This is a genomic window from Cupriavidus sp. 10L43_2, from assembly GCF_056395265.1.
In genome coordinates this window covers 1-108791 of sequence record NZ_JBFTJE010000008.1, presented here as the reverse complement: position 1 = coordinate 108791, position 108791 = coordinate 1, and the positions used below count along the sequence as shown (strand labels likewise).

Here is a 108791-nt window from a genome sequence, read left to right as displayed (position 1 = left end):
TCCTGGGAGTCGCCGACCAACCAGCTACCCTCGTCGTTCTGGCGCAGCGTGACCATGGGCGTGTCCAGCAGGCGGCGCGTGCGTTCGAGCACCAGGATCTGGCCGCGCTGCGGGGCCATCGGCAGGTCGATGCCCACCATGCGGCCCAGGTCGCCGTTGCGCAGGCCGCCGGCCAGCACGATCTTGCGCGCCCGCACGGTGCCGTTCGGCGTGGTCAGCACGAAGTCGCCACCGGGCTGCTGCACGATGTCCGTGACGCCGTGGTGCGGCAGGTAATTGACTCCGCTGGTGCTGAACGCGGTATGGAACGCGCGCAGCAGCTTGAGCGGATTGACGATGCCATCGTGCGGCGTCCAGATCGCCCCGGTGACATCGGGGCCCAGTCCGGGCACGAGCGAAGCGGCCTGATGGTGATCCAGCAGCTTCCATTCATAGGGCTCCACACCGGGCTGCGCCATCAGCGTGTTGACCCACGCCAGCCGCGCCTCGACCTCGTAGTCGCCCATCAGCGGCGTCAGACCGCCTTTCTGCTCCAGGGCCACGTCGATGCCAGTTTCCTGCAGCAGGCCGGCGGCCAGTTTCGGCCACAGCCGCGTGGAGTTCAGCGTCCAGCGGCTGTAGGCGCCCATGCCGTAGCCCTTGCTCTGCAGCCAGACCAGGCCGAAATTGCCGCGCGAGGCGCGCAGGGCGATATCGCCTTCGTCGAGCACGGCGATTGTGCCCACGCTGCTGCGCAGGCCGTAGGCCACGGCCGAGCCGACCAGGCCGCCGCCAATCACGGTGACGTCGAACACGGGGAGTCGGGAGGTGGAGGCTGCGGTCATCTGCAGCACCTTCCGTGGGGGGATTGCGGGCCTTGGGCCCTGCTAGAAATCATGTCAGGTACTCGCAAGCTTCATGAAACCACCAGCCGAAGAAGCCCAAAAAAGCCCAATGGGCAGCGGTGTGTCAGTCCGAGCGAGTATGCGGAGCGCGCGCCGCGCGCGCAAATACGAGTCTGTCAGGCGTCTATACGAAAACCTGATAGCCCCGGGGGCAGGGATGCCATTTCGGCAGCGATGAGTTCCATCAGCCGCTCGATAAAGCGGTCCGCCAGCACGTTGGCAGGCCGGTTCCGGGCCAGAAGGAGGTAGCTGACGAACGGTATGCGCGGCCGGAATGGCCGGACCACCACCTCGGCGGCGTGCATGCGGGCCACCAGCGGGTTCACGATGCCCACGCCCAGCCCGAGTCCGACCATCTTGCAGATGGTGGCCCCGTAGGGGGTTTCGAAGTGCATCACACGCCGGTCGTCGTCGGCGAACGCGGCGTCCACGGCGGCGCGCAGGCCATCGCCGTGACTCATCGAGATAAAGGACACGCCGGCCAGGTCGGCAGGCGTGATGACGTCCAGACTGGCCAGACGATGGCCGGGCGGCAGCACGCAACAGCCCGCGAGTTCGGCCACGGGCTGGGCATCGGTGACGGCGGCGGGGGGCAGGAACGACACCAGCCCGAGGTCGCAGTAGCGGCTGCCGACGCTGTCGGCCACCAACTGCGTGCTGCCCGTTTCCATGGCGACGTTGACGCCGGGATAGTCGGCATGGAACCGCTGGAGCACCAGCGGGAGCACGGTCATGGCGAGCGAGGGCACTGCGGCGATGCGCAGCCGGCCCTTGCCGAACTGGCGGATGTTGCGGGCGGCGTCCTTCAGCGTGTCGAGGCCCACGAAGGCGCGTTCCACCTCGCGCAGGAACGCCAGGCCCTCCTCGGTGGGAATCAGGCGGCCGGCGTTGCGCGTGAACAGCGTCAGTCCGGTGGACGATTCGAGTTGCGCGATCAGCCGGCTCACGTTCGGTTGCGACGTGTACAGCTCGGTGGCCGCCGCGGTCATCGAACCGGAGCGCATCACGGCCTGGAACGCACTGATTTCCTTGAACTTCATGCCGGGGTCTTGGGAAGGCGGGGACTAGCGGGCGATGGTATACCAGATCCGTATGGGTCCGTAGCACATCGCCGCAGAATCACATCCCCTCCCGTTCCAGCCATGACTGGAACAGCCCGACCAGTTCATCGCCCCGTTTCTCGTCCGGCACGTAGGCGCAATAGCTGCGCGACGGCAGGCGCGGGCCGGCGAATGGGGCGACCAGCCGCCCGGCGGCGAGGTCGTCGGAGACCAGCGACGTCGGCCCCATGGCGATGCCGATGCCGTCGATGGCTGCCTGCAGGGTCAGGAAGAAGTGATCGAAGGTCAACGTGGCGGCCGGGCTCAGCCCGGGGATCTGCGCGCTCGCCAGCCAGTCCGGCCAAAGGCGCGGCAGGCTCGAGGTATGCAGCAGGGTGTGGTGGCGCAAGTCGCCCGGCACCCCGAGCGGCTGGCGCTGCAACAGCGCCGGGCTACAAACCGGCAGCCGCTCCTCGGTCAGGAATGGCCGCATCGCGTAGCCGTAGAACGTGTCCGGACCCCCTCGGATGATCAGGTCGTGGTCGTCCTTCAGGCTTTCCAGTGGCCCGTTCGAGGTCTCCACCTTGATCTCCACATCGGGATGCTCGGCGCGGAATTTGGCCAGTCTCGGCACCAGCCAGCGCAGGGTGAAGGTCGCGGGCGCGTTGACGGACAGGGTCCGGGAGACCGGGCCGGGCACCCCGTAGCGCGCGGTAGCCTGCGCGAGCTGTTCGAACAAGGGGCCGATTTCCGCCAGATAGGCTTTCGCCGCCGGCGTCAGCGTCACGCGGCGGTTATGCCGCTCGAACAGCGCGGCGCCGAGCCATTCCTCGAGCAGGCGCACCTGCTGGCTCACCGCCCCGTGCGTGACGTGCAGCGCAGCGGCGGCTTCCTTGAAGCTGCCCAGCCGGCCTGCGGCCTCGAAGGCCCGCAAGGCATTGAGCGGCGGCAATACCCGTTTCATGACAATAGATTTTCTAACGCGATGTGGCAATTTATCTGGTTTGTCGTGCCGCTTCAAGATAGATATTCTTGGGCATTTCCTGCTCCCCTCCCACCCCAATGCTCAGCTATACCGGCGGTATCGTGCTCCTCGCCGCCATGCTCCACGCGAGCTGGAACGCCATGCTGCACGGCAACCGCGACCGGTTCCTGTCGATGACGTGGATGAGCATCGCCATCGCGGCCGTCGCCACGCTCGTCGTCCTGCGCAACCCCTTGCCGGCCAGCGCCGCCTGGCCGTACATCGTCGCGTCGGGGCTCGTGCATATCGTCTACAACGTGAGTCTGGTGCGGTCCTATCGCCGCAACGACCTGGCGCTGGCCTACCCCATCGCGCGGGGCTCCTCGCCGCTGCTGGTCACGCTTGGCGCGGCGCTCTTCGCCGACGAGGCGATCGGCCCCTTGCGGGCGCTCGGCATCGCCATGGTCTCGGGCGGCATCATCGTGATCGCGCTGCAGGGGCACCGCGCGTCCCGCGCGGGTGCCTTGGCCGCGCTGACCACCGGGGCGATGATTGCGCTCTACACCGTGATCGACGGCATCGGCGTCAGGTTGTCCGGCGGGCAGGCGCTCAGCTACACCGCGTGGATGTTCCTGTTCTACTGGCTGATGCCGATCCTGTTCGTCGCGGTGCGGGGGCTGGCGCCGCTGTGGGCGCCGGTACGGTCCGAGCCGCTGGCGGTCGGTTCGTCGCTGGTCGGCGGGCTGGTGTCGATTGCCGCCTATGGCATCGTGATCTGGGCGCTGCAATCAGGCGCGATGGGCGCGGTCTCGGCGTTGCGCGAGACCAGCGTGGTGTTCGCGGTCCTGATTGGGCGGGTCTTCCTGCGGGAGTCGGTCAGCGGCACGCGCTGGCTCGCCTGCATCGTCGTCGCAGCCGGCGCGGTTTGCCTGGGGCTTTGACAGCCCCTCATAATTGTTAATCCACTATCACATCGAGATGCGCAGATGATGAACACCGTTCCGCAGGCACCGCTGATTTTGATCACGGGGGGCAGCCGTGGCGTGGGCGCGGCCACCGCGCGCCTGGCCGCCGCACAGGGCTACGACGTGGCGATCAGCTACGTCGCCAACGAATCCGCCGCGCTGGCCGTGGTGGCCGATGTGGAAGCGCTGGGCCGCCGGGCCTTGGCCGTGCGCGCCGACAGCGCGGACCCCGAGCAGGTTGCCCAGCTATTCGCCACCATCGACCGGACGTTCGGCCGGATCGACGTGCTGGTGAACAACGCCGCCATCCTCGCGCGGCAGTCCCGGCTGGAGGATCTCGATTTCGCGCGGATGCAGCGCATCTTCGCCGTCAACGCCATCGGCCCCATGCTCTGCGCCCAGCAGGCGGCCCGGCGCATGTCCCATCGTCACAACGGGCGGGGCGGCGTGATCATCAATATCTCGTCGGGCGCGGCCCGGCTCGGCAGTCCGAACGAATATGTCGACTACGCGGCGTCGAAGGGCGCCCTGGAGACCTTCACCACCGGCTTCGCCAAGGAAGTCGCGCGGGAGGGCATTCGCGTCAACTGCATCCGCCCCGGGCACATCTACACCGACATGCACGCCAGCGGCGGCGAGCCGGGACGGGTGGATCGCGTCAAGGACTCGATCCCGATGGGCCGGGGCGGCCAGCCGGAAGAGGTCGCCCGCGCGATCCTGTGGCTGGCCAGCGCCGACGCGTCCTACAGCACCGGCACCTTCCTCGATGTCACCGGCGGGCGGTGAGTCACAGGGGGGATAATCGGGACATTCCGATGATTGTCATGGACACGCGCTGTCATGCCCCAGCCCCGCTACAAGCAACTGGTCGACCGGCTTGCCGACGATATCCGCGCGGGCCGGCTGCGTCCCGGCACGCGGCTGCCCACGCACCGCGACCTCGCGGCGCGTGAAGGGCTGGCGCTGGTCACGGCCACGCGCGTCTACGCCGAACTGCAATCGATGGGGCTGGTAAGCGGGGAGGCCGGTCGCGGCACCTTCGTCAAGGAGGCGTTGCCGCGCGGGCAGGGCGTGGATCTGCTTGCCTGGATCGCCGATACGGTCGACCTGAGCTTCAACAATCCGGCGTTGCCGGGCCAGGCAGATCTGCTGCGGGCAGCGCTGCGCCAGCTGGCCGCCGCCGGAGACCTTGAGGCGCTGCTGCGCTACCAGCCCCACGGCGGCCGCGAGCACGAGCGCGCGACCGTGGCGCTCCATCTGGGCCGGCGCGGCGTGCCGGCCACCCCGGAAACCGTCTTGCTCACGAGCGGCGCGCAACACGCGCTGACGCTCACCGCCATGGCCTTGCTGGAGCCCGGCGACGTGGTGGCCGTGGATGCCCTGACCTACCCGGGCTTCAAGCTCGCCGCCGAAACTGGCCGGCTGGAACTCGTCCCGATTCCCGTCACCGCTCACGGGCCCGACCTCGACGCCCTGGAGGCGCTCTGCCGCCGCCGGCGCGTGCGTGCCGTGTACGCCATGCCGACGCTGCACAATCCGCTCGGCTGGGTGATGAGTGCCACGCGACGCCGCGAACTGGTCGCCATCGCCCGGCGGCATGGGCTGATGCTGATCGAGGATGCGGCCTACGCCTTCCTCGTCGAAGGGGCCCCCGCGCCGCTGGCCGCGCTGGCGCCGGAAGCTACCGTCTATGTGTCGAGTTTGTCGAAGAGTGTCGCCACCGGGCTGCGCATCGGTTTCGTCAGTGCGCCGCGCGAATGGGTGCCCCAGCTCGAACGGGCCATCCGCGCCACCACCTGGAATACGCCAGCCACCCTGACGGCCATCGCCTGCGGCTGGATCGAAGACGGCACCGTGGCCCGGCTCGAAGCCGACAAACGCCGGGATGCCGCGCTGCGCCAGCGCCTGGCCACGGAAGTGCTCGGCGGACTGGAGCGGGTCAGCCATCCCGCGTCGTACTTTGTCTGGGTGCCGCTGCCCCCCGAAGTGCGCGCGGATGCCATCGCGATGGCGCTGATGCAGGCGGGCATCGCCGTATCGACGGCCCATCCGTTCGCCACGTCAGCGCAGGTGCCCCACGCCATCCGGCTCGCGCTCGGCTCCGTCAGCCTGCCAACGCTCAGGCAGGCGCTGGAAACCGTGGCGCGCGTGGTGGCCGACCAGTCCTGGTGAGCGTCAGAGCAGGTAGCCGGACGCGCCATCCCACAGCAGCTTCATCGCGGTCACCACCAGCAACCCATAGCAGGCCCGGTACATCTGGCGCTGGTCCAGCCGGGCATGCAGGCGCCAGCCGAGCCAGACGCCGGCAGGTATCGCCAGCAGGCAGATCGCCATCAAGGTCCAGACGGCGCCCACCGGCCTGGCCAGGAACAGCCACGGCGCCGCCTTCATGATGTTGCCGACCGTGAAGAACATGCTGGTCGTGCCGGCATAGACCTGCTTGCTCAGGCCGAGCGGCAACAGGTACATCGCCAGCGGCGGCCCGCCGGAGTGCGCGACCATGGTGGTGATGCCCGAGGTCACGCCAGCGGCCACGGCCTTGCGCGAGGAGCGCGGCTGCACCACGACATCGCCGCCACGCAGGAACCATATGCCCACGAAGGCCAGCGTGATGACGGCCATCACGATGGCGATCGCACGGTGATCCAGCACCCGGAACAGCCCGTAGCCGACCCCAATGCCGACCACCAGCCCCGGTACCAGCAGCCGGAGGTCAGGTTTCGACCACGTGGAGGGCTTCCAGTAGCGCAGGCCGAACAGGTCCATCGCGATAAACAGCGGGGCGAGCAGTCCGCCCGCCGTCACCGGGTCCATCACCAGCGACAGCAGCGGAATGCCGACGATGGCAAAGCCGCCCCCGAAGGCCCCCTTCATGAAGCAGATCAGGAAAACCCCGGCGAAGGTGACGAGGATGGTGGTGGTGTTCAGTTCCATGGTGATGCGCGTCCTTGCGATGCCACCCGACGCCCGGAGCCGGGCTGGGAGGATGAGGCATCGTAGTCCGCTGCATCAGGACAATCAAATAATTGTCATGGATACAATTTGCTTACGGCTTGGCCGCATCCCCCGGCGCGGCGCGGAACAGTGCCTCGCCGCGCTCCTGCAGCAGCGCCATCAGCCGTAGCGCGGCGGGCGACAGGTAGCCTTGCCGCCGGTACGTCACGCCCAGGCTGCGACGCAGCGTGGCTTCCTTCAGCGGCACTTCGCGCAGGGTGTGCCTGTGCTCGTGCAGCGTATGCCGGGAGAGGAAGCTCAGGAGTTCGGTCTTGGCGATCAGCCGGGGCAGCAGCGGGATGGAATTCGCGTCGATCTGGGTGGCGGGCCGGGGCAGGTCGTGCGACTGGAAGGCCGCGTCCAGCCATTGCCGGCTCGGTATCGACGCGGCGGGCAAGACCCAGCGCCAGGCCAGCAGGGATTTGAGCGTCACGCGCGGTAGCTGGAACACCGGATGCGTCCGGCTGGCGGCCACCACCACCACGTCTTCGACGATCGCATGACTGACGAGCGCGTCGTCATGCTCCGGCATCAATCCGATCAGCAGGTCGAGCGTGCCTTCCTTCAGGCGCTCGCGTAGTACCAGGCTGGGCGCCACCGTGATGTCGATGGTGGTTGCCGGCGCCTCCTCCAGCAGCAGGCTGCAAATCTCGGGCAAGACATGCTCGGCGGCGATCGGGCCGCTGCCGATCCGCACGTGCCCGGCGTTGCCCTTCGCAAAATCGCCCACTTCCCGCAGCGCCTCGTCCGTCGCGCCCCGCAGCATGCGGGCCCGCGCCAGCAGGACCTCGCCCACGGGCGTCAGCCGGATGCCGCGCCCCTTGCGCTCGAACAGTTCACTGCCGAACGCCGCCTCCAGGCGCTGCACCGCCTTGGTCAGGGCCGGCTGGGTGCGGCCCAGCTTTTCGGCTGCCTGTCCAATGTGACCGAGTTCGGCCACGACCTCGAAGTACCGCAGGTCCCTGAGCTGGATGTCCATCGATAACTCCGGGGAATGAAAACATGAACATTATCAAATAGACGGAATGTTTCTGCACGGCAAGAATGCGCCCATAACGAAAGGAGACACGATGCTGAACCTTCGCCTTCTGGCCGCCGCCGCCGTGCTGGCTATCTGCAGCGGTGCCGCGAGCGCCGCCGACACCTGGCCCGCCAAGCCGATCCGGCTCGTGGTGCCGTTTCCGCCCGGCGGCGGCACGGATGCGGTCGCGCGGTTGATCGCCGAGAAGATGGCCACCCAGGCCCACTGGACCGTGGTGATCGAGAACCGGCCCGGCGCGGGCGGCAATGTCGGCATGGACGCGGTGGCCAAGGCGCCGGCGGACGGCTACACGATCGGCCTCGGCCAGACCGCGAATCTGGCGATCAACCCGGCGCTGTACCCGAAGATGCCGTTCGATCCCCTGAAAGACTTCGCGCCGATCTCCACGGTGGCGTCGCAGCCAGTGGTGCTGCTCGTCAACGCCAGCTCGCCCTTCAAGACCCTGAAGGACGTCGTGGCCGCCGCCAAGGCCAAGCCCGAGGCGCTGCGGATGGGCACGCCCGGCAATGGCACCGTGTCCCACCTTGCCGGCGAACTGCTGGAGCGGCAGGCGGGCTTCCGCATGCTCAACGTGCCGTACAAGGGCGCCAGCCCGGCCATGATGGATCTGCTCGGCAATCAGGTGGAGTTCAACTTCGCCAATACCGCCGCCGCGATGCCCCAACTGACGAACCAGAAGGTCCGCGCGCTGGCCGTGAGTTCCGCCCAGCGCCTGCGCAACGTGCCGCAACTGGCCGGCGTGCCGACCGTGGCGGAGTCCGGCTACCCCGGCTTCGACGCCATCACCTGGACCGGCCTCGTAGCGCCGGCCGGCACGCCACCGGCCGTGGTGGACCGCATCAACGCGGAAGTGCGCAAGGCGCTCAAGACCCAGGAGGTGCAGGACAAGCTCGCCGCCGAGGGCAGTACGCCGATGGGCAGCACGCCCCAGCAGTTTGGCGACTACCTGCGCGCCGAGCACCAGAAGTGGGGCGCGTTGATCCGCGAAGCCAATATCAAGCTCGATTGAAACCCATGCACACCATTCTCGTCACCGCTCCCAAGCTCGCCCCCGCCGGGGTGGACCTGCTGACCCGCGCCGGCGCGCGCGTGCTGTACCTGTCCGCGTCCGGCGATGCCGGGGAAGTGGAGCGCATCATGGCCGCCGAGCCCGTCGATGCCGTCATCTCACGCACGGTGACGCTGTCCGCGCAGGCCATCGCCGCCTGCCCCACGCTCAAGGTCATCTCGAAGCATGGCGTGGGGGTCAGCAGTATCGATGTGGAAGCGGCCACCGCGCGCGGCATTCCGGTCTACGTCACGCCCGGCGCCAACGCCCAGTCGGTCGCCGAGATGACGCTGGGCCTGATGTTCGCGGCGGCCCGGCGCATCGGCTGGATGGATGCCGAACTGCACAGCGGGCGCTGGTCGCGCGCGCAGGACGGCGTGGAGCTGCTCGGCAAGGCCATCGGGCTGGTCGGGTTCGGCCAGGTCGGCCAGCGCGTGGCGAAGGTCTGCCTGGCGCTGGGCATGCAGGTGGTGGCCTTCGACCCGGCGCTGGCCGGCCGTCAAAGTCCCGTCGATGGGGTGGCGTTGCTCCCGTCGATGGCCGACCTGCTGCCGCAGGCGCACGTGCTGAGCCTCCACGTCCCGCTTAACCGCCACACGCGCAACATGCTGGACGACGCCGCGTTCGACCAACTGCCGAAGGGCGCTATCCTGATCAATACGGCGCGCGGCGAAGTGGTGGATGAAACCGCGCTGGTGGCCGCGCTGCAGGACGGCCGCCTGTTTGCGGCCGGGCTCGACACCATGGCGGTCGAACCCTTGCCCGCCGGGAGCCCGCTGGCCGAGCTGAAGAACGTCGTGCTGACGCCGCATGTCGGCGGATCGACGCCGGCGGCACTGGCCGCGATGGCGAGCGCCGCCGCACAGAACGTGCTCGGCTGGCTGGATGGCAGCCCGGTGGACCGTGCCGCGTGCGTCAATCCCCAGGTCCTTGCCTGATCCCCTTTCTACCTTCCTGTTCCTGGAGTCTCCCGTGAGCCTGTCCGAATCCCCAGCACCCGTGCAGTGGCCTGCCGGCTACCGCATCAACCCCCGTGCGGATGGCCCGTCCGCCAGCATCGTTGCTGCGTTCCGCGAGATGCCCGTCGCCGCCATCGGCGACGCCATGAGCCGCAACATCGGCACGCTTGGCCTGCGCCAATACCATCGCCGGCTGGAGACTGTGCTGTGCGGCCCGGCGGTGACGGTGCGCGTGCGCCCCGGCGACAACCTGATGATCCACAAGGCGCTGATGATGGTGCAGCCCGGCGATGTGCTGGTCATCGACGGCGGCGGCGATGTCACCCAGGCCCTGGTCGGCGGCCTGATGCGCACCACGTGCGTCACGAAGCAGCTCGGGGGGCTGGTTATCGACGGTGCCGTCCGGGACTTGTGCGAGTGGGCCGAAGACGGCATGCCGATCTTCGCCCGGGGCCACACCCACCGGGGGCCCAGCAAGGATGGTCCGGGCGAGATCAACGTGCCGGTGTCCTGCGCCGGGCTGGCCGTGCTGCCGGGTGACCTGATCGTCGGCGATGCGGACGGCGTGATTGCCGTGCCGGCCGCCGAGGCTGCCCAGGTGCTCGAACGCTGCCGCGCCCATCTGGCCAAGGAAGCGAAGATCCGCGCGGAGAACGCGTCCGGCACCTCGGACCCCGAGCGCTTCGACGCGGCGCTGCGGGCCAAGGGGCTGCCGGTCTAGGTCGACCAGCCGCTGGGGATCAGGGCAGCAGGTGCGTATCCCCGGCGGCCTGCGGCGGCAGCTTGATGGCCAGCGCCTTGAATTCCCCGCTGGTGGCGATCGATCCCGCGTGCGCGGTGCCCTTCGGAATCACGATCAGGTCGCCCGGGCCGATCTCGCGCTGCTCGTTGCCCAGCCAGAGCGTGCCCTTGCCGGCGATGATGTACTGGATCTCGTCGGCGCTGGTGTGATAGTGCTTCGGCACATTGCCGGCCTGCACGGCCAGGGTCCCGTGTGGCGTGGCCACCAGTCCCTTCGTGCGCAGCGTGCCCATGTTGGGGACTTGCGGCCCGATGTCGTCCGGGGTCATCGCCGCCAGGTTGATGATCTGCGGCGCCAGCGCGGCGGGCGGGGTTTGCGCGTGGGCCGGCGGCAGCGCCGTCGGGGCGGCAAGGTAGCCGCAGCCGAAGGCGGCGGTGATGGCGGCAAGCGTGGCAAGGCGGTGCATGTTGTTCTCCCTGGGGTGGTACTGCAATCGAGGCATCGCCACGACGCCAGCTCGGCGACACGGCTGGATTGTCGCACCGCGCCCCGCGCCCAGCAGTGGGGGAAACCCGCGGGGATCCGGTGTAGTATCGGTGCCCGAACCCGTCCCAGTTTGGAGAGCAAGATGATCGTTTTCGTTACCGGCGCCACCTCAGGATTCGGCGCCGCCATTGCCCGACGCTTCGCCACGGCGGGCCATCGCGTGATTGCCGCCGGACGCCGCGCGGACCGCCTGGCCGAGCTGGCCGACGCGCTGGGCCGCGACAAGGTGCTGCCGTTGATCCTCGATGTCCGCGACCGCGAAGCCGTGGCCGCCGCCGTGGCCGCGCTGCCGCCCGAGTTCGCCGAGATCGACCTGCTGGTCAACAACGCCGGCCTGGCACTGGGCCTGGAGCCGGCGCAGAAGGCTGACCTGGACAACTGGGACACGATGGTCGACACCAACGTGAAGGGCCTGATGTATATGACGCGCGCCGTGCTGCCCGGCATGGTGTCGCGCAACCGTGGCCACGTGATCAACATCGGCTCCACGGCCGGCGCCTACGCCTATCCGGGCGGCAACGCCTACGGCGCGACCAAGGCCTTCGTGCGCCAGTTCTCGCTGAACCTGCGCGCCGACCTGCAAGGCACCCGCGTGCGCGTGACCGACGTGGCGCCGGGTCTGGTGGGCGGCACCGAGTTCTCGTCGGTGCGATTCAGCGGCGATCAGGCTCGCGTGGAGAAGGTCTACGAAGGCGCGGACGCCCTGACGCCGGACGACATCGCCGAAACCGTCTTCTGGGCCGCCACGCTGCCCGCGCGCGTCAACATCAACTTCGTGGAAGTGATGCCGGTCACCCAGTCGTTCGGGCCGCTGGCGATTCACCGGGAGTAAGCGCTCCCCCTACGTCACCTCGATCGTCCCTCCCATGTCCTCGTGCCCGGTGCCGCAGAAGATGTCGCACAGGAAGCGGTAGGTGCCGGGTTTGCCGGCGGTCAGGGTGACCTGCACCGTGCGGCCGGGCGGCAGGTCGGCGCGGACGTGGAAGTCCGGGGCGCCGAAGCCCATCATGATGTCTTCGGCCGTCAGCGCCAGGATCACGGTCTCGCCGGCCTTGAGGGCGATCCGGTCGGGCAGGAAGACGAAGCGGCGCGCCCGGACCGGAATCACACGCGGGGGCGCCGCGTCCCCGCGCGCGATCATCCCCGCCAGCGCGCCGGCCAGCATCCATCCCAATACCGTGCGGCGGCCGCTTGCCGGGGGGGTGGTCATCGCCTCAGGCATCGCGCTGTACCGGTTGCTCGGTCAGGCCGAACGCATCCGGCGCGCGCGTGGCCTTGACCGTGCGCCAGCCGAGCCCGCGATAGGGCTGGGCCGGATCCCACGCCACCGGCGCGCGCTTGGGCTGCGAGCCGGCCGGCGGCAGCGGAAACATCAGCGAGCGCGCCGCGTGATGGGCGATATGCCCGGTCATGTGGTGGTGTTCCTGATGGATATGCCCGTAGAACACGGTGACGTGCCGGTACGGCATGAGCTGGGCCACCACGGCCTCGCCGTCGCGCGTGGCCCAGTCCCACTGCGGATAGAGATCGAACAGGGGCCGATGCGTGAAGACCACGATGCGTGCCTCGCGCGACTGCTTGCGCAGGTCGTCCGCCAGCCACGCGCGCTGGGTCTCGCCGACCTGGCCGGCCGGGTCCGACACGTTGTCCAGCACGATGAAGTGCACCCCCTTGTGATCGAACGTGTAGTGCGTGGGACCGAACAGCTCGCGATAGGCGGCCCCGGCGTCGAGGCTCGCGTCGTGCTCGCCCGGCATCAGCCACACCTTGCCCGCGCGCAGCGGCGCGATCAGGTCGCGGAACTCCCGCATGCGGCGACGGCGCTCGTTCGGGTCGTCGGTGGTGTGGGTCAGGTCGCCGGTGAACATGATGAAGTCGGGTGGCGTTGGCAGCGCATTGACGGCCGCCACCGCCTTGGGCAGCGTCCCGCGCGCGTCGGGATTCGGCGCCCCTTCGAACCCCCAATGCGCGTCCGATAGCTGCACGAACACGAATTCCTCGTCCCGCCCCGCCGCCCAGCCCGGCAGCGCCGATGCAAAGACGGCGCCCCCGGCTGCGCCTGCCAGGCGCAGGATGTCCCGCCGCCGCCATGTTCCGTCCATGATTGCCTCCGTCGGTGTCGCGGGCATGGCCATCGCACGCCCCCACCCCTGTCATACCGGCGGGGGCCGCCAAATATTCCCGGCGCCGGCGCGCGGGAATAGAATCGGTGCAGCGCCGGTATACAGGAGACCGCCTTGCGCCATCCACCCGCTTCGTCTGATTCGCTCGATTCGCTCGACTGCCCCGATGTGACTGGATTGCCCGACCGCTCCGTCCGGACCGAGGACTGACGTGGACGCCCCTGCCACGCGCCGCCGCTTCGACGCCCTCGTGCTGCCGCACCTGGACGCCGCCTACAACCTCGCCCGGTGGCTGTGCGGCAACACGGGCGATGCGGAGGACGTGGTGCAGGAGGCGTTCCTGCGCGCGTTCCGGCTGTTCGGCAGCTTTCGGGGCGACCAGCCGCGGCCCTGGCTGCTGGCCATCGTCCGCAATACGTGGTTCACGACCTGCGAGAAGCGCCGGGGCGCGGCGGAAACGGACTATGAGGAAGGCGAGATGGACACCGCGCTGCCGGACTGGCATGGCGCCGCCACGGACCCGGAGCAATGGCTGATGCGCGAGGAGGATGTGCGGCTGGTCCATGCGGCGCTGGCGCGGCTGCCGGTGGTCTTCCGCGAAGTCATCGTCCTGCGTGAATTGGAGGAACTGCACTACCGCGATATCGCCCGCATCGCGCAAATACCGGTCGGCACGGTGATGTCCCGACTGGCGCGGGGCCGGCGCATGCTGGCCGCCACCGTCACGGCGCTGCGTGGCGAGGTGCCGGTTGCCGCCGCGCCGGCGGAGCGCCAGGACCTTGCGGACGTGCCACCCGCTCATCCCCCCGGAGATACGAAACATGGATTGCCATGACGCGCAGTTGCTCCTGCAGGCCTGCGCCGACGGGGAAGTCGGCGCGGCTGACAGTGTGCGGCTGGAACGACATCTCGAAGACTGCGACCAGTGCGTGGCCTGCCTGCGCAATCTCCAGGCGCTGCGCGCGGCGACGCGCCACGGCGCGCACTATCACCGCGCGTCCGCCGACTTGCGCGCGCGCATCGTGGCTGCGCTGCCCGGCGACGCGGCCATCGCGCCGGACGCCGACGCGTCGCCCTCGCCCCCCTCGTCGGAAGGCTGGCGCCGCTGGTTCACGTGGTCGCCCGCCATCAACGCGGCCATGGCGGGCGTCACGGTGTTCGCCGTCGGCCTGGGCCTCCAGCAGCACGCCATGCGGCAGTCTCCGGCGGAAGGCATGGCCGACGCCGTGGTGACGAGCCACGTACGCGGTCTGATTTCGAACCACGCCATCGATGTGGCGTCGTCCAATATGCATGTGGTGAAGCCGTGGTTCAACGGCCGTGTCGACTACGCGCCGGAGGTCCGCGACCTGGCGAGCGCCGGGTTCCCGCTGCTGGGCGGCCGGCTCGACTATGTGGATGGCCACCGGGTGGCCGTGCTGGTCTATCGGCGCGATGGGCATCCGATCGACGTGTTCGTGCTGCCAGACGCGCAGCGTGGGCCGGGCGGCAGCGGCGAAGCCGTGCAGCAGGGCTACCAGCTACAGCGCTGGGCGGCAGGCGGCATGCAGTACTGGGCCGTCAGCGATGCCTCCGCGACGACCCTGCGTGCCTTCGTGCAGGCATGGCGCAACGCGGAAGCGGTTGCGCCATGACCCCCCTTATCCCCCTTATCCCCCGTTACGCCGTCGCGACGGTCAGCGTGACGTCGATATTGCCGCGCGTGGCCTTCGAGTACGGGCAGATGGCATCGGCGCGGTGCGCCACGGCTTCGGCCGCCTCTTGCGCCACGCCGGGCAGGTTGACGTGGATGCGGCCCTGCAGGAAGTAGTCCGCGCCAGCCATGCCCAGATCCACCTCGATCTCGACCGACAGATCGGCCGGCACCGCCACCTTCAACTCCTTGGCCGCGAGGCCCAGCGCGGCGATATAACAGGCCGACCATGCGCCCGCGAAGAGCTGTTCGGCCGTCGGGTGGGACTGCACCGCTTCATAGGCATAGGTCGGCGCCGTGTCGTTGCCCGGCGTGGTGAGATGGAGGTCGACGTTGCCGTGATGGCGGGGGCCACCCTTGCTGCCGGTGGTGTGGGTCTTGCCGGTGAACAGTACTTTTTCGATCTTGGTCATGATGTGTGAGGGTCTCGCTGAATCTAGTGTGATTTAACAAATCGCATGCGATGTAATCGCATGCGTTGCATAATGGTTCACGGGACCGGGCAAGTCAAGGCGTTTGTACGGCGCGCGTGAAGAAACCCGGCGGGCGGCGCGGCGGTGGGCCGGGGAAGGCGCTCAGCGCTTACGATTGCGTCGCATACGATGTATTCTTTGCCATCGGCCCATCACGACGAGGAAGCAGATGAAACCCATTGATGAGACAAGCGCCGCGGATACCCCGCTGTCGGACTTCCTGTGCTTCGCGGTCTACTCGACGAACCTTGCCTTCGGCAAGCTTTACCGGCCCGTGCTGGACAAGCTCGGGCTCACCTACACCCAGTACGTCACCCTGGTGGCGCTGTCGGAGGCGGACGGCCAGACCGTCAGCGGCCTCGGCGAAAAGCTTTTCCTGGAGTCGAACACGCTGACACCCATCCTCAAGAAGCTGGAAGCGATGGGCCACGTCGAACGCAAGCGCGACCCGGAGAACGAGCGGCAGGTGCGCGTGAGCCTGACGAAGAGCGGTCGACGCGTGCGGGAGAAGGCGGCCAGCACCGACTTGATGTCGGCATGCGGGCTGACGCCGCCGGCCTTCGCCAAGCTGCAGAAGGAGGTCATCGCGCTGCGCGACAACATCGTGCACGCGGTGAAGGACGAGACGTAGGGCCAGTGCCGCTGGAGTGAACGCCGATCCTCTGGCATGATCGGCCACATTGTCGCGATGGCTTTGTCGCGGCCCCGGGGATCGGTACACATGATTGAACGCTTGGCGGAAGACGCGATCCTGACGCTGGCGGACAGCTTGCCAGACACGGTGTTCCTGGTCGACAAGGCTGGGAAGATCCGCTACGCCAACGCCCGGTGCGCGGATAGCCTGGGCCTGTCCCAGGCCGCCATCATCGGCCAGACCATGATCGAACTGGTAGCGCCGCATGACCGCGACCGGACGCTCCGGGAAGCGGGCACGGTGATGGCCGGGAATCGGCGCACCGGATTCGAGAACCGCTACCAGCACCGCGACGGTAGTGACGTTCACTTCTCATGGTCCGCCCGCTGGCTGGAGACGCATCAACTGCGCTTCGGCGTGGCGCACGACGTCACCGCCTTGCGGCAGCCCACCTGCGACCACCTGATTCCCGCCGCCTTGCTGAATGTATTGGAGCCCTGCGAGCAGCAGGTGCTGATGTTGCTGCTGACGGCAGCTTCCGAGAACCAGATCGCCGGACGGCTGGGCCTGACGGCATCCACCACGCAGGCGCATGTCGCCCGGGTCTTCACCAAGCTTGGCGTGCGCGGGCGCATGGGGCTGATGAGCCTGTGCCTGCGCGGCATGGAGGCTTGAAGGAACGGCGCCCCTGAAGGTCAGGCCGCGGCCGAGTTGTCCTCGTTGTTGCGGCCCTGTAGCGGAAAGCGTGTGCGGAACATCGGCGAGGCCAGGCTGGCCAGCGCGAGTTCGTCGGCGGCGGCCAGCAGGTCGGGGCCCAGCGCGGTCATGCGCGCCTCGGTCAGCCGCACGGCCGGTCCGGCGATGCTCAGCACGCCAATCGGATCGCGCTCCTTGCGCTTGACCGGCGCGGCCATCGCCGTCATGCCGGGCGCGAACACCTCGTTGATCATCGCAAAGCCGCGCGCGCGGTTCTCGTGCAGCATCGTCAGCAGCGCGCCGATGGTGGTCGGCGCGTTCGGACCATATTCCTCAGGCGAGCCGAAGCCCTGCCGCGTGACCAGCTCGATGGCGCGCTCGTCGCTCATCGTCAGCATCCAGGCGTGGCCGGACGCGCTGCAAGACAGCCGGGCGTCCATGCCCATGTCCGGGTCGTAGCGCAAACCATGCCGGGCGCCCTGCGCCTTGGCCACCCACGTCAGGTGCTCGCCATCCACGATGGCCAGCCGCACCAGTTCCCCCGAAATCTGCGCCAGCCGGTCCACCAGCGGCTGGGCGATGTCGACGATACCCGTGGCACTCAGGTAGCTCAGGCCGATGGACGCCACGCGGGCGGTCAGCGCGTAGTCGCCATGGTCGCGGAGCTGGCGCACATAGCCGCAGCGCACCAGTTCGTTCAGCAGGCGATGCGCCGCGCTCTGCGGGATCTCCAGTTCCTGCGCGATGGATGCCAGCGGCACGCCTTCCGGCTGCGTGGCGAGGTGTTCCATCACGGCAAGTGCGCGTTCGAGTACTCCGGCCATATCGATAAAGGTGGTGTTAGGGCGATGAGGGTGGGCTAGATACTAACCCCAAGTGGAAACTGATTCCATGTGGAATAGTATTCCACTCACTGCGGGGGAGCCATCGGGATCGGCCCCAATATTGGTACCGATACTTGGCCACCACCCGCCCAGAAAAAAGACATCGAGGAGACAAGGCATGAGGAAGACCATCCTTCGGCTGGCGCTGGCCGCCGCGCTGGGTACCATCGCCGCCACGGCCATGGCGCAGGACATCCAGGAGCGCACCGTCCGCTTCGGCCATCTGAACAATCCCGACCATCCGGTCAGCTTCGGCGTGAAGAAGTTCGGGGAGCTGCTGGCCGCCAAGAGCGGCGGCAAGCTGAAGGTGAAGGAATTCCCGGCCTCGCAGCTCGGCAACGAGATGCAGCAGCAATCGGCCCTGCAGGGCGGGGTGCAGGAGATGTCGGCCCCGGCGTCCACCTCGCTGGCGGGCATCGTCAAGGAGTTCGGCCTGATCGACCTGCCGTTCTCGGTGGGCAGCTTCGAGCAGGCGGACGCGCTGCTGGACGGCCCGCTCGGCAAGGCGCTGATCGCCCGGCTGCCCGAGAAAGGGCTGGTGGCGCTGGGCTTCTGGGATCTGGGCTTCCGCAACGTCACCAATTCCAAGCGACCGATTGCCCGGCCGGAGGACTTCGAGGGCCTGAAGATCCGCGTGATCCCGAACCCGGTGTTTCTCGACACCTTCAAGGCGTTCAAGGCCAACCCGGTGCCGATGCCGTTCGCCGAGCTGTATGGCGCGCTGGAATCCAAGGCGGTGGATGGCCAGGAGAACCCCTTCGCGGTGATTCTTTCGAACAAGTTCTATGAAGTGCAGAAGTACGTGAGCGCCACCAACCACGTGTACGCCGCCAACATCGTGCTCGTCAGCAAGAAGTTCTGGGACAAGCTCTCGCCGGCCGAGCAGAAGATCATGAACGAGGCCGCCGACGAAGCGCGCGTCTATCAGCGCCAGGTGAGCCGCGCCGCCGCGCAGAAGGCCGTGGGCGAGCTGCGCGCCAAGGGCATCCAGTACAACGATGTGACGCCGGCGGAACGTGCGCGCATGCAGCAGGTGGTCAAGCCGGTCACCGACCATTTCATGGCCAGCTACGACCCGGCCACCGTGAAGCTCTACAACGACGAGATCCGGCGCCTGCGCAAGTAAGCGCGCCGCCCCCGCCATCCCCGACGCCCTCGCCAATACATCATGAAAATCCTCGTTCTGCACGGCCCGAACCTGAACCTGTTCGGCCGCCGGGAGCCGCATATCTACGGCACCACCACGCTCGATCAGATCAACGAACGCCTGGCGGCGCTGGCCGCCGAACTGGGCGTGGAACTGGCCACGATCCAGTCCAACCATGAAGGTGCGCTGATCGATTTCCTGCACGCGCACATCGACGCCGCCCAGGGCGCCCTCATCAACCCCGCCGGCCTGACCCAGCACGGCGTGCCGCTGCACGATGCGATCAAGGCCATGCCGTTTCCGTCGCTGGAAATCCACATGTCGAACATCGCGGCCCGGGAAACCTGGCGCGCGCATTCGATCATCTCGCCGGCAGTGAAGGGCACCATCCAGGGCCTGGGCGTGCATTCCTACCTGGCGGGGCTGCGCGCGCTGGTCGGGCTGGTCTCCGACGCCAAGTCCTAGGCGGCGCGGATCATCATGGGTCGCTTGATCGATGGAATCTGCCGCGTGCTGGAGGCCGGCATCGCGCTGCTGCTCGCGGTGATGGTGGTGCTGGTGTTCGGCAACGTGGTGCTGCGCTACGGCTTCAACTCGGGCATTACGGTGTCGGAGGAGGTGTCGCGCTGGATGTTCATCTGGCTCACCTTCCTGGGGGCGGTCATCGCGCTCAAGGAACGGGGGCACCTGGGGGTGGACATGCTGGTCGGCAAGCTGCCCGCCTGGGGCAAGAAGGTGTGCCTGGTGGTCAGCCAGGTGCTGATGCTCTACATCGTGGTGCTGCTGTGCAAGGGTAGCTGGGACCAGGCAGTCATCAATCTCGACGTGACGGCCCCGGTGACCGGCGCCCCGATGGCGATTGTCTACGCGGCCGGCATCGTGTTTTCGGTGCTCGCGGCCGTCATCATCGCGCTCGATCTCTGGCGCCTGCTGTCCGGCAGGCTCACCGAGGACGAGCTGGTCATGGTGCAGGAATCCGAGGAAGCGGTGCAGATGAAGCAGATTCTCGACCAGGCGGACGCGGCGGACGCCGCGGACCTCGGCAGCACCGGGAGGCGCGCATGACCATCACCGTCTTTATCGGCTCGCTGCTGGGCGCCATGCTGATCGGCATGCCGATTGCCTTCGCGCTGCTGGCCAGCGGCGTGGCCCTGATGTGGCACCTGGACATGTTCGACGCCCAGATCCTGGCGCAGAACGTGATCGGCGGCGCCGACAGCTTCCCGCTGCTGGCGGTGCCGTTCTTCATGCTGGCCGGCGAGATCATGAACGTGGGCGGGCTGTCGCGCCGGATTGTCGATCTGGCGCTGGCGCTGGTCGGCCATATCAAGGGCGGGCTGGGCTACGTCACGATCATGGCCGGCTGCCTGCTCTCGGCACTCTCCGGCTCGGCCGTGGCGGACGCCGCCGCGCTGACCGCGCTGCTGCTGCCGATGATGGTCAGCGCCGGCCACAAGAAGGAAACGGCGGGCGGGCTGATTGCCGCCACGGGCGTCATCGGCCCGGTCATTCCGCCGAGCATCGGGCTGGTGATCTTCGGCGTGGCCGCCAATGTGTCGATCTCGAAGCTGTTCCTCGCCGCCATCGTGCCGGGTTTGCTGATCGGCGTGGCGCTCTGGCTCACCTGGGCCTGGCTGGCACGGCGCGAGCACCTGGAGCCGCCGCCGCGCAAGTCGCGCGCGGAGATCCTGGCGGCGTTCCGCCATGCGCTGTGGGCGCTGATGCTGCCGGTCATCATCCTGGTCGGGCTGCGCATGGGCGTGTTCACGCCCACGGAAGCCGCCGTGGTGGCGGCGGCGTATGCCCTGTTCGTGTCGATGGTGGTCTACCGCGAGCTGGGCTTCGCCCAGTTGCGCCAGATCTTCGTCACGGCGGCCAAGACCAGCGCCGTGGTCATGTTCCTGATCGCGGCGGCCATGGTCAGCGCCTGGCTGATCACCGTGGCGGACCTGCCGTCCAAGGTGGTGGACCTGCTCCAGCCCTTCATGGGCAACAAGATCCTGCTGATGGCGGCGATCATGGTGCTGGTGATGATCGTCGGCACGGCCATGGACATGACGCCGACCATCCTGATCCTGACCCCGGTGCTGATGCCCGTGATCAAGGCGGCCGGCATCGACCCGGTCTACTTCGGCGTGATGTTCATCATCAACAACTCGATCGGACTGGTCACCCCGCCCGTCGGCACGGTGCTGAACGTGGTGGCCGGCGTGGGGCGCATGAAGATGGACGAGGTCACCCGGGGCGTGGTGCCGTTCATGATCGCCGAGTTCGCCATCATGTTTTTGATGGTGGTGTTCCCGGCGCTGGTGACGGTGCCCGCGAAGCTGTTCGGGGGGTGAGGCGGCGGGTGGGCGGGTGGGATCGTTACCGGACAATGCAATAATGATGTATTGCAATCCGCTAACGATTATCCTCGAATGCCAACGAACGAGCCCACCACCAAGCGAACCCGGACGAAGCGCAGCGCGGAAGCCACGCCCAGCGCGCCCGCCGCTGCCGAAGGGGCCAAGAAGGGAGACAGCGCGGGCGACGAGTCGTCGCTCTTCGTCAATTCCGTGGAGAAGGCCCTGCGCGTGCTGAGCGTGTTCGATGCACGCCGGCGCGAACTGTCGCTGACCCAGATCGCGGCGCTGGCCGAGCTGGACATGAGCGCGGCGCAGCGCTTCACCCATACGCTGACCCACCTCAACCTGCTGCGGCGCGACGCGGCGGCGAAGACCTATTCGCTGTCGCCGCGCATGCTCGACTTCGGCTACCAGTTCATCGCCGCCAACGAGCTGGTCGGGCTGGCCACGCCGTTCCTCCAGCACCTGTCGCTGGAAACCGAGGAGACGGTCAACCTGACGCTGCTCGACGGCACGGAAATCGTGTTCGTGCAGCGTTTTGTCAGCCGCCACGTGCTGACGCCCGATGTCATCGTCGGCACGCGGCTGCCAGCCTATTGCACCTCGTCCGGCCTCGCCATCCTCAGCGCGCTGCCCGATGACGAAGTGCGGGAGATCCTGGCCAAGTCCGATCTCGTGCCGTACACGCAGCACACCATCTTCGCGCCGGACGCCATCCTGAAGCGGCTGGAAACCATCCGGCGCAACGGCTACGCCCATACCGAAGACGAGATGTATATCGGCGATATTGCCACCGCCGTGGTGATCGTCGGGTCCGATGGCCGGCCGCGCGGCGCGATCAATGTCGCGGTGTCGCGGGCCCGCTGGAAGGGCGCGGAAGACGAGCAGCGCGTCGCGTCGCTGCTGATTGCCGCCGGCCGCGCCATCTCCAGCCGCGCCTGAGTTCTCCCGCCTCCTCGCCCGCCTTACCCCTTCCCCTGTCATTCCCCCGCGCAGTCACCGCCCCCCGGTGACTGCGCGCCAGCTTCGCCCCCGACGTGGTCCCCCTTTTGCATGCCGTAGCGACGCGGCACGCCCACTTTCACCCGTTTGCGCCAAATAGACGCGGGTAAACCCTTAGTCGAAAACCGGTTGCACCGCCGCCGCGATGTCTTTATATTTCGATTCACTAACTACTATTTCTATGCGATAACTATGTACCGAGACATCAAGGCAGAACGCATCGGCGCCATCGGCGTGATCACCCTCAATCGCCCGGAGCGCCTCAACGCCTGGCACACCGCCATGCGCGGCGAGATCCTGTCGGCGCTGGGCGCCTTCGCCCAGGACGTGGCGATTGGCGCCATCGTCATGACCGGTGCCGGCGAGCGGGCTTTCTCCGCCGGCCAGGATCTCGAAGAGGCGCATGACTTCGACGCCGACCGCGCCGAAGTCTGGCTGCGTGAATGGGAAACCTTCTACGACACGCTGCGCAGCCTGCCCAAGCCGCTGGTGATGGCCCTGAACGGCACCGCCGCCGGCTCGGCGTTCCAGGTGGCGTTGCTGGGCGACATCCGCGTCGGCCACCCGGAAGTGCAGATGGGCCAGCCCGAGATCAACGCCGGCATCGCCAGCGTCACGGGACCGTGGATCATGCGCGAGATGCTCGGCCTGTCGCGCACCATCGAGCTGACGCTGACCGGCCGGATGATGGACGCGACGGAGTGCCACGCCATCGGCCTGATCCACTATCTGGTGCCGCGCGAGGCGGTGCACGCCCGCGCCATGGAGATCGCCGAGTCGCTGGCCGGCAAGCCGCCGGTGGCCATGAAGCTCGACAAGGCCCGCCTGCAGGAAATGACCGAAGCCGGCTTCCGCGATGCCATCGAGGCCGGTATCCGCATCCACCGCGAATCCTATGCCTCGGGCGAACCGGCGCGCATGATGGAAGCGTTCTTCGCCGAGCGCGAACGCCGCCGCGCCACCGCCGCCTGAGCCGCCCGAGTCCTTCCTGTCGATCAGATCAACGCTGTCCTGCCATCTCCCATGTCTTCGGAAACTCACATCGATATTCCCCCGGTCGCCTCGGAAACCATTTCCGCGCTGCTTGCCCGCCGCGCGCGGGAAACGCCTGACGACATCTACTGCCGCTTCCACGACGAGGTGCTGACGATTGCCGCCCTCGACCGGCGCGTGAACCAGGTGGCCAACGGCCTCGCCGCAGCCGGCCTCCAGCCGGGGGACCGCGTGGCGCTGATGCTGCCGAGCCACCCGGACCATATCGTCGCCATCCTGGCGCTGGCGCGGCTGGGGCTGGTGCGGGTCTCGGTGAACGTGCATCTGCACGGCGCCGCCCTGTCGCACCTGTTCGAGCAGTTCGAGCCGGCCGCGGTGCTGGCCGACGCGGACTATGCCGAGGCGCTCTCGCCCATCCGGCAGGACCGGCCGTCGATGTCGGTGCTGTGGCGCGGGGCAGGGCAGGGCCGGGACGACTTCGCCACCTTCGCGGCGCGCCCGGAAACGCCGCCGGCCCACGTCACCCAGCCGGACGACATCCTGGCGCTGACCCCCAGTTCCGGCACCACCGGCGCCCCGAAGGGCGTGCTGAAGTCCGACCGCACGCTGCGCGCGGGCCCGATGGGCATCCTGCGGCTGACCGGCGCGCAGGCCGGCGACGTCTTCCTGCTGTGGGAGTCGCTGCACCACGGCGCCGGGGTGGCTGTGCTGATCTCCGCGCTGATCGAGCGCACCACGCTGGCCATGGTCGATCGATTCAGCGCCTCGCAGTTCTGGGATCAGGTGCGGCGCCATGGCGTGACCCACATCCACTATCTCGGCAGCGTGGTGCCGATGCTGCTCAAGCAGCCGCCGCGTGACAACGACCGAGACCACAAGGTGCGCGTGGCGTGGGGCGGTGGGTGCCCGCCGGAGCTGTGGAAGGCGTTCTCCGAACGCTTTGGCGTGGAGATGCGCGAGGGCTACGGCCTGAGCGAGATGATCACCTTCGTTACGGTCAATCCGGCGGGCCCGGCGGGCTCCATCGGCAAGCCGCTCGGCTACTTCGACGTGGACCTGACCGACGATGACGGGCGTACCGTGCCGGTGGGCGAGCCGGGCGAAATCGTCGTGCGCGCCAACGCGCCGGGGCTGGCCTTCCTGGGCTACTTCCGCAACCCCGAGGCCGAGGCCTCGGCCATGCGCGGCGAATGGTTCTGCACGGGCGATCTGGCACGGCGCGATGCGGACGGCTTCCTGACCTTCGCCGGCCGCAAGAAGGACACCGTGCGGCGGCGGGGCATCAATATTTCCGCGTGGGAGGTGGAGCGGGTGATCGCCGAGCACCCGCTGGTGGAGGAGTGCGCGCTGGTCGGCGTGCCGAGCGATCTGGGCGAGGACGAACTCAAGATCTTCATCCGCGTGCGGCAGGAGGGCGGCGGGACGCTCGACCCGCTCGCGCTGATCCAGTGGTCCGAGTCGCGCATGCCGTACTTCCAGGTGCCGCGCTACGTGGCCTTTATCGACGAATTCCCGAAAACGCCCACGCAGCGCATCCAGAAGAAGCTGCTGTCCCGCGATGTGGCGGGCGTCTGGGACCTCGAACAGAGCGGCTATCGCGTCGGCAAGGCCCGCGGCTGATGCCCTGATGCCCTGATGCCCCCTTGGGCATGCCCCCCCGGTCGGGCGAGGTTTCCCGGCCGGTGCGTCCTTTCGTCTCAGTGGAGTCTTTCCATGCTGTCAAAGTCTGGTCGCAGTACCCCGGCACGCGTCGCCACGCTGGCCACGAACATCCTCCTGGCCTGTGCGTCGGCCTGTGCTGTGGCCTTCATGGCCGCGCCGGCCATCGCGCAGGAAAAGTACCCCGAAAAACCGGTCAACCTGGTCGTTCCCTATCCCGCCGGCGGTGCCGTCGACGTGGTGGGGCGCCTGTTGGGCCAGAAGCTTGCCGAGAGCCTGGGCCGTCCCGTGGTGGTGGACAACAAGCCCGGGTTCTCCGGCAACATTGGCGCGCAGTTCGTCGCCCGGTCCGCGCCGGACGGCTACACGGTGCTGATGGCCGCGCTGACCTCCTATTCGATCAACGCCGCCCTGCTGCAGAAGGCCAACGGCTACAACCTCACCGGCGACTTCACGCCGGTGGCGATTGTCGGCAACCTGCCGATCGTGCTGCTGGTGAGCCATGACCTCCCGGCCAACAGCGTGCAGGACCTGATCCGGCTGGCCCAGGCCAAGCCCAACACGCTGGCCTTCGGGTCGTCCGGCAATGGTTCGATCGAGCACGTAGCCGGCGAGATGTTCCGCCGCCAGGCCGGCCTGGAACTGCTGCACGTGCCGTACAAGGGTGCCGCGCCGGCCGTGGCGGACCTGCTGGGCGGCCAGATCCAGATCATGTTCGCCACCGGGCCCACGGCGCTGTCCGCCATCAAGAGCGGCAAGGTGCGGGCGCTGGCGGTGGCCACGCCGCAGCGCATCGGCGCGCTGCCGGACGTGCCGACGGTGGCCGAGGCGGGGCTAAAGGACTTCGTGGTGCCGTCCACCTACGGCGTGCTGGTCCGTCAGGGCACGCCCAAGCCCATCGTCACGCGGCTCAACGCCGAGTTGCAGAAGATCCTGCAGATGCCCGACGTCAAGGCGCGCTTCGCCGCCCAGGGCATCGACGTGGTGCTGGGCAGCGCCGATGATGCCGATCACCGGCTCAAGGGCGAAGTCGCCAAATGGGCGCGCGTGATCCAGGAAACCCGCATCGCCGCACAATAGGAATAGGAATAGGAATAGGAATAGGAATAGGAACGGGGCGCCCCCCGGGGGGCGCCCGCCACTTTGGACATGAATTCCGCCATGAACGCATCGAACACCCAACCCTCGGAGATCGTGACCGAGTTCCGCGACGACGGCCGCGTGGCCATCGTGACGATCAACCGCCCCCATCGGCGCAACGCCTGTGACCTCGCCGCCTGGACCGACCTGCGCGACCGCTTCCGCGCGTTCGCCGCCGAGCGGGGCGCGCTGCAACTGGTGGTGCTGACCGGGGCCGGCGGCCACTTCTGCGCCGGGGACGACATCCTCGCGTTCCGCAGCGTGCTGTCCGATCCGGTGGCCGCGGACGCCTACCGCGCGGTGATCCAGCAGGCGTACGCCGCCGTGCAGGACTGCCCGGTCCCCGTCATCGCCGCCGTGCAAGGCGCGTGCGTGGGCGGCGGCCTGAGCCTGGCCATGTGCTGCGACTTCCGCGTGGGGGATGGCAGCGTGCGGGCCGGCGTGCCGGTCGCCAAGCTGGGGTTGATGTATCCGACGATCCAGCTGATGCGGCTGACGCACCTGATCGGGCTCAGTGCCGCCCGCCGCTGGCTCTTCTCCGGCGACCTCGTCCAGGCGGAAGAGGCCTATCAGGCCGGATTCCTGGACGCGCTATCTGCCGACGACGACCCGGTCGCCGCCGCCATGGCCTTCGGCCGTCCGATGATGGACAACGCGCCGCTCTCCATCGCCGGCATCAAGCTCCAGCTCAACGCCATCGCCGCCGGCCAGCTCGATGCCGCGCGCGACGCCATTGCGGAGGCCACGCGCCGCAGCGACCAGAGCGAGGACTATCGGAACGCGGCGACGGCCTTCGCGGAGAAGCGCAAGCCGACCTTCGTCGGCCGCTGAGGCTCGTCGATGGGTTAGCCCGCCGCCAACGGCGCCACGGTCGCGCCCTGGATGCGGTGCTTCTGCAGCGCCGCCGCCACCGCGCCGGACGCCTTGCGCTCCTCGACGAACGCCGCCAGGAAGGCCGCCGCCGCGTCGCCGCGAGACTTCGGCACGCCCATCGCCTGACGGATCACCATAAAGCGCTCGTCCAGCAGGCGCAGGTTGGGCAGGCCCCGGATATCCGCCTCCAGTTGCTGGCGCACCCCGGCGGCCACGTCGAGATCCTGTTCGAGGAAGGTGCGGACCACCTCCTGCGACGACGGCGCGTGCACGATCTCCGCATGCTGGAGTTCGCGGGACAGGAACAGATCGTAGGCGCTGCCCTTGCCGACCACCACCCGGGTGCCGGCGTGATCGACATCGGCGTTGGTGCGCACCGGCGAGTCGTTGTGCACGAGGTAGTAGCCCTCGATCAGCACGTAGGGCTCCGTGAAGGCGATGCTGGCGCCGCGCTTGGGGTCGATGGCGAAGAAGCCGATATCGGCCTGCTCGTTCGCCACCAGATCGACCGACTTGCCGGCGGTCTCCACCACCACCAGTTCGAGCTTCACGCCCAGCCGCTCGGCCAGCGCGCCGGCCAGGTCCACGGACACGCCGCCCGCGCCACCCGCGCCACCCGCGCCACCAGCGTCCGCGCGGTGCGCAAGAATCGGATTGCCCAGGTTGATCGAGGCACGCAGCACGCCGGTCGGGGCGAAGGCGTCAAGAAGTGGCTTGTCTACGGTCATGGGGTAGCAGTCGGAAACCTACGTTGGGGGAGGGCGCCGGCCCGCAGCGGTGCGGGCGTGGCGGACATTGTATCGCCGCATGTCGGCGCCGGGCGTTCGTACATCGGCATACAGAACCGTCCCCGGCCCGATACATCCGCCACACACCAGCGCGATGCAATGGCGACTCTTTCCACTGCAACGCAAAGGCTTCCCATGACTTCGACCCGTACCTCCAGCCGCATCCTCGCCGCTACCGCCCTGCTGATCGGCGCCGGCCTGTTCCAGGCCGCGCACGCCCAGAACGTCGGCCTCCACCGCACGGACCTGGTGCAGAGCGACCTGAGCACGCCGGGGCGCGAAGCCGTGCAGGTGCGGGTGGACTTCGATCCGGGCGCGGTTTCGATCAAGCATGCCCATCCGGGCGAGGAAATCGCCTACGTGCTGGCGGGCGAACTCGAATACCAGCTGGAGGGCCGCGCGCCGGTGACGCTGAAGGCGGGCGAGGCGCTGTTCATCCCGGACGGCACCGCGCACGTGGCCAAGAACGTGGGGCACGGCAAGGCCTCGGAACTGGCGACGTACGTCGTCCGGAAGGGCGTGCCGCTGGTGGCCCCGGTCAAGTAACGCTCAAGTCACGGCGGGGGCGCCTGCCTACAGGTCGCGCGTCCGGGGAATGATCACCGCCTGCCCGTGCAGCACGCCATCGGCGTCGATCAGTTGCCACAGCGTGGCTTCCTCGATCATGAAGCGCTTGCCGGTGCGCGTGATGCGCACGCCGGTGTAGCCGGTCTCGTAGCCCACGCGCTGGACGCGCGCCAGGAAGGCCTGCCGCTCCGCCTGGTTGGGCGGCTCGGCGGAGAGCCGGGACGGCAGCCGCGTGATGCCCGCCCAGTCGTACTCGAAACGCTGCTGGGCGGCCAGGTTGCCGTAGACGAAGACCGGATCGGGCGCGGTGTTGTGGGCGAGCACCGCGAACGGCGCCTCCTCGTAGAGCCAGCGGGCCGCCTTGCGGGCCGGCATCGGCTCGGGCACCAGCGTGCGGCCGAGCAGCCGCTGGTAGCTATCGGCCAACAGCTGGTAGAAGGCGGTGTCGCCGGGTTCACGGGGGGAAAGAATCGAATCGGAAGACATAAGCGTGAAGCGGAAGGAAGGGAGCCAGGACAGCCATCAGGCAGCCATCAGGCAGCCATCAGGCCGGCTGGTCGATGGACTGGCCGATCCGCCACAGCACCCCGGACGGATCGTCGATCGTGAAGTCGCGCATGCCCCAGGGCCGGTCCTCGGGCGGGTTCACGCGCACGCCGTAGCGCGCGCCCAGGTCCTGGGCCACCACGTGCTGCCACCAGGCCTCCACATCCACCACCAGCAGCGACATCATCAGGTTCTCGGCGAACGGCTTCTCGTAGAAGCGCGTCAGCAGGAAGCTCGAGCGCCCCGCGTGCAGGTAGGCCATCTCGTCGCTGCCCCACGCCTCCGTAAAGCCGAGGTCGAGGTAGAAACGCTTCGACAGGTCGAAATCCTGCGCCGGCAGAAACGCCTTGATCTCGATGGTGTCCATGTTCGCGGTCATCGCGGCTCCCGGGTTTAACAGATGTAACGGATTGAGCGGGCGATGATAGCGCGGCTTCAGAAATGGTGTCGCATGCCCACCATCACGCCGATGCGGGTGGAATCGTCCACGTCCGTGGCCGGCGTACCGGCCCAGTACTCGGTCTCCCGCCCCACCGCGCCGCCGCGCGCATGCACGATATCCGCCTCCACGTAGACGCTGGTGCGCTTGGAGAGCGCGTAGTCGCCCACCAGCGCGATGCTGTCCGCGTTGCCGCCGCCCAGCCGCACCGGGGTGTCCTGGAACTGCGTGGTCACGTCGCCGGACTGCTGGTAGCGGTAGTAGGCGCCCGAGACGTGGAACGCCGGCGTCAGCTGGTAGCCCAGCCCGACGAAGGAGATGGCGAAGCGCGCATCCCCAGCGGACTCGCGCCGGCCCATATGGCCGAGGTAGGCCGTGGCCTTGCCGAACGCGTAGGAACCCCCCACCGAGTAGTTGCGCAGCGTGTTGGCGCCATCGTCGCTGCGGCGCTGGTCGTACGCCACGCCGAGCACCACCGGCCCCTGCTGGTACTTCACCCCGCCGCCGAGCGTGGTGCCACGCCCCATGCTGCCGGCCTGCTCGCCGGCACCGTAGTCCAGTTGGACCGAGAACGGCCCCACGGTGCGCTGGTAGACCACGCTGTTGTCGATGCGGTAGTCCTGGAAGAAGATGTCCCCGCCGATGTAGAGCGGATCGGACCAGAAATTGCCCCAGCCCTGGTCGAGCGGATCGAACGCCCAGCCGATGTTGTTGAGCGCGTTGTACTGGCGGCCGAAGGTCAGGCTGCCCCAGTCGCCGCTCAGGCCCACCCAGGCTTGCCGGCCGAACAGCGCGTTGTAGGACGCGCGGCCGTCGTCGCTGGCGAAGCCGCTTTCCACCTGGAAGATCGCGTGCTGGCCGCCGCCCAGGTCTTCATCGCCCTTCAGGCCCCAGCGGCTGCCGACCATGCCGCCCGAGACCAGTGCGGCCTGGTCGTTGTGATGTCCGTCGATGTTCGACGTATAGCGCACCGCCGAGCTGACGATGCCGTACAGGGTCACGCCCGGTGCGGCGTGGGCGGCGACGGGCAGGAGCCCGGCCGCAAGCAGCCAAAGGCTGGCTGGCTTCTTCATTGCGTTGTCCTCCGGAAAACGGATCCGCCCGCGGCACACGCGCGCGTGCCCCGGGAGGGAGGGTCAGACAAACTGCCTGAGGGATTCAGTCCTGCGCGCGGTCCCGGATGGGTTCCGAATCGGTCCCGGATGGGGGGCGCAGGTCAATGACCGGGCTGCGCGCGATGGGCGGCGCAGTCCCCGGAGCGAAGGTGAAGCAGAGGGGTGTTTGCCGGGCAAATGATGCTGGGTGGGGCTGGATGCAGCGACGCCCCGGCCGGCAGAACGGGGCGTAGTTTACCGCAATCGGGAGGAAGCCCCGAAAAAGTGACGATTAACTCACGTATTCAGACATCAGCCGAAGGTAAACGCGTAAGCCTGCACGCCCGGATCGAGAAAGCGGATCTCGAACGTGTGGTCGCCGACTTCGCCCGCCTGCCGCACCAGCTGGTAGAGCCGGGTTTGCGTGACCGCGCCATTGCCGTTCTCATCGGTGTCCGCACCATGGCTGGCGCCGGGCGGCTTGCCGTCGATGGTCACCTGGAAGCGCACCGCCTGCCCATTGGCCGCCGGGCCGAGCACGAGGTGCAGGTCGCGGGCATGGAAGCGGTAGGCGATGGTGCCGTTGGCGCGGTCAAGTGTCCCTTGCTCCGCTTCCACGGTCCAGCGGCCAGACAGCCCCCAGCTATTCAGGTCCAGCTTGCCGACCGTGTAGTCGCGCGCCGCATCGGGCCGCAGGCCGCCGGGGGAGGCAAAGTTGGTGGCCTGCTGGTAGCCGACATAGGTCTCGCCCGAGCGCACGTTGTTCAGGTCAGGCATGGCCTGCGCACCGCGCGCCTCCGGCGCAACCAGTCCCGTGGCCACCGACTTGTCGCCGGCCTCCGCAAGCAACGCTTGAATCACACGTTCCGAGGTCGCATAGCCACCTTCGCCGAACTGGTGATGGCGGATATTGCCGCGACCATCCACGAAATACGCCGCCGGCCAGTAGCTGTTGTCGAAGGCGCGCCAGATCTTGTAGTTGCTGTCGATGGCCACCGGGAAGCCGATGCGGAAGTCCGCCACCGCGCGGCGCACGTTCTCGGGCTGCTTCTCGAACGCGAACTCGGGCGTATGCACGCCGATCACGGTCAGGCCCTGGTCCTTGTACTTGTCAGCCCAGGCGCGCAGGTAGGGCAGGGAGCGGATGCAGTTGATGCAGGAATAGGTCCAGAAGTAGACCAGCGTGACCTTGCCCTGCAACTGCTCGCGCGTGATCGGGGCCGAGTTGAGCCATTGCACCGCGCCGTCCAGCGCGGGCAGGCGGCCTTCGACCGGCAGCGGGGGCAAGGCGCCCGACACACCGCCCGGGAAGCCTACGCGGGCGTCGTTGGCGGCCAGCAGCATGCCGTTGTTGGCGTCATTGGCGACGTTGGCGACGTTGGCGGACTGCGGCGGCATGTCGCGCGCCTTCTCCACCGCATTGAGCAGCGCCTGTTCGATGCCAGTGGTGCTGCCGGCGGACAGCCGCGCCAGCAGGCCGGTGTCCGTGCCGGTGCCGATGATCGCCACGCCAGCCAGCACCCCCACGCCCAGGCCGCGCCGCAGCCACTCGCCGGCGCCCATCGACCGCTTCATCGCCGCAAAGACCCGGCCGCCGATGCCCAGCGCCACGGCCAGCGAGCTGGCAGCGCCCGCCGCGTAGGCGGCCAGCAGCAGCGAGGTTTGCACACTGGCGCCGTTGAGCGCCGCGCCGGTCAGCACCAGCCCAAGGATCGGGCCGGCGCAGGGCGCCCAGAGCATGCCGGTCGCCACGCCGAGCAGCAGCGAGCGCCACACCGTGGAGGTGTCGCCATCGCCGGCCAGCCGGTTGCCGAGCGCCACCACGGGGCGGGCCAGCCGGTCCGCCAGCGCGGGCAGCAGCAGGCTCGCGCCGAAAATCGTCAGCAGGACCAGCGCGGCGTAGCGTCCCACCTGATTGGCCTGCACGACCCAGGCGCCGCCCACCGACGCCAGCGTGGCCACGGCGGCGAAGGTCAGCGCCATGCCGGCCAGCATCGGCAGCGTGCTGCGCACAAAGGGCTGGCCGGCGCGTGCGAACACGAACGGCAGCACCGGCAGGATGCACGGGCTCAGGATGGTGAGAGCGCCACCTATATAGGCAAGTATCAGCAGGGTCATGATTGGCATCCGGTAGGAAGATTGGCTTGCCTCGATCAGACCCGCTGCGCATATCGCCGATGTGTCGCCAGCGCGGCTGGGCGTATGCCACTGTGGCGAGGCCGTCGCCAGATACAGAGTGATACATGGCGGTGGCCGGCGGGCTCGCCGATCGGCCCGGTTGCGTCCGATTTGCCCGGTCCGGGCCCGATTCGAACCGATTCCGCCCCATCCGTCACCCGAATCCCGCCGATCGCGATCTGCCTCCCCCCTCCGCCCCGCCCCTTTTTGTACGCCTTTGTATCTGGCTCCCGCACCGATACGTGCCCTGACAGTAAGGCCCTCAAATCGCTACGGGCGCGATACGTCCGTCGTCTTAAATGCATTCCGTGGCAGCGCGGCAAGCGAAACAAACCAGACGCACCGTAACCCGCCTCGCAATCCTTAATTGATTACCGAACCCAAACTTCAAGGAAATACGATCATGACCTCCATCGCCAAGCGCCTCGTTCTCGCCGTCGCCCTCGTTGCCGCCGCTGCCGGCGCCCAAGCCGCCGTCACCGGCTCCCGTGATGTCTACACCGACGGCGCCCGCTCGGTGCAAGAACCCCGCAACCCGTACAGCGACGGTGCCCGCTCGGTGCAGGACGCCCGCAGCCCGTACAGCGACGGCGCCCGCAACGTCGACCCGTTCACCGATGGCGCCCGCAATGTCGATCCGTACACGGACGGCGCCCGCATCGTGGCCGGCATGGACCGCACCGGCGTCTCGGCCGACCCGGCACGCACGGTCGATCCGTACCTCGACGGCGCCTACGCCTGAGTCACCTGAGTCACCTGCGTCACCTGATTTGCCCGATTGGATCCACGCTCTTCAACCTGCAACCTCGAAACACTGGAAATCGACATGACCCGTATCGAAAACGTGCTGTACACCGGCAAAGTCCACATCACCTCCGGCGGCCGTGACGGCTCGGCACGCAGCGACGACGGCCGGCTGGACATCAAGCTGTCCTCGCCGGGCACCAGCGGCATCGGCACCAACCCGGAGCAGCTGCTGGCTGCGGGCTGGTCCGCGTGCTTCATCGGCGCCATGGGCATCGCGGCCAAGGCCCGCAAGGTGCAACTGCCGGGCGATACCGCCGTGGACGCCGAAGTGGACCTCGGCAAGGGCGGCGATGGCTACCTGCTGCAGGCACGCCTGAACGTGAGCCTGCCGGGCGTGCCGCGCGATGTGGCGCAGGCGCTGGTGGAGACCGCGCACCAGACCTGCCCGTACTCGAAGGCCCTCACCGGCAACATCCATATCGAGATCAATCTCGTCTGACCGGGTCGGATCTGGTCCGATTTTTCCGATGGCAGTCCCGCGCAGCGCGCCTTCACCGGCCCGCTGCGCGTTGCATTTCACGACTGCCGCGCTGCCGATGGATCGCCTACAGTGGACTTCACTCCGCCGTTCGCAGCGGAGTCTGGCCCGCAGGGCCACCCCCGCCGGGCGGATGCCCGTCCGCTCGCCCAAGGCTTCCTTTGGAGCGCATGATGACCCAAAAGTACAACCGCCTAGACAAGTCCCAAGCCGCCGTGCTGCTGGTGGACCATCAGGCCGGCCTGATGTCGCTGGTGCGTGATATCGAACCCGACAAGTTCAAGAACAACGTGCTGGCGCTGGCCGATTGCGCCAAATATTTCGGCCTGCCCACCGTGCTGACCACGAGCTTCGAGGATGGCCCGAACGGCCCGCTCGCCCCGGAACTGAAGACGATGTTCCCCGAGGCGCCGTTCATTCCGCGCCCCGGCCAGATCAACGCCTGGGACAACGCCGACTTCGTCGCCGCCGTGAAAGCCACCGGCAAGAAACAGCTGCTGATTGCCGGCGTGGTCACCGAGGTCTGCGTCGCCTTCCCGGCACTGTCCGCCATCGAGGAAGGCTATGACGTCTTCGTCGTGACCGATGCCTCCGGCACCTTCAACCCGATCACGCGGGACGCGGCCTGGAACCGCATGGCCCAGGCCGGCGCGCAGATGATGAGCTGGTTCGGCGTGGCGTGCGAGCTGCACCGCGACTGGCGCAACGACATCGAGGGGCTCGGCACGCTGTTCTCGAACCACATTCCCGACTACCGCAACCTGATCACGAGCTACACCACGGTCAAGGGCAGCAAGTAGGCCGATTCGGTACCCCCGGGTGCGCCGGTGCCGCCCGTGCCACATGGTAGAGTCGGCGCACCATGAAGACCTTACTGATCGTCTATCACACGATGACCGGCGGCACCGCGCAGATGGCCGAGGCGGCGGCCACGGCGGCGCGCGGGCAGGAGGGCGTGGATGTCCGCCTGCTGCGCGCCACCGAGGCCGGCGCGGCCGATGTGCTGGCCGCCGACGGCTACCTGTTCGCCACCCCGGAGAACCTGGCCGCGATGTCCGGCCTGATGAAGGACTTCTTCGATCGCTGCTACTACCCGGTGCTGGACCGCGTGAACGGCCGCCCCTACGCGGCGATGATCTGCGCCGGCAGTGACGGCCAGAACGCGCAGCGGCAGGTCGAGCGCATCGCCACCGGCTGGCGCCTCAACCGCGTGGCGCCGACGCTGATTGTCTGCACGCACGCACAGACGCCCGAAGCCATCCTCGCCACGAAGCAGATCGGCCAGGACGACCTGGACCAATGCGCCGAGCTGGGCGCCGGCCTGGCGGCCGGCATCGCGCTCGGCGTGTTCTAGCGCCTGCGCGGCGGTGCGCTACGCGGTCACGGTGGCCACGTAGTCGATGTTGGCGGCGAGCACGGCGGCGTTGCGGATCGTGCCGTCGGTGCCGTCGGTGGCGTCGCCGGGCGCACGCCGGTCCAGTCCGAGGCCACCACGGCCGGGAAGCTGCCGCTGGCCGGTGCGGTGGTGCCGGCATCGACGATCAGCGAGCGGGGCTGCCATAGGTCGAGGAAGCCACCCAGCACTCGTGGTTTCACGCCATCATGCGCGGCAGTTCGGCCGCCAGCGCATCCACGGCCACGCGCACCTTGCGTGGCAGGTGGGGCGTGTGGGGCGTGTGCGGCCACAGTGCGTAGGCATCGTAGGGAAAACCGGGCCGCTCGGGCAGCAGGTGGACCAGCGTGCCCGCCTGAATCCGGTCCCGGACCAGCCAGTACGGCAGCCATGCCAGCCCGAGGCCCATCGCGGCGGCGTCAGCCAGGGCGTCGAGATCGTCCATCCGCACCTGATGGGCGGGCAGGACCGGCACCGGCGCGCCATCGTCGCCCGGCAACTGCCACGGACGGATGCGCCCCGAGCGCCGGTAGACCACGGCGCGATGCCCCGCCAGGTCATCGATCCCCAGCGGCGTGCCGGCCTCGGCCAGATAGCCGGGCGACGCGCACACGATCATGATCTGCCGCGCCACGCGGCGCGCCACCACACCGGCCTTGTCGTCCGGCTCCCCCGTGCGGATGGCCAGGTCGAAGCCATCTTCGATCAAGTCCGAGAAACGGTCGCTGAATGACAGGTCGAGTTCGAGCCCGGGATATTGCCGCGTTAGCGCCAGCAGCACCGGCGCCACGCAGCGCCGACCGAAGTGCACCGGCACGGTCACGCGCAGCCGGCCGCGCGGCGGGGCTGATTGCTCGCCTTTGTCGGCATGGTCGGCGGCCAGCGCATCGGCGGCGTCCACCTCGGCCAGCACCACGCGGCAGCGGTCGTAATACTCGCGGCCGAACTCGGTCAGGCTCTGGCGCCGCGTGGTGCGGGTGATCAACGGCATGCCCAGCCGCTCTTCCAGGAACCGGACATGCTTGCCGACCATCGGGCCCGATAGCTCGAGCGCGTCGGCGGCGGCCGAAAACGAGCCGAGATCCACCGCCTTCACAAACACGGTCATGCTAGTCAGCCGGTCCATATTAGAAACTCCTGGTTATCAGTGTTCTGGAAAGCCGGCCATTTATCGCGGATGGGCGGCCTGCCATAGTGTATTCGTTCCCAATCAAGACGAATAAGGCGAGTGATGGCACCGATGACACGCGTAATCCGTTTCCACGCACATGGCGGCCCGGAGGTGCTCCGGATCGAAGACGTCGAGGTGCCGCCGCCCGCGCGCGGCGAGGTGCAGATCCGGGTCAAGGCGCTCGGGCTGAACCGGGCCGAGGCGCTGATGCGCGCGGGCATCTATATAGAAACGCCGCCGCTGCCGTCCGGGCTGGGGCTGGAGGCGGCCGGCATTGTCGCGGCGGTGGGGGAGGGGGTGCGCGAGGTGGCCGTCGGTGATGCAGTTAGCGTGATCCCGCCCATCTCGATGGCGCGCTGGCCGACCTACGGGGAGATCATTACGATGCCGGCCGCAGCGGTGGTCCGGCACCCGGCGGCGCTGGACTGGGCGCAGGCCGCCGCCCTGTGGATGCCGACCCTGACCGCCTACGGTGCGCTGATCGACATCGCCGCGCTGGGCCGGGGCGACTTCGTCGTGGTGACGGCCGCGTCGAGCAGCGTCGGCCTGGCTGCCATCCAGATCGCCAACCGGGTCGGCGCCACGCCGATTGCCGTCACGCGCCGCGCCACCAAGGGCGACGCGCTGCGGGCGCAGGGCGTCGCCCACGTCGTGGCATCGGAAGACGAGGATCTGGCCGCGCGCATCGACGCCATCACTGGCGGCCGGGGCGCGCGCGTGGTCTTCGATCCGATCGGCGGCCCGCTGTTCACGCCGCTCACCGCCGCCATGGCGCCGGGCGGCATCCTGATCGAATACGGCGGGCTGGACCCCGCGCCCACGCCGTTCCCGCTGGCCACCGTCCTCGGCAAGCGGCTGACGCTGCGCGGTTACCTCGTCCACGAGGTCATCGGCAACCCGGCGAAGCTGGCGGCGGCCAAGGCGTTCATCCTCGACGGCGTGCGTGATGGCTCGCTGGCGCCGGTCATCGCCCGCCGCTTCGCCTTCGACGACATCGTCGCCGCGCACCGCTACCTGGAGTCCAACGCCCAGTTCGGCAAGATTGTGGTGACGGTCTAGGCGGGGCGGGAGGCGGCGAGGGCGGCCACGAAGGCGTCGATCACCGGGCTCGATGTCCCGGCGCGGGTCACGGCCACCAGCGTGGCGCGCACGCGGAGATCGTCGATCGGCACGAAGGCGACGTCGGTGCGGTTCGGCGCCGCCACCGACGCGCCCACCAGCGTGAAGCCGAGCCCGGCCGCCACCAGTCCCAGCGCGGTATGGATCTCGATGGCCTCATGCCCCGGGGTGGGATGGGCACCGGCGTCGCGCAGCGCCGCCACCATATGGCTGGCGAACACGCTCTGCGGGTCCTTCGGATACTGGATCAGCGGCAGCGCGTCCAGCTCCCGCGCGGCGATGGCGCTGCGCTGTGCCAGCGGGCTCTGCAACGGCACGGCGGCCACGAAGGGGTCTTCGAACAGCGTGGTGTAGTGCAGGTCCGCCGGCCGTTCGAACTCGCCCACATAGCGCGAGATGCCCACGTCGATACGCCCGCGCCGCAGTTGCGCTGGCTGGTGCTCGGACAGCAGTTCGAGTGGATCGAGATGCACATCCGGATACTGCTCCCGAAAGCGCTGCACCGCCGCCGGCAGGATCGAGAAGATAGCCGAACGGGTAAAGCCGATGCCGAGCCAGCCGAGGTTGCCGGCGGCGATGGCGCGCGCCTCCTCGTCCAGCCGGCGCATCTGCGCGAGCAGGTCCTTGGCGCGCGGGTAGAGAAACTGGCCGGTCGCGGTCAGCGTCATCGGGCGGCGGGACCGGTCGAACACGGGCGCGCCGAGCAGGGATTCCAGCTGCCCAAGCTGCATGCTGATGGCCGTGGGCGCCACGAACAGCCGGTTGGCGGCTTCCGCCGCGCTGCCCGCATCGACCACTTCGCAGAAATAGCGTAGCTGCCGCAAGTTCATTTTTATTGAAGTCGAGTCCATTTTTCGATGTTTGATCTCGATGGGACTTTACTTGAAACTGCGTTCATCGGTAGGAAAACAGAAAAGCAGCAGGAGACGCAGCACGATGAGCGACACCCCCAATCCCACCCACACCGGCGACTGGCTGGCCCGCGCCCGCCAACTCTCGACCGCCGAGATCTCGGACGCCCTCGACTATTTCCGCCTGCCCGGCAGCGCGCTGGGCATCCAGCACATCGCCGGCCAGCCGCGGGTGTTCGGCCCGGCCTTCACCGTGGCCTTCGTGCCGGTGGACCTGGCCACGCCGGGCACGGTGGGCGACTTTCTCGATGACATTCCGCAGGGCGCCGTGGCCGTGCTCGACAACGCGGGCCGCATGGACTGCACGGTCTGGGGCGGCATCATGAGCCGGCTGGCCGCGCATCGCGGGGTGGGCGGCACGGTGATCCACGGCGTCTGCCGGGACACCGCCGAGGCCGACGCGGCCGGCTATCCGCTCTATGCGCGCGGCCGGTTCATGCGCACCGGCAAGGACCGCGTGCAGGTGCGGGCCGTGGAGCAGCCGGTGAGCCTGGGCGATGTGCGCGTGGCCAGCGGTGACTTCATCGTGGCGGACCCGGACGGCGTGGTGGTGGTGCCGCAGGCCCGCGCGCAGGAAGTGTTCGAACGCGCGCTGCGCACGCGTGACGTGGAGGACCAGATTCTCGGCGCCGCGCTGGAGGGCATGGCGCTGCGCGACGCCCGTCGCCAGTTCGGCTATCACACGCTGCAACGCGCCGGCCACTGAGCCCGGCGCCGCGAAGGGGCTCCCGGCCCCTCGCACACTATAAATAGAGATGGAGACAGACATGGCATTCCCCTCCCACCCGCGCCGGCGCGCGGCTGCCGGTTTCGTGCTGGCCGCGACCGTTATCGCAATCTTTGCCGGCGTGAATTCCACCGCCCTCGCCGCTGCCGATACCCCCGCTTACCCCTGCGCCACGCTGCGCATCGTCTCGCCCTATCCGCCGGGCGGCACGACGGACATCCTCGCGCGCATCGTCGCGCCGGGCTTGTCGAAGCGGCTGGGCGTGCCAGTCATCGTCGACAACCGGGGCGGCGCCAGCAGCAATATCGGCACCGAGTTCGTGGGCCGCGCCAAGGGCGATGGCTGCACGGCGCTGCTCGGCAACAACACCGGCATCGTCATCAATCGCACCCTGTACAAGCTCAAGCTGGACCCCACCCGCGCGCTGGCCCCGGTGGGCGAGGTGGCGTCCGTGCCGCTGGTGCTTTACGTCAACACGGCGCTGCCGGCCAATAACGTGGGGCAGTTGGTGGATCTGGTCAAGGCGTCGCCGGGCAAGTACAGCTACGCGTCCGGCGGCAGCGGCAGCCCGCAGCATCTGGCTGGCGAACTGCTGAAGCTGGAGCGCCATCTGGACCTGATCCACGTGCCGTATCGCGGACAGGGGCCGGCGCTGAGTGATGTGCTGGCGGGGCAGGTGCCGATTGCCTTCGAGACCACCACGGCGCTGGCGCCGCAGCTCAAGTCGGGCCGCGTCCGGCCGCTGGCCACTACCGGCGCCAAGCGCGCCCGCGCGCTGCCTGATCTGCCGACCATGCAGGAGGCCGGCTTCCCGGGCTTCGTGATCGAGAACTGGTACGGCCTGTTCGTGCCGGCGGAGACGCCCGCGCCGCTGGTGCAGCGCCTCAACGACGACCTCAACGCCGTGCTCGGCGAGCCGGACGTCGCCGCCAAGCTGGCCGAGATGGGCTCGGGCGATGTGCGCGGCACGCCGGCCCAGTTCCGCGCCTTTATCGGCAAGGAACTGCCGTATTGGGAATCGCTGGTCAAGCGCTCCGGCGCGACCGTTGACTGATCTTCATCGAACTTCGCCATGACCACTTCGATTACCGCCGCCCAGCTCGACCAGCTCAAGCGCCTGGGCACCGCCACGATTCACGAGGCGCAGGGCCAGCGCGGCGCCGTGGACCCACGCATCGCGCCGCTGGACCCGACCATGCGGCTGGCCGGCCCGGCGCTGACCGTGGACATCCGTCCCGGCGACAACCTGATGATCCACTACGCGCTGACCAAGGCGCGCCCGGGCGATGTACTCGTGGTGGACGCGAAAGCGTTCGTCGATGCCGGCCCGTGGGGCGATGTGTTGACCTTCGCGGCGCAGCAGATCGGCATTGCCGGACTGGTGATCGACGGCGCGGTGCGCGATGCCTCGCAAATCGTCGAGATGGGCTTTCCGGTGTTCTGCCGGGGGCTCAGCATTCGCGGCACCAACAAGCACCAGCCGGGCAAGCTGAACCTGCCGCTGATCCTGGGCGGGGCGGCGGTGCGGCCCGGCGACATCGTGGTGGGGGACCGCGACGGGCTCGTCATCGTGGGCGCCGACGAGGTGCCCGAAGTCATCGCCGCGAGCGCGGCGCGCGAGCAGAAGGAGGCCCAGATGCGCGAGCGGCTGGCCCAGGGCGCGACCATGGTCGAGCTGCTGGGCCTGCGGGAGACGCTTGACTCGCTTGGGCTGCGATAAAACTCAGCCCGCCGTGGCGTAGCGCGGCGCCGGCGCGTTGCGGGACAGCTGGCCCATCATCGACTGGCGGGCGCTTTCATAGGCCTGCCATGTGTCGAGGGCGTGCAGCGACGGAATCGTGATCAGTTCGCCCTGGTCGAAACCAACCAGCGCCGCATCGACCATGGCCGCCGCCGGCATCACGATGTTCTGGTCGAGGTGTTCCACCGGCAGGCCGCCAATCGCCCAGAAATCGGTGGCCGTGGCGCCCGGCAGCACCGCCTGCACGCGCACGCCCTGGTCCTTCAGTTCGTGATGGAGCGACTGACTCAGCGCCAGCACGTAGGCCTTGCTCGCCCCATAGACCCCGTTGAGAATCTCCGGCGCCACGGCCACGATCGACGCGATATTGATGATCGACCCCTGCCCGCGCGCCACGAAACCGGGCACGGCGGCGTAGGTCAGGCGCGTCAGCGCGGTCACGTTCAGGTCGACCATCCGCGTCATATTGTCCACGTCGCTCTCCAGCAGCGGCGTGTGCGTGCCGACCCCGGCGTTGTTCACCAGCAGCGTGATGCTGGCGTCCTCGCGCAGCTTGGCTTCCACCGTGGCCAGCGAGGCGCGGTCGTTCAGGTCCGCCACCAGCACTTCCACTTCGCGGCGCGTTTCGTCCGTGATGCGCGCGGCCAGCGCGTTCAGCTTCTCGCGGTTGCGTGCCACCAGGATCAGGTTGTAGCCGCGCCGTGCCAGCCGCTCGGCGTAGAGCGCGCCGATGCCGGTGGAGGCGCCCGTGATCAGGGCCGTGCCGAGGGGAGGGGTCGGGGTGATTGCCATGGTGATGCTCCTTTGAATCGGTTCGTGTCGTCGGATCGGATTCGTCGAATCCATGGATGTCATCGTAGGGTCGTTTGACGATGGCCGAAATGACGTTTATGGTACGGATTCAGGACAAGGGCCACGGCGTGGCGCGGAGTGATCAATGCATCGCATCGGATTTCTGTTGATCGATGGCTTCCAGGTGATGGCGCTGGCCACGCAGAGCGTGTTCGAGTACGCCAACATGGTGGCGGGGGAGCCGTTCTATGCGATCGACAACTACTCGATAGCCGGCGGGCCGGTCCGCTCGTCGCTGGGCATGCGCGTGGAGACGCGCGCCGTCGGGCCGCGCACGGCGGTGGATACGTGGATCATCGTTGGCGTGGGGGATCCGGTCGCCACGCCGACGCCGGCGGCGCATCTGGACTTCGTCCGCCGCGCAGCGCCGCGCGCCCGGCGGGCGGCGTCGATCTGCACGGGCGCCTTCGTGCTGGCCGAGGCGGGGTTGCTCGAAGGCCGGCGCGTCACCACGCACTGGGCGTACGCGCGCGCGATGCAGCAGCAGCACCCGGGCATCCACGTGGAGGACGACCGTATCTATATCGTCGATGGCCCGATCTGGACCTCGGCGGGCATGACGGCCGGGTTTGACCTCGCGCTGGCGATGGTCGAGAAGGATCTTGGCGCGGACGCGGCGCGGTCCCTCGCGCACAAGCTGGTGATGGTGCAGCGGCGCGCGGGCGGGCAGTCGCAGCACTCGGAGCTGCTGGACATGGCGCCGAAGTCAGACCGCATCCAGCGCGCCATCGACCATGCGCGCAAAAATCTGAGCCAGGCGCTGACGGTGGAGGAACTCGCGCAGTCGGTGCATCTGAGCCCGCGCCAGTTCAGCCGGATCTTTACCGCGGAGACCGGGCAGTCGCCGGCAAAGGCCATCGAAAGCCTGCGGCTGGAGGCGGCGCGGTTGATGATCGAACAGAGCCGCCACCCGCTGGACGTGGTGGCGCGCGAAACCGGCTTTCGGGACCGCCGGCATATGCGCGAGGCCTTCGTGCGTGGCTTCGGCCTCCCGCCGCAGGCGGTGCGGCGCGCGGCGCGGGCCTAGGCTGGCGGGCTGGCCGGGCGACTAACGCCGGCGGCCCCAGCGGCGGCTGCGCCGCGCCAGCCGGCGTGCGCGCAGCAGCAGGAAGAGGCGCGGTAGTAGATCGTCGAGCACAGGCACCAGCGCCACCAGCAGTAGCAGGGCCGCCAGCGGAATCGTGGCCGTGTAGCCGATGCCGTTGAACGCCAGCGCCCCCACCACGCCCCCGCCGAAGAACAGTCCCACCAGCAGGGCGAGCATGCGCAGCTTGTCGTGGTTGGCCGTCACCGGCCGCCGGTTGCCCAGTGGCGGCGCCCAGTTCCAGTAGCACAGCTTGCCCAGTTCGATACCGATGTCCGTGACCATGCCGGTGACGTGCGTGGTGCGGATCTCGGCGTTGGAAACCTTGGTGATCATCGCGTTCTGCAGGCCCATCATGAAGCACAGCAGCATCACCGTGGCTGGCACGAACAGCCACTGCTTCAGGCCCAGTTGCGCGCCCATCAGGCCAAAGCAGAGCAGCAGGGCGGCTTCCAGCACCAGCGGCAGCGCGTATTCGCTGCGCAGGCCGGTGCGCCGGGCCCAATTGATGGTGATGGCGGAACAGGCGGCGCCGAGCAGGAAGGAGAGGAAGGCGCCCAGGCCCTGGAGCAGCAGGGCGAAGTTGCCGAGCACGCGAAAATGCCTCCCGAAGGAGGCATTCGAAACATAGGACGTCATATAACGTCCGGGGGCGCGTCAGGCCTTGACCGCCTGCCGCGCCAGCAGCTTCCAGGCGCCGCCCTGCTTCTGCCAGACCTGAAGCACCTTCAGGTTCACCGTGCCGGGTTTGCCGCTATCCAGCGTCTCGCCGGACAGCGTGTGGCGCACCACGGCCACATCGCCCGAGACGGACACGGTCTGGTCGGTGATGGCGATCGACACGAAATCGGACTTCTTATCGAGCAGGTCGCCGATGAAGCTGGCCTTGGTGTCGAGGCGGCCGCCCGAGTGGCCGTAGCTCAGCGTCTCGGCAACCAGTGCGGAGAGCGCGGCCTGGTCGGGATCGACCATGGCGACGCGGAGCTTTTCGGCGGTGGTGGTGACGGACTGGACGTCCGCGGACTGGGCCATGGCAGGCACGCTGGCCGATGCAAACAGCACGGCGGCGCCAAGGGCTGCGGCGAATTTGAACATCGATGTCTCCCGTTTTTTGTTGGAGGAACGGTGATGGATTGACTGGGGCATCGAAGTCACGCCCCAGTTGTCGGTCATCGTATCACGTCCATCGGGAGCCCCGCATCAGCCGTCCTTGCCGTCGATGCGCACCCGCAACAGGTAGGGGGTGTATTTGACAAGGTAGAGCAGGAAGGCCGCCACCCACAGCGCGCCGGCCCCGGCCACCGCCTGCGCCTTGAGCGCCGGCAGCCAGATCGGCAGCGCCACGCGGACCAGCGCGGACAGCACGATGCAGGCGTAGGCCAGGTGTTCCAGATGGCCGGTTTCCAGCCGCCGGCCAGTGTGGCCAAGCGCGGTGCGGGTAATCATGGCGACGATGGCGCAGCCGATCACGCCCACGGTCAGCGCGTGGAGCGCGGTGGAGCGGTCCACCCAGCCCTGCGCGGCGCCGGCAATCAGCAGGAAGCCGATCGGCAGGAAGGCATAGGCGAAGTGGAGGATGGCGACGATGGGCTTGCGCCAGGTGCGCAGCGGGTCCCAGCCGGCCAGCCGGATGCCGTGCGCCGCCGCCGCGCCGAGCGCCAGCAGCGTGGTGGCCAGCGGCGACAGCATCGAGGCATGGGCGACGATGGCGAGCAGGGTCAGCGCGATAACGGCGCGCTCGACCATCTCCACCCGGCGGATGCGCGTGCCCGGCACGCCGTTGGTGGTGAACATCGGAATCACCCGGCCGCCGATCACTGTGACGAAGACGACGACCAGCCCGGTGGCTGCGTCGGCCATCTGGAAAGCCAGCCCGAGATGGCCGCTGGCGACGGCGAGGTCGAAGGCCAGGCTCAGCGCGCCCAGCACCCCCATGGCGATGGCGAGGCCCATGTTGCGCTTGTTCTTGGCCCGGCGCAGCAGGCGGTAGAAGCTGAAGCTGCACAGCGGCAGGAACACCGCATCCACGGCGATGGCCGCCCAGGCCGGCCCGGCCCACATCAGGATGCGCGCCGCCAGCCAGGTGCCGGCCAGCGCGGCCAGCCAGGGGCCTTGCGGTGTCTGGAGGCCGGTCCAGGCCTTGCCGGCGGTGAACAGGAAGCCCACCACCACCGCCGCCGCGAAGCCGAACACCATTTCATGCGCGTGCCAGGCCATGGTGCCCATCCACGGCTGCGCGGCCGGCTGCCACCAGCCGAGGTAGAGCGCCACCCAGGCCGGCACGGCCAGTGCGCCGAAGGCGGCGGCGAGCAAATAGAACGGACGGAAGCCGAGCGCGAAGACGGGCAGGCCGCGATAGCCCGCGTCGGGACGGGAGGGGGGAGAAATCGGCAGCAGGACGGACATCGTTGCTCGCTTGAATTCACGGCCGAACGCCGCGACGAATCGATTCTATAAAATATGCATTACAAATGCAACTTTAGAATGCGACCCCGTCCCAAGCCGGATTGACGGGGGAAACCGGCGGTCCCGTCACTTCTCACGGGTTAACCATTCCCCCCTTACGGATACCCCTCCCGCAGGAGGGGTAAAGCTTTCCACGGCCTGCCGTTAGCCCACGCACTAGACAGAGCACGGCGCGTACGCGCGCCAATTCGCGAGCGCGCCCGCAAGGGCAGAGCCAGTCATATCGCGATGTGCCAGCGAGTGGGGAACGGGCTCTCAGCGATTCGGCCGTCACGCGTGCGTGTGACATGCATCCGGCATGCCTATCGGACAGGCATGCCTTCGGGAAAAGGGGATCACTGTGAGCTTTCGCAATCTTTCCATCAAGACCAAGCTCGTGGCCGGTTTTGGCACGCTGGCGCTGGTCGTGCTGCTGGTGTCGGGGCTGTCGTTGTACGCGCTGAACCGTGCCACCAGCGGCTTCAAGGCCTATGTCGATGGCCTCAACGCGCGGGCCGAGGTGGCCGCGCAACTGCGCTCCGCCGTGGACCGCCGCGCGATTGCCGCGCGCAATCTGGTGCTGGTGACCACGCAGGCGGACCTCGACGTGGAAAAGGCCGAGGTGCTGCGCGCGCATGACGATGTGGCGGCGCGCATGACCAAGCTCAGGGAGATGGTGTCCCGCGAAGGCGTCAGCGAGACCGCGCGCGGCCTCGTGGCCGGCATGGCCAGCGTGGAAGCGCGCTACGGCCCGGTGGCGACAGCCATCGTCGGCCTCGCGCTGGACAAGAAGCAGGAGGCGGCCATCGCCAAGATGAATGCGGAGTGCCGTCCGCTGCTGGCCGAGCTGGTCAAGGCCACCGACGCCTACGCCGGCTTCACGCGCGAGCGCCAGCACGAGATGGTGGCGGCGCTGGAGGCTGACTACGGCACGCAGCGCAACCTCCTGGTCGTGGTGTCGCTGGCCGCCGTGGTCTTCGGGCTGATGGGCGGCCTGCTGCTGACGCGCGCCATCACCGGCCCGATCCAGCGCGCCGTGGACGTGGCGCGCACCGTGGCGCGGGGCGAGCTGGGCATGCACATCGACGTGAATTCGGACGACGAGACTGGCCGCCTGTTGGGCGCGCTGCGCGACATGAACGACCGCCTGACCGAAACCGTGGCGCGCGTGCGTCAGGGCAGCGCCAGTATCGTCGATGCCACGGGCGAGATCGCCAACGGCAACGCGGACCTGTCCGCACGCACCGAGGAGCAGGCGGCGTCACTGGAGCAGACCGCCGCGAGCATGGAGGAGCTGACCGCCACGGTGCGCCACAACACCGAGAACGCCCGCCAGGCCAGCGAGTTGGCCCGCAACGCCGCGTCGGTGGCGCAGCAGGGCAGCGGCACGGTGGGGCGCGTGATGGACACCATGAACGGCATCAGCGCCAGTTCGGCCAAGATTGCCGATATCACCGGCATCATCGAGGGCATCGCCTTCCAGACCAACATCCTCGCGCTCAACGCGGCCGTGGAAGCGGCGCGCGCCGGGGAACAGGGGCGCGGTTTCGCGGTGGTGGCCAGCGAGGTGCGCGGGCTGGCGCAGCGCTCGTCCAGCGCGGCCAAGGAGATCAAGGCGCTGATCGAGGTCTCCGTGGCGCAGGTGAGCGAGGGCGCGGTGCTGGCCGGGGAAGCCGGCAAGACGATGGGCGAGGTGACCCAGGCGGTGGCCCGCGTGACCGGCATCGTCGACGAGATCGCGGCAGCGTCCGCCGAGCAGAACCGGGGCATCGAACAGGTCAACCAGGCCATCGTCCAGATCGATCAGGTCACGCAGCAGAACGCCACCCTCGTGCACGAGGCCGCCACGGCGTCCCGCTCGCTCGACGAACAGGGCCGCATGCTCAATGAGGCGGTGGCGTTCTTCCGGCTTCCGGGCCGGGCGGGGGATGTGGCGGGGGTGGCTGACGCTCGGCGCCGCCGCGCGCTGCCGGTTGGGGCCGTGCAGTTCAGCGGCTGAGGCTCGGGCGGCGCATGGCTTCGGCTGCCGCCGCCCGCAACTCCGGCGGAAACGCGCGCAGGCCGGCGCGGAAGAAGCCGCGCTCGGCGGGCCTGAGCGTGCCGATCTGCTGCGCCAGTCGCTCCATCGCGGTATAGGCGATGGCCGTGGCGCCCTGCTCGTGGGTGAGGTACCAGGCCGATTCCATCAGCAGGTTGGCGAGCTGGAGCGCGTTGTAGCGCACGTGGCCAGCGTCGTGCTCCTCAAGCGCGAAGGCGGCCACCGACGACCAGCGCACGAAGCCCTTGGCCGGCGCGAACGGGGCGTGGAAGGGGCGCAGGGCGTCGATGGCGGCGGCCACGGTGAGGGGGCGCTGGCTGCGGAACGCGGCCACGCTGTCGGGGGCTTCCACGTCGGCGGTGCCGCGCGCCACGCGCAGCAGGAAGATCGTGTTCCAGGCCGAGCCGCCGCCCACGCCGAAGCGGTCGCAGATCCATTCGGACAGGCCCAGCCAGCGCATGGCCTGCCGCTGCACGTCGCCGGCGGCCAGCGCGCGGCCTTCATCGACCAGCCCGTGCTGCCAGAACAGCCACAGCGACCAGCCGATATTGGCGGCGGCGTGTTGCACGGCGTCGACCGAATCGGCCTCGTAGCCGGCCTGCAGCGCGCCGGAGAACGCCTGGAGGGCGTCGCGCGCGGCGGTGGGGCGATCGACCTTGCCGGGTTTGGCCTTGGGATCGTCCGGCCGCAGCGCCAGGCTCTTGCGCACCAGTGCGCCCAGGTTCAGCGTCTCGAAGCGGACGCGCGGGTTGTAGCGCACCACCGGGCGTAGCTCGGCATCGGCGTTGAGGCGCGCCAGCTCGCCCTGCGCGGTGTCCAGGTCGCCGCGCGCGTAGTGCTCCCACGCGCGCACTACGTGGCCCATCGCCGCAAAGGTGGGCAGGGCCGCGCTGACGCCGCCCCGCGCGACGACGCGGTGGAAGCGGCGCAGCGCCGCGCGGCTCTGGTCGAGGCGGTCGCTGCGGCGCCACGCCAGGCTCTCCTTGAGCAGCGACAACGCCTGCTGGAAGTCATCCGCCGCGCTGCGCTGCGCGGCGCGGAACAACTCGGCCACGCCGGCATCGACCGTGCCCGGTACGCCGTCCTGCGCGCCGCGCATGGCCTGAGTGAGGTGGCTCCAGAACGCCATGTCGCGCATCACGTAGCCGAGGCCATCGTCGGCGGCGGGCGGCGCCGCATCGGCGCCATCGGTGCTATCGGCGGCGGACTGGCCCAGCCAGCGCGCCACGGCGGTGGCGCCCAGCGCCTTGCCGCCGGCTGCGAAGCGCAGGCGCCGTGCGCTGGCGGGCGGCATCCAGAACGGGCCCCGGCTGCGTCGGGCCGGGCTCAGATGGTCGATGGGCGCCGAGGTGTCGCCGCCCCAGCCCACCGGCACCCCCCAGCGCGCGAAGTCGGCAAACGCGCGCGACACCATCATCCGCACATCGGCAGCCTCCGCAAAGCGCGCGCGTACGGCGGCGGCGGGCAGGTCTTCATGGTCGCGCGCGGTGGCCAGCCAGATGCGCGCCAGCAGCCAGACGGACTGGTAGCGCGCGGGCTGGCCGTTCACGCGGTAGGGCGCGGACAGGTCGATATGGACGAGCGGGGCGGGCATGGGGGCGGGGGCGATTGGGGCGATTGGGGGCCCCGCCATGTTACGCGTGTTACAGCCGGCCGGGTTGGCGCCCCGGCGATCAGCGCCTATGCTCCGCACCACGATCCGGGCCTGGATTGTCATCCCATGACATTTCGATCCTCCTCTCAGAAAGGTGCAGAACATGCCAAACAGATTGCCCAGCGTTGCCCGCCTTGCCCGCCGCCTTTGCCTCGCCTCGCTGTCCGCCGCGCTGATGCTGGCCGCGCCGGTCCACGCGCAGACCGCCAAGGAAACCCCCAAGGAAACCCCGCTCAACCTCAAGCCGCTCTTCGATGCCGCCGGCACGCAGGGCACGATGCTGATCTACGATGTGCGCGCCGCCCGCCTGTACGCCTACAACCCGCAGCGTGCCCGCGAGGCCTACTCGCCGGCCTCGACGTTCAAGATCTTCAATTCCCTGATCGGGCTGGAGACCGGCGCCGTGGCTGACGTGGACAACGACAAGATCCCCTGGGACGGCAAGGTCTGGACCCACCACGGCAAGCCGATCCTGCCGGCCGTGTGCAATGGCGATGTGTCGCTGCGGCTGGCGTTGAAGAACTCGTGCGTGCCGGCCTATCAGGCGCTGGCGCGGCGCGTGGGGACGGCGCAGTACCGCCGCTTCCTCGGCGCGGCCCACTTCGGCAATGCGGATGTGAGCGGCCCGGTGGACATGTTCTGGCTCAACAACCACCTGAAGATCACCACCTACCAGCAGATCGACTTCATGCGGGCCGTGGTGGCGCGCACGCTGCCGGGCATCTCGGCGCGCAGCTATGACGCGCTGGATGACATCCTGACCATCGAGCAGACCCCGGCGTACACGCTGCGGGCCAAGACCGGCTGGTCCGCGCGGGATGGTGTCGATGTGGGCTGGTGGGTCGGCTCGCTCACGCGCGGCGAGGACCGCTACGTGTTCGCCATGAACATGGACATGCCGAAGATGGATCAGGGGCCGAAGCGGCTCGAGATCGGTCGGGCCGCGCTGCAGCAGGCTGGCGCGCTGCCGCAGGCGAACTAGTCGGCTTGGGCGCCCTAGGGCGCCAGCTGGTCGAGGACGGCGCCCATGGTGGCCAGGCCGGCCTCGACCATGTGCTGCATGTAGGCGCCCATCTGCGGCATGACCAGGGTCATCACCAGCATGCCGCCGAGCAGCGTCACGGGGAAGCCCACCGCGAAGATCGAGAGCTGCGGCGAGGCGCGGTTCAGGATACCCATCGCCAGGTTCAGCGTGAGCAGCGTGGCGATCATCGGCAGCGAGAGCAGCGTGCCGGCCGAGAACACCATCGACCCGGCCTTGGCCACCGTGCCCCAGCCGTGGCCGGAGAGCGGCGTGGCGGCGATGGGCACCGCGCCAAAGCTGTCCACCAGCACGGCCAGCATCATCAGGTGGCCGTCCAGGACGATGAACAGCAGCATCGCCACGATGTTCAGGAAACGCGACAGCACCATGGTCTGCCCGCCCGACGAGCGGTCGTAGAACGAGGCGAACGAGAGACCCATCTGCAGGCCGATCACCTCGCCGGCGGTCTGCACCGCCGCGAAGACCAGCCGCATGGTGAAGCCCATGGCCACGCCGATGCCGACCTCGTTGAGGATGATCAGGAAGCCGTCGAAGGAATAGACCGTGGCGCTCGGGATATTGCCGAGCGTAGGCGAGACGATGACCGACAGCGCACCGGCCAGCAGGACCTTGGCGCGGCGCGGAATCGTCGATTCACTGAACAGCGGCGCGGTGGCGATCAGCCCGAGCAGGCGGAACATCGGCCACAGGAAGGCGGCGATCCAGCCGTAGAGCTGGGCCGTGGAGACGTCGATCACGGCAGGCGGGCGTCAATGCGCCAGCGCGGGAATGCCCTGGAACACCTCGCGCATGTAGTCGACGAAGGTGTTGATCATCCACGGGCCAACCAGCACCATCGTCACGAACAGTGCAATCAGCTTGGGGATGAACGTCAGGGTCATTTCGTTGATCTGGGTGGCGGCCTGGAACAGGCTCACCACCAGACCGGCCGCCAGCGCCACCAGCAGCAGCGGGGCGGACAGCATCAGCGTCATCTTCATCGCCTGCGTGGCGATGGTCATGACTGTTTCGGGCGTCATGGCAGGCTCCTTGTCAGGTCATGAAGCTCTGCGCCAGGGAGCCCAGCAGCAGTTGCCAGCCATCCACGAGCACGAACAGCATCAGCTTGAATGGCAATGAAATCGTCGCCGGCGGTACCATCATCATGCCCATCGCCATCAGCACGCTGGCCACGACCAGGTCGATGATCAGGAACGGGATGAAGATCGTGAAGCCGATCTGGAACGCGGTCTTCAGCTCGCTGGTGACGAACGCCGGCACCAGCACCGAGAACGGCACGTCTTCCGGGCCGTTCATCTCGGGCGTCTTGGCCATCTGGGCGAACATCGCCAGGTCCTTCTCGCGGGTCTGGCGCAGCATGAACGTGCGCATCGGCACGGCGGCGCGGGACGCGGCGGTCTCCAGGCTGATCTTGTTTTCCGAGAGCGGCTTGTAGGCGTCCGTGTACACGCGGTCGAACACCGGGGACATGACGAAGAAGGTCAGGAACAGCGACAGGCCCACCAGCACCTGGTTCGGTGGCGAGGAGGCCGTGCCCAGCGCGCTGCGCAGCAGGCCCAGCACGATGACGATGCGGGTGAAGCCCGTCATCATCAGCATGGCAGCCGGCAGGAACGACAGCGAGGTCAGCAGGACCAGCGTCTGGATCGAGAGCGACCAGGTCTGGCCACCGCCGGCGGCCGGCTTGCTGGTCACGCCCGGGAGCGCCTGGGCCAGGGCCGATTCGGGCAGGGCCGACAGCGCCAGCCCGACCGCTACCGGCAGCAGCGCGACCCAGGCCCCGCGGGCGGAATGCCGCCCGATGGCGGCACGCAACGTGTTCATTTCTTGAGGTTTTCCTGCATCGCGCGCATCAGGCGCTCGCCAAAGCCGCCCTGCAAGGGCTGCGGCGCGGTGGTGCCGGCCGGGACCATGGCATCCGGCTGGGCCGGGAGGGTGTGGAGCGGACGAATCTCGCCGGCGGAAACACCCAGCACGAGCCAGGTATCGCCAACTTCGACCATGACCACCTTCTGGCGCGCGCCCAGCATCAGGCTGCCCACGACTTTCATCGTGGCGCCGCCGCTGCCGTGGCGCACCAGGCCCACGCGGCGCGCGAGCCAGGCCATGCCGAGGATCAGGGCGATGACGGCAAACAGGCCGAGCCCGGCCTGCGCGAGGCTGGCCCCGCCGCTGATCACCGGCGCGGACTGCGCCACCGGGGCAGCCGGTGCACTGGCTGCCTGGGCGGTACTCAATACAACATCTGCAGCCTGCGCACCGGCCGTGGCCAGACCCGTGAGGATCAGGCCCGCGGCAAAGCGTCCGGCAGACCGCAGCCGGCGCGACACGGCTGTCATTTGTTCAGCTTCCGGATACGTTCGGACGGCGTGATGATGTCCGTCAGGCGGATGCCGAACTTGTCGTTCACGACCACCACCTCGCCCTGGGCGATCAGGTAGCCGTTGACCAGCACGTCCATCGGTTCGCCAGCCAGGCCGTCGAGTTCCACCACCGAGCCCTGCGCCAGTTGCAGCAGGTTCTTGATGGGTACCTTGGTGCGGCCCAGTTCCACGGTCAGCTGCACCGGGATATCGAGAATCATCCCGATATCGTTGTGGAAGCCGGCCGGCGCTTCCTGCGCCAGCGGCGGGAACACCGTGGAGGCTGCCGGGGTGGCGGTAGCCATGGCCTGCGAAGGCGCCGCCGTAGCGGGTGCCGTAGCGGAGGGGGTCGTGGCGGCCGGGGCGGCAGCCGGTGCCGGCTCGGCGCTGGTCTGCTCCGCCAGGGCGCTGGCCCAGTCGTCCATCGGATCGACCGGCTTGTCCTGAGTGCCGTCAGTCATGATCGGTTTCCTTGTTGGAATCGCTGTCTTGGTAATTGATCATTCGCTCCACGCGCAGCGCGTACTGGCCGTTCATGGTGCCGAAGCCGCATTGCATGACGGGCACGCCGTCCACCTTGCCGAAGAGCTTCTCGGGCAGGTCGATCGGCAGCACGTCGCCGGCACGCAGGGCCAGTACCTCGGCCACGGTGCTCTGGAGGTGCGTGAATTCGGCCACCAGTTCCACTTCGGCGGCACGCAGCTGGGTGGAGAGCTGGCCGAGCCAGCGCTTGTCCACCTCGACCTCGTCCTGCAGCGGGTTCATCAGCAGATCCCGCAGCGGTTCGATCATCGAGAAGGGAATGCAGATATGCAGTTGCCCGCCCACGGCGCCCAGTTCGATATGGAACGCGGTGGTCACCACGGCGTCGTTGGCGCCGGCGATGTTGGCAAACTTGGTGTGCATCTCCGAGCGGACATAGTCGAACTCGATGGGATGCACGGTGCGCCAGGCCTGGCCGTAGCTGTTCAGCGTCAGGTCCAGCATGCGGCGGATGATGCGTTGCTCGGTCTGCGTGAAGTCGCGGCCTTCCACACGGGTGTGGAAGCGGCCATCGCCGCCGAACAGGTTGTCCACCACCAGGAACACGAGGTTCGGGTCGTACACGAACAGCGCGGTGCCCCGCAGCGGCTTCATGTGGACCAGGTTCAGGTTGGTCGGCACCGGCAGGTTGCGCACGAAATCGCCGTATTTTTCGATCCTTACCGAACCGACCGAGATGTCGGCGCCGCGGCGGATGAAGTTGAACAGCGCCGTGCGCAGCGCCCGCGCGAAGCGCTCGTTGATGATTTCGAGCGTGTGCAGGCGGCCACGGATGATCCGTTCCTGGGTAGCCAGGTTGTACGGCCGCACCCCGCCTTCATCAATAGCGGGCGCGCTGCTGGCTGCGGGCGCATCGGATTCGCCCGATACGCCTTTCAGTAGCTCGTCTACCTCGTCCTGCGAGAGGAACTTGTCGTAGGCCATCTAGTGTCCTGCCCCGTGAACAGCTGTAAGGATGAAACGGTCCATGGCCGGCTTCAGTCGGCGCGCCAGGCGCGTCGGCAGGAAGGAAGGTCGGCGGACAGTTTCATGTCGGTTATGCAGTTGGGTTCGGGAGCAGGGCGCCAGGGGCTTACTGCACCACGAACGATGTAAACAAGACATCCAGGATCTTCTGGGGCGGCAGGCCGGGCGCGAACGGCTGGCTGATGGCAGCCTGCACGTCCTGGGCCAGCTTGCGCTTGCCCTCCACCGTGGCCAGGTCCGCCGGCTGGCGGGCCGAAAGCAGCAGCAGGATGCGGCTGCGCGCTTCCGGCTGGTACTGGGCCAGACGGCCCTGGGTGTCGGCGTCCGCCACCTTGAGCGACAGGCCGGTGTGCAGGAAGCGATCACCGTCCTCGCCCTTCAGGTTCACCGTGAACGCGTCAAGCGGCACAAAGATCGGCGCGGGGATTACGGGTGCTGCCGGCGCCGCTGCCTGGCGATTACCGCCGAGCACGCTGCCGAGCACGAAGCCGCCAACGCCCAGCACCACCACCAGCACGCCGCCGCCAATCAGCAGCAGTCGACCGCGCTTGCTTGAATTGCCGCCAGTCTGGGAGGGGGAAAGCGTGTTCGCCATGAGATGCCTGTGTCGGAATGCCTGCCATTCTTCCCGAATCGCAGGCAAGCAAAGGGCCGATAAAAAGGGGGAAACCCACTCAGCTTGGCCGTTTGAGCTGGGCGGGCATCGGACGCGGAGGCGCATGGGCGCGCCATTAGCGCCTGCACCATGGTTAACGAATGGGCGCGCCGGAACTTAAGACGCACGTCTTGCATGACGTGTGAATGTGATCGATGAATATCTTAAAAGGCCGGCGCCGCGGCCCGGCTCGCGTGGCTGCCGGCAGGGCGGGTGGCGACCTCCGGACACCTTTCATGTCAGTTCCGCGAGTCTTATGTGCCGCCAACCGTTGTGGAGCCGCGGGTGTTGCGATTTAAGTCTTATATAAGATATAAGACATTTGATCTGGGCCGGACTTCGGATTACAATCACGCGGCAACCAGCGGTGTGCTGTGCCGCTGGACCCACAGAGACAAAGCTGTACGTTACAACCCTATTACCAGCAGGTTCCCATGCTTGATATCTATCGCGCCCATGTTGCCGAACGCGCCGCGCTTGGCATTCCCCCTCTGCCGCTGACCGCCAAGCAGACCGCCGAGCTGATCGAACTGATCAAGAACCCGCCGGCGGGCGAGGAACAGACCCTGCTGGACCTGATCACCTACCGTGTGCCGGCCGGCGTGGACGACGCCGCCAAGGTCAAGGCTTCCTACCTGGCCGCCGTGGCCCTGGGTTCGGAGAAGACCGCGCTGATTTCGCGCGCCCGCGCCACCGAACTGCTGGGCACCATGCTCGGCGGCTACAACATCTCCCCGCTGATCGAGCTGCTCGACGACGCCGAAGTCGGCGCCGTGGCCGGCAACGCGCTGAAGACCACGCTGCTGATGTTCGACGCCTTCCACGATGTGAAGGAAAAGGCCGACAAGGGCAACGCCAACGCCAAGTCCGTGCTGCAAAGCTGGGCCGACGCCGAGTGGTTCACGAACCGTCCGGAAGTGCCGGCGTCGATGACCATCACCGTGTTCAAGGTGCCGGGCGAGACCAACACCGACGACCTGTCGCCGGCCCCCGACGCCACCACGCGCCCGGACATCCCGATGCACGCGCTGGCCATGCTGAAGAACAAGCGTGAAGGCACCGCGTTCGAGCCCGAGGAAGACGGCAAGCGCGGCCCGGTGAAGTTCATCGAGTCGCTGAAGGAGAAGGGCAACCTCGTGGCCTACGTGGGCGACGTGGTCGGCACGGGCTCCAGCCGCAAGTCGGCCACCAACTCGGTGCTGTGGTTCACCGGCGAAGACATCCCCTACGTGCCGAACAAGCGCTTCGGCGGCGTGTGCCTGGGCAGCAAGATCGCCCCGATCTTCTACAACACGATGGAAGACGCCGGCGCGCTGCCGATCGAACTCGACGTGTCGCAGATGGACACCGGCGACGTGGTCGAACTGCGCCCGTACGAAGGCAAGGCGCTCAAGAACGGCGCCGTGATCGCCGAATTCAAGGTCAAGTCGGACGTGCTGTTCGATGAAGTGCGCGCCGGCGGCCGGATTCCGCTGATCGTCGGCCGTGGCCTGACCGCCAAGGCCCGCGAGGCACTGGGCCTGGCCCCGTCCACGCTGTTCCGCCTGCCGCAAAACCCGGCCGATACCGGCAAGGGTTACACGCTGGCCCAGAAGATGGTTGGCCGCGCCTGCGGCCTGACCGACGGCACGGGCATCCGCCCGGGCACGTACTGCGAACCGAAGATGACCTCGGTGGGCTCGCAGGACACCACCGGCCCGATGACGCGCGACGAGCTGAAGGACCTGGCCTGCCTGGGCTTCTCGGCCGATCTGGTGATGCAGTCGTTCTGCCACACCGCCGCCTATCCGAAGCCCGTGGACGTGAAGACGCACCACACGCTGCCCCAGTTCATCAGCACGCGCGGCGGTATCTCGCTGCGCCCGGGCGACGGTGTGATCCACTCGTGGCTCAACCGCATGCTGCTGCCGGATACCGTGGGTACCGGCGGTGACTCGCACACCCGTTTCCCGATCGGCATCAGCTTCCCGGCCGGCTCCGGTCTGGTGGCGTTTGCCGCTGCCACCGGCGTGATGCCGCTGGACATGCCGGAATCGGTGCTGGTCCGCTTCAAGGGCAAGATGCAGCCCGGCGTCACGCTGCGCGACCTGGTCAACGCGATTCCGCTGTACGCGATCAAGTCGGGCCTGCTGACCGTGGCCAAGCAAGGCAAGAAGAACATCTTCTCGGGCCGTATCCTGGAAATCGAAGGTCTGCCCGAACTGAAGGTGGAACAGGCTTTCGAGCTGTCCGACGCCTCCGCCGAGCGTTCGGCCGCCGGTTGCACGGTGCGCCTGAACAAGGAACCGATCATCGAGTACATCAACAGCAACATCACGCTGCTGAAGTGGATGATCGCCGAGGGCTACCAGGACCCGCGCAGCCTGCAGCGCCGTATCAAGGCCATGGAAGCGTGGCTGGCCGATCCGAAGCTGCTGGAGCCGGACGCTGACGCCGAGTACGCCGCCGTGATCGAGATCGATCTGGCCGACGTGCATGAGCCGATCGTCGCCTGCCCGAACGACCCGGACGACGTGAAGACGCTGGGCGACGTGGCCGGCGCCAAGATCGACGAAGTGTTCATCGGCTCGTGCATGACGAACATCGGTCACTTCCGCGCAGCCTCGAAGCTGCTGGAAGGCAAGCGCGACATCCCCGTGAAGCTGTGGGTGGCCCCGCCGACCAAGATGGACCAGAAGCAGCTGACCGAGGAGGGCCACTACGGCGTGTTCGGCACGGCCGGTGCGCGCACCGAAATGCCGGGCTGCTCGCTGTGCATGGGTAACCAGGCACAGGTGCGCGAAGGCGCCACGGTGATGTCCACCAGCACGCGTAACTTCCCGAACCGTCTGGGCAAGAACACCAACGTGTACCTGGGCTCGGCCGAACTGGCCGCCATCTGCTCGCGCCTTGGCCGTATCCCGAACAAGGAAGAGTACATGGCCGACATGGGCGTGCTGACCGCCAACAGCGACAAGATCTACCAGTACATGAACTTCGACCAGATCGAAGACTTCAAGGAAGTGGCCGATACCGTGAACGTGTAAGCGTTTCCGGGCACAGCCGGCCCTGCCGTTCGCGGCAGGGCATCGAACCCCGCGTTGCCGATGGCATCGCGGGGTTTTTTCTTTGGGGGAAGGCGGGAGGTAGGGCGGGCCGGCCGTCAGCCCATGTAGATCTGCGCCAGCCCTTCCTTCAGGGCGGTCGCGATCTGGTCGTGGCGGCGGTCGATATGGCGGGTGAGGATGGGGATGCAGCGCTCGGGGTCGCGCGCCTTGAGGCCCAGCAGGATCTCGCGGTGGTCGTTCTGGCTGACGCGGCGGTCGCAGCGCTCCATGTCGATCCAGCGCACGAAGCGGATGCGCGCGTTGATGTTCTTCAGCACCCGCAGCATCTCCAGGTTGCCGGACATCGCCATCAGGCCTTCATGGAAGGTCTCGTCGAGCTTCACGAGTTCCTCCACCGTACGGTCGCCCGGCTCCGGGCCGGTGTTCTCCAGGAAGGACAGCAGGGCGTCGATGTCCTCTTCCTTGGCACGCACGATGGCCAGCCGCAGCGCCTCGGTTTCCACCACCTTGCGCAGCTCGTAGAGGGAAAACACTTCCTGGGCATCCAGATCGCGGCAGAAGAAGCCCTTGCCCGGCGAGAAGCGCAGCAGCCCTTCGGTCGTCAGGCGGGTCAGCGCCTCGCGCAGCGGGGTGCGGCTGACGCCCAGCGCACTGGCCAGCACGCCTTCGTTGAGCCGTTCGCCGGGTTTGAAGTCATAGCCCACGCTCATTTGCTTGAGCTTGTCATAGACCTGCTCGACGATGCTGTCACTTGCCACGGTTGCCACGGTATTGAGTCCTGTCTTCGGTCATCAGCCTTTCGCCGGTGCTGGCGAAAGGCTGGAATATACCTGAATTCGATTCTGTGCACGGCGGTGTATACATCTCGCGGCAACCGGCACGCCGCCATGCGAATCGGTCTATATCAGCGTCAATCGATATGGGCGCCGGAATCCTTGACGATTTTGGCCCAGGTTTTCATATCGGCAAGCTGCGTGCGCTTGAACGCGGCCGGGCCGCCATCGGCGATGGGCTGGATCGCCTGGCTCACCAGCCATTGGCGGAAGCTCTCCGTGCCGATGGCCTTGAGCACGGCCTGCGACATCCGGGTCTGGATGTCCGCCGGCAACTCGGCCGGGCCGAACAGGCCGTACCAGGTGGTGCTTTCGAAGCCGGGCAGGCTGCACGCCTCGGCGACGGTCGGCACATTCGGCAGCACACTCACGCGCTGCGACGAAGTGACCGCTAACGCACGCACCTTGCCAGACTGGATGGCGCCCAGGCTCGGCGAACTCTGGTTGAAGAAGAAATCGACCTCGCCCGAGAGCAGCGCGGTCATGGCCGGCCCCTGGCCCTTGTACGGGATGTGCACGTAGCTGGTCTTCGAGGCCGTGGCGAACTGCGTGCCGGCCAGATGGCCGGAGGCGCCGTTGCCGGTCGAGGCGTAGTTCAGCGTGCCCGGCGCCTTTTTCGCGGCGGCGATCAGGTCCTGGCAGGTCTTGATCTCCGGATGCTTCTCGGGATTCACGAGCAGGATATTCGGCAGCGTGCCCAATAATGCAATGCGCGAGAAATCATTCACCACGTCAAATGACAGTTTCGAATATAGCGCGGGATTAATCGCGTGCGTGCCGGCCGTGCCGAGCAGGAAAGTATAACCATCCGGCTTGGCCTGCGCGACGAGACTCGACGCGATATTCCCGCCCGCACCGGGGCGATTATCGGAGATAAACGAGACGCCGAATTCCTTGTTCAGCTCCACGCCAAGCCGGCGCGCGTAGATGTCGGTGGCGGCGCCCCCGGGGAAGCCGCTGACGATGGCAATCGTGTTGTTGGGCCACGACTTGGTGTCCTGGGACGAGGCGGGGCTGGCCAGCCCCATCAACGTGACAGCAAGCAGGGAGGCGGGAAGCAAGGCAAATCGCGGGGCAAATCGGCGCATCGTCATGGGAACGCTCCAAGGGCAGGGTGGTGGGGGCAACGTGCGGGCCGGGTGACTCCCGGCCCTGCACTCCGTCCTGTATACAGACTTTAATTATTGATCTGTATTCTGTAAAGAGTTATGCTGCGCTTCACCGTTGCGGCCTCATCGAGCCCCGTTTTGGTTCATCGGCACCGTAATGGTTCACCCCTATTTATTGCCGAGTAAAAACAATGACTTCTTCTCTTTCCGCCGCGCCTGCCCGCCCCGCTGCCCATAATCCCGCGTCCGATGCTGGTGCATGGCGCGCCGTCTTCGTCGATGCCAATCCCACACTGTCGGAAGTGGCTTCCCGCCTGCACCGGGCCGATGACCTGCCGCTGACGATCAACCGCCAGCCCGAGATCAAGCCCGAGCAACTGCCCGCGACGCTGGCCGGCGCGCCGATCGCGATCATCGACCACACTCATCTGCCGACCGAGATCGCCCGCCAGTGCACCGGCCTCAAGCACGTGGTGTTTCTGGGCACCGGCCCGCGCAGCTATATGAACCCGGAGGAGTTGGCCGAGATCGGCATCACGGTGCACACCATCAAGGGCTACGGGGATACCGCCGTGGCCGAGTGCGCCTTCGCGCTGATGTGGGCGGCCGCGCGCAACTTCGCGCGCATGGACCGCGAGATGCGCGCCGGCAACTGGCTGCGCTCGGACGCCGTGCAACTGACCGGCAAGACACTCGGGCTGGTCGGGTTTGGCGGCATCGCCCAGGAACTGGCGCGGCTGGCGCGGGGTATCGGCATGCGCGTGCTGGCCTGGAACCGCACGCCGAAGACGCACGAGGGCGTGGAATTCGTCGATCTGGACACGCTGCTGGCGCAGAGCGACGTGGTGTCGCTGCACCTGCTGCTGACCGACGAGACGCGCGGCCTGATCACGGCGGAACGCATCCAGTCGATGCGCGACGGCGCGATCCTGGTCAACACGGCGCGTGGCGCGCTGGTGGATGAAGACGCCATGATCGCGGCGCTGCGCAGCGGCAAGCTGGCCCACGCCGGGCTGGACGTGTTCACGGTGGAGCCGATGCCCGCCGGCCACGTGCTGACCACGCTGCCCAACGTCACGCTGTCCGCCCATTCGGCTTTCCGCACACCGGAAGCCAACAACAACCTGATCGGCGCCGCGCTGGAGCACTGCCGCCGCATCGTCAAGACCCACGCCTGAGCCCGCCATGTCCACATCTTCCGCATCGCCCATCGTCCGCCTGGACCAGAACCACCGCCGCAGCCGGGCCGTCATCGCCAACGGCATGGTCTTTTTGGCCGGCCAGGTGGCTGACGACAAGTCCGGCGATATCGCCAGCCAGGCCCGCGAGGCGCTGGCCAAGGTAGACGCCCTGCTGGCCGAGGCCGGCACCGACCGCCGCCGCGCGCTGACCGCCCAGATCTGGCTGGCCGACATGGCCGACTTCGACGGCTTCAACGCGGTCTGGGACGCCTGGGTGGCCCCCGGCGAAACGCCCACGCGCTGCTGCGGCAAGGTCGAACTGGCCGACCCGGCCTACCGCGTGGAGATCGTCATCACTGCCTTGCTCGCCTGAACTCCGTCGACTTCCGCCGACTTCCGCCGATTTCACCAGAGGACGCCACCATGATTTCCACCACGGACCCGCACCGCAACCGCAAGCCGCGCAACATCAGCGAGGAAGAATGGGCGGTGCGCGTGCAACTGGCCGCCGCCTACCGGCTGGCCGCGAAGTACCAGCTCACCGACCTGATCTACACCCACATCTCCGTGCGCGTGCCGGGCACGCAGGACCAGTTCCTGATCAATCCGCACGGCTGGTTTTTCGATGAGATCACGGCGTCGTGCCTCGTGAAGATCGATACCGAAGGCCGGCCGATCGGCGATAACCGCTTCGAGGTCAACGCCGCCGGCTTCACGATCCACAGCGCCCTGCACCAGAGCCGCCACGACGTGGAGTGCGTGGTCCATCTGCACACGGACGCCGGCATGGCCGTCGCCGCGCTGGAGTGCGGCCTGCTGCCGCTGAACCAGATCAGCATGCAGTTTTACAACCGCGTGAACTACCACGACTACGAAGGTATTTCGCTGGATCTGGACGAGCGCTCGCGCATCGTGAAATCGATGCAGGACGCCAACTACCTGATCCTGCGCAACCACGGCCTGCTGACCACCGGCCGCTCGGTGGCGGAGGCGTTCACGCGCATGTTCTACCTGAATCGCGCCTGCGAGATCCAGGTGCAGACGCTGTCGATGGGCCAGAAGGTCACCCTGCCGTCGCCCGAGGTCTGCGAGCACGCCGCCAAGCAGCACGACGACTACGCCTACCTCGACACGGTGCACCTGGACCGCGAGTGGACGGCGCTGCTGCGCCTGCTGGATCGCGATGGCGGGGACTATCGCTGCTGAGGCACCCCGGGGCTACGCCACGCCGCGCGCCATGCGTTCGAGATCGACCAGCCGGTCGTATTCCTCGCCACGCAGGATACCCAGTGCGATGGCGGCCTCGCGCGGCGCCATGCCGTACGCCATGGCGTGGCGCACGATGCGTGCCGCCTGGTCGTAGCCGATCACCGGGTTCAGCGCGGTGGCTGCCAGCAGCGGGCTGTCGAGCTGGCGCGCCAGCCGCGCGCGGTCCGGCGCCAGCCCGGGGATGACCCGTTCGGCCACGGTGTTCGCACTGTCGGCCAGCAGGCGGATGGACTGGAGGACGTTGTAGATCAGCACCGGCTTGGCCACGTTCAGCTCGAAGCTGCCCGAGGCGCCGGCCATGGTCACCGTCACATGGTTGCCGGCTACCTGCATGCCGGCCTGCACCATGACTTCGGCGATGGTCGGATTGCGCTTGCCCGGCATGATCGACGAGGTGAGCCCGTCCTCGGGCATCACCAGCTCGCCGAGGCCGCAGTTCGGCCCGGAACTCATCCAGCGCAGGTCGTTGGCGATCTTGATGCACGACGCCGCGATCACGTTCAGCACGCCGGACAACTCCAGCAGGGCGTCGTGCGCGGCCATGCCTTCCACCTTGCAAGGATTGGGCTGGAACGGCAGGCCGGTCAGGCGGCTTACCTCCGCACAGAATGCCTCCGCGAAGCCGGGCGGGGCGTTGAGCCCGGTGCCCGCCGCCGTGCCGCCCTGCGGCAGCATCAGCAGGCGCGGCAGGGTCCCCTCGATACGCGCGATGCCGTGCCCGATCTGCGCGGCGAACCCCTCGAAGGCGCGGCCCAGCGTGGTCGGCACGGCATCCATCAGGTGGGTGCGGGCCAGCTTCAGGATGTCCGCGAAGTCCGTCGCGCGCGCCTGAAGGCTGTCGCGCAGCGCGGCCATCGCCGGCAGCAGCCGGTCTTCGAGTTCCAGCACCGCGCTCAGGTGCATCACCGTGGGAAAGCTGTCGTTCGATGACTGCGAGCGGTTGACGTGATCGTTCGGATGCACCGGCTGCTTGGTCCCCAACGGCTGGCCCAGCTGCTCGTTAGCCCGATTGGCGATCACCTCGTTCGCATTCATATTGGTCTGCGTGCCGGAGCCGGTCTGCCAGACCGTGAGCGGGAAATGCGCATCGAACGCGCCGCTGCGCACTTCGGCCGCCGCGGCGACGATGGCCGCCGCCATCTCCGCCTCCAGCGCCCCGCGCTGCTGGTTGGCAACGGCCGCCGCCATCTTGTGCAGGCCGAAGGCGTGGATCAGGCAGTCCGGAAAGCGCTCGCTGCCGATGCCGAAGACGGCCAGCGCGCGCTGGGTCTGGGCGCCCCAGTAGCGGTCCGCCGGGATATCGACGGGGCCGAAGGCGTCACGCTCCACCCGGGACGTTGTCATGGCGCTCAGTCCAGCGAAATATTGGCCTTGGCGGCGAGCACCTTCCAGCGCGCCACTTCCGCCTCGGTGTGCTTGCCCAGCGCGCTGGCCGTGTACTTGTCAGCCGGCAGCATCTGGATGGCCTGCGCCGACAGGCGGTCAGTGAACGCCTTGTCGTGCATCACCTTCAGGTAGGCGGCCTGCATCTTGTCGATGACCGGCTGCGGCGTGCCCTTCGGCGCGTAGATGCCGTACCACGTCGCGGCCTCGAAGCCGGGTATCACGGTTTCGGCCAGCGTCGGCACGTCCTTGAGCTGGCCCACCCGCGATGCCGAGGTCACCGCCAGCGCACGGACTTTCGATTCCGTGATCTGCGGCAGCGCCGTGTTGGTCTGGTCGAACATGCCATCGACCTGCCCGCCAATCACATCGATCAGCGCCGGGCCGGCGCCCTTGTAGGGCACCAGCGATACCTTGATCCCCGCCGCCGACGCAAACATCGCCGCAATCAGGTGCGAGGTGGAGCCCATGCCGGCGTTGCTGATGAACAGCTTGCCCGGATGCTGCTTGCCATATTCGACGAACGCCTTCACGTCCTTGGCCGGATGGTCCTTGCGCACCATCAGCACCATCGGCGTGTCCGGGAAGCGGAACACCGGCGCGAAGTCCTTGACCGGGTCGTACGGCAGCTTCTTGTAGAGCGCCGGCGCCGCGCCCATGTAGCCCATATGCCCCACCAGCATGGTGTAGCCGTCCGCCGGCGCGCGGGCCGCCTTGGCCGCACCGACCGTGCCGCCGGCACCGGGCGAGTTGTCGATGATGATCGACTGGCCGACTTCGCGCCCCACGCGCTCGGCGATGTTGCGGGCCAGCGCGTCGGTGGGGCCGCCGGCCGCGAACGGCACGATCCACGTGATCGGCTTGGTGGGCCAGTTCTGGGCCTGGGCGGATACGGCGGTGAGCAGGGCGGCGGCGGCGAGCGCGCCGCGCACGAAGGTGGGGAAGCGGTGCATGGTTGTCTCCTGAATCAGTCTTATCGTGTGGAAAGCAGTGCGTGGCGCCGGCCGGAGGGCTCAGGCCACTTCGCCGGACAGCGCGATGGCCCGGTCGACCATCTGCGGCGCCAGGCCGAGGTAATTGGCGGGGTCCACCATGTGTGCGATGGCGGCGCGGTCGAAGTGCTCGGTCACGGCCGGCAGCGCCAGCAGGGCCTCGGCCAGCGTGCCGCCCTGCTCGTTGACGGTGCGGCAGGCGTCGTAGACCACGTCGTGCGCCTGCTGGCGGCCGATGTGGGGCGCCATGCGCATCATCACGGCCTCGGCGACGATCAGCCCCTTGGTGATGCCGAGGTTGTGGGCCATGCGCGGCACGTCGACGATCAGCCCGCCCAGCGCGAACTTCGCCTGGTGCAGCGCGCCGGCCGTCAGGATGAAACTCTCGGGAATGGCGATCCACTCGGCGTGCCACGGGCCGGTGGCGCGTTCGAAGTCCTGCACCATCGCATCGACCATCAGCCCGGCGTGCTGGCGCACTGCCTTCGAGGCGGCGAGCATCAGTTCGCTCGAAATCGGGTTGCGCTTCTGCGGCATGGTGCTGCTGGCGCCGCGCCCCTTGACGAAGGGCTCGTAGACCTCGGCGAACTCGGTGGACGCCATGATCATGATGTCGAGCGCAATCTTGCCCAGCGAGCCGGTGACCAGCGCCAGCAGGTTCACCGCCTCGGCAAAGCCGTCGCGCGCCACGTGCCAGGTGGTGGCAGGCACACCCAGGCCCAGTTCCTCGGCCAGTGCCTGCTGCACGGCGAAGCCCTTGTCGCCCAGCGACGCCAGCGTGCCGGCGGCCCCGGCGAACTCCACCATGGCCACGCGCGGACGCAGCTCGGCCAGGCGCTGCTGGTGGCGGTCGAACATCGCCAGCCAGATCGCCACCTTGTAGCCGAAGGTCACCGGCAGGGCCTGCTGCAAGTGGGTGCGGCCGGCCATCGGGGTGTCGCGGTGCCGGGCAGCCAGGTCGGCCAGGATGCCGCGCAGGGTGCGGATATCGGCGTCGATGCTGTCCAGCGCGTCGCGCACCTGGAGGGCCACGGCGGTGTCCATGATGTCCTGCGTGGTGGCGCCCCAGTGGACGTACCGGCCGGCATCGCCGCACATTTCCACGAGCTGGTGCACCAGCGGGAGGATCGGATAGCCGACAATGTCGGTTTCCTCGCGCATGTGGTCGAAGTCGATGCGATCGAGGCGCGAGGCGCTGGCGATGGTCTCGGCGGCATCGGCCGGAATCACGCCGACGCGGGCTTCGGCCCGGGCGAGGGCGATCTCGACGTCGATGTAGCGCTGGACCAGCGCGCCATCGGAGAAGATCTCGCGCATGGCCGCCGTGCCGAAGGCGTCGCGGAACAGCGCGGAGTCGACAACGGTACTGGCGGCGGGAATCGAAATGTTGGGCATGGTGCGACCTTGTGGCATGCTGATGGGATCTCAAATATGTTCGAACATATCGACTATTAAATATGTTCGAACATATTTGCGAAATAGACGTAAACCCGGGGCGTCAACCCGTGTGCCGTCAGCCATGCCGCACCGCGCCAATCCAGTGATGTAACGGGCCTTTATGAGTAAAACAAACGCAGCGGAGATCACCCGCGAACTGCTGGATGGCATCACCACGGGCCAATTCCCCGTGGGCACGCTGCTGCCGACCGAATTCGCGCTGTGCGAGCAGTTCCAGGCCAGCCGCTACACCATCCGGGCGGTGCTGCAGTCCCTGCAGGACATGGGGCTGGTGTCGCGCCGCAAGAACGTGGGCACCCGCGTGGAGGCCGCGCGGCCCCGGGCCGTGTTCAAACCGACGCTGGCCTCGGTGGAAGACCTCATGCAGTTCGGCGAGGCGCACCGGCGCGTGGTGCAGTCGGTGGAGACCGTGGCGGCGCCGCCAGAAGTGGCGGCCGACCTGGGCGGCGCGCCGGACACCCGCTGGCTGCGCATCTCCAGCGTGCGGCTGGACGACGGTGCCAGCGCCGCGCCCATGGCCTGGACCGATATCTATATAGATAGCGCCTACGCGGACATCGGCCCGATCGTGCGCGACACGCCCGACGTGCTGGTCAGCGCCCTGATCGAGTCGCGCCATGGGCGGCCGATTGCCGAGATCGAGCAGGACGTGCGCGCCACCACGCTGGCGGACCCGCGCATCGGCCGCGCGCTGGGGCTGGAGCCGGGGGCGGCGGTGCTGAAGATCGTGCGCCGCTATATCGACGAGGCCGGCGACACCTTCGAGGTGTCCGTGACCATCCATCCGGCGGAAACCTTTTCGGTCACGACGCGACTGAAGCGCACGGCGGGCTGATCCGGGACCTAACATGGACTAGCGCGGCCTTCGCCGCACCTTGCCAGGGAGTCCACCGCTTATGGCCACCATCCGCAACGAATCCGGGCAGCTACCCATCCGCCCCCGCCACGCCATTGCCGAATTCACCGCCGTGCTGTGGCAATTGCGCTCGATCCTGATTTTCCTCAGCGTGCTGTTCGTCCTGCTGTCGCTGGCGATGTACTACGTCGGCGGCCCGGTCGACGCGGGCAGCCGGTCGCCAGCGTCGCTCGGCGGCACCTTGTATTTCTGTGCGATTACGTCGCTGACGATCGGCTTCGGCGACGTCGTCCCGACCACCCCCCTGGGCCGCTTCCTCGCCGTGGCCCTCGGCGCGCTGGGCGTATTGGCGATGGGCGTCATGACCGCGGCGGCCGTGCAAGCGATCCAGGCTGCGGCGAGGCGAACGTTGGGGTGAGGGGCCGGGCTGGTTATCGAGGCGAAGTAACGGCCCGCAGCCGCTCGCGCGCGTAGGCGCGGACCATGGCGGATAGGCGGAAGCGCGGGCCGTCATCGGTGGCTTCCGGCGATACGAGCGACTGCGCCACCAGCGCTTCCAGCAGGTCCGCTGCTGCCGCGTTGTCGATGCCATCCGCGCCGATGGCTGCCGTGGCGGACGCCAGCGTGAACGGGCCGTCGAGCGTCGACAGCCGTTGCAGCGCGGTCTGCGCTGGGGCGGACAGCCGGGTGTAACTCCAATCCAGCGACGCGCGCAGCGAGCGCTGGCGTTCCTGCGGGCTGCGGCGGCGGGCTTCGAGCAGGTTGAATCGATCGTCGGCCTGGTCGAGCAGGCCGAGCACGCCGAACGCGTCGACGCAGCCGGCGGCCAGTTCGATGGCCAGCGGCAGGCCATCGAGCCTTCGGCAGAGTGCGGCCACGACCGGGGCGTCGCGGTCGGTCAGCGTGTAGCCGGCCCCGCTGGCCTGCGCGCGGGAGGCGAATAGCTGCACCGCGCCGAAGGTCAGCGCCCGGGGCGCGTCGATCTCGATCTCTCCCTCAGGAGGCAGGTCCAGCGGCGGCAGCCGCAGGCGGTGTTCGGCGGCGGCGCCGAGCGGGTGGCGGCTCGTGGCCAGTACCGCCACGCCGGGCGCCTGCGCCAGTTGCGCGAGCAGGGCGGCCACGGCTTCCGGTGCGTAGTCGCAGCCGTCCAGCACCACCAGCAGCCGATGGCCGGCCATGGCGTGGCCGAGCGCGTCCATCCGCGCCGCGCCGAACGCGGCGGCGAGACCCTGTACGGGGTCGGGCAGCGTGCCGAGGTCCAGGTAGCAGATCCCATCGGCATAGTCCCCCGCCAGCCGCTCGGTGGCGGCCAGCGCCACGGTGGTCTTGCCGATGCCGCCGATGCCGACCAGGCTGACAACTCGCCCCGGCTGGACCGCCGCCTGCACGCGGGCCACCTCGGCATCGCGCCCGATGATGGCGGTGAGGCGGCGCGGCAGCACGCGCGCGGCCGGTATGACCTGCGCCGCTGGCGCGGCCCCCTCGTCCACGACCTGCACCACGCCGTCGAAGCGATAGCCCTGACCCGGCACCGTGACGATGCCCGGCCCTTCCGGGCCCAGCACGCGCCGCAAATGGGCGATCTGCACGCGCAGGCTGCTGTCCTCCACGACCATGCGCGGCCACGCCACCGCGGTCAGCGCATCGCGGGAAACGACCTGCCCGGCGTGCTCGACCAGCGCGGCGAGGAGGTCGAAGGCGCGGCTGCCCAGCGTCACCGGCACGCCGTCCGCCAGCAGCTCGCGCCGCGCGGGCCGTAGCAGGAAGGCGCCAAAGCGGTACGCGCGCCCGGCCGCGCTGTCAGGGTCCGTATTCGCCATGATCATGCGCGTGCCTGCGTGGTCGCCGCGTCGGCTTCGGGTGCGATGGCCGGCATCGCGGCGCAATCCGCCAGCGCAGCCTGCGCGGTCCGGTAGTCGCGCGTGGCGTGTCCTTCGGGCATGCGTGCGCAGATCGACGCGAGCAACTCAGCCGCGCGCGTGCTGTCGTCAGCGTCGCCCAGTTCATGGCGCACCCGGGCGAGGCTGGTGGCGGCGCGCAGCGCCCAGGCGCGTGCGCCTTGGGCGTGGGCCACGTCCAACGCGTCCTCGAACGCCGATGCGGCGGCCAACCGGCCTGCGTGCGTGTGCCGATGCGGGTGCGCCTCGGCGGCCACGCGCCGCACTTCGGCCATGCACCAGCCGGACTTGCCCGCCGTCGCGCGCGTGATGGCCAGCGGCGTCACGAAGCGGGCGCCGAAGGTGGCGTAGAGATCGGCCTGCTTGCCGCCGGTGTGCGTGATCCGGGCTTGCAGGCGATGGTGCGCGTCGGTGTCGACGGCACCCGGCGCATCGTCGCGCAGCGCGAGCGCGCCGTCGAGCATCTCCACCCAGCCGTGCCACGCCACCAGCGCGTGCTGCAACGAGTGCTCGCGCAGCCGGTTGGCGTAGTCGGCCAGTGCGGTCTCGTCGCCGCGCCACAGCGCGATCGGGCAGGCCGCGAATGCCAGCGCCTGCGCCAGTGCCAGCGGCATGTCGGTCAGCGCGTCTTCCACGCACTGGGCGACCAGCGACGCGGCGCTGTCCGCGTAGCCCTCGATCCACAGCGTGCGCGCCTCGACGATGCGCATGCAGACGCGGCGGTCCACCAGCGCGGTGAGGTTGTCCACGGGCCGCACCAGCGGGCTCGGATGGGTGCGCACGTGCCGCGCGAGATGCCGCGCCGTGGCGTGGTCGCCCAGATAGTGGTGGGCCAGCGCCAGCGTGTGTTCGGCCCACACGCGGGCCATCGCATCGCCGTCCTGATCGGCCAGTGCGCACATGGTCTCGGCGTGGCGCCGCCCGGCGGCGTAGTCGCCAGAAGCCAGCGCGATCATGCCGATGCCGGCCAGCGCCTGCTGTTGCGGGCCCGATTGCGCCCCTGGCTGCGCCAGCGCGGTGGCGTCGAGCAGCGCGCGCTGGTAGGCGTCTTCGGCGCCGGCGGCCACGCCGCGCGTGTGATAGATCAGCGTGCCCAGCGCCACGCGCAGCCGCGTGGTCAGCGTGGGGTCGAGTGGGGCGGCGCCCTCGTCGGCCAGCGCCAGCGCGCGCGCCGCGTAGCCGCAGAATTCGTCGAGACGGGAGAGGAAGTAGCCCAGCGGCAGCGCGGCGATGATCAGCGTGGCGCCCAGGGCGGCGTCGCCGTCCGGGGAGAGCGCCCAGCCGATGGCGGCCCGCACGTCGTCGATGGCGTTGCCGTAGCGCGCGGCCCATTCGGCCTGCGTCAGCGTGGGCTCGTCGGTCCAGGTCGCGCGCAGCGCATCGCGCCAGTGCAGCGCGTGGCGGGCCTGCAGCTCATGGAGCGCGCCGTCCCGGGCCAGCCGTTCCAGCGCATAGGCGCGCGTGGTGGCGAGCAGCCGGTAGCGCACCACGCCTTCGCTGGCATCCACGCTGACCAGCGACTTGGCGACCATCGACGCGATGCCGGTGTCCACATCGCCCCGGCTGACCTCGGCGTCCACCAGTACCGCGCGCGCCCAGGCCAGCGTGAATTCGCCGGTGAACACGGCCAGCCGCGTCAGCACGACGCGCTCGGTGGCGGGCAGCACGTCGTAGCTCCAGTCCAGCAGCGCGCGCAGGGTGCGGTGGCGCGGCTGCACGATGTCGCTGTTGTACGCCGACATCTGGAAGCGGTCGTCCAGCAGCCGGCGCAGATGGGCGACGCCGAAGGTCTCCACGTGCGCGGCGGCCAGTTCGATGGCCAGCGGCATGCCGTCGAGGCTGGCGCAGAGCATGACCACGCCGGGCGCGTCGGCGTCCGGCAGCTGGAAGGTGTCGGCGCTGTGGATGGCGCGCTCGACGAATAGCTGCACGGCCGGGTAGCGCATCGCCTCGTCGGCGCTGATTTCGTTGCGCGGGGAGGGCAGGGCGAGCGGCGGCACGCGTTGGACCCATTCGCCCTCGCATTGCAGCGGCTCGCGGCTGGTGACGAGCAGGTGGACGTCCGGCGCCCCCTGCAGTAGCGCCAGCACCAGCAGGGCCACGGCGTCGATCACGTGCTCGCAACTGTCCAGCACGATCAGCATGCGCCGGTGCCGCAGCGCATCCACCAGCGCCGCGCGCGCGGTGGGGCCGGCCGTCATGCCGAGCGTGGCGGCCAGCGCGGCGTCCACCAGTCCCGGGTCGGCCACGCGGCCAAGGTCCACGAAGCGCACGCCGTCCGCATAGTCCGGCAGCAGCCGTTCGGCCATGGCCAGCGCGATGGTGGTCTTGCCCATGCCGCCCGCGCCGCACAGCGTGAGCAGGCGCCGCTGCGGCAGGCTCTGGGCGAGCGCGGCGATCAGGGTTTCCCGGCCGATGACGCGGGTCACGCGGGCGGGGAGGTGGGCGTCATGGGCGGGGGCTGCCGGGAGTGCGCCGGGCGCACCTTCGGCGGTGGCGCGTGCCACCGGCGCGACGAAGCAGTAGCCGCGTCCGGCCACGCTGGCGATGTAGCGCGTGCCGCCCTGGCCATCGCCGAGCACCTTGCGCAGCGCACCCATGTGCACGCGCAGCGTGGCTTCCTCGGCATCGCCGTCGGGCCAGGCATAGGCGATCAGCGCGGCCTTGCCCACTACCTCGCCGGCACGTTCGACCAGCGCGGCGAGGATGCTGCGCGCACGCGCACCCAACCGCACGGGGCGGCCGGACTCCAGCAAAAGGCGCTGCGCGATATGCAGCGTAAACGGACCAAAGGCGACCGGTGGGTCGGCTTTGACGGCAGGGGCGCGGCTAGTCAAGATGGATTCCTCGCCGGCGGGGGCGAGCCGGACGAAGCGCTATTCTGAATGGCCTGCCCGCGATGAGCAAATCCACCGCACGATGGAGGATAAAAAAATAGCCCGGCACGTCCTTGCGGGCGTGCCGGGCATTCCGGGTATCAGGCGCCGGATGTCACGGGCGGCTGGCTTGCCGCCTGACGGTTCGCCTTACTTCTTGGCGCCGTCGGTGTACGGATCAGGCTTGCCGGTCTTGGCGCCGTCCAGGTACGGGTCGGGCTTGCCGCTCTTGGCGCCCGAGGTGTACGGGTCCGGCTTGCTCGGCGCCAGGTCGGTCTTGGTCGACGACTTCGCGCCATCCGTGTACGGATCGAACTTGCCGGACTTGGCACCGTCGGTGTACGGGTCGGGCTTGCCGACCTTGGCACCTTGCGTGTACGGGTCCACGGGCTTTTGCTGGGCGTGGGCCAGCGGCATCGCGACGATGGCAGCGGCGGCGACGAACATGCTGGAGATAAGGGTCTTGCTCATAAGGGCCTCGCGGGATGGGGCGCGATTCAGATACCTGCCTCGACTGCGCCCTCAACAGCTTTATAAGCCATCGGGCAGGTGGCGCTTTGTGTCTTGATCAGCATACTGACTAAACAGTAGACGCATCAATCGTGCCGATCAATTTGTGATGCAAACGTCGCATCAGGGCCGTGCGTTGCAGAAAATACCGTGTAAAGCCCGGGGAACCTGTCGGCTTCAGTGACGGTTTTCAGACACTTTTGCCCTTGCGCGGGGTCTCGCGCACGGCGACGGCCGGTACGTCGACGATGTCCCCTTCGGATGTCGCCACGGCGGCGATGTCGGGCATCACCGGCATCGCGGGCAGCAGCGTCGGCATACCGAACATGCCGAACATGCGGCCCCAGTTGTCGAGCCAGGCGCGCTGCATGGCCGCGCCTTGCTCCAGCATGGCGGTGGCGTAGTGCATCGGGATCGAGAAGAAGGGCATCTGGTTGGTCCACTGCCGCGCGTACAGTTCCTCGGGGTCTTGCGGCATGAAGCAGGAGGCCCAGTCGAACTGGGCTTCATCCATCCAGGATTTCGCGAAATCGGCGTTCAGGCCCATCATCTTGCGCCAGTTCTCGATCATCTTGTCGTCCAGCGCGTAGGCGCCCTGGAACGAAAAAGCGGGGAAAGACCACAGCGTCGGTGGAAGGCTGTTCATGGTGGAAAGCTCCGGTGGATACCTTGGGTGGAAGGTGGGTCCTGCGCAGGGGTTGCCTACATGCTTATCCAGTATGGACGCTCGGTCAACCAGCGTATGGATGACTTCTGTGAAGTTTGGTGATCCTGGCCCGCTTTGTCCGCCCAGGCGGCCCGGCACAGGCACAATACCGGCTCCGCGTGACAGATCTGGGATGAAGACGATGGAATTGCGCCAATTGCGCTACTTCGTGCATGTGGTGGAGTTGGGCAGCATGGGCCAGGCGGCCCAGCGGCTGGGCGTGGTCACGTCCGCGCTGAGCCAGCAGATCAGCCGGCTCGAGAGCGAACTGTCCACGCGGCTGCTCCAGCGCACCTCCACCGGCGTGGTGCCGACCGACGCCGGGCTCGCCTTCTGGCGCCAGGCCCAACTCGCGCTGCGCCATGCCGATGACGCCGCCCGCGCCGCGCGCACCGCGCGCCTCTCGGGCCATGTCAGCGTGGGCATGGCGCCGAGCACACTCTCCGTCATGGGCCCGCCGTTCATGCTGGCCATGCGCGAGCGCTACCCGGACATCCGCCTGCATCTGGTGGAGAGCCTCTCGGGCAACCTCGCCACGATGATCGGCGCGCGCCAGCTTGACCTCGCCGTGCTGTTCCAGCTCGAACCCGGCCAGCGCTGGAGCGTGGTGCCGCTGCTGGAGGAACGGCTGTTCGTGATCGCCCGGCCGGACCAGCCGGGCCTGCCGACCACCGATCCGGTGCATCTGGAGGCACTCGACGGCCTGCCGCTGATCCTGCCCAGCAACGCGCACGGCCTGCGCGCGGTGCTGAACGCGGCCTTCGCGCGTAGTGAGCGCTCTCTCAACGTGGTGGCGGAGATCGACGGACTGGCCGTGCTGATGGATGCGGTGCGCGCCGGCCTCGGGGCCACCATCCAGCCCGGCGCGGCCGTGGCGCGGCATCTGGGCGAGCCGCTGGTGCTGATCGAGATTGCCGATGCGGGCGTGCGCCGGCCCAACCTGCTGGTCAGCCTGTCCGACGACGAACTGTCCCCGGCCGGCCTGGCCGCCCGCAGCGTGCTGGACAGCGTGGCGCGCGGGCTGGTAACGGCGGGCCGCTGGCCCGGGGCGACCCTTCACAAATCCTGAAGACCTCCCGCCGGCGTGGGGCTGGTTGTGACGCGGACGTCTCAGTACAGTGGGGGGATTACATATCCAGAAAATCCCCCGGAGACCCGCATGACCATCCGCATGCCGCGCCGTGCCGTGCTCAAGGCCTGCCTTGGCGCCGCCGCCACCCTTGCCGCCCTCCCTGCCATCCCCACCTTCGCCGCCGATAGCTGGCCGTCCAAGCCGATCACGCTGGTCGTGCCTTTCGCCTCGGGCGGCACCACCGACATCATCGGCCGGGCCGTGGGCCAGAAACTGGGCGAGGCGCTGGGCCAGCCGATGGTGGTGGACAACCGCCCCGGCGCGGGCGGCACCATTGGCGGGTCCATCGTGGCGCGCGCCAATCCGGACGGCTACACCTTCCTGCTGGCCACCGTCGCCCACACCATGGCGCCGGGCATCTACAAGACCCTGCCGTACGACTTCCAGAAAGACCTGGAACCGATCGGCATGGTGGCGCTGACGCCGAACGTGCTGCTGGTCAATCCGTCGATTCCGGCCAAGACCGTGCAGGAGCTGATCGCCTATATCAAGGCGCATCCGGGCAAGGTGAACTACGGCTCGGCGGGCATCGGCAGCACCGAGCACCTCTCGGGCGAGCTGTTCCGCGCGGCCACCGGCACCGACATCGCCCACGTGCCGTACAAGGGCGGCGCGCCGATGATGACGGACCTGATCGCCGGCCAGATCCAGATGGCCATCGAGACCAGTCCGTCGGCCAATCCGCATGTGAAGAGCGGCAAGGTGAAGGCGCTGGCGGTGACCACGGCCAAGCGCTCGGCGGCCTATCCGGGCGTGCCGACCGTGGCGGAAAGCGGCGTGCCGGGCTACGAGGTGACCACGTGGTACGCGCTGATGGCGCCGCACGGCACGCCCGAGGCCGTGCGCCAGCGCATGAGCGCCGAGCTGGCCAAGGTGCTGAAGCAGCCGGACGTGCAGAAGCGCTTCGAGGAACAGGGCGTGACCGCCGGCGACATGACGCCGCCGCAGCTCGCCGGCTTCATCAAGACCGAGACCGTCAAGTGGACCAAGGTGGCCAAGGACTCGGGGGCCAAGGCGGAGTAAGCGCCCAACGCGCCTAGATCGACCGCCGGATCTCCGCCACGCCGAACGCGGCCAGCGCGAGGCCGGTGACGCGGTCGATCCACTGCCGCACGCGCTGGCCCAGCGCGTGGCGGGCGCCGGTGACCATCGCCACCAGCACGCACCACCAGGCAATCGATCCGCAGAACACCCCCAGCACCGTGGTCAGGGCGATGGGGGTCGAGAACGGCCCGCGCGGCGCCAGTGTGGCGAACAGCGCGGCGAACATGATGATGGTCTGCGGGTTGGTCAGCGTCAGCAGCAGGGCGCTGGCGAAGGCCCGGCGCCTCGAGCCGTTGCCGCGCAGCGTGGCCACGGTCTCGGTCGGCGTGTGGAAGAACGTGCGCAGGCCCAGGTAGACCAAAAACAGCCCGGCCGCCAGGTGGAGCGGCTTGTCATAGGCCAGCATGAACTGCGAGATGCCGACCAGCCCCAGCGCCGCCACCATCCCGTAGACCGCATCGCCACAGGCAATGCCAAGCCCGATCGCCAGCCCGGCACGCGGCCCCTCGGCCAGCGTGCGGCGAATGCAGAGCATGCCCATCGGGCCGACCGGGGCGGCCACCGCCAGGCCAACGCCGGCAGCGGTCAGGAACAGGGTGGACAGGGACATCGGGCCTCCTTTTTTTATCGATCTTGGGGTTTGCGTCAGGCCGGCGCCGGTGCCGCCGGCGCGGCGTTCTTGCTCAGGAACTGGGCCAGCTCCACGGCCGGCACGGGCCGCCCGAACAGCCAGCCCTGCCCGTAGTCCACGCCCTGCTCGCGCAGGTAGTCGGCCTGGGCGCTGTCCTCGATGCCTTCGGCCACCACCTCCAGCCCGAGCGAGCGCGCCATGGCGATGATATGCGGCGCCACGGTGCTGGTGGCCGCCTCCTGTCCCATCGTATCGACGAACGACTTGTCGATCTTGAGCGCATCCACCTTGAAGCTCTCCAGGTAGGAGAGGCTCGAGTACCCCGTGCCGAAGTCGTCGATATAGACCGGATGGCCGGCGTCCCGGAAGGCCTGGATGGTGTCGCGCGCCACGTCCGGCTCCAGGAAGCCGCGCTCGGTGGCCTCGATGCGGATCTGCGCCGGCGCGATGCCGGTGTCCCGCAGCCTCGCGTCGAGCACGCTCAGGAAGCGCCGGCTCTTCAGGTCCTCCGCGCCCACGTTGATCGAGACATAGAACGACGGATGCCGCCGCAGCAGCGTGCCCAGCTCGGTCAGCACGATGTCCAGCACCTGATCGGTGATCTGCTGGATCAGCCCGGCGTTCTCGGCCATCGGGATAAACAGGTTGGGACGCACCAGCCGGCCGTTACGGCGCCAGCGCACGAGCGCCTCCACGCCCACGCAGTGGTTGTCCGAGAGCGCGACGATGGGCTGGTAGTGCACCGCCATCTCGTGGCGCCGCACCGCGCCGCGCAACTCGCCCTCCAGGCTGAAGCGCCGCGTGGCGCGCCGCCAGACCAGGATGCCGAATGGCACCCCGGCGGCCAGCCCGACGATCAGCCCGCCCACCAGCAGCGCCTTCCAGTTGGTCAGCAGTGCCGCGCGCGGGGCCAGCACCACCACCGCGAACGGCATCGTGCGTGACTTGCGCAGCACTACGGCGGCGTCGTCCTCATGCTCGGCGGCGCCGCCGGTGCCGTAGGCATGGTCGGCGTAGGCGCGCTGCAGCCGGGCGAGGTTGGCGCCCTGCGTGGTGGCGAAGATGCGGCCGGCATCGGTATGCACCACGGCGAGCATGCGCGTGTCGCGGTCCACCACATCGACGAAAACCTGCGGATCGATCGACACATGGTTGCCGTTGCGGCCCATCAGGATGGTCCGACGCGGCGCGCTGAACGGGTTGGCGAGGTCGAACCAGAAGTCGTAGCCATCGGGCGTGCGCCAGTCGGGCGGCGGCAGCGGCAGGGTGCGCGCCTGCACCGGGCCCAGCAGCGCCGAGCACAGGCGGCGGCCGCGGCCATAGACGCCGGCGTCCTGGAGGAAGCGATAGCTGTAGGTGATGCGCCGGAGTTCGACGAGATTCGACGGGGAGCAGGGCTCGTCGCGGAGCTGCTCCATGTCCTGGATGGCGCTGATGGCCTGGCTCATGACCGCTTCGCCGCGCCGCAGCGCCGCGTCGGCGAACACCGCGAGTTGGTCGGCTTCGCGCCGATTGGCCTCCAGCTGCGCCATGAACACGCCGATTCCCACCGGGAACAGCGTAGCCAGGGTCGCCAGGGCAATCGTCAACGCGAGAAACCAGCTGCGCTGCATCGGAGAACATCCCCTCCTGGAGAACCGCGCCGAACGCGGCGCTCCCAAGGATGCGCCGCTCCCCATGATGTACCGGATCGTCAACGCCCGGTTGATCGGCAGGCCATCGGCCCGCCCCTGGGGAGCATAACTAACAATTACGGGTCATGTCTGGTCATTGCCGTGGATTTTGCATTTTTTCCATGGCGGGCATTGATGGAGACCTTGGCCGGATGGTGGATGGCGGCCGGAGGCCAGGGGGCCTACAGCCGCACGCCGGGGATGAGCGCGGCGGCGCGGGCGCTGCCTGCCTCCGGGGCGGCCTGCTCGCCCTGGCCGGGGGGAGGGGGCGGGCGGCGGCCATCGCGGGACAGCGGCGGACGGTCCGGCGGCGGATGATCGGAAAACCCCTCGCGCGGGGCGGTGCCGGCGGGGTCCACCACCAGCGTCAGCGTGGCCACGTAGCGGTCGTGCGCCTCGCGCACGGCGCCGAGCACGGTCTCGCCGGCCATCAGCGCGATGCCGTCGTTGCTGTTCAGCGTGCCGCGCACCTGCCGGCGCCGGTAGGCAGGGAGCTGGCTATACAGATACTCGTTGAGCGCATCGGGCAGGAAGCACTGCGTGGTCAGGTGCGCCCGGCCGGCCGGGTCGAGCACCTTCATATGCAGATGGGTGGCGCGCCCGGCGTACCAGCCGGGATAGATCGTGCGGAACATCGCCACGCCATCGGCGCCCACTGGCTGGCTGCCGCGCAGGAAGGTCTGGCCGCGCGTGGCAATGCGCTGGCCCTTGTCGTCGCGCTGGCCGTCATAGCCCGAGTACACGCCGGCGGCGTTGCAGTGCCAGAGATCCACGCGCTGGCCGGCGAGCGGGCGGCCCTGCACGTCCACCACGGTGAAGCGCACCTCGAGCGGCACGCCGGGCTGGCCTTCGGTGATGTCCTGCCGGATCTTGCCCGCATCGAAGTAATACGGGCCCTCGGTGGTCTGGGCGGTCAGGGGGAGCGTGGCGGCGGTGGCCGGCCGGGGTTCGGCGGCGGGTGCCACGCGGGCCAGCACGGTCAGGCCGGCGCTGCCCAGGCCCAGCGCCAGCAGGTGGCGCCGGCGGGGGATCGATGCTGTCGATGGTGGCGAGGCAGGAGAGTCGGGCATCGCACGCTCCGTAAAAAGCTGGAATGCCCAGTGTAGTCGCGGGGGTGCCCCGCCAGTGTTTCGCGTCTGTGTCGCCCCGGCTACACGTGGTAAACGGGGCGACCAAGGGGGCGATCGGCGGATCAGAGCGCCGATTTCACCACCGCGCCGGAGGCGAAGAAGCTCTCCAGGTTCTCGAACACGAGGCCGGCCATGGCTGCGCGCGTCTCGTGCGTGCCGCTGGCCACGTGGGGCAGCAGGACCACGTTGTCCAGGCCGAACAGCGCCTCGGGCACGTGCGGTTCGTTCTCGTAGACGTCCAGCCCGGCGCCGGCGATGCGCTTGTGGGTCAGGGCGTCGACCAGCGCGGCCTCGTCCACCACGGTGCCGCGCGCGATATTGATCAGGTAGCCCTGCGGCCCGAGCGCTTCCAGCACGCCGGCGGAGATCAGGTGGCGCGTCTCGGGCCCGCCCGAGGTGGCCACGACCAGGAAGTCCGCCCAGCGCGCCAGCGCCTCCACGGACGGCTCGAAGCCATAGGCCACGCCGTCCTGCGGCTTGCGGCCGAAGTAGCGCACTTCCATGTCGAAGCCCGACGAGCGCTGCGCGATCACGCGCCCGATACGCCCCATGCCGACGATGCCCAGCCGCTTGCCGCTGACGCGCGTGGTCAGCGGATACGGGGCCTTGGGCCACGCGCCGCGCCGCACGTAGCGGTCTGCCGCGCTGACCTGGCGCGCCGCGTCCATCAGCAGGGCGAACGCCGTGTCGGCCACGCAGTCATTGAGCACGTCCGGCGTGTAGCCCACCGCGATGCCGCGCGCGCGGGCGGTGTCCAGGTCGAGCTTGTCGAGCCCCACGCCGAAGCTGGAAATCACGCGCAGGTTCGGCAGCGCGGCCAGCATCTTGCCGTCCACGCCGGTGGCGGCCCGGGTGGTCATCGCCACGAACTCGGCGCCGTGGGCGGCCAGGTAGCCGGCGGGGTCGGTCTCGGCCCAGAGCGGGTGCACGTCGAAAGATTCGGCCAGGCGGGCTTCGGTGTGTTCGGGCAGGCGGCCGTGCTGCAGGAGGCGGGGTTTCATGCGGAATTGGTCCTGTCTGGGAGAGATCTGGGAAGAAGGGCGGGGCGCGGCCGGGGGCGGCGCGCCCGTCATTATCGGGGAGGATGCTTGCGGAAGGCTTGCGGTCAGTAGATGCTCGGCTCACCCACGGGGTCGCCGAAGTCGGTCTGCAGGAAGTCGAAGTCGCAGCCGTCGTTGGCCTGGCGGATGTGCTGCGAGAACATGAAGCCGTAGCCGCGCGCATAGCGGGGCGGCGGCGGGGTCCAGGCGGCGCGGCGGCGCGCCAGTTCTTCGTCGGATACCTCCAGGTGGATGCTGCGCCGGTCGATGTCCACCGAGATCAGGTCGCCGGTGCGCACCAGCGCGAAGGGCCCGCCGATGTACGCCTCGGGCGACACATGGAGGATGCAGGCGCCATAGCTGGTGCCGCTCATGCGCGCGTCGGACATGCGCAGCATGTCGCGCACACCCTGCTTCACCAGCTTCTTCGGGATCGGCAGCATGCCCCATTCCGGCATGCCGGGGCCGCCCTGCGGGCCGGCGTTGCGCAGGATCAGGATGTGGTCGGCGGTCACGTCGAGGCTCTCGTCCTCCACGGCAGCCTTCATCGACGGGTAATCGTCGAACACCAGCGCCGGCCCGGTATGGCGGAAGTAGCGCGGGTCGCAGGCGCTCGGCTTGATCACGCAGCCGTCCGGCGCGATATTGCCGCGCAGCACGGCCAGCGCGCCTTCCCGGTACAGCGCGTTCTCCGTCGTACGGATCACATCGTCATTGTGGACTTCGGCCCCGGCGATGTTCTCGCCCAGCGTACGGCCGGTCACGGTCAGCGCGGTCAGGTCGAGCTTGTCCCGGATGCGGCTCATCAGCGCCGGCAGCCCGCCCGCGTAGTAGAAGTCTTCCATCAGGTACTTGTCGCCGCTGGGCCGGATGTTGGCGATAACTGGCACGTGCCGGCTGGCGGCGTCGAAGTCGTCCAGCCCGATGTCATGCCCGGCGCGGCGCGCCATGGCAATCACGTGGATGATGGCGTTGGTGGAGCACCCCATGGCCATGGCCACCACGATGGCGTTCAGGTACGCCGCCCGGGTCTGGATGCCCGCCGGCGTGAGGTCTTCCCAGACCATGTCGACGATGCGCCGGCCCGACTCGGAGGCCATGCGGATATGGTTGGCGTCTGCCGCCGGAATCGACGATGCGCCGGGCAGGCTCATGCCCAGCGTCTCGGCGATGGCGGTCATGGTGCTGGCGGTGCCCATCGTCATGCAGGTGCCGTGGCTGCGCGCGATGCCGCCCTCGATGCCGATCCACTCGGCCTGGCTCAGGTTGCCGGCGCGGCGCTCGTCCCAGTATTTCCAGGCGTCCGAGCCGGAGCCGAGCACGTTGCCCTTGTAGTTGCCGCGCAGCATCGGCCCGGCCGGCACGTAGATGGCGGGCACGCCGGCGCTGGTGGCGCCCAGCAGCAGGCCCGGCGTGGTCTTGTCGCAGCCGCCCATCAGCACCGCGCCATCCACCGGATGCGAGCGGATCAACTCCTCTGCCTCGATGGCGAGCAGGTTGCGGTAGAGCATGGTGGTCGGCTTGACCGAGCTTTCGGAGAGCGAGATGGCGGGCAGCTCCACCGGGAAGCCGCCGGCCTGCAGGATGCCGCGCTTGACGTCTTCCACGCGCTGGCGGAAGTGGGCGTGGCAGGGGTTGATGTCCGACCAGGTGTTCAGGATGGCGATGAGCGGCTTGCCCATCCACTCGTCGGGCGCGTAGCCCATCTGCATGATGCGCGAGCGATGGCCCGAGGAGCGCAGGTCATCGGGGGCAAACCAGCGCGCGCTGCGCAGCGCGTCGGGCGTCTTTCTTCGAACCGTCATGTGTCTCCACCGTTGCTGTCGTCACGGCGCCTGCCAGGCAGCACGCCGTTGGGGTGTGGGTTGGAGGCACTAGTGTATTGGCACGCACACCGACCCGCAACGCCGGAGACCTGTGGCGGCGCCGGCTACTCTGCCTCGAGGATCGAGAGGATGTTGCCGGCCGGGTCCTTGAACCACGCGATGACGGGGCCGCCTTCGCCCCGGCAGATGCCGCGCGCGTCGGTCTTCAGGTCGGGTTCGTCATACATTTCAAAGCGCACGCCGTGGTGCGAGAGGTCGTCCACGGCCTTGTCGACGCTGGCGACCGGGAAGTTCAGCACCGTGAACGTGGCCGGCGCGTGGTTGGGTTTGGGGTAGAGCAGCACGTGGTTGCCGCCGGCCAGGTTGAGCGCGAGCATGCCGTGCTCCTCCGTGACCACGAGGCCGAGCGTGTTGGCGTAGAAGTCCTTGGCCATGGCGAGGTCGTTGACCGAAAATCCGCTGAAAGCATGGCTGTCCCTGAGCATGTTGGTCTCCTGGATCGGGCTGGTGGGGGGCGCCTGCATGGGCGCATCATGGCCCAGTATGGTTCATCGGCCCCCTTCCCCCAAATGACAAATCGATGATGTCCCGCCCGCCGTCCACCCCGCCGTCCACCCCGCCGTCCACCCCGCCGTCCACCCTCCCGGCACCCCCCGCCACGGCAGCCACCACGGCCGCCCTGACCGCGCTGGCGATGGTCGCCTTCGCGGCCAATTCGCTGCTGGCGCGGGCGGCGCTGAAGGGCACCGGCATCGACGCGGCCACGTTCACGCTGGTGCGGGTGGCTTCGGCCGCCCTTGTGCTGGGGGCGATCCTGCACCTGCGGGCGCGGGGCAGGGCGCGCATGGGGGGCGACTGGATTGGCGCGGCGGCGCTACTGGTCTACGCGTGCGGCTTTTCGTTCGCCTACCTGCGGCTGGCCGCCGGCACCGGGGCGCTGGTGCTGTTCGCCAGCGTGCAGGCGACCATGATCGGCGATGGCCTGCGGCGCGGCGACCGCCTGCGCGCGGTGCAGTGGCTCGGCATTGCGCTGGCGCTGGCGGGGCTGGTCTGGCTGGTGCTGCCGGGTTTGCAGGCCCCGCCGCCCGGGGCGACGCTGCTGATGGCCGTCGCCGGCATCGGCTGGGGCGTCTATTCGCTGCGGGGCCGGGGCGCGCCGGACGCGCTGGCCGCCACCGCCGGCAACTTCGTGCGCGGGGTGCCGATAGCCTTGGCGGTGAGCGTGGTGAGCGTGGGGGCGGTCGCCCAGCTTTCGGTCGACTGGCGCGGGGTGGTGCTGGCGGTGGCCTCGGGCGCCGTGACGTCCGGCATCGGCTATGTGATCTGGTACGCCGCGCTGCGCGGGCTGGCGTCCACCACGGCGGCCACGGTGCAACTGAGCGTGCCGGTGCTGGCCGCGCTGGGCGGCATCGCCTGGCTGGGCGAGCCGATGACCGCGCGGCTGGCCGTCAGCGCGGTGGCCATCCTCGGCGGGATCGCGCTGGTCATTGCCGCGCGGCGGCGCTGATTCCCCTTCTTACTTCTCTTCCACGGCGCGCGGCTCGTTCTCCACGCTCGGCACCGCGTCGCCGCTCATCGGTTCGGCCATCTTGCGGTGCTGTTCCGCCAGCACATCGGACGGCGTGACCATGGCGATGGCCGCGCGCAGCTTGTTCTGCCAGCCGGTAATCACGTCGCCCTCGCCCCGCATCATGGCCTCGAAGCCGATGCGCGCCACCTCGGCCGGATCGGCCTTCTTCTCCTGGGCGATGCGCGTGTCGAGCATGTCGGCGCGGTCGAAGAACTCGGTCTCCGTGGCCCCCGGCATCAGGCAGGTCACCGTGACGCGGGTATCGCGCAGTTCGTGGCGCAAGGCGAACGAAAACGAGTCCAGGAAGGCCTTGGTGGCGTTGTAGACCGCCTGATAGGTGCCCGGCATGAAGCCGGCGATGGACCCGGTGATCAGGATCCGGCCCTCGGCGCGCTCGCGCATGGTCTGGCCGATGTGATGGAGCAGGTAGAGTGTGCCGGTGACGTTGGTTTCCACCACATGCTCGATATCGGCAAATGCCTGGTCCAGGAAGGCGCGGCCCAGGCCGCGCCCGGCGTTGGCGCACAGCACGTCCACCTGCCGCCCGCGCGTGGCGGCCAGCAGCTTGTCCACGCCGGCCGGGGTGGAGAGATCGGCCTGGATGGCCTCGATGGTGGTGCCTTCGGTGCGCAGTGTCTGCGCCGCCGCTTCGATCTGCGGCTCGTCCGCCGCGATGATCAGGTCCATGCCGTGGTCCGCGCAGCACTGCGCGAGGTGATAGCCAATGCCCGTAGAGGCACCGGTGACCACGGCCAGCCGGCGCGTGCCGGTGACCGGGGCGCGCTCGGGATCGTCCAGGCGGTCGATGGGGGTCTCGATCGGGTCCATGGGGGTGTCTCCGTTATCGAATAGGAATTCCCTGACCGCCGCAAGCTTCGTTCCACGCCGCCGGCGCCCGCCCGGAGGGGGCCGCCTCCCTCCGTTTGTAGGGATTGCCACGGCGCGCTGCTCGGGCGAGCGTTTTATTTTGACAACATTACAAACCGCGAAGCGGGTACTTACCTATGGCATGCGTAGCCGCTTGATGTTGCGCTAGGAGGTTTTGTCAATCATTGGTCAGAATTGATAGATTTTTAACTTTTCCTGGATGACCGCGATGCTGAGAGTCATGATTTCCAACACAGATCAGCTTGGGCAAGTGCTGCAAGGCGCACGCAAGGTCGCCGGCCTGACCCAGGCGGAAGCGGCTGCCCGGCTCGACATCAGTCAAAGCCGGATTTCGCATATGGAGCTGAACCCCGAGACCATCAGCGCGGGGCAACTGCTGGCGCTGCTCGGGGCCTATGACCTCGATCTCGTCGTGCAGGACCGCGCGATCGGGGAAGCGGAAATTCAGAAGTTCGAGTGGTAAGGCCCGGATCAATCCGCCCGGCTCAGGGCAACAGCGTTTCGCCCTCGCGCAGCGCGGCAAGCGTCGCAAGATGATCGGCAAAGCCGCCGGCCAGCCGGCCACGGGCGCGCGCGCTGGTGGTCACCTGCGGCAGCGTGCTCCAGGCGATATGCGCGTTGATGGCCTGCAGCGCCTCGATCAACGCCACATCCTCGCTGACCGGGTGCGGCAGGAAGCCGCCCGCGCGCCGGTAGGCATGTGAGCAGACCCCGAGGTTGGCGCCGTGGACATGCCGGTGCCCCTCCTCGCGCCGGTAGCGCGCGGCAAACCGCACGGCCACGTGCGGCGGCTGGGGGCTCCAGTCCTCCACCGTCACCAGTCCGCAGACCGCATCGGCGCGTAGCGCAAGCTGCGCCACCAGCCAGTCCGGCGCTACGCGGCTGTCGGCATCGGTAAAGGCCAGCCAGCGCGCCTGCTGGGCCAGCAGGTGCTGGGCGCCGGCACGACGGGCCTCGCCCACGTTGCGCGCGGCAATCGTCAGGCAGGTGATGCGCTCCGGCGCGTGGCATTGGGCGATGGCGGCCGAGCCGTCGTCGCAGGCATCGAGCACAATCACCACGCGCACCGCCTCGCCGCCGAGCGCCGGATGGGTGGCGGCCATGGTCAGCGCCCGCAGGCACGCCTCCAGATGGTCTTCCTCGTTGTGAACAGGCACGACCACGCCGATCATGGCGCCTCCCGCTGGCGGAGTGGCCGCGCGTCGCGCGACCAGACTTCGAGCAGGAAATCCGGCTCCAGATGCCGCACATGGCGATGCAGCCCCGGCTGCCGCGCGATGGCAGCGTGCACGTGCCGCGTGGGCTGGGTGCGCTCGGCGAACGGCCGCAGCCAGTGGCACGCCAGGATCACGCCCGCATCGGTCAGCGCGCCGGCCGCGCGTTGCGCGGTCTCAAGCCAGGTATCCGGGGCGAAGAAGTAGCCGATCTCGCTGAGCACGATCAGGTCGAAGGCGGCCTCGGGGCCATTCGGCCATTCCGCAGGCAGGTTGGCGGTGGCCACCTTTACGTGCCTGTGCCGCGCCACGCGCTCCTGCGCGCAGGCCACGGCGCGGGGCACGAGATCGACGGCCAGCAGGTGGTCGCAGCGCGTGGCGAGGCGATCGGTCAGCATGCCGGTGGCGCAGCCGGCCTCGAACGCCGCGCCGTAGCGCGCGTCAGGCAGCGCGGCGAGCACCACGTCGCGCTTGCGGGCCTCGTACCAGAGCGACTCGAAGCCCCACGGGTCGGGGTTGTCGAACATGGCGTGGAAATCCGTGGCGGTTGCGGTCATAGCGCCCCCATATCGCTATCGTCCTGCGCCAGCCGTTGACCCAGCGCGGCGAGGTCGCGTTCGGCATGGCTCTGGCGCAGCAGCACGGGCAGGTCGGCGTACAGCGCGGCCAGCGTCGGGTTGCGGCACAGCGGGCCGGCGCCGAGCGTGTTGCCGGCGTGCTGGATCACGCGCAGCACGGCGGCCTCGATCACGGTGCGGGCGCGCATGGCCGGCACGAAGGCGTCTTCGGTGGGATGGGCGTCGATCCATTGCGCGGTCTCGCGCAGCAGCGCGGCGCTGGCGTGCAGGTCGCCGTCGATGGCGGCGAGGTGGGCGGCGGCGTGGGGATCGTCCCGCTTCTTCAGCGCCGCGCGCACGGCGTGGGCGAGCGGCAGCGCCGCACCATGCCAGCAGGCCGCGATGCCGGCCCCGCCGTGCCAGAAGCCGGGGCGGCGCAGGTAGGCATCGGGCGCGGTGAGCAGCAGCGCGGGGCAATCGTCGAACAGGACATCGCCGCTATCGGTGGCGGCCATGCCCACGGCGTGCCAGCCCTCGCGCGTGACGGTGACGCCGGGTCCGGCCATGTCGACGATGGCCAGCCGCTGCGGACCGGGCTCCGCCTGATCCAGCCAGCAGGTGACGAGCGCGTGCGAGACCTCCCAGGCGCCTGAACACCAGGCCTTGCGGCCGGTGAGGCGGGCGGGGGTGAAGCTGTCGGTGCCGCTGTCGTTGCCGGTCAGGCCGGCAATGTGCGGGATGCTGGGCGAATCATCGGTCTGCACGCGCAGGCGTGCATCGGGCGGTTCCGCCGCCCAGATCGCCCAGCTTGAGTCGGGAGCCGGCGTGGCGCCGGCGACTTCGGCGAGGATGGCCAGCGCATCGGCATGGGCCTCGAACAGCTTGATGGCTACCGCGCCCCGCCTGGCGGCGATGGTGGCGAACAGTTGCCAGCGCGCCAGCGTCTGGCCATGGCCGGGGAGGGGGATGTTGCCGCCCCGGACGAACTCGGAGATCAGGGCCCCGAGGTGGGCGTGCGCGCCGTGATCGTCCGGAAAGTCGCCCATGGTGCCTCCATCCTCGTGCCAGCATCGGAATCTGTCACTTTGGAGGGTACGCACGGCGCCGCGCGGCGCCTGCCGGCAAACGGCGCGCCGCGATGTCAGCCGAATCCCACAGGGGGTTTGGTTACGGCAGGTAGCCCAGCACGCGCCACCAGAGGTAATCCAGCGGCAGCAGCACCACCACCGTGATGGCCGCCAGCGCCAGGCACAGCCGCGTGCCGTGCCGCAGGCCCACGCCGCCCAGCTGCATGGCGATGACGATGGGCGGCGACTGGTAGGGGAAGAACACCGTCGAGAACACCGGTACCTGCAACATCAGCACCGTTTCCAGCGGCAGGCCGGTGGCGGTGGCCAGGTCGCGCGCCAGCGGCGTCATCACGGCGGGGAGCGCGGGCAGCGTCGACATCAGCCCGAGCACGGCGCCCATGGCGCCCAGCGCGCCGACATTGCCGGCGGTGTGGCCCGGCGCCAGCGGCAGCCAGTGCAGCAGCGCTGCGCTGATGGCCGTGCCGAGGCCGGTGTGCTCGACCACCGCGCCCAGGCCGAGGAAGCCGGCCACGTAGAGCAGTGGCACCAGATGCACCTGCTCGGTCAGCGCCTTGGGCGAGACCAGTCCGATGCCGGGCAGCAGGCAGACGATGCACGCCGCCAGCGAGATCCAGGCGGGCGAGATGCCGTGCCAGGCGTCCGTGGCGAACGCGGCCACGGCCAGCGCCAGCAGCACCGCGAGCAGCGTTTCGGGCTTGCTCATGGCCGTGCGCGCGGTGGCCGGCTGCGGCGTCATCGCCGCCGTTTCCGGGAACAGCTTGCAGACCAGCCAGACCAGCACCACGGTCTTCAGCGCGCCAAGCACCGGGAAATGCAGCAACAGGTAGCTGCCATAGCTCAGGTTGATGCCATAGAGCGAATTGGCCGCGCCGAGCAGCACGCTGTTGGGAATGTTGGCCGGCAGGATCGACGTGGGCGGCATGTAGCTGGCCGCCGCCACGGTCAGCACCATGCCGATGCGCCCGTTCGAACCGGGCCGGAAGCCGAGGCGGTCCGACAGCGCCAGCACGATCGGCATCAACAGCAGCACCCGGCCCGTGGTGGACGGCATCAGGAACGCCAGCCCCACCGCGCTCATGGCCACCGTGGCAATCACCTGCGGATAGGTGTTGACGCGCTTGTGGAAGATGATGTCCGCCAGCCGCAGCGCCAGCCCCGTGCCGCGCAGCGCCACGCCGGTCACCGCGCCGCCGAACATCAGCCACCAGGCTGTGGACGTGAAGCCGGAGAAGACCACCGGCGCGGGCGCAATGTGGAGGACCACTGCGCACAGGAAGAACAGCAGCGTGGCGGTCGGTTCGGGCAGTGCGCCGGTGGCCCAGCAGCACACGGTGGAGACCACCAGCGCGCCGGCCCAGATCAGCGCCGGCGGGGCCCCGGCGGCCTGGCCGGCGATCCAGACCGCGGCGATGCTGGCGGCGATCAGCAGGGCGGCGCGGATGGAGTCTGCGGGGCGGCCGGTGAACTGAGGGGCGGGTGGTGTTGCCGTCGGCTTGGCGGTGGGATTGGCGGGATTGGCGGGGGTCGAATCGGCAGGCATCGCGGGTGTCTCTTCGGAGGCCGGTCGCGCGATTGTTGACGTCTGGCGCCGGCAGCCATTTGTCGTGGTGCCGTATCGTACTGCACGCCGCAAGGCCCGTGCTGGATGCGCAACTTGTGCCCGGCGCGAGGATTTGTCGCTTGTGTTTTCCCGCTCAGCGTGTCTTGCGGAAGGTCAGGTTGATGCGCGTGCGCCCGGTGAGTGCGTGATCGTCATCGGCCAGCGGCGCAATGCCGTGGAAGACCAGCCGCGACGGGCCGCCCCACACCACTACGTCGCCATGGGCGAGCCGGATGCGCGCCGGCTTGTCGGCGCGGCGCAGGCCGCCCCAGAGGAAGGTGGCGGGCAGGCCGAGCGAGACCGAGACGATGGGCGCCCGCAGGTCCAGTTCGTCGCGATCCTGATGGAGCGAGAGCCGCGTGCCGGGCAGGTAGCGGTTGATCAGGCAGGCATCGGGCGCGAAGCCCGGATAGCCGGCGCTGGCGGCGGCGCGCTCGGCCAGCGCGCGGAACACCTCGGGCATGGGCGGCCACGGCGCGCCGGAATCGGGGTCGACGGGGTCGTAGCGGTAACCGGTGCGGTCCGAGACCCATCCCGCCTCGCCGCAGTTGGTCATGGCCACGGACATGCGCAGCCCGCCGGGGGTGATCAGGTGGCGGAACGGGGCCTGGGCGCTGACCTGGTCCACGGCGGCCAGCAGGCTGCTATCGACATCCCGCGCAAAACCACGCAGCACCACGGCGCCCGGGCCAAGGGGCTCGGTGGCGGACGGGGTGTCGGGGTCGGCGGGGAGGGCGTCGAAGAGATCGAAAGTCATGATGAGGTGAGGCGGGGCATGCCGATGATAGCGGCTCGCCGGGATGCCGGGTGGCGGGGCGTGCAACGCGTTCACGCTATCTGGGTGCCATCGCGCATCGACCAGCGTTGTAAATGGGCAAACCGGCACGGATTCCGAGTGCGCTTCCGTTATCATCCGCGAGTCCTGTCAAGGGACGGTAGCGCGGATCGACAAAAACATAGCGCGCACGGGAATAACCAGAAGGGGTCAATACGATGGAAACCAAGCAATTCGCGCCATGGCGCGGGATGACACTTGTCCGGCGCTTGCTGGGCGCGGGACTGATCGCCGGCATGCTGGCACTGGCCGCCTGTGGCGGCGGGGGCGAGGAGGCGACCAACGGCTCGCCTGGCGCCGGGGCGCCGCTGACGCCGTCCAACCCACAGGTGCCGCAAGTGCCGCCGGTGACCCCGGGGGACCCCGGCACGCCCGGCGTGACCAAGAGCGCCAAGCGCGGCGTGGCCTACGATCTGGTCAGCGCGCAGGACTTCGCGGCGCTCGCGCCGGGGGTGTCCTGGTGGTACAACTGGGCCGCCAAGCCCAACGGCACGGCGCCCGCCGATGCCACCACCAAGTACAGCATGGACTTCATCCCCATGCTCTGGAACGACAACTTCAACGACGCCGCCATCGAAGCCTGGCTGCTGGCCAATCCGCGCGTGAAGTACCTGCTGCTGATGAACGAGCCGAACCTCACCGATCAGGCCAACCTGACCCCGGTGCAGGCGGCCACCGTCTGGCCGCGCTACGAGGCCATCGCCGCCCATACCGGCGTCAAGCTGGTCGGCCCGACCATCACCTGGGGCACCATGCCCGGCTACCAGGACCCGGTGATCTGGATGGACGCGTTCTACGCCGCCTATCGCACCGCCAACGGCAACCGCGACCCGCGCATCGACTACCTGGCCTTCCACTGGTACGACTACGGCCTCGGCGGCCAGCTCGACCGGCTGATGAAGTACAACAAGCCGTTCTGGGTGACCGAGTTCGCCAACTGGCACAGCAACGCCGACGGCGCCCAGATCGACACCCTCGAGAAACAGAAACAGCAGATGAAGGAAATGGTCGCCATCTGCGAACAACGCGCCGACGTGTTCCGCTACGCCTGGTTCACCGGCCGCTGGAACAACGACATGCACTTCACCAGCCTGCTCGGCGGCGATGGGCAACTGACGGAACTGGGCAAGTACTACATCGGGCTGCCGTTCTGAGCGAGGGTTACCTCGGCCGCGCCATCCCCTCCAGCAACGCCTTATGGAACGCCGCCGGGTCCTGCATCTGGGGGGCGTGGCCGAGTTCGGGGAATTCCACCAGTGTGGTGTTCGGAATGGCCTTGGCAGTGATTTTGGCCAGTTCGGGGTAGCGGCCGAGCTTGGCCTGGACCTCTGGCGGGGCGGCGTCCTTGGCGATGGCGGTGGTGTCCTTGTCGCCGATCAGCAGGAGGGTCGGGGCCTGGATCGCGCCCATTTCGTAGACCACGGGCTGGGTGTAGATCATGTCGTACAGCAGGGCCGAATTCCACGCCACGGTCTGCTTGCCCGGGCCGCGGTTGAGGCCGGCGAGCATCTGCACCCACGGTTCGTAGTCGGCGCGCCATTGGCCCGCGTAGTACGTGGCCTTCTCATAGTTGCGGATGCGGTCGGCCGTGGTGGCCAGTTCGCGCGTGTACCACTGGTCCACGGAGAGCGGCGGCACGCCCTTGGCTTTCCAGTCTTCGAGCCCGATCGGGTTGACCAGCACGAGCTGCTGCGTCTCGCGCGGGTACATCAGCGCGTAGCGCATCGCCAGCATGCCGCCCGTGGAATGGCCCATGACCGTCACGTTGCTGACGCCGATGGATGCCAGCAGGTCGTGCGTGTTGCGGGCGAGTTGCTGGAAGGTGTACTGGTAGCGCGCCGGCTTGGTCGACTTGCAGAAGCCGATCTGGTCCGGCGCGATCACGCGGTAGCCGGCGCCGCTGAGCTGGTGGATGGTTTCCTGCCAGGTGGCGGCGCAGAAGTTCTTGCCGTGGAGCAGGACCACCGCGCGGCCGTTGGGCTTCTCGGGTTTGATGTCGAGAAAGGCCATCTGCATGGCTTCGCCCTGGGAGGTGAAGCGGTAGCGCTGGACCGGGGCGGGGTAGTCGAAGCCTTCGAGTTCGGGGCCGTAGGCGGGGCCGCTATCGGCAGTCGGCGCGGATGCAGCGGCATCGGCGGCGTGGGCGAGCGGCGCGGCGAATGCAGAGAACGCGGCGACAGTCGCAGCGGCAAGCAGGGTCTGGCGGAGCAGGGACATGGCGGGGGCGGGGTGCGAGGAAGAGACAGGATCGTCGCACAACTGACCGCCCCGCGTGCGGGGAAGTTCCGGACGGCGGCGGGCGTGCAGGCGCTGCCCCTCTCCCCCGGCCCCTCTCCCGCAAGCGGGCGAGGGGAGCAAACCCGCGGTGTTCTCCCCTCTCCCTCTGGGAGAGGGGCTGGGGGAGAGGGCAGGCGTCTGCAGTACCCGATCAGGCGAATGTATCGACTTCGCCGCGCGCCAGCGGGCGCGGGGTGCGGGGGGCGGGCGTAGCGGCCACGGCGGGTGCCGTGTCCTTGCCGAAGCCGGTGGTCTGGGCGAAGGCGCTGCCGCCGTTGGACTGGCGCTGCGGTTGCTGCTGGCCGCCGTTGCCGGCCTGGGCGAAGCCGTCCGAGCCGACCGATGCCTGGCCGAGCTGGATGCCCGCTTCGGCCATCGACGTCCGCAGGTGCGGCAGCGCGGCTTCCACGGCGGCGCGTACGGCCTGATGCGGCGACACGAACTGCGCCTGCGCCTGATCGTTCACCACGTTCAGCACCACCTTCAGCGGGCCAAGGTTGGGCGGGTTGAGATCGAGTTCGGCGGTCTGGTTGCCTTGCGTGGACAGGCGCACCATCTGCTGGCCGAGGGCCTGCGCCCACTGGCTGTCGCCAATGTTCGGGGCGACGGCCGGACGCGCGGCGGTTGCGGCGGCCGCTGCCGGCGTGGCATGCACGGCAGCCTGCGCGGCGATGGCCGAGGCCAGCGTGGCGGCGCTGCTGGCATTCGTGGCGCCGGTATCGGCCGATTCGCCGGTACGCGCCGCAGCCGCAGCGGCGGCAAACGGGTTGGCGGCCGGGGCGTTGGCGTTCGGCGCGGGGGCGGCTTGCAGTGCCGGCTGGGCCGTCTGGCCGAGGCTCGACTGCTGGCTGCCGGACTGGCCACCCGTGTGGCTGCCCGACTGGCCGTGCGCGTCCTGCGCGCCGGCGACCGGCACCTGCTGCGTGGCGGCGGCGATCTTGTCGGCGGTGGTCGGTGCGGTGCCCTGGAGCGCGGCGCGCTGCTGGGCGATGGTCGCCAGCGTGTCGGCCGGGCTCGGCGTGGACGCCTTGGCGGTGGCGTCGGCGGTGGCCGTGGCCGGCAGTTGCGCCAGCGGGTCGGTCTGGGCCGGGGCGGCGGCATCGCCAGCCGCTGCGGCGGCTTGTGCGGCTTGTGCGGCCTGTGCGGCGGCTTGCGCGGCAGCCTGGCCGGTCAGCGTGGCCGGGCCATTGAGACCATTGAGACCGTTCACGCCATTCATACCATTCAGGCCAGCGAGGCTGTTCAGCCCGGTGGCGTCGGCAGCGGTCTTGTCGGTCGGGGCCGGTTGCTGGGGCAGCGGTTGCAGCAGCATCGCGGCGGCCAGCGCGGCGGCAGCGGCGGCGGCGTCAGAGGCCACAGTGCTGTCTTCGCCGTTCTCGGCATCCTGCGTGGTGTCCGTGGCGGCATCGGCCTTGCCGGTGGTCTTCCCGTCGGCATCCTTGGCCGGGCGCGTATTGGCCTGCGCCGTCTGGGTGTCGCCCTTGTTCTGCGTCGATGGTTCGGTCGACTTGTCCTTGGCTGCCGTGTCCCTGGCGTCCGCCTTGTTACCGGACGGCTTGGCGGGCACGCGCACGGCGGGCTGGCCGCTGTCGCGCGCGCGGGTCAGCGCGTCCTTGAACGCATTCGCTTCGGCGCTGGCGCGGGCGTCGCCGGCCGTGCCGGAGGTCGGGGTCTTCAGGCCGGCGTTGCCGACGAGCTGGCTGATATCGATCATGTTCTTGTTGGCAGGTTAGTTCTGGCCGCTGGCCGGCTGGCGGGCCATGCGGGCGGCGTATTCGTCAGTGGAACGCTGCTCGCGCCGCGCGGAGACCTGCTGCTCGCGCACTTCGGCGCGGGTGATCAGCGTGTCGAACGAGTTCTGGCGGCGCTTCTGCTGCTGCCAGTTGGCACGGCCAGCCAGCAGGTCGGCCTCGGCCTTGGCCAGCGCGCTGGTCTGCTGGCGGATGGCGTGGTCGAGCGAGTCGAGAAAGCGCGAGAAGTCCTGCCAGCGCCCCGAGGTCATGCCCTCCGCCGCGATGGCCTGCATGCGCGTGCGGTACTCGTGACGGTATTCGGTCAGCGCCAGGAGCTGCTGCTCGGCCTGCGTGCGCAGCCCCTGCAGCCGGCCCAGCTCGCGCGTGGCCTTGTCCGTGTTGTCCTGGGCCAGTTCGGCCAGCGTGTTGAGCGGGGTGGGCTTAGCCATGGTGCGTCCTCTCGAAGAGATCGTGCAGGCGGGCGATGGAACCCTCGTAGTCCGCGCGCTCATGGATGTCCTGTTGCAGGAACGACTCCATGCGCGGGTGCATGCGGATTGCGAGGTCCAGTTCCGGATCGTTGCCGGGCACGTAGGCGCCCACGCTGATCAGGTCACGGTTGCGCTGGTAGCGCGACATCAGTTGCTTGAAGCGCCGCACGGAGGCGAACTGCGGCGGCTCGATCAGCGCGGTCATGGCGCGGCTGATCGAGGCTTCCACGTCGATGGCCGGATAGTGGCCGCTCTCGGCCAGGCTCCGCGACAGCACGATGTGGCCGTCCAGAATCGCGCGGGCGGAATCGGCGATGGGGTCCTGCTGGTCATCGCCCTCGGTCAGCACGGTGTAGAAGGCGGTGATGGAGCCGCCGCCCTCGGGGCCGTTGCCGGTGCGCTCCACCAGCGTGGGCAGCTTGGCGAACACCGAAGGCGGATAGCCCTTGGTGGCGGGCGGTTCGCCGATGGCCAGCGCGATCTCGCGCTGGGCCATCGCGTAACGGGTGAGCGAGTCCATGATCAGCAGCACGTGCTGGCCCTGGTCGCGGAAATATTCGGCGAGGCGCGTGGCGTAGGCGGCACCCTGCATGCGCAGCAGCGGCGAGGTATCGGCCGGCGCGGCCACCACGACCGAGCGCTTGCGGCCCTCTTCGCCCAGGATGTTCTCGATGAAGTCCTTCACTTCGCGGCCGCGTTCGCCGATCAGGCCGACCACGATCACGTCGGCGCTGGTGTAGCGGGCCATCATGCCCAGCAGCACGGACTTACCCACGCCGGAGCCGGCGAACAGGCCCATGCGCTGGCCGCGTCCCACGGTCAGCATGCCGTTGATGGCGCGCACGCCCGTGTCCAGCACGGTTTCGATCGGGGCGCGCATCAGCGGGTTGATCTGCTGGCCGGCCAGCGGGACTTCGGTGGCGGCGGTGATCGGGCCGAGGCCGTCGAGCGGACGACCGGCGGCGTCGAGCACGCGGCCCAGCAGGCCGTGGCCTACCGGCAGGCGCTTCGAGCCGGGTTCGCGCGGCGAAGCCATGCCGGACGGTTGCGGCGACGGTTCGAGCGGATAGACACGGGCGCCCGGCACCAGGCCGGCCACGTCCGATTGCGGCATCAGGTAGAGGCGGTCGGCGCCAAAGCCGACCACTTCGGCCTCGGCCGTGCGCGGGCCGCCATGGGCGTGCTGCGTGCCCGGCAGTTCGATCAGGCAGTCGCTGCCCACCGGCATGCGCAGCCCCACGGCTTCCAGCACGAGCCCGGCGGCGCGCGTCAGGCGGCCGCAGGCGCGCTTGCTGTCCACCTCGGCGATACCTGCCGAGGCGCCGGTCAGCGCGTCGCGCCAGCGCGCGGTGTGCAGCGCGGCAGAAGCGACATCGGCGGGTGCCGACGGGGGCATCGGCTGGGCCGGCGCGGCGGGCTGGGCGTCATGCATGCGGGGGCTCCCACGGGTCGTTGCGGCCCAGGGCCTTGATCACACGGCTCCAGCGGGTGGCCAGGCTGGCGTCCAGTTCGCCGCTGGCGGCGCTGGCGATGCAGCCGCCGCGCGCCACGGTGGCGTCGGCGCGCACGGTCCAGCCGGCGGCTTCCAGTTCGCCGGCCAGGTGGGTTTCCACCAGCGACACGTCTTCGGGATTCAGCAGCAGGCAGGGCGAGCCGGACAGCCGCGGCTCGGCCGCCAGCAGTTCGCGCGCGGCGGGCAGCAGCGCGGCGGGATCGGTCTCCATGGTCTTGCGGACCAGCTGGCGGGCCACATCGAGGGCCAGGCCGACCAGTGCGTCGGCAATCTCGGTATCCACGCGGCCAAGCGCGTCGCGGAAGTTGCCGGCCAGCTCCTGCAGCCGGGCGGCTTCATTGCGGGCCGATTCCAGACCGCGCGCATAGCCTTCGCGGTGGCCGTCGCCATAACCCTGGGTCTGGCCCTGGGTGTAGCCCTGCGCATAGCCTTCCTTGCGGGCGCCTTCGCGCATCGCATGCAGGGCTTCGAAATCGATGGACGGCGGGGGCGGCGGTTCGGCGGGGAGCTGGACGGACTCAAGCGCCCGCTTCAGCGCGTCGCGCGGGTCCAGCGACACCATCTGCCAGCGCTGCCAGGCGTCCCCGCGCGAGCGGGCGCGCACCGGGCTGGGCGGCTCGAACGCGCTGAAGTTGTCGAACGGGTCGCTGGCACCGGCGCCACTGCCATTGCCGATGCTGGTGCCGGTGTCGCCGCGGGCAGGCCCGCGGCTGGCGGCAAAGCCGCGCTCAAACGTAGGCATCGTCGCCTCCGCCAATCTGGATTTCGCCCGATTCCGCCAGGCGTCTCACCACCTGCAGGATGGCCTTCTGCTCGGCCTCCACCTGCGACACACGCACTGGTCCCAGCGCTTCCAGGTCTTCGCGCAGCATCTCGCCGGCACGGGTGGACATGTTGCGGATGAACTTGTCGCGCAGTTCCTGCTGGGCACCCTTGAGCGCCACGATGAGCGATTCGGTAGCCACTTCCTTGAGCACGCGCTGGATGCCGCGGTCGTCCACTTCCAGCAGGTTCTCGAACAGGAACATCTCGTCGATGATCTTCTGGGCCAGGTCGGTGTCGTGCGTGCGCACGCCGTCGATGACCGCTTCCTCGTGGGCCGTGCTCATCAGGTTGATGATCTCGGCCGCCGTGCGGACGCCGCCCATGCGGCTGCGCTTCAGGCTCTGGCCGGCCAGCAGCTTGGTCAGCACGTCGGTCAGCTCCTGCAGCGCGCCCGGCTGCACGCCGCCGAACGTGGCGATCCGCAGGATCACGTCGTTGCGCAGGCGGTCCGTGAAGAAGCCCAGCACTTCGGACGACTTCTGGCGGTCCAGGTGGATCAGGATGGTAGCGATGATCTGCGGGTGCTCGTCCTTGATCAGCTCGGCCACCGAGGTGGCGTCCATCCAGTTCAGGGAGTCGATGCCGCCGCCCGGATCGCGCGATTCCAGGATGTCCTCGATCACGGACAGCGCGCGTTCCTCGCCCAGCGCCTTGTTCAGCACGCTCTTGATGAACGAGCTGGAGTCCACGTTCAGCGCCAGGTACTGCTCGGTCTCGCCGCGGAACTCGGCCAGCACCTCGGCCATTTCCTCGCGCGTCACCGACGACAGGTTGGCCATCGCCGAACCCAGCCCCTGCACTTCACGGGGCGACAGATGCTTGAAAACCTCGGCGGCAGCGTCCTCGCCAATCGCCATCATCAGGATGGCGCTCTTCTGCAGGCCCTGTTCGGGCATTCCCTTACTGGCGTTCGTCATGGGCCATCCAATTCTTGATTACGCTGGCGACCAGGCGCGGGTCGCGTTGCGCGGCGTCGCGCACCAGGGCGAGATCGCTTTCGTACTTCGCGGCCAGGCGCAGGACTTCCGGATTCTGGGCTTCTTCCGGCGGCAGGAGCACGGCCTCGCTGGCTTCCGTCGTCTCGGAGGGCGCGGGCAGCGGCGGCGCGGTGTACTTGCGCAGCACCGGACGCGCCACCTTGAACCACAGGAACATCGCCAGGATGGCCAGCAGCAGGTAGCCGACGCCGGTCTTGGCCAGGTCGATCATCTGCGGTTGCTTCCACAGCGGCAGCTCGGGTTCCTTCTCCGCGTTGTCGGTGAACGGGCTGTTGACCACGTTCAGCGAGTCGCCGCGGTCGGCCGAGTAGCCCATCGCTTCCTTGGTCAGATTCTCGATCTGGGCCAGTTCCTTGGCGGACAGCGCCTCGGTCACCGGCTTGCCCTTGGCATCGAGCTTCTGGCGGTAGTTCACGACCACGGCCACCGACAGGCGCTTCACGCCGCCGGGAGCCTGCTGCACGTGACGCACCACGCGGTCCACCTCGTAGTTGGTGGTGGCGTCGCGGCGGCTGGTGCTCGGGCCGGTCTTCTCGGCGGTCTGCGTGGCCTGGTTCGCGTTGGCCTGGGCCGGCGGATTGGGCTGGCCCGGCTGGCGCGGCGGCTGCGGCGTGGTCACCGGGGCCACGGCGGCGGCCGGCGGCTGGTTCGACAGCGCGCCCGGCACGCCGCCCACGGGGGTGGCGCCCTGCGTGCTCGACTCGCTGGTCTGCTGGCTGCGGATGACCGCCTTGGTCGGGTCCTGGTTCGGCTTGTAGCTTTCGTCGGTGTGCTCGACGGACGAGAAGTCCACGTCCGCGGTGACCTGGGCGTGGACGTTGTCCTTGCCGAGGATCGGCGCGAGGATGGCTTCCACGCGCTTGACGTAGTTCTGTTCCACCTGCTGCACGAACTTGAGCTGGCTGGCATCCAGCGAGCGGTCGTTGGTGCCGGAGAGCAGGTTGCCGTGCTGGTCGACGATGGAGATCGACTTCGGCGTGAGTTCGGGCACGCTGGACGAAACCAGGTGGCTGATGGCGGCGACCTGGCCTTCATCGACGGCGCGGCCCGGGTAGAGCTGCAGCACGATCGACGCGGTGGGCTTCTGGCGCTCGCGCACGAACAGGGTGGGCTTGGGGATGGCCAGGTGCACGCGGGCCGACTGCACGGCGCCGATCGACTCGATCGAGCGGGCGAGTTCGCCTTCCAGGCCACGCTGGTAGTTGACCTGTTCGGCAAACTGGCTGATGCCGAACTTCTGGTTGTCCATCAGCTCCATGCCGGTGTTGCCGCTCTTCGGCAGGCCCTGGCTGGCCAGCTTGAGGCGCATTTCGTGCACCTTGTCAGCCGGCACCATCAGCGCGCCGCCGCCTTCGGCGAACTTGTACGGCACGTTCATCTGCTGGAGGGAGGCCACCACGGCGCCGCCGTCGCGCTCGGACAGGTTGCTGTACAGCACCTTGTAGTCCGGCGTGCGCGACCACATCACGCCCACGGCGATGGCCGCGACCAGTGCCGCCCCGCCCAGCATCATGGGCAGGCGCGGATTGGCCTTGAGCTTGTCGACCAGTGCCGCGCCGTTCGGCAGGGTAGCTGCCGCGTTCATGCGCGCGACTCCGGCGCGGCAGGGTTAGTCCTGCCCTTGCCACTTTCGCCTTGGCTGCCGTTAATCATTTCGGCTTGGCTCACATTACGCTGCTGAAAAAACACGCGCACTCCCCGCTGGTTGATAACAGGCCGGGGCGGTGCGTCGATACGCTTGGATCCGCCAGATCCGGCACGGTAGCGATGATCGGCCAGAAGGCTGATGGACAATCGGCTGAATAGGCTAGGTTTTCCCGCCGAATTCATCCTTTGGGCCGGGAGCGGGGGTGGGTACAGTGCGAGCACTGAAAACGGACTGCGTGTGATGTATCAGGCGCGTGGCTCCGGAAACCCCTCTCACAGAACCGGACGCGTCATGACGATCTCCTCGATTGAAGGCATGCTCCAGCAACTGCGCGGCCTGGCGCAGGTGGCTGGCGGCGGCAGCACCAACCAGGCCCCGGCGGCCTCTACCGAAGGCTTCGCGGGCGAACTGCAACGCTCCATGCAACGCCTGAACGCCGTGCAGGACCGCGCCTACGGCCAGGCCGAAGCCTTCGAAATGGGCAAGCCCGGCGTGGCCCTGAACGACGTGATGATCGACATGCAGAAAGCCAACGTGTCGTTCCAGACCGCCGTCCAGGTCCGCAACCGCCTGGCGGCGGCGTACCAGGAAATGATGAATATGCCGGTTTGATGGCAGTTCTCCGACCCGCGCAGCGGTTGGGGCGTGGGTCGGGAACGACAAAAAGGCCATGTTGCGCTGCCGCGACATGGCCTTTTTGCCGTCTGTCACTCCCTCAGACCCTGAAATACTCCGTCGCCGCCCGCTCGTAGGCGGGCTTGCAGATCAGGTCGCCGGCGTCGCCGGCGTAGACCAGGCAGTCGCCCGGGGTTTCGCGGTTCAGCACGCTGACGCCCTGCGAGATCACCGAGCCGTTGCGGACGTGGCTGCGGCCGATGATGGCGGTGTTGGGGTACATGACCACGCCGTCGCCGATGACCGGGGCCACGCCGTGGTTCTTGCCCACGGTGGAGTTCTGGTACAGGACGAGGTAGTTGCCATAGGTGGCCTTGGCCAGCACGATGCCGACGGAGTGGCCGATGAAGAACACCTCGGGCATCTCGATCTCGTAGAACAGGTCGATCGCGTTGAGCGCCTTGTTGAGCAGGAACAGCTTGGTGCAGGCCTCGCCGTGGCGCTCATTGCGCCAGATCGTGTTCGAGAGGTAGTACAGGTACTGGCAGTACTGCGACGAGTGCAGGTAGTTGAACTGGCCGGGGCGCCACATGCGCACGGCGTCGATGCAGTGGCCCACGCGGGTCAGGGCCTCGTCCATGTGCCGGGACACCACGGGCAGCAGCGCCGCGTGGCGGCCGTCCGGCACCAGGTTGGCCACCTGGGCGCAGGTGTAGGCGGCCAGCGACTCGCGGGTATGGCCGATCAGTTCCATGGCTTGATCCCCTCCAGATAGCTCGCCACCACGTCGCGTACGTCGCGCGGGGCCACGCCGAGGCCGCGCAGTGCCTCGGTGCTGCACACGGCGGCCCGTTGCACGGGCGAGGCGCGGGTCAGCCCGATGTCCCAGCCGAGCCGGTTGAAGACCTCGGCCAACTCGCCGTTGGACACATTGGCGCCGCTGGCCAGGTTGAAGATGCCGCTCGCGCCGCCCGTGGACATCGCGGTCAGTGCGCCGACCACGTCGTCCAGGTGGATGTAGTCGCGCACGAAGCCGGCGTCGCTGTCGAGCGTGAACGCGCGCTCGGTGGCGGCCCGGATCAGCCATTCGGACAGGAAGCCCGGCGCTTCGGGCGCCCAGTCGAACACGCACGAGAGCCGCGCCACGGCGGCGCGGCCGGCGGCCACGGTCAGGCAAAGGTTCTCGCCCAGCCCCTTCGACAGGTCGTACAGCGCGCGCGGGCTGGCCGGCTGCAGCATCAGCGCGGCGGCTTCGTCGCCCACGGGCAGCTGCGAGGTGTCGTAGAGTCGCGTGGAAGACAGGTAGACCAGATGCGCGAAGCGGTTCGCGCGCAGCACATCGGCCAGCAGCGAGACGTGCGCCGTGACGGTGTCGAACGGGCGCGCCGCGAAGTCGGCCGTCAGGCCGGCGCAGTAATACACATGGCCCAGGTCACGGGTGAAGAGCGCGCGGTCGCCGCGCGCGGGCACCCAGACCTCATGGCCGGCACGCCGCAGCGTGTCCGCCAGGCGGCGGCCGACAAAGCCGGCCCCGCCGATCACCGTACAGCGCATTGCTTTCCTCGGTGTCGATCAGTTGACGGGATGGTGGAGCGCCGGGTCACGGTGCCACAGCAGCTTGGGGCTCACGCCCGGCACGACCGCGAAGTCCTTGCCCGCCAGCAGCGCCGGGTCCTTCACGGCCACCATGTTGAAGCCGTGCGCCGGGCCTTCCAGGTAGACCTGGTCCACCGGCACCAGCTCCACGGGGCGGCCTTCCATGTTCACGTTCGAGTTGAAGTCGCGCACGGCGTAGACGTGGTAGCCGAAGCCGGTGAGCATGCGGATGATCTCGGCGTTCTGCAGGCCGGCGCTCCAGTCCACGTAGTGGCGGTGCACTTCGAACACGAGGTTCGGGGCTTCGCCGGCCGGGCGGGCCAGCTGCTTCGCCGCGCCCTTGAACACGTTCAGTTCGGCGCCTTCGATGTCGAGCATGATCAGGCCGAGCTTGTCCACGTTCTGCTGGGCGCAGTACTCGTCGATGGTGATCGTCGAGAAGCTGTCGTCATCGGCGGGGCCGTCGGTGTGCTCGGCATGGGCGAATGAGTCGTGGCCCACCAGGCGTAGTTGCGTGGTGCTGTCCGACCACAGGCCCAGGCGCCAGCTACGGATGTTTTCCACGTGGTTCAGCGAGGCGTTGTTGCGCAGCATGCCGAGCTGGTCGGCATTCGGCTCGAACGCGTGGCAGGTGCCGCCGGCCTGCGCCAGGCGGCGCGCCATCAGGATCACCTGGTCGCCGAAGTAGGCGCCCCCCACCACGGCATGGCCGCCGCGCTCGCACAGCTTCAGCAGCAGCTTGGTGGTCTGCGGCTCCCACACGTGGTCCGGCTGCGGCGGCGTGCTCATCAGGAAGTCGCGCGCGATCTTGGTGCGGTACAGGAATTCGAACACCGTGCCGTCGGCCAGCGTCTTGCGCAGGCGCGACTGCTCGTTGTACATGGCGTCGACGATCGGGCCGGTAATGTCGTCACGCACGCTGCCTTCGTAGGCGTCCAGGTCTTGCTCGATGCTCTTGCACAGGGCGATGACCTTGTCGCGGGCGGCGGCGCTGCCGCCCACCGTGCGCAGGGCGTCGGACAGCTTTTGCAGATGTTCAGTCGTCATGGGTGGCTCCGCTTGGATTGTCAGGATCGAATAAAAGGGGTTGTCAATGCTCGCCAAGCCCGGCGAGCAGGGGAAGCGCCAGGTCCTTCGCGGAGACCATGCGGTCCGCGCAGTCTGGCCAGTCAATGCCGATGGCGGGGTCGTCCCAGCGTACGCCGGCACTGCTGCCGGGCGCGAACGGCACCGTCATCTGGTAGAACACCTCGGAGAGCGCCGTGCGGGTCTGGAACCCGTGTGCGACGCCCTTCGGGATGTAGATCGCCCGCTGGTTGTCCGCCGACAGCTCCACGGCCTGCCATTGCAGGTAGGTGGTGGACGCGCGGCGCAGGTCGAGGATCACGTCGTACACCGCGCCGGTGGTCACGCGCACGAGCTTGTCCTCGGCATGCGCGCCGGTCTGGAAGTGCATGCCGCGCAGGATGCCGGCGCGCGTGTTGCGCGAGACGCTCTGCTGCACGAAGTGCGCGTCGAGGCCGTGCTCGGCGAACGCCGCCACGCAGACCGTGCGCGCGAAAAAGCCTCGCGCGTCGGGCAGCGGTTCGGGGTCCACCAGCCAGGCGCCGGCGATGCGGGTCGGGGTGAAGATCACGGCAGGACCACGGTATCGGGAATGGGCACCACGAAGCGGCCGCCCCAGGCGCGGATGCCGGCCATCTGCTCGATCACCTCGTCCTTGATGTTCCACGGCAGGATCACCAGGTAGTCGGGCCGGCTGGCGTAGATGGAATCGGGCGAGCGCACCGGAATGCGCGTGCCGGGCAGCAGCTTGTTCTGCTTGGCCGGGTTGCGGTCCACCACGTACTCGATCAGGTCGGCGTCGATGCCGCAGTAGTTCAGCAGCGTGTTGCCCTTGGCGGCGGCGCCGTAGGCGGCCACGCGCTTGCCGGCGCGGCGCGCCTCGATCAGGAAGGCCAGCAGGTCGCGCTTGGCCTGGCGCACGCGCTCGGCAAAGCGGGCGTAGCGGTCCGGCGAGGTCAGGCCGCCGGCGACTTCCTCATCCAGGCAGGCTTGCACGGCCGGCGTGGTGGCGCGGCGCGAGGCCTGGTGGCAGGCAAACAGGCGCAGGCTGCCGCCGTGCGTGGCCAGGTGCTCGATGTCGAACACGCGCAGCCCGGCGCGGGCGAGGATCGGCACCAGCGCCGTCAGCGACAGGTAGGAATAGTGCTCGTGGTACAGCGTGTCGAACTGGTTCTGTTCGAGCAGGCGCAGCAGGTGCGGGAACTCGAGCGTGATCACGCCTTCCGGCTTCAGCACGATCGGCATGCCGCCCACGAAGTCGTTGATGTCCGGCACGTGGGCCAGCACGTTGTTGCCGAGCAGCAGGTCCACCTCCCAGCCTTCCACGCGCAGCGCGCGCGCGGTGCGCTCGCCGAAGAACAGCTCGCGGCTGTCGATGCCCTTGGCGCGCGCGGCTTCGCCGGTATTGGCGGAAGGCTCGATGCCCAGGCACGGCACGCCGTTCTGGTGGAAGTACTGGAGCAGGTAGCCGTCGTTGCTGGCGAGCTCCATCACGCTGCTCGCCGGTGTCAGGTCGAAGCGCTCGGTCATCGCCGTCACGTAGCGGCGGGCGTGTTCGAGCCACGAGGTGGAGAACGACGAGAAGTAGACGTAGTCGTCGTGGAAATGGGTCTCCGCCGGCGTGGCGTCGCGCAGCTGCACGAGCCAGCACTTGTGGCACACCATGGCGTGCAGCGGATAGAACATCTCGCCCTGTGCGATGTGCTCCGGCCGGATGAAGGCATTGGAGACCGGCGACAGGCCGAGGTCCACGACGGTTTGCGTCAGCGGTGCGCCGCAGGCGCGGCAGCAGGGGGTAGGAGCGGTGGCAGCAGTGGTCATGCGCAGAATTGCTCGATCTGTTGTTCGGTGATGGCGCGGGCCTGGCCCGGCTCGTGCTGGACGGTGCGATACCAGCGTGCGGTGGCGGCCAGCGCCTCGTCCAGCGTCCAGCGCGATTGCCAGCCCAGCAGCGTGTGCGCCTGGGAGGAATCGAGGTACAGGTTGCGGGCCTCGTGCGGCGCAGCGCCCGGTGGCGGGCAATGCGCCCACTGGAGTTCCGGCCAGTGTTGCTGCAATCCGCCCAGCACGCGCGCTACCGGGAGGTTGTCGCGCGCTTCCGGGCCAAAGTTGAAGGCGGTGGCCAGCGCGGCGTCGCCGGCCAGCAGCCGGGCGCCCAGCAGCAGGTAGCCGTGCAGCGCTTCCAGCACGTGCTGCCACGGCCGCGTCGCCTGTGGGCTGCGGATCTCAAGCGTGGCGCTACGGGCGGCAGCGCGCGCGGCGTCGGGAATCAGGCGGTCCTCGGACCAGTCGCCGCCGCCGATCACATTGCCGGCGCGCGCGGTGGCGAGCAGCACGCCACGCTCGGCCAGGAACGACTTGCGATAGCTGGCGGCCACGAGTTCGGTGCCGGCCTTGCTCGCGCTATAGGGGTCATGGCCGCCGAGCGGATCGGTCTCGCGGTAGCCCCAGAGCCATTCCTTGTTGTCGTAGCACTTGTCGGTGGTGACCACGATGACCGCGCGCACGGACGGGCAGGTGCGCACCGCGTCGAGCAGGTTGACCGTGCCCATGACGTTGGTGGACCACGTCTCGGCCGGGTCGCGGTAGCTCGCGCGCACGAGCGGCTGCGCCGCCAGGTGCAGCACGATCTCGGGTTCGGCCGCGTGCAGCGCGCGCGTGAGCGCGGCGGCATCGCGGACATCGCCCACCGTATGCTGCGCGAGCGCCGGCGCCACGCGCGCGGCGTCGAACAGGCTCGGCGTGGTGTTCGGGGCGAGGGCGTAGCCGCTGACGCGCGCATCCAGCCGCGCGAGCAGCAGCGCCAGCCAGGCGCCCTTGAAACCGGTGTGCCCGGTCACGAAGACGCGCCGGCCTGCGAAGGCGGAAAGCGCCGCCGACGGGGAAGCAGTCGACACCATTACCAGCGCTTCCAGGGCGCCTTGCCGGATTGCCAGAGGTCTTCCAGCAGGTTCTTCTCGCGCAGCGTGTCCATCGGCTGCCAGAAACCGGTATGTTCGAACGCGGCCATCTGGCCGGAGCGGGCGAGTTGGCGCATCGGCGCTTCTTCCCAGCTCGTGGTGTCGTCCGGAATCAGGTCGAGCACTTCCGGGTGCAGGATGAAGAACCCGCCGTTGATCCACGCGCCATCGCCACGCGGCTTCTCGGTGAAGCCGCACACCTTGTCGTTGTCGCGCTCGAGCGCGCCGTAGCGGCCCGGCGGCTGCACGGCGGCCACGGTGGCACGGCGGCCGTGCTCGCGGTGGAACGCGATCTCGGCCGTGATGTCGATGTCGGACACGCCGTCGCCGTAGGTGAAGCAGAACGGCTCTCCGGGCGTCAGGTACTCGCGCACGCGGCGCAGGCGGCCGCCGGTCATCGAGTCCTCGCCGGTATCGACCAGCGTCACGCTCCACGGCTCGGCCTTGCGGTGGTGCACGGCCATGCGGTTCTCGCGCATGTCGAACGTGACGTCGGACATGTGCAGGAAGTAGTTGGCGAAGTATTCCTTGATGACGTAGCCCTTGTAGCCCAGGCAGATCACGAACTCGTTCACGCCGTGCGCCGAGTACATCTTCATGATGTGCCAGAGGATGGGCTTGCCGCCGATCTCGATCATCGGCTTCGGCCGCAGGTGCGATTCCTCGGAGATGCGGGTGCCCAGGCCCCCGGCCAGGATGACGGCCTTCATGCTGCCACCTCCTCGGCGGCGGCTTCGGGGGCGGCCTGCGTAGCCACCTCGATGCCGATCACCTCGAACACGGTAGGCGGTGGGGAGGCTTCCAGCACTTCCAGCGCCAGGCCGAACTGCTCGTCCAGCAACTGGGCGAGCGCGGACTTGTCCAGGCCGAGTTCGTCGAGCCAGAGCGCCAGCTTGCGGTACAGCGGCAGCGCGTATGGGCGCATGCCGATGGCTTCCACCAGCAGGTCGATGGCCGCGTCAGCCTCGCCGTTGTGGTACTTGAATTCGGCCAGGCCGTAGGCCACCACCCAGTTGCGGTACCAGGTGGACGTCAGGTTCTCCAGCACGTTGAGCAGCGGCACCCATTCCTTCAGGTGGATGTGAGCGGCCACCGACATCACGAGGTCCTCGGCGGGATACCACGCGCCGGCGAAGAACAGGCCGGAGCGGCGCGGTTCGGTGCGGGCGGGAATCGGCTTGGTCTCGCTGCAGATCTCGGTCAACTGGTCCTCGAACCAGGCGGCGAAGCGCTGCGCGTCGAACATCTCGCTCTGCTCGGCACGCGGACGGATCGACATGCGGATCTCGTTGAGCTGCTGCACGTCCGAAGCCAGCGCACAGGCCACGTCGACGTACTGGGCCTCGGTCTCGCAGATCAGGTCGTCCAGGCCGGCGGCGTGCAGGAACGGGGCCGACACGCGCTGGTGGAAGGTGTCGCCGGAGAAGGTCACCACGGGCACGCCCATCCAGATGGCGTCGCAGGTGGTGGTGCCGCCGGTGACGGGCGCGGTGTCCAGCGCGATGTCGATGCGGTTGTAGGTCACGTACTGCGCGGCGCCGTCACGGTTGATCAGCTCCACGCGGCTGGTGTCGATGCCATGGGCGACCATGCGCTCGTAGAGCATCTCGCGCACGTTGTCGCGGTCGCAGCCGGTGGCTTCCACCAGCATGCGGGCGTTCGGGCAGCGTGCCAGCACGGCGCTCCACAGCCGCATGGTCTTGGGACCCAGCTTGGCGATGGTGTTGCACGAGCCAAACGTGATGTAGCCGTTGTTCAGCGCCGGGGTCGGCTGCACGCGGAACTGCGGGTCGTAGATCTTCAGCGGGTTGGTGACGATCGGGTGGTAGGCGCTGAACACCGGCGCACGGAGCAGTGTTTCCGTGTAGTTGTGGTCGAAGCCCTCCGGATCGGCGGTCCAGTCGGTCACGCGGTACTCGATCTGCTCCATGCCGGTGGTGCCGGGGTAGCCCAGCCACGTCAGCTGCTTCGGGGCCAGGCGGTGGACCATGTAGGTCAGCGGCGAGGCGCCCGTGTAGCCGCCCAGGTCGATCATCACGTCGCAGCGCTGCGCGCGCACGGCCTTGACCACCTCGGCCTCGGACATCCTGTAGAGGTCGTGGAAGCCTTCCGCGTAGACGCGGATCTTCCTGGTGATGTTGTCGTTGACGTTCGACAGCGAGAACAGGTGCACCTCGAAGCGCGTGCGGTCCAGGTTGGCGATCAGCGGGATCAGGAAGTAGGCGCAGGCATGGCGGCGCAAGTCGTTCGACAGGATGCCGATGCGGATCCGCTCGCCCTGGCTGGCCTGCAAGGCCGGGGCTTCGACGGGCGTGCGGGCCAGCGTGCGGGCCCAGTCGGTGGCCTCGCGGCGCAGTTCCTCGGCGCCGATGGTTTCGTCGTAGAGCAGCGAGAACAGCAGGTTGGAGCGGTTCACGCGCTGCAGCGGGTCCAGCGCGCAGGCGCGGCGGAACACCGGAATGGCTTCGATGGTGCTGCCCGATTCGCGCAGCGCCGAGGCGTAGTTGCCCACCGCCACCGGGTCGTTCGGCAGCAGCGCGGCGGCTTTCTCGCCGGCCAGGCGGGCGCCGTAATAGTCGCCGGTATAGAACATGGCCGTGCCGAGCACCTGCCACAGATGGGCCGAGCCAGGCTGGAGTTCCAGGCTGCGCTGGAGCAGCGGAATGCCGGCGGCGTAGTTTTCCAGTGCCACGTCGAGCGCGCCGACCAGGCCCAGGAAGCCCGGATGGTTCGGGAAGCGCTTCATGCCGGCTTCCGCCAGCCGCTTGGCTTCCTCGCTATGGTTCATGCCGGACAGGCACAGCGATTCGATGTAATACGGTTCGGGGAGCGTGCCGGCGCTGCGCTTGGCGGCGCGGGCGAGCTTCAGCGCTTCCGCATACTTGCTGGCGTTGTAGGCAGTCCAGGCCTGCTGGATCGTCCGCTGCGCGGGACTCGAAACGTTCTTGGTCATGGCGTTGTGCTTTGCAAAGGCGCGGTGTCAGCCCGGACAGCAGACGGGCTGATCGATGCATGCACAGTAACAAGGGACGTTCCGCGCCATCGGCCGGAACACGGGCCGAAATTGGCGCTATTTCAGCGGGGGTGCCGTTTTCGGCGCCTCGGGGACCGGGTCAGATGAGGGTCAGGCGGGGGTCAGGAGAGGGCCGGAAGGGATGCCGCCGCATCCGGCTGCTCCATCCGGTGCAGCCAGACCAGCAACTCGGCCACGGCCACATAGAGCTGCGGGGGAATCTGGCTGTCGAGGTCCACCTGCATCAGCAGGTTGACCAGCGCCGGGGAGCCGTGCACGTAGACGCCGGCCTCGCGGGCACGCGCGATGATGGCTTCGGCGGACAGGCCGTAGCCCTTGGCCACCACGCGCGGGGCCTTGTCGGCGGACTGGTAGGAGAGCGCGACGGCGGCGCCGCGGTTCGGATCGTTCTCGCTCATGACTGGGCTGCGGGAATGGCGTCCAGGCGCGCTTCCACCTCGGTGGCTGCGCTGACGTTGAGGTTCAGCAGGGAGATGCCGTGGGCTTCGAGCTGGCCGCGGAAGTCAGCGCCTGCTTCGGCCAGACGGCCAGCGGTGGCGCGGTCATCGGCCACCAGTCGCGCTTCCAGACCGTGCGCGCCGAGAGTCAGCACGGCATCGACATGCCCGAGCCGGGGCAGATCCAGCCGCAGCCGGGTGCTCCAGGTCGCGGCATCTGCCGAGGTAGGCGAGTGCTCACCTTGCTGCTCGCGCGTGACTTCCCAGTCCATCGGCATGCCGGGCCAGGCTTCCACGGTCCAGCGGAACTGCTGCGTGGCGAGCAGCTCGAGCTGGTGGCGCACCACGCCTTCGCTGGCCGGGTGGACTGGCGGGCCGACGTCGGCCTGCGGGGGGGCGGCGGGCTGGTCGGGCGCATTCCAGCTGGCGATGATCGCCGCGCGCTGGGCCTGGGCGATATGGTGGCCTTCGTGCGACACCTCGGCCGTGATCTGGTAAGCATGCGCCGCCGCATTGGCGTGCGCGGCACGGCGCTGTTCGGCGGCCGGTGTCGAGGGCGTGGCCTGGCCTGGCGTGGCGCCGGCGGGCTGGCCCGGTTGGCCGGCCTGGCTCCCTGCGTCGGCGCCACGGCCGCGTGCTGGCTGCGCCGGTACGCCGGTAGTCAGCGGAAAGATGGTCGGGCGCGTCAGTTCTGCCAGGATCGCGGCGCTCGGGGCCTGCGCGGGCGCGGCGGGCGGGCCGCCATAGGGCAGCAGCGCCACCGGCGCACCGGCGCCGGGCGCGGGCTGCTGCGGTGG

The 108791-nt window shown here is 68.7% G+C and carries 111 protein-coding genes and 1 pseudogene (1 of these 112 running past the window's edge); 44 read left to right on the top strand and 68 right to left on the bottom strand.

Annotation, left to right across the window (positions count from 1 at the left end):
• The 3 genes from AC1DEL_RS13895 to gcvA all read right to left on the bottom strand — a co-directional run.
• On the bottom strand, window positions 1–824 hold the 5' portion of the coding sequence (locus AC1DEL_RS13895; RefSeq protein ID WP_477125346.1) for an NAD(P)/FAD-dependent oxidoreductase. 319 nt of this gene lie to the left of the window's left edge; only the first 824 of its 1143 coding nucleotides appear in the window; it begins with the start codon at window positions 822–824; its stop codon lies beyond the left edge, outside the window.
• 176 nt (window positions 825–1000) lie between these two features.
• Window positions 1001–1924, bottom strand: a complete 924-nt coding sequence (locus tag AC1DEL_RS13890; protein ID WP_477125347.1) for a LysR substrate-binding domain-containing protein — start codon at window positions 1922–1924, stop codon at window positions 1001–1003.
• 79 nt (window positions 1925–2003) lie between these two features.
• Window positions 2004–2888, bottom strand: a complete 885-nt coding sequence (gene gcvA, locus AC1DEL_RS13885) for a transcriptional regulator GcvA (protein WP_441592621.1) — start codon at window positions 2886–2888, stop codon at window positions 2004–2006.
• A gap of 98 nt (window positions 2889–2986) precedes the next feature.
• On the opposite strand from gcvA, the gene AC1DEL_RS13880 reads away from it, so the two are divergent.
• From AC1DEL_RS13880 to AC1DEL_RS13870, 3 genes are read left to right on the top strand one after another with little or no spacing between them, the layout of a single operon-like run.
• The gene (locus tag AC1DEL_RS13880; RefSeq protein WP_092295739.1) at window positions 2987–3829 is read left to right on the top strand and encodes a DMT family transporter; all 843 of its coding nucleotides are present in this window, start codon (window positions 2987–2989) and stop codon (window positions 3827–3829) included.
• 48 nt (window positions 3830–3877) lie between these two features.
• On the top strand, window positions 3878–4639 hold the full coding sequence (locus AC1DEL_RS13875) for an SDR family oxidoreductase (protein ID WP_092296212.1): 762 nt from the start codon (window positions 3878–3880) through the stop codon (window positions 4637–4639).
• A 54-nt stretch (window positions 4640–4693) separates the two neighbouring features.
• Complete coding sequence (locus AC1DEL_RS13870) at window positions 4694–6025, top strand: aminotransferase-like domain-containing protein (RefSeq protein WP_477125348.1); 1332 nt, start codon at window positions 4694–4696, stop codon at window positions 6023–6025.
• Window positions 6026–6028: 3 nt separating this feature from the next.
• On the opposite strand, the gene AC1DEL_RS13865 is transcribed toward AC1DEL_RS13870, so the two are convergent.
• Both AC1DEL_RS13865 and AC1DEL_RS13860 read right to left on the bottom strand, forming a co-directional pair.
• The gene (locus AC1DEL_RS13865) at window positions 6029–6787 is read right to left on the bottom strand and encodes a sulfite exporter TauE/SafE family protein (protein WP_477125349.1); all 759 of its coding nucleotides are present in this window, start codon (window positions 6785–6787) and stop codon (window positions 6029–6031) included.
• A 112-nt stretch (window positions 6788–6899) separates the two neighbouring features.
• Window positions 6900–7826, bottom strand: a complete 927-nt coding sequence (locus tag AC1DEL_RS13860) for a LysR family transcriptional regulator (RefSeq protein ID WP_092295730.1) — start codon at window positions 7824–7826, stop codon at window positions 6900–6902.
• A gap of 91 nt (window positions 7827–7917) precedes the next feature.
• Between AC1DEL_RS13860 and AC1DEL_RS13855 the strand changes: the two genes are divergently transcribed.
• From AC1DEL_RS13855 to AC1DEL_RS13845, 3 genes are read left to right on the top strand one after another with little or no spacing between them, the layout of a single operon-like run.
• Complete coding sequence (locus tag AC1DEL_RS13855; RefSeq protein WP_092295727.1) at window positions 7918–8898, top strand: Bug family tripartite tricarboxylate transporter substrate binding protein; 981 nt, start codon at window positions 7918–7920, stop codon at window positions 8896–8898.
• Between the two features lie 5 nt (window positions 8899–8903).
• Window positions 8904–9875, top strand: coding sequence for a hydroxyacid dehydrogenase (locus tag AC1DEL_RS13850; RefSeq protein WP_477125350.1), 972 nt, complete (start codon window positions 8904–8906; stop codon window positions 9873–9875).
• Between the two features lie 40 nt (window positions 9876–9915).
• Complete coding sequence (locus tag AC1DEL_RS13845; protein WP_255370865.1) at window positions 9916–10617, top strand: RraA family protein; 702 nt, start codon at window positions 9916–9918, stop codon at window positions 10615–10617.
• 19 nt (window positions 10618–10636) lie between these two features.
• Here the strand turns inward: AC1DEL_RS13845 and AC1DEL_RS13840 are convergent, their stop codons facing one another.
• Window positions 10637–11104 carry a cupin domain-containing protein gene (locus AC1DEL_RS13840; RefSeq protein ID WP_092295717.1) on the bottom strand — a complete coding sequence of 156 codons (468 nt, stop codon included), beginning with the start codon at window positions 11102–11104 and terminating at the stop codon, window positions 10637–10639.
• Between the two features lie 162 nt (window positions 11105–11266).
• Here AC1DEL_RS13840 and ydfG point away from each other — a divergent pair, with 162 nt between their 5' ends.
• On the top strand, window positions 11267–12016 hold the full coding sequence (gene ydfG, locus AC1DEL_RS13835; RefSeq protein WP_092295714.1) for a bifunctional NADP-dependent 3-hydroxy acid dehydrogenase/3-hydroxypropionate dehydrogenase YdfG: 750 nt from the start codon (window positions 11267–11269) through the stop codon (window positions 12014–12016).
• 9 nt (window positions 12017–12025) lie between these two features.
• Here the strand turns inward: ydfG and AC1DEL_RS13830 are convergent, their stop codons facing one another.
• Together AC1DEL_RS13830 and AC1DEL_RS13825 are read right to left on the bottom strand one after the other, a co-directional pair.
• The gene (locus tag AC1DEL_RS13830) at window positions 12026–12394 is read right to left on the bottom strand and encodes a cupredoxin domain-containing protein (RefSeq protein ID WP_477125351.1); all 369 of its coding nucleotides are present in this window, start codon (window positions 12392–12394) and stop codon (window positions 12026–12028) included.
• Between the two features lie 4 nt (window positions 12395–12398).
• Window positions 12399–13286 (bottom strand): metallophosphoesterase family protein, encoded by an 888-nt coding sequence (locus AC1DEL_RS13825; RefSeq protein WP_441644472.1) that lies wholly within the window; start codon window positions 13284–13286, stop codon window positions 12399–12401.
• Window positions 13287–13518: 232 nt separating this feature from the next.
• On the opposite strand from AC1DEL_RS13825, the gene AC1DEL_RS13820 reads away from it, so the two are divergent.
• Window positions 13519–14142, top strand: a complete 624-nt coding sequence (locus AC1DEL_RS13820) for an RNA polymerase sigma factor (RefSeq protein WP_441592615.1) — start codon at window positions 13519–13521, stop codon at window positions 14140–14142.
• On the top strand, window positions 14129–14941 hold the full coding sequence (locus tag AC1DEL_RS13815) for an anti-sigma factor family protein (RefSeq protein ID WP_441592614.1): 813 nt from the start codon (window positions 14129–14131) through the stop codon (window positions 14939–14941). The genes AC1DEL_RS13820 and AC1DEL_RS13815 overlap by 14 nt, the downstream gene beginning before the upstream one ends.
• Before the next feature lie 25 nt (window positions 14942–14966).
• Here the strand turns inward: AC1DEL_RS13815 and AC1DEL_RS13810 are convergent, their stop codons facing one another.
• Entirely contained in the window at window positions 14967–15413 is a 447-nt protein-coding gene (locus tag AC1DEL_RS13810) for an Ohr family peroxiredoxin (protein WP_092295699.1), read from the bottom strand.
• 229 nt (window positions 15414–15642) lie between these two features.
• On the opposite strand from AC1DEL_RS13810, the gene AC1DEL_RS13805 reads away from it, so the two are divergent.
• Window positions 15643–16104 carry a MarR family winged helix-turn-helix transcriptional regulator gene (locus tag AC1DEL_RS13805; RefSeq protein ID WP_092295696.1) on the top strand — a complete coding sequence of 154 codons (462 nt, stop codon included), beginning with the start codon at window positions 15643–15645 and terminating at the stop codon, window positions 16102–16104.
• Window positions 16105–16194: 90 nt separating this feature from the next.
• Complete coding sequence (locus AC1DEL_RS13800; RefSeq protein ID WP_177219940.1) at window positions 16195–16782, top strand: PAS domain S-box protein; 588 nt, start codon at window positions 16195–16197, stop codon at window positions 16780–16782.
• A gap of 20 nt (window positions 16783–16802) precedes the next feature.
• Here AC1DEL_RS13800 and AC1DEL_RS13795 read toward each other — a convergent pair whose 3' ends face one another.
• A complete protein-coding gene (locus AC1DEL_RS13795; protein WP_092295693.1) occupies window positions 16803–17627 on the bottom strand; it encodes an IclR family transcriptional regulator in 825 nt (274 codons plus the stop codon).
• Window positions 17628–17805: 178 nt separating this feature from the next.
• On the opposite strand from AC1DEL_RS13795, the gene AC1DEL_RS13790 reads away from it, so the two are divergent.
• The 9 genes from AC1DEL_RS13790 to AC1DEL_RS13750 all read left to right on the top strand — a co-directional run bounded on the left by AC1DEL_RS13790 (window position 17806) and on the right by AC1DEL_RS13750 (window position 26807).
• Complete coding sequence (locus AC1DEL_RS13790) at window positions 17806–18813, top strand: TRAP transporter substrate-binding protein (RefSeq protein WP_477125352.1); 1008 nt, start codon at window positions 17806–17808, stop codon at window positions 18811–18813.
• A gap of 42 nt (window positions 18814–18855) precedes the next feature.
• Complete coding sequence (locus tag AC1DEL_RS13785) at window positions 18856–19299, top strand: type II 3-dehydroquinate dehydratase (RefSeq protein WP_092295687.1); 444 nt, start codon at window positions 18856–18858, stop codon at window positions 19297–19299.
• 15 nt (window positions 19300–19314) lie between these two features.
• Complete coding sequence (locus tag AC1DEL_RS13780) at window positions 19315–19899, top strand: TRAP transporter small permease (protein WP_454757569.1); 585 nt, start codon at window positions 19315–19317, stop codon at window positions 19897–19899.
• Complete coding sequence (locus AC1DEL_RS13775; RefSeq protein ID WP_477125353.1) at window positions 19896–21176, top strand: TRAP transporter large permease subunit; 1281 nt, start codon at window positions 19896–19898, stop codon at window positions 21174–21176. The genes AC1DEL_RS13780 and AC1DEL_RS13775 overlap by 4 nt, the downstream gene beginning before the upstream one ends.
• Window positions 21177–21254: 78 nt before the next feature.
• Window positions 21255–22124, top strand: a complete 870-nt coding sequence (locus AC1DEL_RS13770) for an IclR family transcriptional regulator (RefSeq protein ID WP_092295678.1) — start codon at window positions 21255–21257, stop codon at window positions 22122–22124.
• 252 nt (window positions 22125–22376) lie between these two features.
• On the top strand, window positions 22377–23156 hold the full coding sequence (locus AC1DEL_RS13765; RefSeq protein ID WP_477125354.1) for an enoyl-CoA hydratase/isomerase family protein: 780 nt from the start codon (window positions 22377–22379) through the stop codon (window positions 23154–23156).
• Window positions 23157–23207: 51 nt separating this feature from the next.
• Window positions 23208–24797, top strand: a complete 1590-nt coding sequence (locus tag AC1DEL_RS13760) for an AMP-binding protein (RefSeq protein WP_477125355.1) — start codon at window positions 23208–23210, stop codon at window positions 24795–24797.
• A 93-nt stretch (window positions 24798–24890) separates the two neighbouring features.
• Entirely contained in the window at window positions 24891–25916 is a 1026-nt protein-coding gene (locus AC1DEL_RS13755) for a Bug family tripartite tricarboxylate transporter substrate binding protein (protein ID WP_441644477.1), read from the top strand.
• 81 nt (window positions 25917–25997) lie between these two features.
• Window positions 25998–26807: an enoyl-CoA hydratase/isomerase family protein gene (locus tag AC1DEL_RS13750; protein WP_477125356.1), complete on the top strand. Its 810-nt coding sequence runs from the start codon at window positions 25998–26000 to the stop codon at window positions 26805–26807.
• Between the two features lie 14 nt (window positions 26808–26821).
• On the opposite strand, the gene AC1DEL_RS13745 is transcribed toward AC1DEL_RS13750, so the two are convergent.
• Window positions 26822–27577 (bottom strand): transporter substrate-binding domain-containing protein, encoded by a 756-nt coding sequence (locus tag AC1DEL_RS13745; RefSeq protein WP_454757573.1) that lies wholly within the window; start codon window positions 27575–27577, stop codon window positions 26822–26824.
• Between the two features lie 195 nt (window positions 27578–27772).
• Between AC1DEL_RS13745 and AC1DEL_RS13740 the strand changes: the two genes are divergently transcribed.
• Window positions 27773–28183, top strand: a complete 411-nt coding sequence (locus AC1DEL_RS13740) for a cupin domain-containing protein (RefSeq protein WP_477125357.1) — start codon at window positions 27773–27775, stop codon at window positions 28181–28183.
• Window positions 28184–28210: 27 nt separating this feature from the next.
• On the opposite strand, the gene AC1DEL_RS13735 is transcribed toward AC1DEL_RS13740, so the two are convergent.
• The 4 genes from AC1DEL_RS13735 to AC1DEL_RS13720 all read right to left on the bottom strand — a co-directional run bounded on the left by AC1DEL_RS13735 (window position 28211) and on the right by AC1DEL_RS13720 (window position 32401).
• Window positions 28211–28690, bottom strand: a complete 480-nt coding sequence (locus AC1DEL_RS13735) for an MEKHLA domain-containing protein (protein WP_092295658.1) — start codon at window positions 28688–28690, stop codon at window positions 28211–28213.
• A 58-nt stretch (window positions 28691–28748) separates the two neighbouring features.
• Window positions 28749–29129 carry a VOC family protein gene (locus AC1DEL_RS13730; protein WP_092295655.1) on the bottom strand — a complete coding sequence of 127 codons (381 nt, stop codon included), beginning with the start codon at window positions 29127–29129 and terminating at the stop codon, window positions 28749–28751.
• Window positions 29130–29185: 56 nt separating this feature from the next.
• Entirely contained in the window at window positions 29186–30262 is a 1077-nt protein-coding gene (locus AC1DEL_RS13725; RefSeq protein WP_092295652.1) for a porin, read from the bottom strand.
• Window positions 30263–30595: 333 nt separating this feature from the next.
• Window positions 30596–32401 (bottom strand): cytochrome c biogenesis protein DipZ, encoded by a 1806-nt coding sequence (locus tag AC1DEL_RS13720; RefSeq protein WP_477125358.1) that lies wholly within the window; start codon window positions 32399–32401, stop codon window positions 30596–30598.
• Window positions 32402–32861: 460 nt separating this feature from the next.
• Between AC1DEL_RS13720 and AC1DEL_RS13715 the strand changes: the two genes are divergently transcribed.
• The 4 genes from AC1DEL_RS13715 (at window position 32862) to AC1DEL_RS13700 (ending at window position 35100) form a co-directional block, all read left to right on the top strand.
• The gene (locus tag AC1DEL_RS13715) at window positions 32862–33203 is read left to right on the top strand and encodes a hydroxyquinol 1,2-dioxygenase (RefSeq protein ID WP_092296206.1); all 342 of its coding nucleotides are present in this window, start codon (window positions 32862–32864) and stop codon (window positions 33201–33203) included.
• Window positions 33204–33287: 84 nt separating this feature from the next.
• Entirely contained in the window at window positions 33288–33707 is a 420-nt protein-coding gene (locus tag AC1DEL_RS13710; protein ID WP_092295645.1) for an organic hydroperoxide resistance protein, read from the top strand.
• 212 nt (window positions 33708–33919) lie between these two features.
• Window positions 33920–34546, top strand: coding sequence for an isochorismate family cysteine hydrolase YcaC (gene ycaC / locus AC1DEL_RS13705; RefSeq protein ID WP_092295642.1), 627 nt, complete (start codon window positions 33920–33922; stop codon window positions 34544–34546).
• Between the two features lie 62 nt (window positions 34547–34608).
• Entirely contained in the window at window positions 34609–35100 is a 492-nt protein-coding gene (locus AC1DEL_RS13700; RefSeq protein WP_454757576.1) for a flavodoxin family protein, read from the top strand.
• A gap of 18 nt (window positions 35101–35118) precedes the next feature.
• On the opposite strand, the gene AC1DEL_RS13695 is transcribed toward AC1DEL_RS13700, so the two are convergent.
• A complete protein-coding gene (locus tag AC1DEL_RS13695) occupies window positions 35119–35307 on the bottom strand; it encodes a hypothetical protein (protein WP_477125359.1) in 189 nt (62 codons plus the stop codon).
• 31 nt (window positions 35308–35338) lie between these two features.
• Window positions 35339–36265 carry a LysR family transcriptional regulator gene (locus tag AC1DEL_RS13690; RefSeq protein ID WP_477125360.1) on the bottom strand — a complete coding sequence of 309 codons (927 nt, stop codon included), beginning with the start codon at window positions 36263–36265 and terminating at the stop codon, window positions 35339–35341.
• Window positions 36266–36379: 114 nt separating this feature from the next.
• Between AC1DEL_RS13690 and AC1DEL_RS13685 the strand changes: the two genes are divergently transcribed.
• Window positions 36380–37369 (top strand): zinc-dependent alcohol dehydrogenase family protein, encoded by a 990-nt coding sequence (locus AC1DEL_RS13685; RefSeq protein ID WP_092296203.1) that lies wholly within the window; start codon window positions 36380–36382, stop codon window positions 37367–37369.
• Here the strand turns inward: AC1DEL_RS13685 and AC1DEL_RS13680 are convergent.
• The gene (locus tag AC1DEL_RS13680) at window positions 37366–38259 is read right to left on the bottom strand and encodes a LysR family transcriptional regulator (RefSeq protein WP_092295630.1); all 894 of its coding nucleotides are present in this window, start codon (window positions 38257–38259) and stop codon (window positions 37366–37368) included. The two genes, AC1DEL_RS13685 and AC1DEL_RS13680, sit on opposite strands and share 4 nt — an antisense overlap.
• Window positions 38260–38365: 106 nt before the next feature.
• Between AC1DEL_RS13680 and AC1DEL_RS13675 the strand changes: the two genes are divergently transcribed.
• The 3 genes from AC1DEL_RS13675 to AC1DEL_RS13665 all read left to right on the top strand — a co-directional run bounded on the left by AC1DEL_RS13675 (window position 38366) and on the right by AC1DEL_RS13665 (window position 40787).
• On the top strand, window positions 38366–39046 hold the full coding sequence (locus tag AC1DEL_RS13675) for an RraA family protein (protein WP_441592606.1): 681 nt from the start codon (window positions 38366–38368) through the stop codon (window positions 39044–39046).
• Window positions 39047–39107: 61 nt separating this feature from the next.
• Window positions 39108–40121 (top strand): Bug family tripartite tricarboxylate transporter substrate binding protein, encoded by a 1014-nt coding sequence (locus AC1DEL_RS13670; RefSeq protein ID WP_441592605.1) that lies wholly within the window; start codon window positions 39108–39110, stop codon window positions 40119–40121.
• A gap of 18 nt (window positions 40122–40139) precedes the next feature.
• Window positions 40140–40787: a 4-carboxy-4-hydroxy-2-oxoadipate aldolase/oxaloacetate decarboxylase gene (locus AC1DEL_RS13665; RefSeq protein WP_477125361.1), complete on the top strand. Its 648-nt coding sequence runs from the start codon at window positions 40140–40142 to the stop codon at window positions 40785–40787.
• A 3-nt stretch (window positions 40788–40790) separates the two neighbouring features.
• Here AC1DEL_RS13665 and AC1DEL_RS13660 read toward each other — a convergent pair whose 3' ends face one another.
• Window positions 40791–41600, bottom strand: coding sequence for an SDR family NAD(P)-dependent oxidoreductase (locus AC1DEL_RS13660; RefSeq protein ID WP_177219938.1), 810 nt, complete (start codon window positions 41598–41600; stop codon window positions 40791–40793).
• A 145-nt stretch (window positions 41601–41745) separates the two neighbouring features.
• Between AC1DEL_RS13660 and AC1DEL_RS13655 the strand changes: the two genes are divergently transcribed.
• Window positions 41746–42687 (top strand): GlxA family transcriptional regulator, encoded by a 942-nt coding sequence (locus tag AC1DEL_RS13655; RefSeq protein WP_092295618.1) that lies wholly within the window; start codon window positions 41746–41748, stop codon window positions 42685–42687.
• 30 nt (window positions 42688–42717) lie between these two features.
• Here the strand turns inward: AC1DEL_RS13655 and AC1DEL_RS13650 are convergent.
• From AC1DEL_RS13650 to AC1DEL_RS13640, 3 genes and pseudogenes are all read right to left on the bottom strand, one after another.
• Window positions 42718–43383: pseudogene (locus tag AC1DEL_RS13650) on the bottom strand (YoaK family protein); the annotation flags it as partial.
• A gap of 18 nt (window positions 43384–43401) precedes the next feature.
• On the bottom strand, window positions 43402–43839 hold the full coding sequence (locus tag AC1DEL_RS13645) for a nuclear transport factor 2 family protein (protein ID WP_092295612.1): 438 nt from the start codon (window positions 43837–43839) through the stop codon (window positions 43402–43404).
• 105 nt (window positions 43840–43944) lie between these two features.
• Window positions 43945–45150, bottom strand: coding sequence for an NnrS family protein (locus AC1DEL_RS13640; protein ID WP_092295609.1), 1206 nt, complete (start codon window positions 45148–45150; stop codon window positions 43945–43947).
• 400 nt (window positions 45151–45550) lie between these two features.
• On the opposite strand from AC1DEL_RS13640, the gene AC1DEL_RS13635 reads away from it, so the two are divergent.
• A complete protein-coding gene (locus tag AC1DEL_RS13635; RefSeq protein WP_092295606.1) occupies window positions 45551–47188 on the top strand; it encodes a methyl-accepting chemotaxis protein in 1638 nt (545 codons plus the stop codon).
• Here the strand turns inward: AC1DEL_RS13635 and AC1DEL_RS13630 are convergent.
• The gene (locus AC1DEL_RS13630; RefSeq protein WP_477125362.1) at window positions 47178–48821 is read right to left on the bottom strand and encodes a hypothetical protein; all 1644 of its coding nucleotides are present in this window, start codon (window positions 48819–48821) and stop codon (window positions 47178–47180) included. The two genes, AC1DEL_RS13635 and AC1DEL_RS13630, sit on opposite strands and share 11 nt — an antisense overlap.
• A 163-nt stretch (window positions 48822–48984) precedes the next feature.
• Between AC1DEL_RS13630 and blaOXA the strand changes: the two genes are divergently transcribed.
• Window positions 48985–49863 (top strand): OXA-1206 family carbapenem-hydrolyzing class D beta-lactamase, encoded by an 879-nt coding sequence (gene blaOXA, locus AC1DEL_RS13625; RefSeq protein WP_477125363.1) that lies wholly within the window; start codon window positions 48985–48987, stop codon window positions 49861–49863.
• Window positions 49864–49877: 14 nt separating this feature from the next.
• Here blaOXA and fliR read toward each other — a convergent pair whose 3' ends face one another.
• The 7 genes from fliR to fliL form a co-directional block, all read right to left on the bottom strand.
• Window positions 49878–50663: a flagellar biosynthetic protein FliR gene (fliR, locus tag AC1DEL_RS13620; RefSeq protein WP_092295597.1), complete on the bottom strand. Its 786-nt coding sequence runs from the start codon at window positions 50661–50663 to the stop codon at window positions 49878–49880.
• 12 nt (window positions 50664–50675) lie between these two features.
• Window positions 50676–50945 (bottom strand): flagellar biosynthesis protein FliQ, encoded by a 270-nt coding sequence (gene fliQ / locus AC1DEL_RS13615; RefSeq protein WP_092295594.1) that lies wholly within the window; start codon window positions 50943–50945, stop codon window positions 50676–50678.
• A 13-nt stretch (window positions 50946–50958) separates the two neighbouring features.
• A complete protein-coding gene (gene fliP, locus AC1DEL_RS13610) occupies window positions 50959–51750 on the bottom strand; it encodes a flagellar type III secretion system pore protein FliP (RefSeq protein ID WP_092295591.1) in 792 nt (263 codons plus the stop codon).
• Entirely contained in the window at window positions 51747–52265 is a 519-nt protein-coding gene (gene fliO / locus AC1DEL_RS13605; RefSeq protein WP_092295588.1) for a flagellar biosynthetic protein FliO, read from the bottom strand. Before fliO ends, fliP begins: the two co-directional genes overlap by 4 nt.
• Window positions 52262–52750: a flagellar motor switch protein FliN gene (gene fliN, locus AC1DEL_RS13600; protein ID WP_092295585.1), complete on the bottom strand. Its 489-nt coding sequence runs from the start codon at window positions 52748–52750 to the stop codon at window positions 52262–52264. The genes fliO and fliN overlap by 4 nt, the downstream gene beginning before the upstream one ends.
• A complete protein-coding gene (gene fliM, locus AC1DEL_RS13595) occupies window positions 52743–53756 on the bottom strand; it encodes a flagellar motor switch protein FliM (RefSeq protein ID WP_092295582.1) in 1014 nt (337 codons plus the stop codon). The genes fliN and fliM overlap by 8 nt, the downstream gene beginning before the upstream one ends.
• Before the next feature lie 148 nt (window positions 53757–53904).
• Complete coding sequence (fliL, locus tag AC1DEL_RS13590; RefSeq protein WP_092295579.1) at window positions 53905–54393, bottom strand: flagellar basal body-associated protein FliL; 489 nt, start codon at window positions 54391–54393, stop codon at window positions 53905–53907.
• A gap of 494 nt (window positions 54394–54887) precedes the next feature.
• Between fliL and AC1DEL_RS13585 the strand changes: the two genes are divergently transcribed.
• Window positions 54888–57479, top strand: coding sequence for a bifunctional aconitate hydratase 2/2-methylisocitrate dehydratase (locus AC1DEL_RS13585; protein ID WP_092295576.1), 2592 nt, complete (start codon window positions 54888–54890; stop codon window positions 57477–57479).
• A gap of 116 nt (window positions 57480–57595) precedes the next feature.
• Here AC1DEL_RS13585 and AC1DEL_RS13580 read toward each other — a convergent pair whose 3' ends face one another.
• Together AC1DEL_RS13580 and AC1DEL_RS13575 are read right to left on the bottom strand one after the other, a co-directional pair.
• Window positions 57596–58267 (bottom strand): GntR family transcriptional regulator, encoded by a 672-nt coding sequence (locus AC1DEL_RS13580; RefSeq protein WP_092295573.1) that lies wholly within the window; start codon window positions 58265–58267, stop codon window positions 57596–57598.
• Between the two features lie 143 nt (window positions 58268–58410).
• Window positions 58411–59427: a Bug family tripartite tricarboxylate transporter substrate binding protein gene (locus AC1DEL_RS13575; protein ID WP_255370848.1), complete on the bottom strand. Its 1017-nt coding sequence runs from the start codon at window positions 59425–59427 to the stop codon at window positions 58411–58413.
• A 206-nt stretch (window positions 59428–59633) separates the two neighbouring features.
• Between AC1DEL_RS13575 and AC1DEL_RS13570 the strand changes: the two genes are divergently transcribed.
• The 3 genes from AC1DEL_RS13570 to AC1DEL_RS13560 are packed head-to-tail and all read left to right on the top strand — an operon-like array spanning window position 59634 to window position 61829.
• A complete protein-coding gene (locus AC1DEL_RS13570) occupies window positions 59634–60620 on the top strand; it encodes an NAD(P)-dependent oxidoreductase (RefSeq protein ID WP_477125364.1) in 987 nt (328 codons plus the stop codon).
• A gap of 7 nt (window positions 60621–60627) precedes the next feature.
• Entirely contained in the window at window positions 60628–60996 is a 369-nt protein-coding gene (locus tag AC1DEL_RS13565; RefSeq protein ID WP_092295566.1) for a RidA family protein, read from the top strand.
• A gap of 50 nt (window positions 60997–61046) precedes the next feature.
• The gene (locus AC1DEL_RS13560) at window positions 61047–61829 is read left to right on the top strand and encodes a class II aldolase/adducin family protein (protein WP_092295563.1); all 783 of its coding nucleotides are present in this window, start codon (window positions 61047–61049) and stop codon (window positions 61827–61829) included.
• Between the two features lie 12 nt (window positions 61830–61841).
• Here the strand turns inward: AC1DEL_RS13560 and AC1DEL_RS13555 are convergent, their stop codons facing one another.
• The 3 genes from AC1DEL_RS13555 to pcaB are packed head-to-tail and all read right to left on the bottom strand — an operon-like array spanning window position 61842 to window position 65662.
• On the bottom strand, window positions 61842–63236 hold the full coding sequence (locus AC1DEL_RS13555) for a class II fumarate hydratase (RefSeq protein ID WP_477125365.1): 1395 nt from the start codon (window positions 63234–63236) through the stop codon (window positions 61842–61844).
• Window positions 63237–63241: 5 nt separating this feature from the next.
• Complete coding sequence (locus AC1DEL_RS13550; RefSeq protein WP_454757582.1) at window positions 63242–64228, bottom strand: tripartite tricarboxylate transporter substrate binding protein BugD; 987 nt, start codon at window positions 64226–64228, stop codon at window positions 63242–63244.
• Window positions 64229–64288: 60 nt separating this feature from the next.
• Window positions 64289–65662, bottom strand: a complete 1374-nt coding sequence (pcaB, locus tag AC1DEL_RS13545; RefSeq protein WP_441592592.1) for a 3-carboxy-cis,cis-muconate cycloisomerase — start codon at window positions 65660–65662, stop codon at window positions 64289–64291.
• A 163-nt stretch (window positions 65663–65825) separates the two neighbouring features.
• Here pcaB and AC1DEL_RS13540 point away from each other — a divergent pair, with 163 nt between their 5' ends.
• Both AC1DEL_RS13540 and AC1DEL_RS13535 read left to right on the top strand, forming a co-directional pair.
• Complete coding sequence (locus AC1DEL_RS13540; protein ID WP_441592591.1) at window positions 65826–66560, top strand: GntR family transcriptional regulator; 735 nt, start codon at window positions 65826–65828, stop codon at window positions 66558–66560.
• Between the two features lie 61 nt (window positions 66561–66621).
• Complete coding sequence (locus AC1DEL_RS13535) at window positions 66622–66999, top strand: potassium channel family protein (RefSeq protein WP_441592590.1); 378 nt, start codon at window positions 66622–66624, stop codon at window positions 66997–66999.
• 13 nt (window positions 67000–67012) lie between these two features.
• Here the strand turns inward: AC1DEL_RS13535 and AC1DEL_RS13530 are convergent, their stop codons facing one another.
• The 4 genes from AC1DEL_RS13530 to AC1DEL_RS13515 all read right to left on the bottom strand — a co-directional run bounded on the left by AC1DEL_RS13530 (window position 67013) and on the right by AC1DEL_RS13515 (window position 72511).
• Window positions 67013–68401 (bottom strand): ATP-binding protein, encoded by a 1389-nt coding sequence (locus AC1DEL_RS13530; RefSeq protein WP_477125366.1) that lies wholly within the window; start codon window positions 68399–68401, stop codon window positions 67013–67015.
• Window positions 68402–68403: 2 nt separating this feature from the next.
• Complete coding sequence (locus AC1DEL_RS13525; protein ID WP_477125367.1) at window positions 68404–71316, bottom strand: ATP-binding protein; 2913 nt, start codon at window positions 71314–71316, stop codon at window positions 68404–68406.
• A gap of 189 nt (window positions 71317–71505) precedes the next feature.
• Complete coding sequence (locus tag AC1DEL_RS13520; RefSeq protein WP_092295539.1) at window positions 71506–71826, bottom strand: hypothetical protein; 321 nt, start codon at window positions 71824–71826, stop codon at window positions 71506–71508.
• A 229-nt stretch (window positions 71827–72055) separates the two neighbouring features.
• A complete protein-coding gene (locus AC1DEL_RS13515) occupies window positions 72056–72511 on the bottom strand; it encodes a polyhydroxyalkanoate granule-associated phasin (protein ID WP_441592587.1) in 456 nt (151 codons plus the stop codon).
• A gap of 202 nt (window positions 72512–72713) precedes the next feature.
• Here AC1DEL_RS13515 and AC1DEL_RS13510 point away from each other — a divergent pair, with 202 nt between their 5' ends.
• Both AC1DEL_RS13510 and AC1DEL_RS13505 read left to right on the top strand, forming a co-directional pair.
• Window positions 72714–73640, top strand: coding sequence for a LysR family transcriptional regulator (locus tag AC1DEL_RS13510; protein ID WP_092296191.1), 927 nt, complete (start codon window positions 72714–72716; stop codon window positions 73638–73640).
• Window positions 73641–73730: 90 nt separating this feature from the next.
• Window positions 73731–74726 carry a Bug family tripartite tricarboxylate transporter substrate binding protein gene (locus tag AC1DEL_RS13505; protein ID WP_092295533.1) on the top strand — a complete coding sequence of 332 codons (996 nt, stop codon included), beginning with the start codon at window positions 73731–73733 and terminating at the stop codon, window positions 74724–74726.
• A 13-nt stretch (window positions 74727–74739) separates the two neighbouring features.
• Here AC1DEL_RS13505 and AC1DEL_RS13500 read toward each other — a convergent pair whose 3' ends face one another.
• The 6 genes from AC1DEL_RS13500 to AC1DEL_RS13475 form a co-directional block, all read right to left on the bottom strand.
• Window positions 74740–75357, bottom strand: a complete 618-nt coding sequence (locus AC1DEL_RS13500) for a LysE family translocator (protein WP_092295530.1) — start codon at window positions 75355–75357, stop codon at window positions 74740–74742.
• A 35-nt stretch (window positions 75358–75392) separates the two neighbouring features.
• Window positions 75393–76991, bottom strand: a complete 1599-nt coding sequence (locus tag AC1DEL_RS13495; protein WP_092295527.1) for an EAL domain-containing protein — start codon at window positions 76989–76991, stop codon at window positions 75393–75395.
• A 242-nt stretch (window positions 76992–77233) separates the two neighbouring features.
• The gene (locus tag AC1DEL_RS13490) at window positions 77234–78121 is read right to left on the bottom strand and encodes an intradiol ring-cleavage dioxygenase (RefSeq protein ID WP_477125368.1); all 888 of its coding nucleotides are present in this window, start codon (window positions 78119–78121) and stop codon (window positions 77234–77236) included.
• A 122-nt stretch (window positions 78122–78243) separates the two neighbouring features.
• The gene (locus AC1DEL_RS13485) at window positions 78244–79182 is read right to left on the bottom strand and encodes a 2-hydroxyacid dehydrogenase (protein WP_092295521.1); all 939 of its coding nucleotides are present in this window, start codon (window positions 79180–79182) and stop codon (window positions 78244–78246) included.
• Between the two features lie 104 nt (window positions 79183–79286).
• On the bottom strand, window positions 79287–81026 hold the full coding sequence (araD, locus tag AC1DEL_RS13480; RefSeq protein ID WP_477125369.1) for an L-arabinonate dehydratase: 1740 nt from the start codon (window positions 81024–81026) through the stop codon (window positions 79287–79289).
• Window positions 81027–81151: 125 nt separating this feature from the next.
• Entirely contained in the window at window positions 81152–81571 is a 420-nt protein-coding gene (locus AC1DEL_RS13475; protein WP_441592584.1) for a VOC family protein, read from the bottom strand.
• A 170-nt stretch (window positions 81572–81741) separates the two neighbouring features.
• Between AC1DEL_RS13475 and AC1DEL_RS13470 the strand changes: the two genes are divergently transcribed.
• The gene (locus AC1DEL_RS13470) at window positions 81742–82554 is read left to right on the top strand and encodes a DMT family transporter (protein ID WP_441592679.1); all 813 of its coding nucleotides are present in this window, start codon (window positions 81742–81744) and stop codon (window positions 82552–82554) included.
• Window positions 82555–82563: 9 nt separating this feature from the next.
• On the opposite strand, the gene AC1DEL_RS13465 is transcribed toward AC1DEL_RS13470, so the two are convergent.
• Entirely contained in the window at window positions 82564–83445 is an 882-nt protein-coding gene (locus AC1DEL_RS13465) for an SDR family NAD(P)-dependent oxidoreductase (RefSeq protein WP_092295512.1), read from the bottom strand.
• A gap of 280 nt (window positions 83446–83725) precedes the next feature.
• On the opposite strand from AC1DEL_RS13465, the gene AC1DEL_RS13460 reads away from it, so the two are divergent.
• The gene (locus tag AC1DEL_RS13460; RefSeq protein WP_441644497.1) at window positions 83726–83968 is read left to right on the top strand and encodes a helix-turn-helix domain-containing protein; all 243 of its coding nucleotides are present in this window, start codon (window positions 83726–83728) and stop codon (window positions 83966–83968) included.
• Between the two features lie 22 nt (window positions 83969–83990).
• Here AC1DEL_RS13460 and AC1DEL_RS13455 read toward each other — a convergent pair whose 3' ends face one another.
• The 5 genes from AC1DEL_RS13455 to alkB all read right to left on the bottom strand — a co-directional run bounded on the left by AC1DEL_RS13455 (window position 83991) and on the right by alkB (window position 88724).
• Window positions 83991–84677, bottom strand: a complete 687-nt coding sequence (locus AC1DEL_RS13455) for a glycosyltransferase family 2 protein (protein WP_092295509.1) — start codon at window positions 84675–84677, stop codon at window positions 83991–83993.
• Window positions 84674–85276 (bottom strand): SAM-dependent methyltransferase, encoded by a 603-nt coding sequence (locus AC1DEL_RS13450; protein ID WP_092295506.1) that lies wholly within the window; start codon window positions 85274–85276, stop codon window positions 84674–84676. Before AC1DEL_RS13450 ends, AC1DEL_RS13455 begins: the two co-directional genes overlap by 4 nt.
• Window positions 85273–86322, bottom strand: a complete 1050-nt coding sequence (locus tag AC1DEL_RS13445; RefSeq protein ID WP_477125370.1) for an acyl-CoA dehydrogenase — start codon at window positions 86320–86322, stop codon at window positions 85273–85275. Before AC1DEL_RS13445 ends, AC1DEL_RS13450 begins: the two co-directional genes overlap by 4 nt.
• A gap of 121 nt (window positions 86323–86443) precedes the next feature.
• Entirely contained in the window at window positions 86444–87907 is a 1464-nt protein-coding gene (locus AC1DEL_RS13440) for an SLC13 family permease (RefSeq protein ID WP_092295503.1), read from the bottom strand.
• Window positions 87908–88061: 154 nt separating this feature from the next.
• On the bottom strand, window positions 88062–88724 hold the full coding sequence (gene alkB, locus AC1DEL_RS13435; RefSeq protein WP_477125371.1) for a DNA oxidative demethylase AlkB: 663 nt from the start codon (window positions 88722–88724) through the stop codon (window positions 88062–88064).
• Between the two features lie 236 nt (window positions 88725–88960).
• Between alkB and AC1DEL_RS13430 the strand changes: the two genes are divergently transcribed.
• On the top strand, window positions 88961–89956 hold the full coding sequence (locus AC1DEL_RS13430) for a glycoside hydrolase family protein (RefSeq protein WP_255370846.1): 996 nt from the start codon (window positions 88961–88963) through the stop codon (window positions 89954–89956).
• Window positions 89957–89963: 7 nt separating this feature from the next.
• Here AC1DEL_RS13430 and AC1DEL_RS13425 read toward each other — a convergent pair whose 3' ends face one another.
• The 7 genes from AC1DEL_RS13425 to fliF all read right to left on the bottom strand — a co-directional run bounded on the left by AC1DEL_RS13425 (window position 89964) and on the right by fliF (window position 98224).
• A complete protein-coding gene (locus AC1DEL_RS13425) occupies window positions 89964–91019 on the bottom strand; it encodes an alpha/beta fold hydrolase (protein ID WP_092295494.1) in 1056 nt (351 codons plus the stop codon).
• 211 nt (window positions 91020–91230) lie between these two features.
• A complete protein-coding gene (locus AC1DEL_RS13420) occupies window positions 91231–92793 on the bottom strand; it encodes a flagellar hook-length control protein FliK (protein WP_477125372.1) in 1563 nt (520 codons plus the stop codon).
• 15 nt (window positions 92794–92808) lie between these two features.
• Window positions 92809–93261 carry a flagellar export protein FliJ gene (fliJ, locus tag AC1DEL_RS13415; protein WP_092295488.1) on the bottom strand — a complete coding sequence of 151 codons (453 nt, stop codon included), beginning with the start codon at window positions 93259–93261 and terminating at the stop codon, window positions 92809–92811.
• Window positions 93254–94735 carry a flagellar protein export ATPase FliI gene (gene fliI, locus AC1DEL_RS13410; protein ID WP_477113207.1) on the bottom strand — a complete coding sequence of 494 codons (1482 nt, stop codon included), beginning with the start codon at window positions 94733–94735 and terminating at the stop codon, window positions 93254–93256. Before fliI ends, fliJ begins: the two co-directional genes overlap by 8 nt.
• Window positions 94728–95558, bottom strand: coding sequence for a flagellar assembly protein FliH (fliH, locus tag AC1DEL_RS13405; RefSeq protein ID WP_092295485.1), 831 nt, complete (start codon window positions 95556–95558; stop codon window positions 94728–94730). Before fliH ends, fliI begins: the two co-directional genes overlap by 8 nt.
• On the bottom strand, window positions 95545–96558 hold the full coding sequence (fliG, locus tag AC1DEL_RS13400; RefSeq protein ID WP_092295482.1) for a flagellar motor switch protein FliG: 1014 nt from the start codon (window positions 96556–96558) through the stop codon (window positions 95545–95547). Before fliG ends, fliH begins: the two co-directional genes overlap by 14 nt.
• Window positions 96542–98224: a flagellar basal-body MS-ring/collar protein FliF gene (fliF, locus tag AC1DEL_RS13395; RefSeq protein ID WP_441592577.1), complete on the bottom strand. Its 1683-nt coding sequence runs from the start codon at window positions 98222–98224 to the stop codon at window positions 96542–96544. Before fliF ends, fliG begins: the two co-directional genes overlap by 17 nt.
• Before the next feature lie 354 nt (window positions 98225–98578).
• On the opposite strand from fliF, the gene fliE reads away from it, so the two are divergent.
• Entirely contained in the window at window positions 98579–98899 is a 321-nt protein-coding gene (gene fliE / locus AC1DEL_RS13390) for a flagellar hook-basal body complex protein FliE (RefSeq protein ID WP_092295476.1), read from the top strand.
• Window positions 98900–99002: 103 nt separating this feature from the next.
• Here fliE and AC1DEL_RS13385 read toward each other — a convergent pair whose 3' ends face one another.
• From AC1DEL_RS13385 to fliK, 10 genes are all read right to left on the bottom strand, one after another.
• Window positions 99003–99656 (bottom strand): LbetaH domain-containing protein, encoded by a 654-nt coding sequence (locus AC1DEL_RS13385; RefSeq protein WP_177219935.1) that lies wholly within the window; start codon window positions 99654–99656, stop codon window positions 99003–99005.
• Entirely contained in the window at window positions 99647–100456 is an 810-nt protein-coding gene (locus AC1DEL_RS13380) for an NAD-dependent epimerase/dehydratase family protein (RefSeq protein WP_092295473.1), read from the bottom strand. Before AC1DEL_RS13380 ends, AC1DEL_RS13385 begins: the two co-directional genes overlap by 10 nt.
• Before the next feature lie 18 nt (window positions 100457–100474).
• A complete protein-coding gene (locus AC1DEL_RS13375; protein ID WP_092295470.1) occupies window positions 100475–101545 on the bottom strand; it encodes an FkbM family methyltransferase in 1071 nt (356 codons plus the stop codon).
• A gap of 43 nt (window positions 101546–101588) precedes the next feature.
• On the bottom strand, window positions 101589–102134 hold the full coding sequence (gene rfbC / locus AC1DEL_RS13370) for a dTDP-4-dehydrorhamnose 3,5-epimerase (RefSeq protein WP_092295467.1): 546 nt from the start codon (window positions 102132–102134) through the stop codon (window positions 101589–101591).
• Window positions 102131–103384, bottom strand: a complete 1254-nt coding sequence (locus AC1DEL_RS13365) for a methyltransferase domain-containing protein (RefSeq protein WP_477125373.1) — start codon at window positions 103382–103384, stop codon at window positions 102131–102133. The genes rfbC and AC1DEL_RS13365 overlap by 4 nt, the downstream gene beginning before the upstream one ends.
• A complete protein-coding gene (gene rfbG / locus AC1DEL_RS13360; RefSeq protein WP_092295461.1) occupies window positions 103381–104463 on the bottom strand; it encodes a CDP-glucose 4,6-dehydratase in 1083 nt (360 codons plus the stop codon). Before rfbG ends, AC1DEL_RS13365 begins: the two co-directional genes overlap by 4 nt.
• The gene (rfbF, locus tag AC1DEL_RS13355; RefSeq protein WP_092295458.1) at window positions 104463–105233 is read right to left on the bottom strand and encodes a glucose-1-phosphate cytidylyltransferase; all 771 of its coding nucleotides are present in this window, start codon (window positions 105231–105233) and stop codon (window positions 104463–104465) included. The genes rfbG and rfbF overlap by 1 nt, the downstream gene beginning before the upstream one ends.
• Entirely contained in the window at window positions 105230–107476 is a 2247-nt protein-coding gene (locus tag AC1DEL_RS13350) for an O-linked N-acetylglucosamine transferase, SPINDLY family protein (protein ID WP_092295455.1), read from the bottom strand. The genes rfbF and AC1DEL_RS13350 overlap by 4 nt, the downstream gene beginning before the upstream one ends.
• Before the next feature lie 182 nt (window positions 107477–107658).
• Window positions 107659–107955 carry an EscU/YscU/HrcU family type III secretion system export apparatus switch protein gene (locus AC1DEL_RS13345; RefSeq protein WP_454757592.1) on the bottom strand — a complete coding sequence of 99 codons (297 nt, stop codon included), beginning with the start codon at window positions 107953–107955 and terminating at the stop codon, window positions 107659–107661.
• Window positions 107952–108791: flagellar hook-length control protein FliK (gene fliK / locus AC1DEL_RS13340; RefSeq protein ID WP_477153820.1), on the bottom strand; the 840-nt coding region annotated here is incomplete at its 5' end. The genes AC1DEL_RS13345 and fliK, both read right to left, overlap by 4 nt.

Excerpts from the sequence above, each read along its gene's own strand:
- AC1DEL_RS13890 (WP_477125347.1), bottom strand. The coding sequence starts at position 1,924 with ATGAAGTTCAAGGAAATCAGTGCGTTCCAGGCCGTGATGCGCTCCGGT.
- gcvA (WP_441592621.1), bottom strand. The coding sequence starts at position 2,888 with ATGAAACGGGTATTGCCGCCGCTCAATGCCTTGCGGGCCTTCGAGGCC.
- AC1DEL_RS13880 (WP_092295739.1), top strand. The coding sequence starts at position 2,987 with ATGCTCAGCTATACCGGCGGTATCGTGCTCCTCGCCGCCATGCTCCAC.
- AC1DEL_RS13875 (WP_092296212.1), top strand. The coding sequence starts at position 3,878 with ATGAACACCGTTCCGCAGGCACCGCTGATTTTGATCACGGGGGGCAGC.
- AC1DEL_RS13870 (WP_477125348.1), top strand. The coding sequence starts at position 4,694 with ATGCCCCAGCCCCGCTACAAGCAACTGGTCGACCGGCTTGCCGACGAT.
- AC1DEL_RS13865 (WP_477125349.1), bottom strand. The coding sequence starts at position 6,787 with ATGGAACTGAACACCACCACCATCCTCGTCACCTTCGCCGGGGTTTTC.
- AC1DEL_RS13860 (WP_092295730.1), bottom strand. The coding sequence starts at position 7,826 with ATGGACATCCAGCTCAGGGACCTGCGGTACTTCGAGGTCGTGGCCGAA.
- AC1DEL_RS13855 (WP_092295727.1), top strand. The coding sequence starts at position 7,918 with ATGCTGAACCTTCGCCTTCTGGCCGCCGCCGCCGTGCTGGCTATCTGC.
- AC1DEL_RS13850 (WP_477125350.1), top strand. The coding sequence starts at position 8,904 with ATGCACACCATTCTCGTCACCGCTCCCAAGCTCGCCCCCGCCGGGGTG.
- AC1DEL_RS13840 (WP_092295717.1), bottom strand. The coding sequence starts at position 11,104 with ATGCACCGCCTTGCCACGCTTGCCGCCATCACCGCCGCCTTCGGCTGC.
- ydfG (WP_092295714.1), top strand. The coding sequence starts at position 11,267 with ATGATCGTTTTCGTTACCGGCGCCACCTCAGGATTCGGCGCCGCCATT.
- AC1DEL_RS13830 (WP_477125351.1), bottom strand. The coding sequence starts at position 12,394 with ATGACCACCCCCCCGGCAAGCGGCCGCCGCACGGTATTGGGATGGATG.
- AC1DEL_RS13825 (WP_441644472.1), bottom strand. The coding sequence starts at position 13,286 with ATGGACGGAACATGGCGGCGGCGGGACATCCTGCGCCTGGCAGGCGCA.
- AC1DEL_RS13815 (WP_441592614.1), top strand. The coding sequence starts at position 14,129 with ATGGATTGCCATGACGCGCAGTTGCTCCTGCAGGCCTGCGCCGACGGG.
- AC1DEL_RS13810 (WP_092295699.1), bottom strand. The coding sequence starts at position 15,413 with ATGACCAAGATCGAAAAAGTACTGTTCACCGGCAAGACCCACACCACC.
- AC1DEL_RS13805 (WP_092295696.1), top strand. The coding sequence starts at position 15,643 with ATGAAACCCATTGATGAGACAAGCGCCGCGGATACCCCGCTGTCGGAC.
- AC1DEL_RS13800 (WP_177219940.1), top strand. The coding sequence starts at position 16,195 with ATGATTGAACGCTTGGCGGAAGACGCGATCCTGACGCTGGCGGACAGC.
- AC1DEL_RS13795 (WP_092295693.1), bottom strand. The coding sequence starts at position 17,627 with ATGGCCGGAGTACTCGAACGCGCACTTGCCGTGATGGAACACCTCGCC.
- AC1DEL_RS13790 (WP_477125352.1), top strand. The coding sequence starts at position 17,806 with ATGAGGAAGACCATCCTTCGGCTGGCGCTGGCCGCCGCGCTGGGTACC.
- AC1DEL_RS13785 (WP_092295687.1), top strand. The coding sequence starts at position 18,856 with ATGAAAATCCTCGTTCTGCACGGCCCGAACCTGAACCTGTTCGGCCGC.
- AC1DEL_RS13780 (WP_454757569.1), top strand. The coding sequence starts at position 19,315 with ATGGGTCGCTTGATCGATGGAATCTGCCGCGTGCTGGAGGCCGGCATC.
- AC1DEL_RS13775 (WP_477125353.1), top strand. The coding sequence starts at position 19,896 with ATGACCATCACCGTCTTTATCGGCTCGCTGCTGGGCGCCATGCTGATC.
- AC1DEL_RS13770 (WP_092295678.1), top strand. The coding sequence starts at position 21,255 with ATGCCAACGAACGAGCCCACCACCAAGCGAACCCGGACGAAGCGCAGC.
- AC1DEL_RS13765 (WP_477125354.1), top strand. The coding sequence starts at position 22,377 with ATGTACCGAGACATCAAGGCAGAACGCATCGGCGCCATCGGCGTGATC.
- AC1DEL_RS13760 (WP_477125355.1), top strand. The coding sequence starts at position 23,208 with ATGTCTTCGGAAACTCACATCGATATTCCCCCGGTCGCCTCGGAAACC.
- AC1DEL_RS13755 (WP_441644477.1), top strand. The coding sequence starts at position 24,891 with ATGCTGTCAAAGTCTGGTCGCAGTACCCCGGCACGCGTCGCCACGCTG.
- AC1DEL_RS13750 (WP_477125356.1), top strand. The coding sequence starts at position 25,998 with ATGAACGCATCGAACACCCAACCCTCGGAGATCGTGACCGAGTTCCGC.
- AC1DEL_RS13745 (WP_454757573.1), bottom strand. The coding sequence starts at position 27,577 with ATGACCGTAGACAAGCCACTTCTTGACGCCTTCGCCCCGACCGGCGTG.
- AC1DEL_RS13740 (WP_477125357.1), top strand. The coding sequence starts at position 27,773 with ATGACTTCGACCCGTACCTCCAGCCGCATCCTCGCCGCTACCGCCCTG.
- AC1DEL_RS13735 (WP_092295658.1), bottom strand. The coding sequence starts at position 28,690 with ATGTCTTCCGATTCGATTCTTTCCCCCCGTGAACCCGGCGACACCGCC.
- AC1DEL_RS13730 (WP_092295655.1), bottom strand. The coding sequence starts at position 29,129 with ATGACCGCGAACATGGACACCATCGAGATCAAGGCGTTTCTGCCGGCG.
- AC1DEL_RS13725 (WP_092295652.1), bottom strand. The coding sequence starts at position 30,262 with ATGAAGAAGCCAGCCAGCCTTTGGCTGCTTGCGGCCGGGCTCCTGCCC.
- AC1DEL_RS13720 (WP_477125358.1), bottom strand. The coding sequence starts at position 32,401 with ATGACCCTGCTGATACTTGCCTATATAGGTGGCGCTCTCACCATCCTG.
- AC1DEL_RS13710 (WP_092295645.1), top strand. The coding sequence starts at position 33,288 with ATGACCCGTATCGAAAACGTGCTGTACACCGGCAAAGTCCACATCACC.
- ycaC (WP_092295642.1), top strand. The coding sequence starts at position 33,920 with ATGACCCAAAAGTACAACCGCCTAGACAAGTCCCAAGCCGCCGTGCTG.
- AC1DEL_RS13700 (WP_454757576.1), top strand. The coding sequence starts at position 34,609 with ATGAAGACCTTACTGATCGTCTATCACACGATGACCGGCGGCACCGCG.
- AC1DEL_RS13695 (WP_477125359.1), bottom strand. The coding sequence starts at position 35,307 with ATGGCAGCCCCGCTCGCTGATCGTCGATGCCGGCACCACCGCACCGGC.
- AC1DEL_RS13690 (WP_477125360.1), bottom strand. The coding sequence starts at position 36,265 with ATGGACCGGCTGACTAGCATGACCGTGTTTGTGAAGGCGGTGGATCTC.
- AC1DEL_RS13685 (WP_092296203.1), top strand. The coding sequence starts at position 36,380 with ATGACACGCGTAATCCGTTTCCACGCACATGGCGGCCCGGAGGTGCTC.
- AC1DEL_RS13680 (WP_092295630.1), bottom strand. The coding sequence starts at position 38,259 with ATGAACTTGCGGCAGCTACGCTATTTCTGCGAAGTGGTCGATGCGGGC.
- AC1DEL_RS13675 (WP_441592606.1), top strand. The coding sequence starts at position 38,366 with ATGAGCGACACCCCCAATCCCACCCACACCGGCGACTGGCTGGCCCGC.
- AC1DEL_RS13670 (WP_441592605.1), top strand. The coding sequence starts at position 39,108 with ATGGCATTCCCCTCCCACCCGCGCCGGCGCGCGGCTGCCGGTTTCGTG.
- AC1DEL_RS13665 (WP_477125361.1), top strand. The coding sequence starts at position 40,140 with ATGACCACTTCGATTACCGCCGCCCAGCTCGACCAGCTCAAGCGCCTG.
- AC1DEL_RS13660 (WP_177219938.1), bottom strand. The coding sequence starts at position 41,600 with ATGGCAATCACCCCGACCCCTCCCCTCGGCACGGCCCTGATCACGGGC.
- AC1DEL_RS13655 (WP_092295618.1), top strand. The coding sequence starts at position 41,746 with ATGCATCGCATCGGATTTCTGTTGATCGATGGCTTCCAGGTGATGGCG.
- AC1DEL_RS13645 (WP_092295612.1), bottom strand. The coding sequence starts at position 43,839 with ATGTTCAAATTCGCCGCAGCCCTTGGCGCCGCCGTGCTGTTTGCATCG.
- AC1DEL_RS13640 (WP_092295609.1), bottom strand. The coding sequence starts at position 45,150 with ATGTCCGTCCTGCTGCCGATTTCTCCCCCCTCCCGTCCCGACGCGGGC.
- AC1DEL_RS13630 (WP_477125362.1), bottom strand. The coding sequence starts at position 48,821 with ATGCCCGCCCCGCTCGTCCATATCGACCTGTCCGCGCCCTACCGCGTG.
- blaOXA (WP_477125363.1), top strand. The coding sequence starts at position 48,985 with ATGCCAAACAGATTGCCCAGCGTTGCCCGCCTTGCCCGCCGCCTTTGC.
- fliQ (WP_092295594.1), bottom strand. The coding sequence starts at position 50,945 with ATGACGCCCGAAACAGTCATGACCATCGCCACGCAGGCGATGAAGATG.
- fliP (WP_092295591.1), bottom strand. The coding sequence starts at position 51,750 with ATGAACACGTTGCGTGCCGCCATCGGGCGGCATTCCGCCCGCGGGGCC.
- fliO (WP_092295588.1), bottom strand. The coding sequence starts at position 52,265 with ATGACAGCCGTGTCGCGCCGGCTGCGGTCTGCCGGACGCTTTGCCGCG.
- fliN (WP_092295585.1), bottom strand. The coding sequence starts at position 52,750 with ATGACTGACGGCACTCAGGACAAGCCGGTCGATCCGATGGACGACTGG.
- fliM (WP_092295582.1), bottom strand. The coding sequence starts at position 53,756 with ATGGCCTACGACAAGTTCCTCTCGCAGGACGAGGTAGACGAGCTACTG.
- fliL (WP_092295579.1), bottom strand. The coding sequence starts at position 54,393 with ATGGCGAACACGCTTTCCCCCTCCCAGACTGGCGGCAATTCAAGCAAG.
- AC1DEL_RS13585 (WP_092295576.1), top strand. The coding sequence starts at position 54,888 with ATGCTTGATATCTATCGCGCCCATGTTGCCGAACGCGCCGCGCTTGGC.
- AC1DEL_RS13575 (WP_255370848.1), bottom strand. The coding sequence starts at position 59,427 with ATGACGATGCGCCGATTTGCCCCGCGATTTGCCTTGCTTCCCGCCTCC.
- AC1DEL_RS13570 (WP_477125364.1), top strand. The coding sequence starts at position 59,634 with ATGACTTCTTCTCTTTCCGCCGCGCCTGCCCGCCCCGCTGCCCATAAT.
- AC1DEL_RS13565 (WP_092295566.1), top strand. The coding sequence starts at position 60,628 with ATGTCCACATCTTCCGCATCGCCCATCGTCCGCCTGGACCAGAACCAC.
- AC1DEL_RS13560 (WP_092295563.1), top strand. The coding sequence starts at position 61,047 with ATGATTTCCACCACGGACCCGCACCGCAACCGCAAGCCGCGCAACATC.
- AC1DEL_RS13555 (WP_477125365.1), bottom strand. The coding sequence starts at position 63,236 with ATGACAACGTCCCGGGTGGAGCGTGACGCCTTCGGCCCCGTCGATATC.
- AC1DEL_RS13550 (WP_454757582.1), bottom strand. The coding sequence starts at position 64,228 with ATGCACCGCTTCCCCACCTTCGTGCGCGGCGCGCTCGCCGCCGCCGCC.
- pcaB (WP_441592592.1), bottom strand. The coding sequence starts at position 65,662 with ATGCCCAACATTTCGATTCCCGCCGCCAGTACCGTTGTCGACTCCGCG.
- AC1DEL_RS13540 (WP_441592591.1), top strand. The coding sequence starts at position 65,826 with ATGAGTAAAACAAACGCAGCGGAGATCACCCGCGAACTGCTGGATGGC.
- AC1DEL_RS13535 (WP_441592590.1), top strand. The coding sequence starts at position 66,622 with ATGGCCACCATCCGCAACGAATCCGGGCAGCTACCCATCCGCCCCCGC.
- AC1DEL_RS13530 (WP_477125366.1), bottom strand. The coding sequence starts at position 68,401 with ATGGCGAATACGGACCCTGACAGCGCGGCCGGGCGCGCGTACCGCTTT.
- AC1DEL_RS13520 (WP_092295539.1), bottom strand. The coding sequence starts at position 71,826 with ATGAGCAAGACCCTTATCTCCAGCATGTTCGTCGCCGCCGCTGCCATC.
- AC1DEL_RS13515 (WP_441592587.1), bottom strand. The coding sequence starts at position 72,511 with ATGAACAGCCTTCCACCGACGCTGTGGTCTTTCCCCGCTTTTTCGTTC.
- AC1DEL_RS13510 (WP_092296191.1), top strand. The coding sequence starts at position 72,714 with ATGGAATTGCGCCAATTGCGCTACTTCGTGCATGTGGTGGAGTTGGGC.
- AC1DEL_RS13505 (WP_092295533.1), top strand. The coding sequence starts at position 73,731 with ATGACCATCCGCATGCCGCGCCGTGCCGTGCTCAAGGCCTGCCTTGGC.
- AC1DEL_RS13500 (WP_092295530.1), bottom strand. The coding sequence starts at position 75,357 with ATGTCCCTGTCCACCCTGTTCCTGACCGCTGCCGGCGTTGGCCTGGCG.
- AC1DEL_RS13495 (WP_092295527.1), bottom strand. The coding sequence starts at position 76,991 with ATGCAGCGCAGCTGGTTTCTCGCGTTGACGATTGCCCTGGCGACCCTG.
- AC1DEL_RS13490 (WP_477125368.1), bottom strand. The coding sequence starts at position 78,121 with ATGCCCGACTCTCCTGCCTCGCCACCATCGACAGCATCGATCCCCCGC.
- AC1DEL_RS13485 (WP_092295521.1), bottom strand. The coding sequence starts at position 79,182 with ATGAAACCCCGCCTCCTGCAGCACGGCCGCCTGCCCGAACACACCGAA.
- araD (WP_477125369.1), bottom strand. The coding sequence starts at position 81,026 with ATGACGGTTCGAAGAAAGACGCCCGACGCGCTGCGCAGCGCGCGCTGG.
- AC1DEL_RS13475 (WP_441592584.1), bottom strand. The coding sequence starts at position 81,571 with ATGCAGGCGCCCCCCACCAGCCCGATCCAGGAGACCAACATGCTCAGG.
- AC1DEL_RS13470 (WP_441592679.1), top strand. The coding sequence starts at position 81,742 with ATGGTCGCCTTCGCGGCCAATTCGCTGCTGGCGCGGGCGGCGCTGAAG.
- AC1DEL_RS13465 (WP_092295512.1), bottom strand. The coding sequence starts at position 83,445 with ATGGACCCGATCGAGACCCCCATCGACCGCCTGGACGATCCCGAGCGC.
- AC1DEL_RS13460 (WP_441644497.1), top strand. The coding sequence starts at position 83,726 with ATGATTTCCAACACAGATCAGCTTGGGCAAGTGCTGCAAGGCGCACGC.
- AC1DEL_RS13455 (WP_092295509.1), bottom strand. The coding sequence starts at position 84,677 with ATGATCGGCGTGGTCGTGCCTGTTCACAACGAGGAAGACCATCTGGAG.
- AC1DEL_RS13450 (WP_092295506.1), bottom strand. The coding sequence starts at position 85,276 with ATGACCGCAACCGCCACGGATTTCCACGCCATGTTCGACAACCCCGAC.
- AC1DEL_RS13445 (WP_477125370.1), bottom strand. The coding sequence starts at position 86,322 with ATGGGCGACTTTCCGGACGATCACGGCGCGCACGCCCACCTCGGGGCC.
- AC1DEL_RS13440 (WP_092295503.1), bottom strand. The coding sequence starts at position 87,907 with ATGCCTGCCGATTCGACCCCCGCCAATCCCGCCAATCCCACCGCCAAG.
- alkB (WP_477125371.1), bottom strand. The coding sequence starts at position 88,724 with ATGACTTTCGATCTCTTCGACGCCCTCCCCGCCGACCCCGACACCCCG.
- AC1DEL_RS13430 (WP_255370846.1), top strand. The coding sequence starts at position 88,961 with ATGGAAACCAAGCAATTCGCGCCATGGCGCGGGATGACACTTGTCCGG.
- AC1DEL_RS13425 (WP_092295494.1), bottom strand. The coding sequence starts at position 91,019 with ATGTCCCTGCTCCGCCAGACCCTGCTTGCCGCTGCGACTGTCGCCGCG.
- AC1DEL_RS13420 (WP_477125372.1), bottom strand. The coding sequence starts at position 92,793 with ATGATCGATATCAGCCAGCTCGTCGGCAACGCCGGCCTGAAGACCCCG.
- fliJ (WP_092295488.1), bottom strand. The coding sequence starts at position 93,261 with ATGGCTAAGCCCACCCCGCTCAACACGCTGGCCGAACTGGCCCAGGAC.
- fliI (WP_477113207.1), bottom strand. The coding sequence starts at position 94,735 with ATGCATGACGCCCAGCCCGCCGCGCCGGCCCAGCCGATGCCCCCGTCG.
- fliH (WP_092295485.1), bottom strand. The coding sequence starts at position 95,558 with ATGCCTACGTTTGAGCGCGGCTTTGCCGCCAGCCGCGGGCCTGCCCGC.
- fliG (WP_092295482.1), bottom strand. The coding sequence starts at position 96,558 with ATGACGAACGCCAGTAAGGGAATGCCCGAACAGGGCCTGCAGAAGAGC.
- fliF (WP_441592577.1), bottom strand. The coding sequence starts at position 98,224 with ATGAACGCGGCAGCTACCCTGCCGAACGGCGCGGCACTGGTCGACAAG.
- fliE (WP_092295476.1), top strand. The coding sequence starts at position 98,579 with ATGACGATCTCCTCGATTGAAGGCATGCTCCAGCAACTGCGCGGCCTG.
- AC1DEL_RS13385 (WP_177219935.1), bottom strand. The coding sequence starts at position 99,656 with ATGGAACTGATCGGCCATACCCGCGAGTCGCTGGCCGCCTACACCTGC.
- AC1DEL_RS13380 (WP_092295473.1), bottom strand. The coding sequence starts at position 100,456 with ATGCGCTGTACGGTGATCGGCGGGGCCGGCTTTGTCGGCCGCCGCCTG.
- AC1DEL_RS13375 (WP_092295470.1), bottom strand. The coding sequence starts at position 101,545 with ATGACGACTGAACATCTGCAAAAGCTGTCCGACGCCCTGCGCACGGTG.
- AC1DEL_RS13365 (WP_477125373.1), bottom strand. The coding sequence starts at position 103,384 with ATGACCACTGCTGCCACCGCTCCTACCCCCTGCTGCCGCGCCTGCGGC.
- rfbG (WP_092295461.1), bottom strand. The coding sequence starts at position 104,463 with ATGGTGTCGACTGCTTCCCCGTCGGCGGCGCTTTCCGCCTTCGCAGGC.
- rfbF (WP_092295458.1), bottom strand. The coding sequence starts at position 105,233 with ATGAAGGCCGTCATCCTGGCCGGGGGCCTGGGCACCCGCATCTCCGAG.
- AC1DEL_RS13350 (WP_092295455.1), bottom strand. The coding sequence starts at position 107,476 with ATGACCAAGAACGTTTCGAGTCCCGCGCAGCGGACGATCCAGCAGGCC.
- AC1DEL_RS13345 (WP_454757592.1), bottom strand. The coding sequence starts at position 107,955 with ATGAGCGAGAACGATCCGAACCGCGGCGCCGCCGTCGCGCTCTCCTAC.